Here is a 103,924-nt window from a genome sequence, read left to right as displayed (position 1 = left end):
TCTAACTATTCCGAGAATCGAAATATTCTCTAGAACAAACTTCTATATGATTAAACTATGAGAAGGCTTTATTTCCAAAAATGAAAATGTTAAAGGAAGGTGAGAAGATGTTGATAGGCATAATTTCAGACACGCACGACCGTTTGTCGATGGTTGAAAAAGCCGTAGAAAGATTCAACGAGGAAAAAGTTGACTTGGTTCTTCACGCAGGAGATTATATTGCACCATTCGTGATTCCAAAATTCAAAAAGTTAAAGGCAAAAATGATTGGCGTATTTGGCAATAATGATGGGGACCATGAACTTTTGAAAAAACGATTCAGCGAGAATCAAGCTCTGGAGATTCGTGGAGGTTTCGCTAAAATTGTCGTTGGCGATACAAAAATTGCGTTGTTGCATGGGACTGAGGAAGAGTTGTTGGAGGCTTTGATTGATAGTGAAGGGTTTGATGTTGTGGTTCATGGACATTTTCATAAAGCGGAGGTTTACAGAAAGGGCAAAACGTTGGTTGTTAATCCAGGTGAGCTTTGTGGATATTTGACTGGGAAGTCGACGATTGCATTGCTTGACACGGCTAAGCTTGAAGCCAAAATAATCCAGTTATAGACTGAGAAAGATTCTGTGTTGTTTAGCTGTCTGCGGAGTTATAGCCCCCTATATATAGGTTGAATTAGGTTTTGACTAGCAGGTTTTGCGTGTGGAGTCTTCTGTTTTGTTGGAAAGTAATTTGGCGAGGAGATTTAGGATGACCATCCATTTGGGTCCTGAAATGGATAACGGTCTATGTCATCTGCGTCTATGGTATAGGGGTGTGACCCATCACTCGGATTACCGATGCAAGTGTGTTCGCTCCAGTAATTTCCTCCAGAAGGATAACCGTTGTCCCAAGAGTTTGTTGAGTCCATTAGCATTACTTGAATTGTGTTGTTGATGAAGTTATTATGATAAATAGTATTATTGTTTGAGGATTCAAGATGTACGCCTCTCTCACTGTCAGCTATAGTATTGCCGATAAGCGTGTTATTGCCGCATGGTTTTTCTCCGTAGAATGAATAGCAGTAAAAGCCGCGATAGCTGTTGTTCACCATGGTATTAGCGGTGAAAGTGTTATGCGTGGAGTCGTAACTTAAGTATATACCATCTACATTGTTTGAAATTGTATTATTATGAACGATATTGTTTGATGAATAGCTGAAATCGATGCCTCTTTCGTTTGATGTGATTATGTTGTCGCTTACATTGTTATTGCTAGAACGGAATAGGCTAATGCCGTATCCTCCAACGTTTGAGGCTATTATGGTATTTCTGATAACACATCCAAGGGCGTCTCCCATGTAAATACCTGCAGTTCCCCATGCTGCATTTCGTATTGTGAAACCACTAATGTTGACATTGTTTGCTTTTATGGCGATAACTGCGCCGGTCAAGCCTTTGCCGTCAATGATTGTGGTGTTTTTATTTTCTCCGGAAAGTGTTAAGGCTTTTTTTATTTCTATGTAACTTTCGTTGTAGGTTCCCGATGCGACCTGAATTGTGTCTCCGGGGTTTGCTGCGTTTATAGCTTCTTCTATTGTTGAGAAGTTTGCTGTTCCATCGTCGTCTACGGTTAATGTTCTGAGTGTTACTGCTCCTCGGTTGAGAAACAAGTAGAGTCCTAAGAGAGAAATTGCGAGCACGACAGCGATGGCGACGGGAATGATGATTTTCCATCTCTTTGTCTTAGTCTTCGCTTTATCAGTTGGTTTGTGAGTGTTTTTGTTCAATCCTTTCCCTCATAACGATAGTCTCCACGCGAAGATGTATTAAGATTTTTCGCGATGATTCGGTTTTTCATTGTGTTTTTCGTTGAGATAAATCAACTCTGCATCTTCTGTCCTCTATACTATTTGTTGGACTGCGAAATTCATTTGTTTAACAACAAAGACCGTTAAGGACTATAGAGAGATGTTGCATGTCAGTAGGACAATGAATCAGGCAAGTATGTCATGCTGGCTTTCATCAGTTGCTAGGTTCTTAAGACTTGCTTTGGTCTGTGTCCTTTTGGACCACGCAGAAGAGGTTGCCATCGGGGTCCTCTAGCACATGGAAGTCGTCATCAGGCTTATACGTCTGGGGATGAAGGGTCGCTCTTTATGAAGTTTTCAAATGTCCTTTGATTGAATGGCCGGCGAAAAGCGTGGTCCATTAAAGGTAGAAGCCCATCTTTAGGTGATAAGTCTCTATAAGTCAAAATTTTCATGTGAGATTACTCCTTCGCTTGAGAAGCCTTTGCCAGAATTCTAGGTTCTTTCCATTCTTCCCTCAAGATACTGTAGATATAACCGTCCGCCAATTTTCCCTTTGAATCCCACAATGCCTTGCGAAGGATTCCCTCTTTCTTGAACTGGGCTTTCTCTAAAACTCGCCGAGAAGCCACATCTTCCTTGTTAATGACTGCTTGTATTCTAGCAATCTCTCTTGTGAGGAACAAGTAATCCACTAGGATTTGTATTGCTTCGGTTCCGTAGCCCTTGTTTCTTTCGTTTGGAACGATTGCGTAGCCAATTTCTATCCACCCGAAATTTGGCGCACTGATGTAATGGGTAGCCCATTCAATTTTTGTTCCGTCCTTCTTTTCTATTATGAAATCAATCCATTTTGTTTGGTATAGCTTCTGTTCAAGTATTCGCTTTTCCAGTTGCGCCTTAGAAATTTGCTCAGGAAAATGCTGATAATCTCCCGCAAATTCTACATCACTAAGCCACTGCGCTAATAGGGGCACGTCTTCTTTTTCAGCTAGTCTTAGGTTAATTCTTTTACCTTCAAGCATAAAATATCAAAAAATGAAATGCAATGTATGCTTATTAATTTTTGTTAAATGGCTGCCGCCTATGGTTTGCAAGTTCAAAAAGCTCCATTAACTCTTGGTCGTTTGCGCCGTTTCTCATAGATGTTAGGATATCCACAAGGTTGCTGTTTCGCATTAAGCATGGTTTCAGTTTTCCATCGCTTGTCACACGTAAGCGCGTGCAATACATGCAAAACTCCGTGTTCTCTATCGGATGCACGACCTCAACTTTCACGTCTGGAAGATGGTAAATGCGACGGCTTTGCATGTACTGTCTTGTTTCAACTTTAACCGCTTTTTGCTTTAACATGTCCTCATACTCATCTAGCGGCTTGTGACTTGCATGATAATAAGCGTCGCTTATGTTTATTGGTTCAAGCTCAATCAGCTGCAAAATTGTTCCAGTTTCTCTGGCAAACTCAATCATTTCAGGAACGGCATAGTCGTTTGCGCCTTTCAAAATAAGCATGTTAAGCTTGACAGGACAAAAACCAACTTCAACAGCAGCTTTAACACCATCTAAAACATCCTCTAATCTGCCACCAGTCAACTTATTATAAACTTCCTCGTCCAATGTTGGAAGACTAATGTTCAAACGCTTCAAGCCATTCTCATGCAATTCCTCAGCCAAAGAAGCAAGTAGAACTCCATTAGTGGTCATGGAAAGGTCTGCTAAGCCAGGAATAGCTGCAATGCCTTTAACGATTTCTATAACATCCTTCCGCATGAGAGGTTCTCCTCCAGTCAGCTTTACCCTAGAAATGCCCAGTCCAACAGCGATTCTTACAATGCGAACAATCTCGTCAACAGTCATTTCAGCTTCAGCATTGTCTGAAAGTTTTTCTTCGCCTTCCATGTGACAGTATTGGCAACGTAAATTACAGCGTCTCGTAATTGCTACACGCAAGTTAAGGAGAGGACGCCCAAAACCATCTTTCAGTACCATCGTTATTCCCGTGCATGCTTAACGATGTGAGCAACTTCCGGTAATATAAGCTTTTCAAAACAAACCTTTACGGCGTCAGGCGAACCCGGTATACAGAAAAAAGCTTTACCATTTGCCACACCGGCAATAGCGCGGGACAACACCGCTGCCGAACCAATTTTTTCAAAGCTTAGGCGCCTAAAAATCTCGCCAAACCCAGGCAGAACTTTTTCTAAAAAGGGAGAAACAGTTTCTATAGTAATGTCTGAAGAGGTTATGCCAGTGCCACCGCAAAAAACAACAACATCCAAACCAGAAGAAGCCAAAGCCTGTCGCATGCTCTCTTCAATTAAAGCTTTATCGTCTGGAATCAGCTTTCTAAAAGCTACTATGTATCCAGCATTTTTTAACATGGATTCAATTAGGTCGCCGGAAACGTCTTCAACTTGCTCGCCTTTCTTCAATTTTTGATAGCGCGAAGTGCTGCATACAAAAATTCCAAAATTCAGATTTTTAGGCGCTTCAGCCTTATGCTTTTTTGTGCTTTCGCTCACTCGAAACGCCCTCTTTAACTTTCTTCACGACGCGAATGTTTTCAATAAGCGTGTATGGATATTGTCCTTTCGCGTCTTTTTCGTATTGTTTAACCATGTCCCAAATCGTCAAAAGACTAACAGCAGTCGCCACTAAGGCTTCCATTTCAACACCTGTTTGAGCCTTCGTCTTAACAGTGGAAAACACTTGCACAGATTTGTCTAAAACTTTTATTTCAACTTCAACGCTTGTTAAAGGAAGAGGGTGGCAAAGCGGGATTAGAGCACTTGTTTTTTTAGCGGCCAGAATTCCAGCTATTTTCGCCGTGTTGATGGGGTCTCCCTTTGCAATCTTCCCCTCTTTAATTAGACGTATGGTTTGGGTTTTCAGCTTGACGATTCCTGTCGCGGTTGCTTCTCGGAAGACTTCTGGTTTATTAGACACATCAATCATTGACACGCTGTTCTCCTCCTTCAATATTTTCGACTTTAAAATTGGATAGGGAAAGCTGTTTCTTTTCTGTTTTGTTTTCAGCTGGCTTGGTTTGTTCAGAAGTCCTGCCAGAAAGCATTTTCAGGCTCTCTTCTTGGAGTTCTCGCATAATCTGCTTCATTTCATCAACCTTCTTTTCCAAAGCAATTAAGACAGCTCTGAAATCGTCAAGACGCCCTAAAACATATTTGATGAGAGGTTGAACATCTTCTTTGGCTTGTATGCTTATAACTGAACCCTTTGTTTCAGAAGCTTTCTTGAAAGCTAATATGGCATCAATGAGCGGTGAAGGATTATCTCTAATTTCCCGCATTAAAAAAAGAAAATCTGAACCGTCCGTTATGGCTTTTCTCAGCTGTTCAAAGGCTAAACGAGAGTTTGCAAGAGGGTCAGACGTGTTCTGTAGGAGAATGTCTTTAAAAGTTGTTAATGTTTGAGTTAGGTTTTTGCACATCAGCTTGATGGAGTAAGCCTTTTCCGGTTTAAGAATAAGCATAAGCTCCTCGCTACTTGTTGCCAAATCCTTTATGCAGTTCACGTAATATTCAGTTTTTGTCAGCAGTTCCGAAGGTGAAAGTTTTTCAAAGAGAACTCCGCCAGCAATGTCACTTGCAACCTTCTGCAGAATCCCTTCGAATTCCCTTATTTTTTCATCAAACTCCTCTTTAATCAAAATGCTCACCACTTATAAACACAATTAATATAGCCTATCTCTTATTTGCATGTTCCCAAACTTCCACCAGGTTTTGAACAGCTCTAGCCTTTGGTGAATGTTCATTAAACCTGTATAAGCGGATTCTTCCGAACACTTTATGTTGAAGAATGCCCTCGTCTTCCAAAACTTTCAGATGTTTACTTGTCGTGTTGTAGTTAACGCCAAGTCTGCGGGCAATTTCAGAAACATTAAGTTCGCCAACTTGCGTTAAAATTTTCAAAATTTTCATTCTAAGTTTTGAAGAAAAAACCTCGTCTACTTTCATAACGTTTTCACGCTTTCCCTTTTTTTAAGAGAGCACTTAATTCTTTCTCCAAGTCGTCAGCTGAAATTCTGGGCAAAAAAACAAGTGTAGACCTTCCACGAGAACCAGCTGCCGAAACTTCTGTCTTCAATATGCCTAGAACTGAAAAGTTATGCAAGTATTTCCATAGTTGCGTGTGGCTGTGTGGTGATTCATTAAATTCTTCGCACACAACCGCATAAGCTTGCTCAGCTTCGGTGAGAGAAATGTAAGCTTTTTGACTTTTCGTAAAAAGTCTGGCTGTGCCGAGCAGAAAAAGTTTTTCATGAAAGTTTAGAGAGCCTAATTCGCTTTTCCGCATTGCTGGGATTATGCTTGAAACGGCTTTTCGAACACATTCTGGTGTAACTGAATCTAATTCTTCGGAGTCTGCGTATTTTCCAGCTCTCCAGAGCAAATCAATACCGAAACGTGCGTTTCCGCCTTCGGAAGATGCAAGTTCAGCCATTAGGCTCAAAGCGTCTTCTAGCACAGCTAGTGGTTTAAATGCAAGCGAAACACGGTCGTTAAGGATGTCTACAAGTTGCTGCCTAGAGTATCTTTCAAGACTGATTACGTTAGACTGCAAAGTGCTACGTGTACTCTCATCCAACCGCTCAATCGCTCTCAAGTTTCGCAAAATACAAACAAGCGAAAGCCTTTGAGGCTTATTCTGCCTCGTTTCATGCAGCCGCGTGAGCTTGTAAACAGCATCAGAGCCTTCTCTTTCGATGAGACTTTCAAATTCGTCTAAAGTCAAAATAACATAAGCGTCTTCTTCATCCAAAATTTGCATGAGCATGCCTAGAAGCTCTTCTGCTGAGTAACCGCGTTTTGGAAAATTCGGATGAAAAGTAGAAACTACATGATGCAATAATAAGAACAAGCTTCCACGGTATTCACGACAGTTAACATGCACATAACGAAGATTTATTCCACGCTTGTCTGCTTCACGAGAAATGTCAGCCCCGAAACGTTGAGAAAGAACAGTTTTGCCGGAGCCCACATCACCAGTTATCATCACTCTTTGAGTCATTTTCCCAGGAAACTGCAGCATAAAACCGAAAAACTTCATGAGCAAACGCAGTTCAACATCTCTATGAGGAAGCCTAAATGGCACGTAGTTTAAGTCAAGCTTTGTTTCGTCCGTGAATACGCTTCGGTAATGCGACACCAAACTAACCTCAAATAAAATATGCGTGTTTACATGTATTCTTTTCTCCTATCGAGAGAAGCGCTAATCAAAATTTTTGTGTATCACAAAAACAAAAAACTAATAAGCGCATTTGCTAAATGTATTGCAAAATGATTCCAAAATATTTCTTTCTAACGAAAGGTGTTGGAAAACATAAAGAGCAACTGCAATCTTTTGAGTTGGCATTGAGAAGCGCAGGCATACAACATTGCAACATAGTGAACGTCTCAAGCATAATACCGCCGGGTTGCAAGCTAATCTCAAGAGAACGTGGCTTAAAAATGATAAGACCAGGCGAAATAACCTTCGTCGTTTTAGCAAGAAACCAAACTAATGAGCCACACAGGCTTATAGCGTCATCAATAGGAGTGGCAATTCCTTCAGGTAAAAACAATTATGGCTACTTGTCCGAACACCACTCTTATGGGCAGCCAGACGATAAAGCGGGAGACTACGCGGAAGATTTAGCGGCAACGATGCTTGCTACAACCATGGGAATTCAATTTGACCCAGAAACTGCTTGGGACGAAAGGAAACAGCTTTTCAAAACCACCGGGATGATAATCAAAACAACAAACATAACGCAATCTGCAACTGGAGACAAGGGCGGCTTATGGACTACAACCATTGCTGCTGCTGTTTTCGTGCCTAAACGAACCGCTTTTAACCGTTAGGTGCGAGATTAGTCGCGGCACATCCACAACTCATTTTTCTGTTCCAAAATAATATTAACCGTTAAAGTTAACCTAAGATAGGTGAGTTAATTGCCGAAGAAATTCAGAACACCAATGATAATTGTCAACTTCAAAGCGTATTCTGAAGCAACTGGACGAAAGGCGGTTGAGCTTGCAAAAAAAGCTGAAAAAGTGAATGAGGAGACATCTGTTTATATCGGCGTCGCCCCTCAGTTCGCAGACATCGCTGCAGTCGCGAAAGCTGTGAAAATTCCAGTTTTTGCTCAACACATAGACCCTATAAGGCCTGGCAGTTTCACGGGGCACGTGCTTGCTGAATCTGTAAAGGAAGCTGGCGCTGTTGGAACGTTAATTAACCATTCGGAGAGGCAGCTTAAACTTTCAGACATTAATGAAGCAATCGCGATAACGCGTGAGCAAGGTTTGCTTTCAGTCGTTTGCGCCAATGACCCCAACGTAAGCGCTGCGGTGGCAGCCCTTAAACCAGACATAATAGCTGTTGAGCCGCCTGAGCTTATCGGCACTGGAATCCCTGTTTCAAAGGCTAAACCAGAGGTTGTAACTGGCACTGTGAAGCTCGTCAGAGAAGTTAATTCTGAAGTAACAATACTTTGTGGTGCTGGAATAACTCGTGGAGAAGATGTTAAGGCTGCGTTGAAGCTTGGCACTCAAGGTGTGTTGGTTGCAAGTGGCATAGTGAAGGCAAAAGACCCATATACTGTTTTGCGGGAATTTGCAGAAGCAGCAAAGAAATAGGCGTGTTGAACGTTTGAAAGTTGAAGCAGAATGTGCAGCTTGTATTCTCAACAGAGCATCAGCAGAAGCCATCGAAGCCACGATGAACCCTGCATTGCGTTTCAGAGCAATGAACGAAGTTATACGATTACTCCACAAAGAGTTTAGACCAACCGCTGTTCCTGCAGATTTGGGAACGAAGAGAGACCGAATAATAAAGAGGGTAACCGGCAACAATGACCCATACATGAGAAGCAAGCGGATAAGCAACGAAAAAGCATTGAAGCTTCTGCCATACGCAAGAAAAATGGTGGAAGATGGCTATGCGCAACAAGACAGATTCAAAAAAGCATGCTTATGCGCAATGGTTGGCAACATAATGGAATTCGACATTCCCGGACACAAATTTACTTTTAGTATTTTAAGGAAAAGCTTTCGGGAAGCAGCAAAAGATTTAGCAATAGATGACACCAGCAAAATTTATGAAATAACAAAAGAAGCGCGTAAAATTCTCTATCTGACGGATAACGCTGGAGAAATCGTTTTTGACGCATTGCTTGTGGAGCAATTGAAAAACATGGGCTTAACCGTTATTGTAGCAGTGAAAGGCGGTCCAGTCATAAACGACGCAACTTTAGTGGACACAGAGGTTTCTGGAATGAACAAAATAGCTGATAAAATAATAACGACGGGCACAGACGCTGTTGGACTAGCGGTTAAGGAAGTTTCAACAGAATTTCTTGAAGTTTACAATAATGTTGATGTGGTTTTTGCGAAGGGCATGGGCTACGCAGAAACTCTGACGGAATATAAACTGAAAAAGCCACACGCGTTACTTTTTAGGGCAAAATGTAATCCAGTCGCAAACTTTTTTGGTGTGTTAAGAGAGAAGAATGTTGCAAAGTTGATGCCGTAGATGAGGTTGCCAGTCATAAGCCTTAGTAACGAAATGCTTTCTCACTTTGATGATGCAATCTCGAAAGAGTGGATTATAACGAATGGTTTAGGCGGTTACGCTTCTTCCACTGTTTTAGGCTTAAACACGCGAAAATATCACGGATTGCTAGTAGCTGCTTTTAATCCACCCGGAGACCGCAGGATATGCCTAGCAAAGTTGGACGAAGAAGTAAGCATAGGAAACAATACATATCTTCTTTACGCTAATGAATTCCAAAATGGCATTTTTCCGCAAGGGCATACACTCCTAAAAGAATTTTCAATTTCGCCCTTTCCAAAATACTCCTATTCAGTACAAAACGTGGATATTCAAAAAACCATTTTCATGCCCTACGCAAAAAACGCCACGATAGCAATTTACAAAATTTTGAACAAGAACAATTCTGACGTTAAAATCCGCGTTTTTCCATTGATAAACTGGAGACACATCCATTCGGTTACTGACAGATGGAAAATATCATGGGAATTTGCTACAAAACACGAAAACAAAGAAGTAAATATGCACTTTGACACTCCAAAATTTGTACTTATGATGAAAGCTACAAACGGACATTACCATGACGCGGGCAAATGGATTGAAAAACTATACTACCGCGAAGAAGCGGTACGCGGAGAAAGCTGCGTAGACGACGGTTATCAACCCGGCTATTTTGAAGTAGACACGAAAGCAAACAAAAGCGCAGATTTTGCTATAATTGCCGTCGCTGACAAAACGGAGGAGTATGCACAAAAAATTCTGGCTGAAATGCCTCTGACCACCTATGACGCAGAAGTACTATATGAACAAGAAACGGCACGCCGCGAGGCAAATTTGGCGAAATTTTACGAAAACTATGAAAGCCTTCCTAGAAATGATTGGTTAAATTGGATTTTATTAGCAACTGACACGTTCTTAGTTAAAGTAACAGACTATAAGCCACAGTCTATTATTGCAGGTTATCCATGGTTTGGAGTTTGGGGAAGAGACACCTTTGTTTCTCTACCTGGTTTGTTACTCGTGGCTGGAAGATTTGAGGATGCAAGAAAAGTTTTCTTAACATTCAAAAATTACTGTAAACAAGGCTTGATTCCAAATTGTCTTCCAGAGCAAACAGAACCACCAGCTTATAACGCTGTTGATGCGACATTGTGGTTTGTAAATGCGATACTGCAATACCTAAAATATACGGTAGATTTCAATTTTATCCAAGACCAACTTTGGGAAACGCTAAAAAGCATTATGGAAAACCATGTTAAGGGAACAGACTTTGACATACATGTAAACAATGACGGATTACTTTCTCACGGTCCACAATTAACATGGATGGACATAGCAATAAACGGTCAACCATTAACCCCGAGAGCTGGAAAAGCCGTTGAGATTCAGGCGTTATGGTACAATGCTCTTAAAACTATGGAATTGTTGGCAAGCAAGTTTAAAGAAAAAAGCGAAACAGAAAAATATTTGCAAATGGCTGAAAAAGCGAAGAAAAGTTTTGCCGAAAAATTCTGGAACCCGGATAAAAACTGTCTGTTCGATGTTGTGAGCGAAAACGCTTGTGACGATTCTTTAAGGCCTAATCAAATAATTGCCGTTTCTCTGGATTTCACCTTGCTGGATAAAATGAAAAGTGAAAAAATAGTTGATGCCGTCCACCGCGAGCTTTTTACGCCTTACGGGTTGAGGACTCTTGCAAGAAACGACCCAAGATATGTTGGCGTTTATGCTGGAGATAGAAATAGCAGAGACAAAGCCTATCATAATGGCACAGTTTGGCCTTGGCTGCTTGGGCCTTTCGTGACGGCGTTTTTGAAAACTAAGGGCTATGTTGAATATAGACGTGAATACGCCTTGAAAAATTTCATTTTACCTTTATTTACTGAACAAGTTTTTAAGGCGGGATTAGGCACAATAAGCGAAATTTTCGACGGAGAACCACCACATACTCCCAGAGGATGCATCACGCAAGCGTGGAGTGTGGCCGAGCCATTAAGAGCTTACGTTGAAGATGTCATGCAAAAGAGACCGAAATATGAAAAGCAAGTTTTACAAAGATTAAGCTGAAATTGTTTTTCTGAGACTTTCAGCAGCTGTTTCCGGCGTTACAGTATTTATGTATATGCCTGTGCTTTTTTCAAATCCCGCCCAAATTGCCAGTTTTGGATAAATTTCCAAATGCCAATGATAATAGTTGCGCGCGTCTTTACTAGCGGCTAAGTGGAAACCATAATTGTAGGGTGGGTCGTTCACCAGCTCTTTTAATCCTTTAAGGCATGCTTTTAACGTTTCAGCAAAAGTTTTAACTTCAGTCTGAGGCATGCCTATTAAAGTGCTTTCATGTTTTTTAGGAACTATCCAGAACTCCATGGGGTTAACACTTGCGTAAGGAGCAAAAACAACAAAGTGCGAGTTTTCGAGAATAAGCCTCGGTCCATCAGCTTCCTTTTCTATTATACTGCAGAAAACGCATTTTCCATTTTGTTTCCAAAATTTCTTGCTGGCTCTAATCTCTTCCTCAACAGTTTTGGGAAGAAATGGCGTAGCAATTATTTGGCTGTGTGCATGCGAAAGCGAGGCACCCGCTTCTAAGCCATGATTGCGGAATATTGAGACGTATTTCACGTATTTTTTTGTAGAAAGCCAGCAGAGTCTGTCGATGTAAGCGTTAATCACGTGGATTAACTGGGGGATTCTTGCAACGGCTGGATGCTCATCATGATTTGGTGATTCAATGAGGACTTCGTGATGTCCGACGGCTGTAGCCAAATCGTTTCTTTTAAGAATACTTTTTTTGCTGATTTTCTTTTCCGGAGGAGAAAATGCTGGGTAAAGGTTTGGAACGCAACGAACAAGCCAGTTCTTGTGCCGAAAACCGTTCTTGTCCTTGTCTTTTCTTATGCCCTTGTCCTTTTTTAGGTAGACGAGCACTGCAGGCGGCGTCATGTGCTCGTTACCTGGACACATTGGGCAAACCGTGGTTTTGGCTTGTTCTCTTTCTTTTTTTGCGAAGTCTGTAGGTCTGCGGCTTCGTTCGGTGGCTATGACAACCCAACGGTCTAACAAATAATCCTTGCGAACTTCGTTGTGTGGCATGAGCAAACCTTCAACAAGAATTAGTTTATTCGCCCCACTGCATTTAGCATTTTCCAAAACTAGAGTTTCAGTGAGGCAATGCTGCTATTGCTGTTATCGTGAACGGCGCTATTAGGCTTAAAACAAAGCCGCTTGAAAACGCAGTTATCAACGTGTCCGCTCCGCAGTAACGTATGATTATCGGCAGTGTCGTGTCCATGGCCGTTGCGCCGCCAAATGCTATGGGCGCGTACTTGTCAACTTTAACGGTTAAAGAAATCGTCGTTATCGTTAACAGTTCCCTCAGAAAGTTTACAGTAAAACCCAATGCACCCCATTCAACCCCAAACAATTGATTAGTTAAAGGTCCAGCTAATGTGTACCAGCCGTAACCAGCGCTTACAGCCATAGACGCCACTGCATTACCAAAAATCAATCCTCCTATGAACCCGCCTAAAATGCTGCCTAAGGCAACAGCAGATGGAAAAATCAAAATTTTGAAACCTGACTTTTTAATTTTCACCATTGATTCCTTGTCCATTCCAAAAGATATGCCCATGACAAAAAGCAACAAAAGAAGAAAAGCATTAAACAAATAGTCAGAAACAAAGTTTCCCGCTGCAATGTTTCCCCAATTGTTATTAACGTAACCAACTATTCCGCCAAATAAGAGAGCGGCAACAATGTACTTCATCATTCCATCTTCACCAATTTCCTTGCTGCTTTAACAAAAACTACGCTAAAGAACACGGATAAAAGCAAAATTACAACGGCGTTAACTCCAATTTTCGGAAAAGAACTTAACAACTCATTATTTGAGCCTATGCTGAAACCTAACGAAAATATCAATGCTACGATAATTCCAAAAGTAACCTTGCCTAAGTTGACGCGTTTTCTGTTCCTTAAAAGAAAACCCAGCAACAATCCAGCAACCAACGCAGCCACAAGCCCAACCAAATACACAACATTAAACATCACTCAATACCAACCCTAAACGAATTAAAACTATAAGCTCCACTATAGGATTTAATCTTTCCCAAAAGAACAAAAGAAAAGAATAAGAATCGTGGGTTATGCTTCTTCGTAGAACTCTTTCGCGTCTGGCGGTGTTGGACTCAAGCCTCTGCGTTTGCGTATTTGCGCTATTATTTCAGCTTGCATTGACTCTGGAACGGGAGCCCAACGGCTAAACTGCGTCGCCCAAAAAGCTCTTCCCTGTGTTGACGAACGCAATTCATCTGCAATACCGAAGGATTCAGCCACGGGCATTTCAGCCTTGACAACAACCATGTCCTCTTCGTTTACCATGTCCAAAATTTTTCCGCGGCGCTTCTGCACTATCGCAATGACTGAACTTGCGAAGTCATTTGGCACTTTGCACTCAAAACTCATTAAAGGCTCCAGAAGTTTGGGGTCGCTCAATAGAAAGCAACACCAGATTGGACGCCAAGTCATCGGAAGTATTTGTGCGGGTCCTCTGTGCACTGGGTCTTCATGAACCATGATGTCTTCCAAGTTTACTTTTAGTCCATAGGCGGGCTCTTTTGCTAAAACAGAAGTGTGCACTGCTTCTCTGAAGCCCGATTTTACATGGTCTATGACTTCTTCAACGTATTGTCTTCCCTTTATTCTGTTTACGAGAATGTTTGTTCCTTCAATAGCGATAACGTTGCGCGCATCATCTGTTGACCAGCCAAACTGTTTCAGAATCTTCTGTCTTTCATCACGTGTTTGCATTTCCGAAATTTTGCCGGCTCTGATGGCTTCGATTACTTCTTCGGGCAACTTCTCCAATGTCACCCAAAGCTTGCTGTGCTTGTTGGGACTTTTACCCATAATTGGCGGTCCTTTGTAGTCGTGGCTTATTGTTTCACGGTAAATCACTATTGGCTTGCTAATCTTCACCTTCAAGCCTGCTTCTTGCATTCGGTAAGCTGTAACTTCAAGATGTAATTCGCCCATGCCGCTTAGCAGGTATTCTCCACTTTCCTTGTTTATTGTGAAGTGAAGGTTCGGGTCTTCCAGTGTCAACTTGTGAATTACTTTGTCGAAAAGCGGCAGGTCCTTAACATCTTCCGGCTCAACGGCAACCGTTACCACAGGGTCAGAAACATATTTTAATCCTTCAAACGGATGCGTTTCCACACCTTCTTCCGCGACTGTTTCGCCCACGTGAACTGAGGGCAATCCAGAGAGTGCAGCGATGTTTCCCGCTGGAACTTTGTCTACTATGACTCTGTCAGCAGCCATGCTCATGTAAACTTGCTGAATTGTGCCTTTCTGTCGGCTGGTTACGAGATTAACAACTTTTCCCTTTTCAACTGTCCCGCTGAAAACACGTCCAATGGCGACGACTCCGCTGTGAGGGTCAACTTCAATGGTTGTTATGCACATGAGAAGCGGTCCATTTGGGTCAACACTTGCCATTCCCTTGCCCACTGGACTGTTTGGGTCGCCTGGCCAAATTTGGCTTTGTCTATATGGTTGCGCTTGTAATGGATTGGGTAAGTGTTCGCAGAACATGTCTAATATTGGCTCATATAATGGTGCCTTTTTGCTTAATGCGTCAACTTTTCTTGCGATGTCTTCTGGTTCTCCAGAGTAAGCGTCAATTATGTCTTTGAACGAGACACCTTTCGCTTTCATATGAGGTAAGTTTAATCCCCATTTGTGAAGGGCTGAACCGAACGCTACGCGACCGTCTTCAACGTTGACTTGCCAATCTTTTTTATGCTCCGGTGGCGCATATTTTTCTATTAAGTTGTTTATTCTGGCGATTATTTTTGCAAATTTGCGCTGTATTTCTTCTGGAGTTAGCTTGATTTCTTTTATTAATCGATCAACCTTGTTAATGAAAAGGATTGGTTTGACTCTTTCACGTAATGCTTGCATCAAAACAGTTTCTGTCTGCGTCATGGGGCCTTCTACAGCGTCAACAACCACTAATGCGCCGTCTACTGCGCGGAGGCTTCTGGTTACTGCTCCGCTGAAGTCGATGTGCCCTGGCGTGTCTATGAGGTTTATGAGGTATTCTTTTCCTTTGTAGGTGTGAGCTAAACTAATGTTTGAGGCGAAGACTGTCATTTGTCTTTTCTGTTCAAGTTCCCATGAGTCGAGAAACAGTTTTTGACCTGCGGTTTGTTCGCTTATTATGCCTGCAGCGGCTAATAGGCTGTCTGAAAGTGTAGTTTTTCCGTGGTCTACGTGAGCGATTATGCTGGTGTTTCTGACCATTTCGCGGTTATTCATAAGTTTAACAATTTCTTCAATTTGTCTATAGCGTCCCATAACTAAACCTTCTTTACGCTAGTTAATTGTTCTTGAATGCAAGCATTTTCAGTAATTGCCTTTTGAGACATTGCTATTCTTCACTCTGAGGGAATTTTGAATAGGCTACATGGAAGATAAAACGGCAACCTATTAACTTTTTGTTGCAACAATTGACTTGCTCAAAATCTGTCTTGCTCTTCATTCCATTAAGGCAATCATCTTCTCCGCGGTTTCCTTGTCTACGTAGAAGCCTCCCCTTGCAAGCCTCTTCACGCCGAGAAACATGAGAAAATTGTTGAGGGATATTGGTTTGGCAGCAGCTTGCAAGTTTTTGAATCTGATGAAAGAAACTCTCTGCATATCCCGAGTAAACTCTTCATATTTCTCCTTAGTTTGCAGAACCGACTCACTACCATGCTCTTTCCATAAACTTTCAGCGTCTCCAGTTTTGCGTTCAACAAACTCCGCATGCCCTGCAACTTCACCAACGGGCTTGGAAACATAAAAGAACAGTAAGGAAGTATTTTTGGGCGGTGCCCAACCATTCTGTACGTACGATTGCACTTCTTTTCCCTTATGTCGGAGGCGGAGAAACTCGCGCCACCATTTATCCTTAATCATCATGACAAAGGCGTATTTCTCACTCATGAAATCACTTTTACTTAGTGTGAACGGTTTCTTCATTTAAAATTTATCAAACTAGAAATGGTTAAACACATTTCACTTTTAGCTTTGTGGCTAGCTTTTGCAGGTCTTGTTTGCTCATCCATTCTGTCTGGAGATACAGACATATTCTTTGGTCGGATAATCCTATTCTTCGAGCTTCTTCTACTGCATGATCGTAAGCTTCAATTTCTGTCGGTCTATCAATGTAGCTGTATTGCTCGTCGAATAGTCTGCGTCCTTGCATTAGCTGCCGCACATGGACTAATTCGTGAATTAAGTCTAGGTAGATGTCAACTTTGTCTCCGTTTTTCAAGTAGTTAGCATCAATCATCAAGTGTCCATTTCTCTCGTCTACCCACATGTAACCGCCTATCCATGTAAACTTAACCTTCAAGTTGCGAAGCACTTCTTCTGTTTTGTCACCGAATATTTGTTTAACTGCTTCGGCTTTCTCCATACCACTAAAGTAGTCAGTAAACGCGTAAGCTGAGCCCCCAATACGTAAGATTCTGTCTAGTCGAAGTTTTCCAATCAGATGCCACATTCTGAGCATTAGCAGTTCGCGTGCATCCATTCGAGTCATCACTTTAAGGTAATCCATACTTCGCGACCTAATAGTCTTTATTAATCATTGTGTGTAGATTAGTTGGGAAAAGGGTGAAAATGCGAAATGAAAGTTTTTGACGCTGTTTCAGCGTATCGTTTCATGGAGAGACTTGTCAAAGAAGTTGGAAATCGAGAATCAGGAACAGATAAAGAGCGCCAAGCAGCAAATTTGATAAAGGCATGGTTTGAAGAGTTCGGGCTTGCTAATGTGAGAATGGAAGAGTTTGAGGTTCAGACAAGCCGCATTTTAAAAGAAGAGGTTTCGCTTCCCGACGGCGCGCGACTTGCGTGTGCTACTGTTGGAAATTCGCTTTCAACTCCGCCGGAAGGTGTTGAAGGCGACGTAGTCATGTTAGAGTCTACATCACCTGAGGCGTTGAAGAAAATTGAAGGTAAAATTGCTGTTTTGGGCTTAGTTCCGTTTCAGAAAGATTTTGAAAAAATTTTGAAAGCTAAGCCTTTAGCATTGATTTTTCCTTCTCGGACTCCATTGGCTCCTATGATTTACCGTTCTGTTAGGGCTGAGTATGTTGAGAAGCAAAATGTTCCGGCGGTTTCAATGGCGCATGATGATGTGTTGAACGTGTTGAAGGGTCCGCGGAGGCTCAGGATAATTACAGAAGTGGAGAATGTAACTGCTAAGAGCCAAAATGTTATTGGCGAAGTGCCAGGGGCTGTTGAAGATGAAGATATACTGATTGGAGGGCATTACGACACTGTCAGAAGTGTTATGGGCGCACATGACAATGCCGCTGGAACCGCTGTCGTGCTTGAGTTGGCAAGAATTTTTGCACAGGAAAAACTGAATCGCACTTTGAGGGTTGCCGCTTTCGGCTCTGAAGAACTTGGACTGCGAGGCTCTTTCCATCACGCTGAAAACCCTGAGAACACTCGAAATCTCAAGCTTTGCCTCGACTTTGACGTTCATGGAATATTGCTTGGCGAGTTAAGCGCAGTTGTTCTCGGACCGGAAGAGGTTAAGTCATTGATGTCTTTTACTGCAAAGGAGCTTGGAATCTCTCTTCGCGTTAGCAGCGAGTTGGGAATGGGTGGTTCAGACCACATGCCCTTAGCGTTTTATGGTGTTCCTTCCGTTATGTTGTCACGTGCTGGCGGTGCAGCCCAGATAATGCATACAGACTTAGAGGATTTGCGTTGGTGCGGTTCAGAAGCTTTTGTTCCCGTGGGTAGATTGAGTCAAACACTTTTGGAGCGTTTGTTAAAGGCTGAAGAGTTGCCTTTTGAAAAGAAAATTCCCAACGACATTGCTAAGGCTCTTGAGAAAAGATTTGAAGATTCAGGAATCAAAAAGAAGAATGTGCAAGGAACTCAATAAAAAAGGGTCTTCAAAACTCGTTAGGATTGTTTAGAGTAGGAAGTAGACGAATAGCGCCATTGGAAATGTTACTAGAAACGATGGAATTACGTACTTGTAAACTTTGCCTAATGTGCATTTGAAATAGTCCGCTGTAAAAGTGAAGCATAAGTGTGTTGGCGCAATTGTGTATCCAAGATAAGCGCTGATGTAAATTAACGCAGCTACACTAGGCGTGGCGAGTGATGTTCCACAAAGAATTGGAATGCTGACAGCGACGCCGCTGACTGGCGAGCCTGTTAAGACACCTAAGATCGCCGGAATTGTTATTAGCAGTAGAATGCTAGTTGTGCCTCCTCCGTTTGTTACGAATGTTAAGAACACATTTGAGATTTCTGGGGTTATCATGATTTTTCTTAGTAAGAATGCGCCGTAGGCTGCTGCTGTTATGCCATAGATTCCCCAGCCTTTGAAAGGTTTCTTGAAAACTGCGAAATTCAGTTTGGAAATGACGATTAAAATTAGCAACCCTACTAAAATTGCTATTACGGTGTGAAAACCTTCTAGGGACAAACCAACCGAGTCCATAGATATTGCGACAATTATCGTTGCCAGAATTGGACTGAAGGTGACAAGGAAAGTTTTGAGGTTTGAGTTTGCTGTTTGTTTATCGCCGTTTGTTTCTTCATTTTTGTATTTGGGAACTTTCCAGAAGCCAATTATGAATCCGATTATTATCATTACGAGAACTACGGGAATCTGCCGCATAATTATTAAGGGTATTGCTACTCCCGTGAGTGCGGCGGTTGTGATTATTGGCGGGCTTAAGGGGTAAACGGGGAAAACCGTGTGTCGGAACCAAATGTTCACATAGGCTTTTCTGTCTGGCTTTAGCTTGAGTTTTTCAGCTTCTGTGTCAACGAGTGGCGCTGACATTAATGCGCCGCCGGCGACTGGCAGAAGCCCTATGATTGCGGGTAATACACTTAGGACGATTTTGGGGTTTTTGATGAGGTTGCCTACACTTTCGCTTAGCTTGTTTATTATTCCTGTTTCTTTGTAGAGTTGGCTTAGTAGCATAATGCCGAAGGTTGCGAGTACGACTGAAATTGCTAGCGGGTCGGTGGTTGTCTGCCAGATTATCGGTGGAATCGTTGCCCAATCGAGTGCAAGCAAAGCCAAAAGCTGAGCTGTCACGTTTAGGGTTATTCCCAGATTCACACGCTTATACAATAAGGCTATTAGAAACGCTAATGAGGCAATTATTGCTATTGCCGGATCAACTAGTCCCAAATTTTCTGCTCCCTTTGTCGGCTTTGAGAAAAATTAGGATGTGATGGCATACTCTTAATCCTTTTCCTTTGTTAATGAGGAAATCTTTTAAAAACTACATGTGTGTTTTGCATGTTGATTGTCATGAAAAGAGCAGTTTTCGTTTCCGGTCCAATTCAAGGCATGGAAACAGAGCAGTTTTATAGGGATGTTATTCGTGAAATTTGTGTTCGGCACGGCTTTGAGGTTGTTGACCCTTGGGAACGTGAAAAAGTTATTTACAGAGGCAAGGAACATGGCTGGTGGAATAAGGTTCCAGCGGTTGACTTCATAAAAAGAGATTTGGAAGACATAGAAAAATGCGATGTTTTAGTTGCGTATCTCCCTACGCTTTCGGCTGGAACGTGCATGGAACTCTTCTACGCCAAACTCAAAGGCAAAAAGACCATATGCATATGCCAAATTGGGAATCCCAGTCCATGGATAACTGTCCATTCCGACATAATCCTAAAAGACATCAAAGACCTTGACAATCTTCTAGACCAAAAATTTTAACAAAACCTTAATGTTTAATGGCAAATGTTCAGAAAAGGAAAATAAGCACCAAAGCAAAATTTCATTGCTAATGCGCGGTTGTAGTCTAGTTTGGTCTAGGACATCAGCCTGCCACGCTGACGACCCGGGTTCAAATCCCGGCAACCGCACCATATGTTTCTCTACTGAATAGCTCTAACTTCATCGCTTTCTTAGCCTTGTCTGCGCAAATGATAGTCTGTCTAATACGCATTTTTATATTCTGAAAAAATGAGTGTTAAAATCTAAAATATATGGGAATTTATTCTTCCTACTTTAAATTCGATTTTAGCCACGTGTTTATTCGCTGATGACTTGCATTCTTTCTATTTTCGCTGCCCATGGAATTACATGCGTGTTTTCTGAAAGCTCATCGCGAATCTCCTTTTCGAGTTCTCTGTCCGTTTTCTCTGCACTTTCTTCGACAAGCAAAACTTCAATTAACGCCTTTTTTGTCGTAGCCTCTCCACCTCCCAATTACATTGTGTTGAGAAGCAGTAGCATCCATTAGTGAGGTTTAAAAGGCTTTCTTCTACAATTTGAACAGAAACATTTCTAATAATACATTTCTGTTTCTTCTGCGTCTTTAAAAACATCATTTCTTTAATATCAGTATTTTAAGAATTTTTGAATTTCTTTGCAAAGCATGCAAATATCTTTCATAATCAAATCTGGTTTCTGCTGGCTTTCCGTAAGGTTTTCGAGTGAATAGAATTGTGAAGGAACAAAAACTGTTCTCATTCCAACAGCCTTTGCACCTTTTATGTCCTCTAATGGGCTGTCTCCCACGTAAACAGTTTCTTCCGCTGCTACTCCAAGCCTTCTGATTGCTTCTTCAAAAATCTTCGCGTGAGGCTTGCGCCAACCAACAGCTTCCGAAACCAAAACAGCGTTAAAAAACTTGTTTATGTCCAGTTTTCTCAAACCCGCATAGATTACTGGCGCGTACGTGAAGTTTGAGATTAAACCAAGTTTGTAGTCTCCGCAAACTTTACTGAGCATCCTTTTTGTGCATGGTCTAAGCTCAAAGGAGTTCACGTAATCTTCAAAGAAAACGTTTACAGCCGCTTTTATGCGTGTGTCTTCTGGAGTAGTTACAAATCCTAGCGAATTCAAAGCTTCTGAAATCCAAACGGCGTTTGTTACTTCAACTAGTTTTTGATAGCGTATAACGCGGTATTTCTCGTGTGCTTGACTGTAGGCTTCCAAAAAACTTTCGAGGCTAACATTGAATCCTGCTTCGGCGATTGCCTTGTACAATTTGACCTTTGAATTTTCCAGACTATACTTTTTAACGTCTGTTAAGGTGCCGATGAAGTCGAATATTATTGCTTTTGTAAGCGCCAAACATTGTTCCTCTTTTGCCTTTTTAGTTATTATTGATTCGTTTTTTGAATGTTTATTTGAATATAATAAGATTTACGTATACGTTCAGTTATCTGACATATTGAACCTCCATGTCCTTCAGAGATTACCTTCATGAAAAAGCGGAAGAATCAAGACACAACGAAACCCTCTCATACCTGATGTTTTTAGCAGGCGCCATTTTCCTTGTAGGCGGCATCCTCGAAACCCTAAGCCTAACATCACAGCCAAATTGGTTCCTTATTTTTCCCTACGTCACCGAACCGTTTGTGGGGGCAGTTTTAGGTCTATCGCTGATAATTAGCGGATGCTCCCTCATAGTCTTTGGAATACTTGTTGGTTTAAACTACTCTCGTAATAGAGGCTGGTATATGGAAGAACTGCGCAAAGCAAACTCTCTGGAAGAAACCATGATGCAGGAGAAATCACCGAAAACTGCACGCAAAAGGAAAAACGCAGCCTCATAACCAATTTTTCGACTCGCCCAATTAAACGTCTTTTTCTCTAAGCCGTTCTAGAATAACTTAAATATCAAATTCGATGGATGAAAAGAAAAATAAAGAGGAGATGCCGGCTGAAAGTATACATTCTCTCAGCTATCCTAATTCTTTGCGTAATTCTGGTTCCAGTTCTTGCGTATCTGCTTGGCGAATGGTACGCTTACTGGGGACATGCGATCTTGGCAATAGTTTTTGGAGTTTTGGCGGTTCTGATAAAAACGCGTTATTATTGGGAGGAAGATTGATGAGTGCGTCCATACCTGAAGCTTCTTCTGAAGTTGCAGCTGGCGTAATCGCTGCTATTGCCGCTTTTCTAGCGGTAAGTGTTCTTTTGGGTTTTTTCATGAGAAGGAAAGCTAAAAGTTTTGAAGAATGGCTAGTAGGACGTGGAGACATAGGTCCTTTCGTTACAGGTTTCGCTTTAATTGCTTCTTACCTTAGTGGGTGGGCGATTTTTGGAAATGCAGGTTTAGGGTATGCTTACGGTTGGGCTGGCAGCTGGTTAATAGGCACTATGTGTATAATGGGTACAGCGTTATGCTTGGTTATTGGTTATCGAATGCGGAGATACGTAGCGCTTGGGGCGCGAACCGTTCCTGAAATGTTGCGTGTAAGATTTGAAAGCAAATTTGTGCAGGCGTTAGCTGGGTTTGCCATGATTATTCTCCTCATAGTGTATTGTGTAGGTCAATACAAGGCGATGGCAACTGTCTGGACCATAACGACAAACACGTCTTTCCAGTGGAGTCTCGTGGCTACCGCCATTTTGGTTCTTGTTTACATTGCTGTTGGCGGCTACACTGGCACACAGTGGGTTTCATGTTTTCAAGGAATCCTTCTAACTGCGGTTGGTTGGACATTGGGCATAGCATCGCTAGCTTGGGCAGGTGGACCAGCAAACATCGCAGATGCCATTAAACTGCAAACTTTTACAAAACCCGGTGGAGTTGAAACTTCAATACCTTTGAAAGATTATACTTTGCCTTTGCCGGCGCCTGAAGGTTTAGCTTTTGCAGGCGCAGACTGGGTGGGCGTTACCGCAGCGGTTTTTATGTTTCTTTTTATGGCTACTGGTTTTCCACATAATATGGCACGTTTTCTTGGCACTCGAAAAATTGGCAAGCGTGAATATTGGATGATGCTTCTTATCTTAATCGTTGGTGGCTTGACGCCGCTGTGGATTGGTGTTGTCGGATTTGCCGCGCGGGCAGTTTGGGGAGACGCTTTAATGGCGGTGCAATACAAGCCAATGTATGGAGATTCAGCAGCCACGTTTGTGAGCATAAGTGTCGGTGGAGTTCCGCTTGCTTCTTTGTTTGCGGCTGGCGTTTTTGCCGCGTCTGTTGCCACTTTAGCTGGGATGGTTATGATTATGGCGACTAACATTACGAGAGATTTCATTTACAATTTTCGTCCAACAATTCCTTCAAGAAAACTTTTATGTCTTACAAAAGCCATGCTTGTTCCGTTCATTGCCATACCTTTATGGTGGACTTTGACTTCTCCTCCGCCTATTCTTTCAGAGTTTATGGCTGGCTCTGCCGTGGCTCAGGCGGGAATTTTCTTTTTCGTCGTCGGCGTTTCTATGTATTGGAAGAGAGCTACAAAATGGGGTGCAATTGCCACAATAGTTTACGGCTTAATTTTAACGGTTTTGCATCCAAATGCTTATGGAAAACTTTTCGGCTTGTATCATTGGGGTTATTGGGCGCTGGCTTTGATGTTCGGCTCTGCCGCGGTCTACTTTCTTGTAAGCTTAGCAACCAAACCTTTAGAAGAAGAGAAAATTGACAAACTCTTTCCGAAAAGAAAGAAATAATTCACTGCACAGCACAGCTTGGAAACGCGCTTCTGTAAATCTTGATTTCTGCTTCCGAAAACATTAATAACTCTGAAAACACAGCGAAAGTCATGAAACAAGAAAACATCGCTAAACTGTTGAAAGAGTTAATTCGTAACTCAAAAAGAAGCGATAGAGAACTAGCTAAAGCTGTTAACTTATCGCAGCCAACGGTGACTAGGCTTAGGAAACTCACGGATAAATATGTTAGAAGCTACACGATTGTTCCGGAATTTGACAAGATTGGCTACGAGCTTTTAGCGTTCACGTTCGTGAAGGCTAGGACTTATGAGAAAGCCACGGTTGAAGAGAGAATTCGGTTGGTGAAGGAGTGGTATAAGAGGCATTCTAATGTGATTTTTGCCTCTGATGGAGAAGGATTGGGAAAAGATGGCATAATAGTTTCAGTCCACAAGAATTATTCTAAATATGCGGATTTCATGCGGGATTTCATAGTGAGTTTTGCTGATTTTGCAAGCGATGTCCAATCTTTTCTTGTAAGTTTGAAAACGGGAATAATTCTGAAACCTTTCGACTTGACATATCTAGCAGATGATATAGACGATTTAGAATAGCTAATGTTCCTTTTTCATTTTTAATTGGTTGGGGGTTTCATAGTAGTTTCTTAGCAATGCGAGAACACGTGTTGTCCAGTCATGCTGACGATGCCTTGGGGTCCGCCATGTTTCCGAAAGAGGAAAATAAACTGACATGCTTGCGCGTGGTCCAAAATCCCATAAGCCTTCATTATTCCTTTGCGTCCACAACCAGTCAATTATGTCTTTTGCAAATTTGCGCCAGCTTAAAAAATGAGAAAGCAGCTCAAAGGACGTGAAAAACCTATCCAGTATTCCCGGCGTAAAATGATTTGGAATGTTTGATAATGGAATCCCCAAATAACCAACACCTTCCTCATTGCGCCACACCCAATCAACCAAGGCGTATTCGAGCGTTGCTGGAAGTTTTGCGGCTCTTGAGCCGAGAAGAGCCAATTGATACTTGCCGTTAAGCATTAAATAGCTGTTCTTGACAGAAGCGCCAGTCAGCGTCTTGTGCGCTTGTATTTCCGCTTCTGAATCATACTTGCCCGAAGCAAACGTGTGCTTTGCGATTTTAGCCCACAAATCCCATGCTTTGTCAATAGCTGGGTGAGTTGGACATATTCTGGCTAAGGTTGCAGCGACAAAAAGCTGCTTACCCGTAGCCCAGCGGTTGTTTCGTTCTGGCGGGTCTGGAAAATCAAGTGAGCCGTCAAGTAAACGTGAAAGATAGTTTATTGTGGCTTGAAAAATGGGGTCTGATTCTTCTAAGCCTAATGCTAAGCCTCTTTCAACTGCGGCTTCTGTGGTTAAGATTTTTCCTTTGGTTTTCATTGCGGAGTGAAATCTTCCCCAGCTTCCATCTTCTTTTTGTTCTTTTTTAAGTTCCAGAACCCATCGACTCTGCAGCATTTCTTGCTTAGCGCTGATAAGCCTACCATTGGAAGGTGACAGTTTCAAAACGTCACGTAAGAGACGAAAACGAACCACCCTGTCAGGGTTTTCTAATAGAATATTACGCGCCGTTTCTTCGACCAGTTCAATTTCATTCATTGTGATTCTCTCCAGAAAAGGTCATCTTACTTTTATTTGGTAGTTTGTGTTGGAAAGTTCCTTTTGTGTTTTGTTAAAATCCTAAATATGGGTTTTCATAAGTGTTAAGGGTGGTAATGGAGGTTTGAAAGATTGTCAGTAGCGCAGAGAAAATTCTTCACCGAAGTCACAGCGTTAGTTGACAAAAGCGTGGTTGTTGCGACTACGACTGGAAAAACCTATAATGGAACATTAATCGGCATTAACCCCGACACTTTAAGCTTATGTCTAGGCGAAGCAAAAGATGAAACAGGAAAAGCCTTGCATAGAGTTTTCCTAAATGGAGCTACAGTAGCCCAAATTATAAGCGTGGAAAAACCCTTCGACATGAAAGCGCTCGCAGACCGTTTGGAAAAAGTATTCCCAACAATGGTGAGGCTTTACGAGGATAAAGGGTTCATATGGGTCATGGACAAAGTTAAAGTTACAGAGAAAGGTGTCGTTGAAGGTTCTGGTCCAGCGGCTGAACGGGTGCAGAAAGTCTACGAGCAGTTCATCAGCGACATTAAAGGATAACGCTTGCAAAAATGACTTTTCATTCCTTCCTTTCTTATGTTTCTCTGGGCAATAAATGAAGAATGATTATTATGGCTGATGAACTAACCCAGATAGAAATCGAAAGTGAGAAGGATTTTCATAGGTTAGTTAGAGAGTTTTTTCCTTACCCAGATTTTCGTCCCTTTCAACTTAAAGCAATACGATTTGCTTTTAATGTAATTAAAAATGGAAACTTAGGCTTGCTTTCTTCTCCATGCGGCACTGGAAAATCCATTTCAGTGTTAACCGCTTTCTTGATTGCTAAAGAGTCTGACTCTTCAGTTGGCAAACTTCTCGCATTAACCCGCACCAGAAACCAGCTTGAAATCTACTGCAGAGAACTTCAAAGCATTAAGAAACACTGTGACTCAAGCTTTGTCGCTTCAGTTTTCAAAAGCAAAAAAGAACTGTGCCCCCAAATTATAGAAGACCCAAAACTTAAGAACCTAAGCTACCGCGATTTCCTCTACTATTGCAAAGACTTAAAGGAAGGCGCTTTCGAAAAAACATGCAAATACTACGATAGAACCTACACTGATTGGAAACCAAGCCGGCACACCTTCAACGTCGTTAACAAAATCAAAGAAGTCGGTCCATTAATGCCCGAGGAAGTCTACGAAATCTGCCAAAGCCAAGAACTCTGTCCCTACGAAGTGACAAAAATCCTAACGAGACACGCCGACATAGTAATTGGCAATTACAACTACATTCTTGTAGACGCCATTAGAGGCTCAATTCTCGGCAAGGCTGGACTGCGAACAGAAAACATAAACTGTGTTTTCGACGAAGCACACAGCTTGCCCTATTACGCATCTGGAATCTTTTCAGACGAACTCTCATCAACAAGCATCAAGCGGGCATTGAGAGAAGTCAAAGACTTCGGCTTGGATGATTATGGCTTTTTAGACGCGTTACACAATGCGCTTTTAGAGCTTGGAAAAACGGTTTACAAAAACTATGGATTAGATGTTGAACACGTTATTGACACAGACAAAATAATCAACGCCTTATCCAAAAACCTTCGAATAGAAACTGGCAAACTGAAAGAGTTCGCTTCTGAGCTTCTAGAAAAAGGTGAATACATACGGCAAAAAAGGGCTGAAGTAGGCAAAAGCCCAGTGTCCTACCTTTCTCGCTGTGCAGGCTTCTTGCTAAATTGGGTTAAACTTTCTGGTTCGGCTTATGTGCGTTACGTTAAAGTTGAGCTTGACAGAGAAGGAAGAAGACATGTTAGAATTGGAATTAAGTGTCTTGACCCTTCGGTTGCTGCAAGTGTCATCAACGAACTTCGCTCTGCCATATTAATGTCCGGAACGCTTTGGCACGCAAACTATTACATTGATGTTTTAGGCATCGACCGAAAACGCTGCAGAAACATGGAACTTCCCAGTCCGTTTCCGCCAGAAAACAGGCTTATCCTAGTGGATAAAGCAGTTACAACACAGTTTGAAAAACGTAATGAAGCGCAATGGAAGCGAATAGCAGACCACTTAACACAAATAGTCCAGCAAATCAAAGGGCGGGTAGCCGTTTACTTCCCTTCATACGAAATAATGCGCCAAATAGCCAAGCTAGCAGAGTTTGATTCTCCTTTGGTTGTTGAAGAAAAAGGCACAAAAATTGTGGATGTGCTCCGTTTCTTAAAAAACAACAGAGAATGCGTCGTGTTCGGCGTCGCCAGGGGCAAAATTAGCGAAGGAGTCGACATGTCCACTGAAGGAAGAAGCATGCTTTCTTCGGTTGTTATCGTTGGCTTGCCATACCCAAAGAGAACAGAACTTCAAGAAGCGCTATACACGTTTTTTAGAGAAAAATTCGGAGACAAAGCCTTAGAATATGCAAATGACATTCCATGCTTAAATGCGTTGGCGCAGTCTGCTGGAAGACTTTTACGCAGTCCGGAAGATAAAGGCGTAATTATCATAATGGATGGACGAGCTGCTGGACAGTTTAGACTGAAGCTTCCAAAGGAATGGAGAGAAGAAATGAAGCCTCACATGAAAATAGAGAGCATCCTCAGCAAAATCGAAGACTTCTACACTCCTTTCTAAATTATATATTTGCGATTTTAGACGAACCAGCGGAATTTCTGCTCTTCCTTCTTTTGTGGTTCAACGACAGTTCTAATCAAACCGAAAGACTCCAGTATTTTTTGGGTCTTCTCCGCAGCCACATCCAACTTTGACAAGTCAACATTCATGTTCAAATACTTGTTCAGCACCGACAAAGCATAACGCGTAGCGTTAGCGTCAGGATAAGTTCCTGGTGTTTCGACTAAAAGCGAGAAACCTTTGAAGCCTCTGAGCCTGCCAAGCCCTACTAGAAGCCCAGCAACGCCGAAGATTTGTCCAACCATCATCTTCGTTCCCAAGCTTAAGGCTTCCTTTGCGGTCTCAGCGTCTGTGGCTGCGCAGTAAACCTGTGGAATTTCCTTTATTTCGTCTTGTTTAAACCCGCCTAGGGTGACTAGAAAACGGCAGTCTAACTCTTCCGCTATGTCCAAAACGCGTCCGCAGAGCTCGTATTGCCCAAAAGTTGTTAACGCTTGGGTGTTGCCATACCATATTATTAAGTCGCGACCGCCGCCGTCTGCCTTGTAATAGTAAAGCTCGTTTATTGGTGAACGTGCGCCTCCAGTTTCGGTTGTCACAGCCAAGTCTTGAAAAGAAGCGGAGAGAATCTCGGCGAAAAGTTTGGCTTTTAACTCGCTGATTAAATGTAAAGAGGCAATGTTGGCTACGAATCCTATGCCTGGCAAGCCCTCTATCAGAACTGGATTGTTAAGTTTTGGTTTTTCATAGATTTTAATTGTGCAAACCATGCTTTTAGCCTCTGTCTGCTGTGAACAGGGTAATGTAAACAAAATCACAATTATAAACATGTTCTGCTCGATATGGCGTTACGTCCAGCCCATAATTGTTAAATAGACGGTTGACATTTTCGAAGGATGGCTGGTTAGCTTGACTAGGGGCAACGAGATTGCAACGCTTTATGAGTTACGGACGAGACATACTGCTTCTTTCCATCGTTTTCTTAGTTTGCTCCTTAACCCTCAACCTGATTAGTCCAATATGGCCAATTTATATTACTGAACTTAACGCTTCCATGACAGAACTTGGCTTTGTCTTTTCTGTTTCAAATGCTTTTGCGGCTGGTGTGCAGATTTTCAGCGGTTTCCTCTCTGACAAGTATGGTAGAAGAAAAATTCATGCTTTGGGAACGTTACTGGCTGCTTTTCCGCCTTTAATGTATGCCTTAGCCAACAATTGGGTGGATTTGGTGCCTTGGGCGATGCTGAGTGGTTTCGCGACGGGTTTGTATATTCCGGTTCGTTGGGCAATTGTGGCGGATGCTTCTGCAAACGGTGGAATGGCTTCGGCTTATGGGTGGACGAACATCTCATGGTTGGTTGGCTCGACAGTGGCTCCTTTTTTGGGTGGAGCAGCCGCGGATGCTTTGGGTATTCGTTTTCCTTTCTTTGCGTGTTTCATTTTGATATTGAGTGTTTTTCCGTTGACGCTTCTGATGCGTGAGACTCGGAGAAAGCCACAAGCGAAAGCTGAAAGCGTAAATGACGCTGACAGCAGCGTAGCTGGGAAATATTTGTTTGTGCTTGTTATGTTCTCGTTGATTAACATAATTCAAGGCGTCGGCATCGGCGCGACTGGACCGGTGATTTCGGTTTTTGCTAGGCTGAATTTTAACTTGGATTACACTTTAATTGGAATATTGTATGCTGTGGGTTTTGGTGTTGCTTCGATTGTTGTGCAACTTCCAGGCGGCAAGTGCAGTGACCGATTTGACAGGAGAAAGGTTATGTTTTGGACGTTTTTGGTGTCTTCTCCGTTTTTCTTGTTGTTTGCTTATTCGCACAATTTTGCTGAATTGGTTCTTTTTATGTTCTTGTCTAATGCTTTGTTGAATATGTCTTGGCCTGCTTTTCAGACGCTTATGATGGATTCTACGCCTCAGTCACAGTGGGGCTTCGTTAATGGTGTCTCGGCGACGACATTTTGGGTTGGGTTGATAATTGGAAATGCTTTGAGTGGTGTTCTCTGGGATGCGTGGGGGCAGTTGGCGCCTTTTTACGCTTCTGCCTTAACAATAGGTGTGTCTGCGGTTTTGCCGCTTTTTCTGGAAGAAACGAGAGCGAGGAAGAAGGGTGGAGCTATTCAAAAGTGAGTAGTTTTGCTTTTTCTAGGTCTCTGAGAAACTTTAGTGCAAGTTCTGGGCTGGTTTCGTTGTATTCTGCTGAGACTGCTGTTAGAATTTGATGTGCGTTTCGTTTTCCGTCCATGAAGTTTATTAGTTCACCTATTTTTTTGCCGAATTGGGGGTCTTTCTCCCAGATTTCCTCGTACCATTCGTATTCTTTTTCGCCTAAGGTTTTCTTTAGTATGTCGAAGTTTAATGTGCCTTTGAACAAGCGTTTTGGAACTAGTTTTTTCAGTTCTTTTTCTGGTTCGGTTTCTTCTATGGTTGTTGGAATGGTTAAGGCGGATGTTTCTGTGATGAAGTTTAGAGTTTCTTCTATTCTTGCGGTTTTTTGTTTGCCTTGGTTTGTGATTTCTTCGCAGAGTCCACTTATGAAGGCGGTTATTTTTGGTGTTTGTGCGAGTTTTTGGGTTGATTTGGTTGCTTCTTGTTCTCGCCATGTGATGTGTGCTATTTTGTTTTTGTAGTATGTGGCTGTTTTTGTGAGTTCTTTGGCTAGTTCTTCTGGTTTGTCTTTAAGTTTTGGGTCTTCTTTTTTCTTGAACAGCGTCTCGATTGCTTCTGTGGTTGCGTTTTCTAGGCGGGTTATGCCTTTTGAAGCGGTTAGCTGTGCCAGTAAATATGCGGTTTCGGCTGTGGCGTTTGCAAGTGTTAACGCGGCAACTGTGGTTATCCAGCCTACGCGTTTGAGGCTGTCTTCGCTTACTTTGTCAATTGTGTCCATGCTTGTGTGGTAGTAGAGATCTGGCCATTGTAGCAGCATCACGCATGGGGCGTGTACGGTTGCTTCTGTGAATTCTGCGTGGTCGCTTCCTCCGCTAAAGGCTGTTGCTGCGTAGCGGAAGGTTGAGCTTGAACCGAAAGCGGTTGGCGAGTCGAATTCTTTGGTGGACTGTTCAATTAGGCTGTAAACGTAATCGTTCAAGTAAGATGGGCAAGAGTCTGGTGTGCAGTCCAAGTTTAGCGTGGATTTGCAGAGTTCCTGGTTTTGTCCTACCATGTCCAAGTTTATGCCCGCTATGAAATGGTTGAACATGTCTTCGTGTTGGCTTAGGTATGCGACTGTGCCTAGTGTTTCGGGAACCCAGAAGAAGCGTATGGTTCTGTCTGGCGGTTGGATTTTGCCGCTGTTTATTAGCATTGTGACTGTGCGTGCGATTTCGATTAGTAAGCCGCTTCCTGAAGCGTTGTCGTTTGCGCTTTGTTTTGGGTGGCACAAATGCGCTATGAGGAAGATTTCTTCGTCTGGCTTCGACTTGCCTTTTATTGTGGCGGTTACCACGTCTGAGTAGCCGCTGAAAAGTTGCGCGTCCACTTTTGCCTTGAGTTTCACGGGTTTGCCTTTCGCCAACAAAGCGCGGAGCATGTTGCCTTGGCGTTTGGATAGGCTGAAGCCGAATGTTACTTTGTCGATTTCTTCGGCTTTTGGCCATATACTTTGATAAGCATGAGCGTCTGGTATGTCGAGGCTTTCGCGGACTCCGGGCATTTCGTAGGTTAGCGTGTCTGTTATTACTGCTAAGGCGCCGCGTTTCCGCACTGCTTCTTCGTGAACCGTATGGGCTCTACCTGTGGCGAGGACGAATTTGCCTTTTACGTCTTTGCCTTCGTAATCTTCGGGTTTTGTTCCTTTGCCCACGTCTATTAGCTCTGCGGTTACACCTTCGGGCGGCGTGGCTTTGCTGTATGTGTGCAAGCAAGTGGGTACGTCCTCGTAGCGTACGATTAGGCGTTCTTCTGGCTCGACGAGGTGGAGTTCTGCGCTTTTGGCTGTCCAGCCAACGGGTGAAGTGTGTGTCCAGTATTGGGTTTTGCCGTCCGCCGTGAACTGTTCGATTACAGCGTCTTTTAAGCCTATTTTTAACAGTTCATTTCTGACGTATTCTGCGGCTTCATGAAACATTGTGGAGCCTTGAATGCGATGAAAATGCGCGATTTGCTCAACAAAACCCTTAGCAACAACACCAGAAATTTCGTCTTTGACAAGTTTATTTATACTCATCTATTATTCACTACCTGTTGAGTAGCTAGAATTGTTTCGTCTAGTTAAGGTTTTGGCGTAATTTGCCGTAGAAAAAGAGAGGGTAAGAAGTGTGTTCGTCTTAATAAATTTGTATTCCGTATTTTGACCGTAAGTAGTACGCTGTTATTGTCATGTTTTGAGTTAGATTTATATTGCGTGGGTTTGCTGTTACGCCGTCTGACCATTTCTGGAACGTGTAGATATAGTAGGTTCCAGGCATCCATTCTTCTTTGAGAAAGCTTCTTTCCGCTTCAAGTGTGTGTGCCCGTTGCTAGGGTGACGACCACTGGAGTGTTTGCGTATGCTATGTAAGCTTGTCCGTCTATCCATACAATGACTCCTTCTGGAGGTGCTTGTGGAACACACACTGTCAACTGCGCGTGTCCTGATGTTATGCTTAAGTTGAATGTGTATTGCCCTTCACCAGTATATCGTGAAACGCGTATGCTCCAAACGCCCCCTATTTCGGCTCGGTGGTTGATGCTTTCCATCTGCCCAGCACCGTTGTAAGAACCATACACGTTTCCGTCTGGACTGTGGACTTCTAATTGGAAATCAGCAGTGGATGGAGGAGTCATGGTCACGTACATCCAGTCTCCAACCGTGATAGTGAAATTGTAGAAGTCTACCGTGTCGGTTGGACTTGGATAGTATAGGGTGCCTTTGTATGAGCCTGGCGAGATTGGTAAAGCTGTTGAAGGAGTGTTGCCAGCATCTGTACCGCTACCTGCGTCATTTTGAGGTCTGGCAAATGATAAGCTTGGAAGGATAGCGAACAAGATGAGAGTTACTGCCGCTAGAGCTACTAATTTTTCTTTTCTCATAATTTCAATCTCCAGAAAGCAAAGTTTTCGTGTGTCAATTTCACTATTTTTGTTTTTCCAACACTGTTGGTTAAAGAATGTGGTGAAAAAAAATAGAAAGATGCTGATAATTTCGGCAATATGCCCCTGTTGAATATCTCTGAGGAAAACTCAGAATTGAAATCAGACGTCCCTTCTTGCCGCAATTAACCTCTTAGCTCAACAAATAAACGCATTTTTCTAATTTACCTCATTTGTCTCTCTAAACTAAAGCAATGTCTTAAATATTCATAGTTACAAACACATAACAATCTCCAACAATCTTTCCATGCAAACATTCTGATATACTTTACGGTTCAACCACATACTCTGTCCACATTTTTATAAGCACGTTCATTCTGATTCTGTTTAGGTTTGATAATGAATTTTGAGGTTAGGGAGCGGGATTTGCTTGCGAGGATTGGTAGGTTAAAAACTAAAAGCGGTATTGTTGAGACTCCTTTGTTGTTTCCTGTTGTTAACCCTTCTATTCAGCCTATTCCGCCGAAAAGGATAATGACTGAGTTTGGCTTAAACGCGTTAATAACCAACGCTTACATAATCCGCAAGCGTTTCCATGATCAGCCTATACAGCAAGGCTTACACAAGTTTTTAGGCTTTGACGGTGCAATAATGACGGATTCTGGCGCCTACCAAATCCTCGTTTACGGCAACATAGACATCACACAAAAAGAAATAATCCAATACCAAGAACAGATAGACACGGACATCGCTACAATCCTAGACATTCCAACAGGCTGGAAAGTCACAAAAACCCACGCACAAAACACAGTAAAAGAAACACTAAAACGTGCACGACAGCTTTTCAAAACCAAAACCCGCGATGACATCCTATGGGTTGGTCCAGTCCAAGGAGGCAAACATCTAGATTTAGTGGCTAAATCCGCCCGCGAAATGAGCAAGTTGCCCTTCCAAATTCACGCTTTAGGAAGCCCAACAGAAGTCATGGAAACCTACCGCTTCGACGTACTCGTAGACATGATAATGACTGCAAAAATGAACTTGCCATCAGACAGACCCTTACACCTTTTCGGTGCTGGACACCCCTTCATGTTCGCATTGGCAATAGCTCTCGGATGCGACTTCTTCGACTCTGCAGCCTACGCCATATACGCCCGCCAAAACCGCTACATGACAGACTCGGGCACACACCATTTAAACGACCTAGACTATTTCCCATGTACATGCCCAAAATGCGCAAAGGTGACGCCGAAACAAGTTTTGGAAATGCCCAAAAACGAAAGAGAAGTCTTCCTTGCAGAACACAACCTATACGTCTGTGTTGCAGAGCTAAAACGCATAAAACAAGCCATAAAAGACGGACGTCTATGGGAACACCTGGAAATGCGAGCCCACGTCCACCCCTCACTGCTCCAAGCGTTAAAACAATTAAAGAAATATGAAGAATTCATCGAAAAACATAGCCCAACAACAAAACCAAGCGGACTCTTCTACTATAGCTCAGTAGGATTAATGCGACCAGAAATAGTCCGCCACAAAAAACGCTTAACAGAAAGATACACACCACCCAAAAACGCAAAAACTCTCTTGCTTGTGCCACAGACACGAACAAAACCCTTCCACAAATCACCAGAATTCAAACAAATCCAAAAAAGCCTCAACAAAAACTTAAACGACATGCACATTTGCTTTTACGCTGCGCCTTTCGGAGTAATCCCAATCGAACTCGACGAAGTTTACCCCCTCTCACAACACGAAACCGCCATGCCACTCGACAAAGAAACAATAGAATACGTCGCAAACCAAATCGCAAACTACATCAAACGCACAAACTACAAAACCATAACGCTAATACACTACCCACAAAACTGGAACAAAACCATATTAAAAGCGTGCAAAAAAGCCTGCAAACAAAAACCCATCACACTCAAAATCCTAAACACAAAATAGCTTCGACCTAACCAACAACCCAAACCCTAACCACAATTTCAACCTATTTATAAGGGGGGCTATAACTCTCCGCGCACAAAAAGAACACAATCGCCTAAACATTCAACTTCTGCCTTATCGCATTCCGCTTCTCGTCCGCCAAAGGACCAAATTTCTTAATACGCTCAGTAAACATCGAAAACAACTCCGCAGCCTTCTTATAAACTGGCAAAGGCACATAACTATACCGCACACGCATGCTTTCCACACCAAACTGCGCCAACTCCCGACCCAACTCAATCATCCGCTTCTTCGTAAACTTCTCATCAATCTCCTCACTACCTTCAATCACCAAAACACCATCTGCACCAAAAGCAAACGCACTAAGCAAATGCTTCCTACCCAAAATCGCCGTAGAAGGAACCGCGATAATACGAATATTCTCCGGATAATTCGCACGGTCCAAACCCAAAAAGTCCATACCTGTATACCCAACATTCTTATCCACAAACGCCACAACCCGCACTTCGCCAGCATCCTTATCCGCAAGCACTCCACGCAACTGCGCAAACAACTGCCTACTCGTCGAATTCCGAAAATCAATCGCTTCCTGCGGACAAACAGGAATACAAGCACCGCACCCAACACACTGAAACGGGTCAACCTTAGCCTTACCATTCTGCATCGTTATCGCATTAACTGGGCAAACAGGCACACATGCTTGACAACCGTTACACAAATCCGCAATCACAAACGCCTTCTCCGGACTCGTAGTAACATAATCACTCTTCAAAAACAAAGCCGCCTTAGCAGCAGCCCCCAAACCATCACTAACCGTATCACGCACATCCTTCGGACTCAAAGCGCAACCACAAGCAAAAATTCCAGTAACAAGCGAATCCACAGGGTCAAGCTTCGGATGCTTCTCAGTTATGAAACCATCCTCACCAATCGAAACCTTCATCTTCTCCGCAAGCTCCTTCAAACCCTTAGGAGGAACCATGGGCGTCGCCAAAGCAACCATGTCAAACTCTGCTTCGCCAACCTCACCAGTCAACGTGTCCTCAGCCTGAACCACAAGCTTACCATTACTGTTATTCTTAAAAACTTCCGCCACTTTCCCACGAATAAAAGTAACACCAGCTTCCTGATCACGCCAATACAAATCCTCATAACCCTTTCCAGTAGCCCTAATATCCGTATAATAAATCGTAACATCAATACCCAACATCTTCTTCAACACAAAAGCCTGCTTCAAAGCGTACATGCAACAAATGCGGCTACAATAAGGAATATATTTCTTATCACGCGAACCAGCACACAAAACAATCGCCACACGCTTAACATCAATGCCATCCGCACGCTTAACATACCCACCAGTTGGACCAGTCGCAGAAACAAACCGCTCCAAATCCATCATCGTAATAACATCCTTGTAAACACCATAACCAAAAGTCTCAAGTTTACGCGCATCATAAAGCTGATAACCAGTAGCCAAAATTATGCCGCCAACCTTCAACTCCACAACCTGCCCAGCATCATCAATATTAATGGCTTTAGCAGGACAAAGCTGCTCACATTTACGGCACTTGTTACAAGCCTCAAAATCTATCACATAAGCAGAAGGAACAGCCTGCGGAAACTCAATGTAAGCCGCCTTTCGCTTCGACAAACCCTCATTAAACTCGTCCGGAACAGAAACCGGACAAACCTTAGCACACACACCACAACTTCTACACTTCTGAACATCCACACCACGCGGTTTCATAAACACCTTAACATTATAATTACCAGGACGCCCACTAACTTCTTGCACCTCAGCATAAGTAAGCAAATTAACATTCGAATTCCTACCAACCTCAGCCATCCTCGGCGTCAAAATACACTGTGCACAATCTAAAGTTGGAAAAACCTTCGTCAACTTCGCCATGTTCCCGCCGATACTCGGCTTTCGCTCAACCAAATGCACTTTATAACCCAAATAACCAAGCTCAAGCGCAGCCGTAATCCCAGCAATTCCACCGCCAACAATAAGAATTTCCCGCGAACCCTTCTCGCTGATAGTTTCTAAAGGCTCAAGCTCCTTACTCCGCTCATAACCACCCCTAATCAAGCTTACCGCTTTCTTCGTAGCTTCCTGCGATGGATGTGGACCCATAACCCAAGAATCTTGTTCTCGAATATTCACAAACTCAAGCATGTAAGGATTTAACCCAGCCCTTTCCAGCACGCTTTGAAAAGTAGCAAGGTGCATACGCGGCGTGCAGCTAGCAACTACAACTCTGTCCAGATTCTCCTTTTTTATGGCTTCAATAATCATTTCCTGAGCTGGTTTAGAACATAAATACTTGTGATATTTGGCTACTGCTACACCTTCCCAATTTTTAATTGCGTCAACAACTGCTTTAACGTCCACAACGTCGCCTATGTTTCCGCCGCATTCGCAGACGAAAATCCCGATTCTCGGTGTTTTCTTTTCCATTCTTGACAATCTCCGCTTTCCATGATAGTTTTAGATGATACAAGGGAAAACACTTATTAAAAATCTTATGCCCCCATTTAGTTAAAAGTGATGTTGAACATGAACGCTCAAGAACTCGCACAGAAACATAAACTTCTCGAATGCATCCAATGTGGAACATGCACTGGAAGCTGTCCAGTAGCAAGAAAAGCTAACTTAAACGTTAGAAAATACATGCGCGAAGTCGCCACACTTGGCAAGTTAACAATTCATCCGCAGAATGAGTTGTGGAGTTGCACGACATGCTCCACATGCGGCGTGCGATGCCCAAAAGAAATAAACCCATACGAATTTCTAATTGACATTCGCAGCATGGCTGTCGAAGAAGGACAAATTGCACCGACAATTCGCGATGCATTGGAAAGCATATTCAAAAATGGCAACCCTTGGGCACGAATTCGGAACAAACGTTCAGAATGGAGTCAAGGCTTAAATCTCAAACATATTTCGCAAGGCGCAGAATTCCTCTATTATGTTGGTTGCACATCAGCCTATGACCCGAGAGTGCAAAGCGTAGCCAAAAGCCTCGGGGCGTGTTTTCAGAAAGCCGGATTAAACTTTGGCGTGTTGGGCGATGAGGAGACGTGTTGTGGAAGCGAAGTTTACGGTATGGGCGAGAAAGGCTTGTTCGATTTTCTCGTTGAAGAAAACATGAAAATTTTCAACAAATACAATGTAAAGCAAGCTGTAACAAGCTGTCCTCACGGGTTTCACGCATTCAAGAATAGATATAATCAAACAAGCGTTGAAATGCAACATCACACGCAACTACTTGCAAAACTGATAGACGAGAAAAAACTAGTTTTCACAAAAGAAGTTAACAAAAAAGTAATCTATCACGACCCATGCTTCCTCGGAAAACAAAACAACATCTACGAAGAACCACGCAAAGTCATCGAAAGCGTGCCAGGAGTTAAACTGTTAGAATTTGACCGTTCAAGAGCCAGAAGCCTTTGCTGCGAAGGTGGTGGTGGAAGACTTTGGGTTGACATTCCAGGTCCACGTTTGGCAGAAATCCGCGTTAAGGATGCTGTTGAAGCTGGAGCGGAAATTTTGGCTGTGGCATGTCCATTCTGTCTATTAACCATAGAAGATGCTGTTAAGACGACTGGAAATGAGGGCAAAATCCAGATAATGGATATAGCGGAACTGCTTGCTTTGGCGATTTAGCTTTTCTTTTATATTATTTGTTGTTGGATTTTTCAGAAAAATCAGAATATCCAGAAAAGCCTAAATATTCTGCTTTGCATTGTCTCTAAAGAAGTGAAAACATGAGTAACAATAAGGGATGTTGCAAAGTCGACGCGGTAGTGACGGTTGATTCTAAAGGACAAATCGTTCTGCCAAAAGATTTACGAGAAAAAGCCAAACTGAAACCAAACGATAAATTAGCAGTTATAGGATGCGAACACAACGGCGAAGTATGCTGCATCATGATGGTCAAAGCTGAAGCACTTGGAAACACAGTGAAAAACATGCTTGGACCAATATTGAAGGATGTTTTTAAGTAAGAAGGTGTTAACTTGGTAAGAGAAGAAAAGATCAAGAAAATAGTGAGAAAAAGCTACGCTAAGGCTGCTAAAAGAGAATCTTGCTGCTGCGGCAACAGTTCAGAATGCAACACAAATTATGAGAAGATTGGTTACAGCAAAACAGAACTGGAATCGCTTCCCGAAGGCGCCGCTTTCAGTCTTGGATGTGGAAATCCAGTAGCGCTTGCATCACTTAAGAAAGGCGAAACAGTTCTTGACCTTGGTTCTGGCGGCGGACTTGACTGTTTTCTTACAGCGAAAAAAGTTGGAGAAAAAGGACACGTCATCGGCGTTGATATGACTCCTGAAATGATTGACAAGGCAAGAGAAAACTGTAGAAAAGGCGGATACAAAAATGTGGAGTTTCGACTTGGAGAAATTGAGAATCTTCCAGTTGCAGACAACACAGTTGATGTTATCATTTCAAACTGCGTCATCAACCTTTCACCAAACAAAAAGAGAGTTTTCGAAGAAGCCTTCAGAGTGCTAAAGCCTGGTGGAAGATTAATGATTTCTGACATCGTCTTGCTGAAAGAGCTACCCAAAACGATAAAGGAAAACGAGCAAGCATACGTTGGCTGCATTTCCGGAGCAGTGATGAAGGCCCAATATCTCGAATTAATCAAAAACGCTGGCTTTCAAGACGTTAAGGTTGTTGAAGAAACACGTTTCCCCGTAAATTTCGTTGTTGACGACCCATCTGCAAAGGCTATGATGAAAGATTTTGACATTTCACTGGAAGAAATGAAAGAATACGCTAACTCAATTGCCAGCATCAAAGTCTACGGCATAAAACCAAAATAGCAACACACAATTACGAATAATTCATAAACAACAACCTCCCAACTATTGTTCTTGGGAAAAGCACATGGAAAATTGGGAATTAATAATCATTGGCGCTGGGCCTGCTGGACTTGCCGCTGGAATTTACGGCGCAAGAAGCGGTCTAAAAACACTCATTTTAGAAGGAAAAATGGCTGGAGGCACAGCTGTGGATGCTCCATTAATTGAGAATTATCCTGGATTTCAAAGCATAAATGGAATGGAACTGGCACAGAAGATGGCAGCGCACTGTAGAGGCACAGGCGTGACAATCCGCGAATTCGAAAGCGTAATTGGCTTGGACCTTAAAGGCGAAAAGAAAATCGTGAAAACCAACAGAGCAGTTTACGAGGCAAACGCTGTCATCATTGCGTCTGGTTCGCATTATCGCGAACTTAATGTTCCGGGCGAAAAGGAATTTCGCGGGAGAGGTGTTAGCTATTGTGGAATCTGTGATGGCCCATTATTTAAGGATAAGCGTGTTCTCGTTGTTGGTGGTGGAAACTCAGCGGTGATGACGGCTTTATATCTTGCTGGACTTGCATCTGAAGTTAAAATTGCTCATCGCAGAAGCGAGTTTCGCGCTGAAGAAGCTCTTGTTAAAGATTTGGCTGCGAAAAAGAACATTGAAATTTTGTGGAATACTGAAGTGCGGGAAATTCAAGGCGAAAAACTAGTTACAAAAGTAATATTGTTTAATAATCAAAGTGGCGAAACCCGAGAGATGGCAATCGATGGCGTTTTCATTCAAGTCGGCGAGGACCCAAACAGTCAATTGGCAAAGGAGGCTGGTGTTGAAGTTGACGAGCGTGGCTACATTAAAATCGACATTTTCCAACGCACAAATGTTCCTGGAGTTTACGCTGCAGGCGACGTTACAAATCACCCCGTCAAGCAAGTTGGAGCAGCAGTTGGGCAAGGCATAACGGCAGCATTAGAAGCTTATGGGTACATTAGGAGACCATATTACAAAAAATAGGGAATGCTGCAAAACTATTATATCGTTGCAAATCCATTTTGAAGATTTCTAAGCGCGGTTGACACATTAAGGAACTGAAAGCAGTTAACATTGGAGAAGTGTCAAGGATGAATGAAAAATGCGTTAGTGCAGTAACTATCAATCAAGATTACTGTAGCCGTTGTTCAATTTGTTATTCAGTCTGTCCGTATGAAGCTATAACGCGAGATGCTGAGACTGGCAAAGTCGAAATAGACATACAGAAGTGCCAAGTTTGCGGTATATGTTACAGTGCTTGTCCAGTTTTTGCCATTGAAATGGTATACTATGACTACAATACACTAGTAGATTACGTGGACTGCATGAGGAAAAAGGTGAAGAGTGACACGCTTGTTTTGATGTGCCGTGGAAACTCGCCTTCAACGTGTGAAATTGAAGAAATCTTGGCTGAGCAGGGCTTAAGCGTCAAGGATTATGTTCCCTTGCGTTTGCCGTGTTCTGGGCGTGTTCCAACAGAATTCATTTTTAAGGTCTTGAAATCCGGCATCAAGAATGTTGTTTCGGTTCAGTGTGAAGATGCGTTCTGCCGTTTTAAGGAAGGCACGAAGATTAACACGAGACGGCTTCTTTTGGGCAGAAGTGTGCTTGAACAGTTGGGTTTCAGCAAAGACGCCGTGAAAGTTGTGAAGTATTCTCGGAAAGTTGTTTATGAAACTGAAAAATGTGTTGGCTGCGACAAATGTGTTTTCATATGTCCATACGCTGCTATTGAAGCTGAACCTTTCGCGACTCCCAAAATACTTTACGATTACTGTATGGGCTGTGGCGCGTGTCAACTTGTTTGTCCACACCATGCCATTCAAGTTAAAGGTTTCGAGTTTGAAAATGTTCTAAAACGTTATGGAGAAGCCGCTAAAAAACTAAAGGTTGGAGGAAAAACACCAGTAATATTGGTGTTCAGTTGCCAATGGTCAGAGTTTAAGGCTTTGGATGACCCTGAAAGCGAGCTTTTCAAGAAGCGAAATGCTGTTGTCTTGGAGGTTCCATGTTTTAAGGCGCTTGACCCAGTACACGTTGTTAACGCGTTGCAGAACGGCTTTGACGGCGTAATGGCAGTTGTGTGCTCTGCAGAAGACTGCAAACTGCAAGAAGGAAGGGACACGGCAGAAAGAAACACGACAGTGCTAAAAGACGCTTTGAAAAAAATGGGTTTGCAAGAACGTTTTATGCTTTTTGAAGCTTCTCCAAGATGCGTAGGTGACTTTAACCAAAAGTTGGATGTGTTTTGGAAACAAGTTACGGCTTTGCCGCCTTTGAAACTGGTGAAAGTGGAGGCTTAGTGGATGTATAAGATTTTGAAGAATGAAGAGTTGGCTCCAAAGATTAAGTTGTTTGAGGTTTATGCTCCTGAAATGGCTGAGAAGGCTAAGCCTGGACAATTCATTATTGTGATTGTTGACGAGAAAGGCGAGCGTGTTCCGCTTACTATTGCTGATTACGACGCGAAAAAAGGGACTATCTCTTTTGTTTTCAATGAGGTTGGCAAATCCACTAAGCAGTTGGGGCTTTTGAAGAAAGGCGATAGCATATGGAACATTACTGGTCCGCTTGGTAATCCTTCAGAAATTAAGCATTTTGGGCGGGTTTTGTGTGTTGCTGGTGGTGTGATGATTGCGCCTATGCGTTTGCAAGTTAAAGCATTGCGTTATGCAGGTAATGTTGTTGTCACGGTTGTTGGCGCGCGGATTAAGGATTTGCTTTTCTATGAGGATGAAATTAAGGCGTTAAGTAATGAGTTTTACGTGGCGACTGATGATGGTTCTAAGGGGTTTAAGGGTTTAGATTTTCTTAAGGATGTTCTTGCTAAGGAGAAGTTTGACCGTTGTGTTGTTATGGGTCCCGTTGTTATGATGAAGAATGTTAGCGAAATCACGAAGCCTTTTGGTATTCCAACAGTTGTGACTTTGACGCCTATCATGGTTGATGGTATGGGAATGTGTGGCGTTTGCAGGGTCACTGTTGACAGGAAAATGATGTTTGGGTGTGTTGATGGTCCAGAGTTTGATGGACACAAGGTGGATTTTGACGGTTTGATTAAGCGTCAACGCATGTTTCTGCCAGAAGAGCGTTTAAGCTCGCTTTTATGGGAGTTGCATGGAGGTTGCCGTTGTGGCGGAAAGTAAGTCTAAACCCAAAATTAAGAAGGAAGCCGTGCCGATTCCCAAACAGAAACCTGAAGAGCGTAGGCATAATTTTAATGAGGTTGCTTTGGGTTATACCGAAGAGCAGGCGCTTGAAGAAGCGAATCGTTGTTTGCAGTGTCCAAAGCCGCAGTGTGTTACTGGCTGTCCAGTTGAGATTGAGATTCCAGCTTTTATCAAATTGTTGCGTGAAGGCAAGTATGAGGAAGCCATAGCGAAGATTAAGGAGAAAAATTCTTTGCCAGCCATTTGTGGGCGTGTTTGTCCTCAGGAAGAGCAGTGTCAGCTGAAGTGCGTTGTTGGAAAGGTTGGCGAGCCAGTTAGTATTGGGCGTTTGGAGCGGTTTTTGGCTGATTGGGAGAGGGAACGCGGCTTTAAGGTTCCAGAAATTGCGAAGCCAACTGGGAAGAAGGTTGCGGTTATTGGTGCTGGTCCTGCTGGTTTGACGGTTGCTGCTGATTTGGCTAAGCTTGGGCATAAGGTTGTCATTTTTGAGGCTTTGCATTTGCCTGGTGGCGTTTTGGTTTATGGTATTCCTGAGTTTCGTTTGCCGAAGAAGATTGTGCAGGCGGAGGTTGATTATATTCAACGGTTGGGTGTGGAGCTTAAGTGTGGCTTTTTGGTTGGGCGTACTTACACGATTCCAGAATTACTTAAAGAGCGTGGTTTTGACGCGGTTTTTATCGGGACTGGTGCGGGTTTGCCAGCGTTTATGAATGTGCCTGGTGAGGATTTGGGTGGGATTTATAGTGCGAATGAGTTTTTGATTAGGGTTAATCTTATGAAGTCTTATGCGTTTCCGTGTTACGACACTCCAATCCGCATTGGAAAGCATGTGGTTGTTATTGGCGGTGGCAACGTAGCCATGGATAGTGCGCGTTCTGCTTTGCGTTTGGGTGCTGAGGAGGTTTGTATTGTTTATAGGCGTTCAAGAGAGGAACTGCCAGCAAGGAAGGAAGAAATTGAAAATGCGGAACAGGAAGGTATAGTGTGTAAGTTTTTGGCTGCGCCTACACGGTTTATCGGCGACGAGAAAGGCTGGGTTAAGCAGATGGAGTGTATCTGCATGGAGTTGGGTCCGCCTGATGAGAGTGGTAGGCGTAGACCTGTGCCTGTTAAGGGCAGCGAGTTTGTTATGGATACTGACACGGTGATTGTTGCGATTGGTAGAACGCCTAATCCGATTATTCAGCGCACTACGGAGGGTTTGGCGGTTACGAAGTGGGGCACGATTGTTGTGGATGAGAATGGTAAGACGAGTCTTGAGGGTGTTTATGCTGGTGGGGATATTGTGACTGGTGAGGCGACTGTGATTAGTGCTATGGGTGCTGGGAAGAAAGCGGCGAGGGCGATTCATGAGTATTTGATGAAGAAGTAAGTGCTTGTGAAGGGTATAGACCCCCCTTATTTATAGGTTGAATTTTTTTGGTGAATTGTGTTTTAATGAGAAAAATGGGGTGTGTTATTGTTTTCTTTTTCTTTTGTAGGTTGCGGCTGTTAGGGTTGTTGCTGTCATTAGTGCTAGTATGGGTATTGTGGGCGTGTATTCTGGGATTACGTGGTAATGAGGCATGAATCCTAGTTCTTCTGTTGATATTGTGTTGTGAGCGTTGTCTTCTGCTATGATTATGTAGGTTATTGTTGTGCAGTATGGGAAGGCTGGTATTGTGGTATTCCAGATGTCTGATATGTAAAATTCCATTGCTTGGGTGAACCATGTTCCGTTGCCGGTCGTATAGTTTAGCGTTACCTGTTTTACTCCGCTTTGGTCGTCTGTCACGTTGGCGTAGACTATTACCGTGTTGGTTGGATACACGTTGTCTTCGTCTGGTTGTTGGTAAACATCGTTTATTGAGGGAGGGGTCGAGTCTATTTCTATTTTGAATAGGTATAGGCTATCGTAGCCTGGTCCAGCCATAGCTACTGTTGTGCCCGCAGTGGACATTGAAACCATGTTTGCAAAAGACAGCAGTGTAATGTTGCCTATGATGTTACCATTTGCTGTTAAGAAGTAAGCTGCATAATCGCCTGATGAGGGGTCCATTGTTGGAACCGCCATTATGCTTCCGTCTTTGCTTATTGCTATGTCGTACACGTTTGTTTCGGTTAGGTTTATCCAGTCTTCGTCTTGTGTTCCTGTGCGTGTTCTTGCGTTTGCCCAGTAGTGCACACTTGTAAAGTAGATGCCCCCTGTTACTACAGTGTCGCCGTTACCGCTAGCGCCTACGCAGCTGAACGAGCCTGGGTTTGTCCATGTTGCTTCTGGGTCGCCTGTTAGGTTTGTGGCGTTTGCCCAATAGTACAGGGTTGAAGGGCTAGGTCCGTAGTCTATTGCTGCTACTGTGTAGCCATCATCTGACAGTGCCAATTCCGTTATTGTGCTGGTTAGTTGATTCTGTGCCATCCATGTTGGCGATGGAGTTCCTTCAAGTGTATCGGCGTCTTTGAAGAAAATTACAAATCCGCCTTCGTATCTTGCCCCTCCGCCTGCTAAGTATTTGCCGTTTGGTGAGATGTGAACAGTGCGGTAATCACTTACGCCTGCTGTGTAGGTCCATGTTGGGGGTTGGTCTGACCCTGTTCGTGCTGTGCATCCAGCGTAGTACCATATGCTTATGCCTGTCCCGCCTACTACGGTGTAGTTGCCGTTTGCCGACATATCCAAGGTGCCCTTCTCTACTGGTCCAGGACCCATGCCAATGCTTGTCCATGTTGGCGCAGTTTGGCTGCCTGTTCTCTGGGTTGACTGGTTAAAGTAATGTAGGTGCCCATTAGTGTCGCCTGCTACTACGTAGTCACCGTCAGCTGATATAGCCACGGAAATAAGTGTGCCTGCTTCTGGCTGGTAAGACCATATTGGGTTGGGGCTGTCAGCATCGAAATAATGTAAGCCAGTGTCGTTTACTGCGGCTAGGTAGTTGCCGTCGGCTGAAACTGCCACATCGTATACTTCCATGAGATTCGTCCATAGAAGTTGCACGGTTGTTTGCGTGGCGTCTGCGTGGTTTGTTGAGATAAGTTTTGCACATAATAAGGCAGATACTAGTATTGTCAATGTTAGGGTGAGAACGATTTTTCTTTTCATGACACATCACTCCACTATCTTTCACACAATTGATTTTTAATACTTATGCATGTTAACCCAGCACTGCTTTTCTTCATATTTCAAATGACCTTTCATTAGACAAAAGAAATTCCTCAAGCGAAAGTTGTAGTATTAAGTCGCAAAGTTTTAATTTCTGCTAGGGGCTCACCACTTATCTGGATGGTTGCTCTGTCTTGGTTACCATGTATCTTGACAAGATTTTTAATCCTCGAAGCGTCGCCATAATCGGCGCAAGCGACGAAGAGGGCACAGTAGGCTATGCATTAATGAAAAATTTTATTGAGCTTGGTTTCGAGGGCAAAGTCTACCCCGTAAACATTCGCAAGCCAGAAATAATGGGTTTAAAGACTTACCAGTCTGTTGACCAAATCCCAGAACCAGTCGACCTAGCCATAATTGCTACTCCAGCCAAAACTGTTCCAGACGTAGTCGAACAGTGCGGCAAAGCAGGAATAAAAGGCATAATCATAATCTCAGCGGGCTTCAAAGAAATCGGCGCCGAAGGCAAAGCACTAGAAGACAAAATAACTGAAATAAAACGCAAATACGGCTTACGCATAATCGGACCAAACTGTTTAGGCATAATTCGCCCAAGCGCCAACTTAAACGCTACCTTCATAAGCAAAATGCCCAAACCAGGCAACATAGCCTTCATCAGCCAATCCGGCGCACTCGGCTCCGCAATTCTTGACTGGGCAATAGAAGAAAACATAGGCTTCAGCAACTTCGTCTCAGTAGGCTCAATGATAGACGTAGACTTCGGCGATTTAATCGACTATTTCGGAACAGACCCAAAAACCCGCAGCATCCTCATGTACATAGAAGGCATAACAAACGCACGCAAATTCCTAAGCGCAGCCCGCCACTTCGCACGAACAAAACCCATAATTGTAGTAAAAGCAGGCAAATTCACAGAAAGCGCAAAAGCCGCCGCTAGCCACACTGGCTCGCTTACAGGCGAAGACATGATTTACGATGCGGCATTCAAACGCGCAGGTATGGTGCGCGTAGAAGAAATCGCTGACCTATTCAACGCCGCCGAAGTCCTAGGCATGCAGCCCTTGCCAAAGGGACCGAACCTTGCCATAATCACAAACGCAGGTGGACCCGGTGTGATGGCTACTGATGCTTTAATTGCGCGGGGCGGAAAACTTGCCAAACTAAGCCAGAAAACAATGGATTATTTCAACAGTATTTTGCCGCCTTACTGGAGCAGAGGCAATCCAATCGACATTTTAGGAGATGCACACGCAGACCGCTACAAGGCAGTAGTTGAAGCGTGCTTAAACGACGAAAACGTGGACGGCATCCTAATCATCTATACGTCTCAAGCAGTTGCTGAACCAGTCGAAATCGCGCAAGCCATAGCAGAAGTAGTAAAAAACAGGGGCTACCAAAACAAGACAATCTTAACTTCTTTTATGGGACGCGGAGCCGTAGAAGACGCAAACCGCATCTTGAACCAAAACAGCATCCCGACATATGGAACGCCAGAACAAGCAATCAAAACCTACCTTTACATGTACAATTACAAACGCAACTTGGAACTAATCTACGAAACACCAGAAGAACTTCCAGTCGATGCGTCTCCGCCAAAACGCCCAATCATGACAATAATCCGCAACGCAGCCGCAGAAAACCGTGAACTTCTAAACGAAGCTGAAGCCAAAAAACTACTAGAATACTACGAGTTTCCAGTAGCAAAAACAATGGTCGCAGAAACACCTGAAGAAGCAGTCTCATGTGCCTCGCAAATCGGCTACCCAGTCGTTCTAAAAATCCTCTCTCCACAAATAACGCATAAAACTGACGCGGGCGGCGTAATCCTCGACCTGAAAAACGAAACCGAAGTCCACGAAGCCTACGAAACCATCATAAAAAACGCGAAAGCCTACAACCCCAACGCTGAAATCATCGGCGTAACGGTGCAAAAAATGATAAACAAACGAGGCTACGAAGTAATACTTGGCGCAAAAACCGACCCGCTTTTTGGACCGGTAATACTCTTTGGTATGGGCGGCGTAGGTGTGGAGCTTTTTAAAGACTTTTCACTTGGGCTTCCGCCCTTAAATCAGACGTTAGTAAGGCGGATGATGGAAGAAACCAAAGTTTACCAGCTTCTGAAAGGCTACAGAAATGTGCCACCCGCTAACATTAAACTTCTCGAAGAAATAATCGTGCGCTTCTCGCAATTGCTAATTGATTTTCCACAAATAAAAGAAATTGACATTAACCCGCTTTTCATAAACGAGAAAGAGGCTTGCGCAATAGACGCGCGTATTCTCATAGACAAAGAGCGCGTCTTCCAAAAAATCGAGCCACACCAGCATCTAGTGATAAGCCCCTACCCAAAGAAGTATGAAACTTTATGGCGGATGCGCGACGGGCGAACCGTGCTGTTAAGACCTATAAAACCCGAAGACGAACCCTTATGGCTGGAAATGTTCCAAAACTTCAGTGAAGAATCCATACGTTACCGCTTCTTCCAAATAATAAAGGATACACCGCACGAAATGCGAGTACGCTACTGCAACATCGACTACGACCGCGAAATCGCCATAATCGCCGAATTAACCGAAGAAGGACGAAGAAAAATCCTCGGCGTCGTCCGCGTCAGCATTGAACCAGACGGCAAAAAAGGCGAAATCGCCTTCATAATCGCAGACCCATGGCAAGGACTCGGCTTAGGCACGAAAATGGTTGACTACACAATCGACATATGCAAGGACATGGGCATCGAAACATTATACGCGATAATGTTGCCGGACAACCACCGTGCCATCAGCCTAACAAGAAAAATGGGTTTTGCACTGAAGTACATGGAAGACGGCACAGTCAAAGGCACACTAAACCTAAAAGAAGAAACTAGATTTATTGGTTCTGCGAATTCTCTGGAATCAGTAAAGCCACAAGTTCAAGAAACAGATCTTAAACATGATGGACAAAGAGAATCTGAGGCAATAAGTAATTGACCGTCAATTATTTGCGTTAAATATAGCTAAAGTATAACGCAAGTTTTTTGAATACTTTTTCTATTTACTGCAGAAAAGCTTAAATTATAAATTTTACGGTAGAGCTTATAATCTATAATTAGAAGGAGATAGAAATGAGCGGAGAATTAAAACCGACCGAGATTTTAGATGTTAGAGGCGAAGTATGTCCATATCCAGACGTGATGACACAGAAAAAAGTAAAAAGCATGAAATCAGGTGAAATACTAGAAGTTCTCGTTGATTATCCACTGTCTGCAGAACGAATACCCGAGTCAGTCAAAAAAATGGGTCATGAAGTTCTAAAAGTCGACAAAACTGGGGCAAGCGAGTGGAAAATACTAATAAAGGTAAAATAGGAAAGTGAAACTTTGATCGAGCCAACATATATTCTTTCAGGATTAATAGTGGGAATACTTTTTGGTTTCGCATTACAACGCGGCAGATTCTGCATGAACTCGGCTTTCAGAGACATAATCCTTTTGAAAGAATACACTCTTCTCAAAGCAGTCATAGTAGCAATAATAGTTTCGATGATAGGCTTTCACGTTATGGCTAGCCTTGGAGTTATACAACTGAATCCTAAATCCTTCTTTTGGGGCGCCAACATAGTTGGCGGTTTCATATTCGGCGTCGGCATGGTCCTAGCCGGAGGATGCGCCAGTGGAACAACATACAGGGTCGGAGAGGGAATGGTTGGCTCCTTTGTTGCATTATTGGGTTTTATGATGTCCGCTGTCATAACTAGCTCAGGAGCGCTAAAAGGAGTAAAGTCAGACCTACAAACCATGACAAAAATAACTATAACGGACCAAGGACCCCTTGTAGCATCTACGAATAGAAGTCCAACACTCGCTAACATAATAGGTGTAGATCCATGGATTATCGTTATAGTAATCGCAATCATCGGAATAGGAGTCTTGGCTTGGAAACGGAAAGGTGGAGAAAAAACTGAAGGAAGCTTATCTGAAAAAATATTTAAACGTGGCTGGTCATGGTGGGCAACTGGAATAGTCATTGGCATAATAGCTATGATAGCGTTTCCAGCATCGGCAGCCGCAGGACGAAATTATCCATTAGGAATTACTGGTGGTTGGTCAACGTTTCTTAATACACTTATCAAAGGAGACGCAAACGTACTGACTTGGGAAACTTTCCTTGTCATTGGAGTGGTAATCGGAGCCGCCATAGCAGCTGGTATTGCAGGAGAATTTAAACTGCGAGCACCTGGTCCTGGAAGACTAGTGCAACAGTTCATTGGAGGCTTATTACTTGGAATAGGTGCGGTAATCGCCGATGGATGCAACATTGGACACATACTTAGCGGAATACCTCAGCTCGCGATAAGCAGTATTATTGCAGGGTTCTCTATAATTATGGGTTGCTGGGTCACGGCATACTTGCTATTGATGAGGAGATAGCAATGGTAACTATTAGCTTTCTGTTCTTTTCTGGTCCGTATCAATCTGAAAGTCCAGAAACAGTAGTTGAATTGGCAAAGGCAGCTTTGGCAAAGGGGTATAAAGTCAAAATTTTCTGTTACATGGACGCGGTCAACAATGTAATGACGTTTCAAAAAAAAGTTCCGGGGGTCACTAATATAGAGGAGCAATTCAGAGAGTTAATAGCAAAAGGAGCAGAAGTACGCTTATGCACACTTTGCATGCTTGTTCGAGGAACAAAGGACACTATAGAAGGTGCTACAAAAGCTGGAACGCCTGATATTGCAGAGATGGCAGAGGGATCTGACAGGTTTCTAGTTGTTTTTTAGGAGGATATGATATGCCTAAGAAAATTGTTGTTATATTAAGGAAGCCCCCTCATGGGTCGCTGTTTCCAGCTGAAGGCTTACGAGTAGCTGTGGCAGTTAGTACATCAGACACCACAGTCGTCTCTATAGGAGATAGCGTATACGCTTTTTTGAAAGAAACCGACATGACACTTTACAAACGCCACTTAGAGTTTCTTTCAAGACCCATGCTAGAAGATACTAAGCCTCTTCTTGTTCACATTGACAAGGTTTCCTTATTAGAACGTGGATTAACTGAGGAAGACTTGGCTGAAGGTGTGACAGTAAAGGAACGCGATGAAATTCTCAGAATAATAGCGGAAGCTGATGTCACTTTAACATTTTAGGTGGTAGTTATGGCTAAGATTCTCTATTTCATAACTGACATGGACCCCATAGGAATTCAGCTGGCTTTAGAACATAAAGACGGCGATATTGGAATTTGCCTGTTACAAGACGCAGTTTACTATGGATGCAAAGGAAGAAAAGACGCTCCTGTCGCAGACGCTATAAAAAAGGGTATCTCAATCTACGCTGCTAAGAAAGATGTTGAGTTGCGAGGCTTAACAAAACTACTTCACTCAGAAATAAAAACCTTAGATTACAGTGAAATTATCGACTTAATCTTCAATTATGAACGAATAGTCAATTTGTAAGCTATCCTTCCCTTTTTTGGTTTATTTCCTCTTTGTTTTAGGTAATGAGCAGGAAAAATTAGATGTAGTTGTCTTTGTTGGACGACATGTACCTATAGAAGTTTTCCTTTATAGAACACCGTGGCTGGGCATCCTAAACATTTTCCATCTGGATAGCAAGATTGCTCTGCACACGTTTTTCCGCAAGGAGATTTTTCACGCTTTTCAGAATAAATCTTAAGCGGAACAACAAAATCCTTGACGGGAGTTACCACAACGTTGGATTCTGCATCTAAAACATTAGGGTTTTTCCTTAAATTATGGTTGACACAGCATTCGATTGCTTGTAGTCTTTCGCTTACAAAAAAGAGGCACAAATTATGTCTCCCAGAGATAATAAACCCATTCACAAACATTGGACACTTATCGAAAAAATCCACTATTTTCCATGGCTCTTTAGCAGTTATTTCTACTTTCACCATATGTAAATTTATCCCCGTTAGGTTCACACCGACTACTCTAGTTAATATCCCAGAGGTTCTCAAGCGTCTTATTCTTGCATAAACTGCGGGCTGCGAAAGTTTCAAATGACTTGCTATTGCAGTTTGTGACATGTCTGGTTTTTCCATAAGTAGTGAAACGATTCTTCTATCATTTTCATCAAATTTTTCCAAAGGTCTCACCAACAATGTTTATAGTTTGAGTAATTGATAACAAAAATTATAATCTTTTGCCTTTTAAAAACTTATTAATTATAATAAAAGAAAAAGTTTACCGTGTGCAGGGATACAAACCGTAGAGACGCGAAACCGCTGTTCTTGGATTAATGGGAAATGTTTATCAGAGTTAAAAACTAGAAACTTTGAAAATAGAACAATAAAAAAGAAAGAATAAATCACAAGTCCATCTACATTAATTCTATTAATTTTAATTTAAGTCTAACATAAAAAATTCTATAATTAATTTTCTATTTACCAACAAGTAAATTTAAATTATAGAAGCTGCAATTATCATATTCTTTCATCCAAATCCAATTCAATAGGTGACAAGATGAACAAGCTTAAAGTTGCCTTCTACTGGGCAGCAAGCTGCGGAGGCTGCGAAATCGCCGTCTTGGACATAAATGAAAAAATCCTCGACGTTATACAAATTGCTGACATCGTTTTCTGGCCAGTAGCCATGGACATAAAATACAAAGACGTAGAAGCCATGCCAGACAAAAACATCGACGTCTGCTTCTTCAACGGCGCCATAAGAACCGAAGAAAACGAGCACATGGCAAAACTCCTAAGACAAAAATCCAAAACCCTTGTAGCATTCGGCTCATGCGCATGCGACGGATGCGTAATAGGCCTCGGAAACCTTTGGAACAAAGAGAAAATCTTCGAAAGAGCATATTTTGAAACTCCATCAACAAAAAACCCGCGTTCTGTAACCCCGCAAACTTCATTAAAAGTGAAAGAAGGAGAACTTGAACTGCCAGAGTTTTATGACACTGTGAAAACTTTAGCTCAAACCGTAGACGTGGATTACTTCCTCTCTGGATGTCCACCGCCAATCCCATGCATCCTCCAAGCCATCGAAGCAATAGCAAGCGGCAAACTCCCGCCAAAAGGCTCTAGTCTCCTTCCGACAAAGGCAGTTTGCGATGAATGCCCAAGAGAAAAGAAAGACCGAAAACTCCACGAAATAAAAAGAATCTACGAAATAGACGATGACTTCAAAACGTGCTTCTGGGACCAGCAAGTCATCTGCATGGGACCCGCAACACGCGCAGGATGCGGCGCACAATGTCCCAAAGTGAACATACCATGCACTGGCTGTGGTGGTCCAGCGCCGCGCGTGAGCGACCAAGGCGCTGCAGCGATAAGTGCTCTGGCATCCATAGCCACAGACCCAAGCGTTATTAAAAAGATTGTTGACCCCGTTGGAACTTTCTACAAGTATTCTCTTGCCAACTCGATATTGCGGAGGAAGATAATGAAATGAAAGAAATAGTAATAAACCCAATAACTCGACTTGAAGGGCACGGAAAAATAACCATATTCCTAAACGACAAAGGCGACGTGGAAAACGCTTACTTCCAAGTTCCAGAACTCAGAGGCTTCGAAAAGTTCTGCGAAGGAAGAAGGGCCGAGGACCTACCCATAATAACCACGAGAATCTGCGGTGTATGTCCAGTTGCGCATCACATGGCAAGCGCCAAAGCCCTAGACGCAGCGTTTAACGTGGAACCCACAGAAACAGCCAAGAAACTGAGAGAACTGGAGTATGTCGCCTACTACATTTACGACCACATCTTACACTTCTACTTCTTAGGCGGTCCAGACTTAGTTGTTGGACCAGACGCTCCACCAGCAAAAAGAAACGTTCTCGGCGTAATAGAAAAGGCTGGATTAGAAATCGGCAAAGAAGTGATAAAGCATAGGGCTTATGGACAAAAAATAACCGGCATGCTCGGCGGAAGACCCACTCATCCCGTGAGCGCTTGCGTGCCTGGCGGAATCGCTAAGGCTTTGTCTGAGGAAGAAAGGCAAGAAATAGAAACGATGGTTAGAAGCTGCGTGGAGTTTGCAAAGTTCAGCCTGAAACTCTTTGACGACATAGTTCTCAAAAACGCTGATTACGTGAACCTAGTTAAAAGCGAACCATACACATTGAAAACCTACTACATGGGAACCGTTGACAAAAACAATCATGTGAATTTCTATGACGGCAAAGTTCGAGTTGTAGACCCGAACGGGAAAGAATTCGTGAAATTTGCCCCTTCAGAATACTTAGATGTTATTGAAGAACACGTTGAACCTTGGACTTACGTTAAACTGCCCTACCTGAAAAAAATTGGATGGAACGGATTTGTTGACGGTGAGGAAAGCGGCATATACCGTGTTGGGCCCTTAGGCAGATTAAACGCTGCTGAAGGCATGGCAACGCCATTAGCGAATGAAGAATACAAGAGAATGTACAAAACTCTCGGCGGCAAACCTGTCCACGCCACTTTGGCTTTTCACTGGGCACGATTAATTGAGCTTCTATACGCGGCTGAACGCGCTTTGGAGCTAGTAACAGACCCTGACATAACAAGGAAGGACATCAAGAACAAGCCTGGAAAGCCCGGAGAAGGCGTAGGCATCGTGGAAGCAGCCAGAGGAACGCTTATTCACCATTACATACTTGACGAGAAAGCCTTAGCCAAAAAAGTCAACTTGATAGTGGCTACAACCCACAACGCGCCGGGCATTTGCATGTCTATTAAGAACGCGGCAAAGGGCTTGATACGCAATGGTAAAGTTAGCGATGGCATATTGAACATGGTTGAGATGGCTTTCAGGGCTTATGACCCTTGCTTTGCTTGTGCTACACACTTTGCTGTTGGCGAGATGCCGCTTGAGGTTGAAATTTACGACAGCGAAAGGCGTTTAGTAAGAAAGTTGAGAAGGTGAGGGATGAAAAATGGAAGAAGCAAAAGTTGGAGTATTCCTGTCTAATTGTGGAAAACAACTCTCAGAAATACTGGATTTCAAAGCCCTAACAGAACATGTGAAGAAAGTTTCAGGCGTAGCTCTTGTTGTGCAAGGAAACGAGTTCTGGAGAGGCGAAGGACTAAAAACCATCGTGGACGCCATCAAAAGCAAAAAAATAAACCGACTAGTCGTAGCAGAAACTCTTCCCAAACTGAGCGAAATAGCAATCGTAAAAGCCGCAGAGGAAGCTGGGCTTAACCCATACCTAGTGGAAGTTATAGACCTCAAAGACCACTGCGCATGGCCTCACCGAGACACACCATCAGAAGCTACAGAAAAAGCCAAAGCAATGCTTTCTGCCGCCATTGAACGCGCCAAACTTCTAGAACCATTGGAAAAGCTGGAGTTTCCAGCTGTCAAGTCTGTTCTTGTGATAGGCGGCGGAATCGCTGGGATGCAAGCTGCTGAAGATTTGGCTGATTTGGGATTTGAGGTGCATCTTATTGAGAAAGCTCCATTTCTTGGCGGTTTGGCTGCTCGTGCTGGAAGATTCTTTCCAACAGACGACTGTGCCATCTGCATACAATCTCCAGCTTCCGACGTGAAAGCTATAACTCACACTTCAAGAAAATGCGTTTACCGCTCTGGATTTTCCGAAATTCCAAACCTAAACATATTAACCAACTCAAAAGTTGTCAAGGTTGAAGGGGTTCCTGGAAACTACAAGGTTACGATTGAGAAAAAACCACGCTACGTTGACGAATCTAAATGTGTTCGCTGCGACCTTTGCACAACAGTCTGTCCAGTAGAAGTGCCAGACGAATACAATGCGAAGCTGAAAACACGAAAGGCAATTTACATAAACACTCCGCCGGTTCATCCGCCAGTCTACGTAATCGACGAGAGTGCTTGCAAATTCCAAGAATGCGCTAAATGCGTGGAGATTTGCCCCACAAAAGCTGTCAAATTGAACCAGAAAACTGAGAAGTTAACGCTTAATGTTGGCGGCATAATTGTCGCTACGGGCTTTAAAGAGTACGACCCAAGCGTGATAAAAGAATATCACTACGGCGAATATCCCAATGTGATAACCAATCTTGAACTTGCAAGAATGATTGACGGTTTCGGACCTACAAACGGCGCAATCATCAAGCCTTCAGACCGTAAACCCGCCAAAAGAATCGTTTTTATCCAATGTGTCGGCTCACGAGACCGACGATGGAACCCATGGTGCTCAAGCATCTGCTGTATGATATCTCTGAAAAACGCAATGCTGATTAAATCTGCATATCCAGACACGGACATTACCATCTGCTACATCGACATCAGAACAACCGGAAGAGAACACGAATACTATTACGAAAAAGCCCGAGAAATGGGAATAAAATTCGTTAAAGGCAGACCAACAGAAATTTCACACGACCCAGACGGAAACATCTTAATCGTAGACGTTGAAGACGCCATCCTAAGAAGATTCTTCGAACTCGAAGCCGACCTAGTAGTTTTAGCCACCGCCATGGTGCCATCAGAAGACACAAAAGAACTTGCTGAAATGCTCGGAATAGAACTTGACCAAGACGGCTTTTTCAAAGAATACAACGCCAAACTGAGACCCACAGAAACCAAAATCAGAGGCGTCTACCTGTGCGGAGGCGCAACCTTCCCCAAAGATGCTCCAACAAGTTCTCTGCACGCTCACTCGGCAGCCGTGAAAGCCGCTAAGTTCTTGTCCACTGGTAAGATAATCAAAGACCAGAGAACAGCCTTTGTGAATGAAGAATACTGCGGAGACTGCGAGTTCTGTCCAGTCATCTGCCCATTCAACGCCATAACTCTAGTGCCTAAAGGTGAAGACCACTTTGTTGCGCAAGTGTCCGACCTCAAATGTGAAGGATGCGGCATCTGTGTTGGCACATGCCCAGTCAACGCCATAGAACTTAGACACTCACGACCAAAACAAATGGAAGCCCAAATGAACGCGCTCTTATCTGTGAATGGAACCTCCAAACCGTTGATTCTTGCTATAACCTGTTCAGAATGTGGTCACACGGCCGTGGACTCTTCGGGCATGGCGATGATGCAGTATCCAGCCAACGTCAGAGTAATGAAAGTCCCATGCACCGGCATATTACAAGTCCACCAGTTCCTGCAAGCCTTCAAAGCTGGCGCTCAAGGGGTCATGGTTGTAGGATGCAAAACTGACGGTTGCCATTACGAAGTCGGCAGTCAAAAGGCTCAAAAGAAAGTAGACCTTGCAAAAGTGCTGTTAAAAGAATACGGCATAGAGCCAGAACGTTTAGAAATGTTACACATGGTTTTCATAGAAGGCGACAAATTCGCAGAAGCCGCGCAAATGATGACTGAAAGAATAGAAAAGCTCGGTCCACTGCAGTTAATGTGACTCCAACAGAAGGAGAAAACATAATGGAGCATAAAAAAGAACAAAAAACCTCTGCAACCTCATTTTCGGACGAGATAAGAAGCCAATTAGGCGGCGAAACCATAACCTTATGCTATCAATGTGGAACATGCGCCAGCAGTTGCCCAGTCGCCAAAACCACCGAACGCTACAACCCAAGAGACATTATTAGACTCTCACTTTTAGGCGAGAAACAAGAAGTTCTCTCAGGCGGCGCCATTTGGCTATGCAGCTCATGCTACAACTGCCAAGAAAGGTGTCCGCAGAAAGTCGAAATAGCAGATGTTATCTACGCATTAAGAAACATAGCCATCAAAGAAGGACACATACCAAACATCTACTCGGAATTCGCAACTGGACTGATGAACGAAGGACGCATAGTTCCAACATCCAAATTTGTGGAAAAGAAAAGACCCGAATACGGCTTGCCGCCGCTTAGGCCAGCAGGCTTGGATGCGATGAAAAAAATACTTGCTGCAACAGGATTTGATAAAATACAGTGGAAGAAGGAAGGAACGCCATGACAAGTTACGCGCTCTTTTTAGGATGCACCATACCAGCCCGTCAACCACATTATGAAGCATCAGCACGAAAAGCCTTAACCAGACTTGGAATAGGGCTCGTCGACCTAGACAACATGACATGCTGCGCTCCACCACCCCTACAATCCATAGACATGGAAACCAGCCTAGCAATCGCCGCACATAACATTTGCCTAGCCGAAGAAGCCGACCTCGACATAGTAACATTGTGCACTGGCTGTTTCGAATCCCTGGCCATGGCAAACAACCTACTGAAAGAAAACTCAAAACTGAAAGCAAGAGTCAACAAAATCTTATCCAATGCCGGCGAAGAATTCAAAGGAACCAAGGAAGTAAAACATTACTTGAAAGTCTTAATGGACGATGTCGGTTTAGAACGCTTAAAGAAGAGCGTCGTTAAAGATTTGAGCAGTCTTAAAGTAGCATCATTTTCAGGGTGTCATTTGCTGAGACCAAGTGCGCTTTTGAAGTTTGACGACCCAGAACGCCCGCACATCTTTGACGATTTAATCGAAGCATTAGGCGCAAAAAGCATCTGGTATCGAAACAAACTGAAATGTTGTGGAGGACTTTTGAGAGGTTATGCCGACGATGTTGCGTTAGCGATTGCCCGCGACAAAATCGTTAACACAACAAAAGCAGGCGCCGATTGTATTGTTACACTCTGTCCCTTCTGCTTCTTAACTTTAGACCTTGGGCAAATGCTGATAAAATCTGCTTACAAGGAAGAATACAACATACCCGTTATCCATTACGCTGAACTTCTAAGCCTAGCGTTGGGAATAGACCCTAAAGAACTTGCACTTGACTTCCATAAAATCCGATTGGACAAAGTGCTGAGTAAGATCACATAAAAAACCTCGTAAGTGTCTAGAAGCCTTTTCGCTTCTTTTAACTTCATTACGTTATTTTCTTGTTTGCTCGTGGAAAACGTTAAGAACAACCGCTCACCACATGTTCTTTTGGGAAAAAAGAATGAAAGTTGTCGCTTTAAAAGAGCATAAATGCTTTTGCTGCGGAGCATCAATCAGCAAAGGCGAAGAATGTTTCGCCTTCATCGTTAATCCTTCTGATCCTGAAAAAAGCGAATTTGATGTTATCTACACGTGTTCCAAATGTTCTGGAGAAGAAGCGTGTAGAATTCGAATAAAACGGAAAGGTGTCACTTCGCAATAGGTGATGCTGCACTCTAGCTTTCGTAGCTTTTTCTTGGAATAGTGACCTCAAAAACTTCGTTATTTGAACACTTAACAGTCATGTCTTCAATCTGCAGTTCTTTAACTGGCACATTTATCTTCTGACATTTGTCAACGCATACTTCCGTGCCTTCTGAATCTACGTGGCATTCCCTCTTGCAGATTTCTAAACCATCAATGCTTGGATGAATTGTGACTTTTTGTTCTTTACAGCGGCACTGCATCAAAATTCTAACGTATCTGTCTTCTTCGAAAATGTCAATTAAAGGTTCCTCAAGTTGTGGAAGAGGAATGAAATTTTTGCTTATAGGATTAGACTCCACCTGTTCGCTTATTATGTACTTTTTGTATAGGAGATGCTCCATCGGCTCAAGGGTGATGTTGCTGTTTTCGGTTTCGTCGCTTCCGACGATTTTGTTAACCAAAACTTTGCAGAACACATCTATGTTTCGTAACGCTTCTTCAAAGTCGTTCATGGTGCATAACACACCTTCTATATATACTATTTATTTCTTTTTATATTAATCTTCTCAAGCCAAGTCTGAATTAAATATAACTCAAAAAGAATGCTAAGTTTTCTTCTTCGCGGCTAATGGTAAAGTCCGCACATGTTTTACTGTGCGAATAATGTTCTCCACTTCCTTACTCGGTTGCTCTAGCGCTCTGTTAATGGCGATGTCTGCTATTGTGGCGCCTTTATCTGCAATTTTGTTCAAACACGAAATTATTGCCCTCAAATACGGAATTTCAGGAATTTCCCGCATAAGTTTGTCCGATTCAGTTTGGAGTACGCTCTTCATTTCTAGCACGCTGTTTGCAACTTTGAGGTCACGTGTGAAAACGCAATCCAAAGCCTTCTGAAAAATGGTTTGCGTTAACTCACTTAGATGATAGATTTTTTCAATCACGTTCTTCGGCAATTTTCGGCGATATACCTCGAGATCGATAATTTTTTTAGCCATGTCTTCTGAGTAGTCTGCAATCAATTCTAAATATTGAAGTATCAAGCGTGTTGCAGGAATGAAGACCACGTCTGTCGCGCCCGTTTGTTCTGCAATTTCTGGTTTTTGCTGCGCAGCCAAAAGCAGACGCACCGCTAAATAGTAGATTGTGTCGGCTTCGTCTTCACGGTTTATGGCTTCTATGGCTAAGGTTTCATTTCCTTCTAGAAAAGCTTGCATCGTTTCAGACAATATTGTTGACGAAATTAGAGATAACCGCCTGATTAGCATGTCAAGTTTGAATTTGGCTGGGTCGACAGAGCATTGTAAAAGAATGTTTTTCGGAGTTTCTTCGAGAATGCCTAATCCTATTAGTTTGCGGACAATTCGGCGGATTTCGTCAACATGCTCTTTTCCTATTCTGGTTGAAGAGGTTACTCTTATGACATCACGTCCTAGTATGTAGCTTCCAACGATTATTCTCTCAAGCAATCCGTGCTCGTCGCAAGCGTCAGCATTTATTATGTATTCATCGGCTTCTTCTTTTTGTGCCACGTGGCTTGGCACGATTTTTAGTGTGCCGTCTTTTTCGGGCAAGAGGAAGACGATGTCGCCGGGGTTGATGTTGTTTTGTTTTGCCCATTCGCTTGGCAGTGACACGGTCATTGTTGAATATCCTACTTTTTGCACTTTTCTGCTTTCCAAAAAGTTCACCGCGTTTATGGTATTTACTACTATTTGCTTTTTATATGCCTTACTATATTTTTGCGTTAAAACTACATATCATGTTGGCTTTCGTAAAAAACATGCGGGTGGAAAGTTACTTATGTTTCTTCGTTGCTTATTAAAGAGTCTCGGTTGGAAGTGTGTAGATGGAGAAACCAATTAGAAGTTTAGTGAAGGCAGTTTCTTGGAGGGTTGTTGCAACTTTGACAACGATACTTTTGGTGTTCGTATTTAGTAAGGACCTGACCTTGGGAACTGTTGTTGGAATCACAGAGCTTGTTGTAAAAACGGTTGTTTACTACGTGCATGAACGTATGTGGAACTTGTCAAATTTTGGCAGAATAAAAGAATAAGTTAGCGACGGGTGGAAGGCTAATGTGTATATAAGTATGCCAGTTGTTTAGATTAATATGGTATTTACTATAAATAAAATATATGCATTAGATATATATTTCTGACTTGCGCCATATATCAATCAGATGTAAAGGAGGTTGATGTAAAATGAATGAAAAAGAAAAAACATCAGAATGGAAAACCGTAAGCCTAAGAACAGAACTCATAAAAGAAATCGAAGAAGCAATCAAAACAGGACGCTACAGAAGCATATCAGAATTCGTCTCAGAAGCCATCCGCCTTCGCTTAGAAGAACTCATGCGCACCCAAGGAATCCCAGCAGAAAAACGCAAGGAGCTTCTGGTCACACCAGAACTGTTGCTCTACACGCCCAAGCACACATGGGCTCAAGTCACGCCTGAAGGAAACATCCGTGTAGGCGTATCTGACTATGCACAGAGGCACTTGAAAGGAATAGCCCACGTAATGACTGAAGCGGTTGGTAAAGAAGTTAACAAGATGGAGCCTTTCGGTGTTGCGGAAACTTGGATGTTCATGTTTGACCTCTATGCGCCAGTCAGCGGTAAAATAGCCAAAGTTAACGAGAAGCTTAGGAATGAACCAAATATAATCAACGAAGACCCCTACGGCGAAGGTTGGATTGTGGAGATAAAACCGAAGAACTCGTTGGTTTTAGAACAAGAACTCAAAGGTTTACTGGGTCCAAGAGAATACAACAAGCTGGTTAACAAACTGGAAGGAAGACTGCGCGAGTAGCTCCAATTTTCCTCTTTTTCCCTTACTGTTTTATGTCATTTTTGAGTTAAATTTGATTTAGGTGACTTAATATAATTGGTAGATAAGGATAGTATTCTACATCAAGCTGGTTTAACAATGACAAGTGGTAGTAGCACAAATGTAAAGAGACAACTGCCACCATGCCGCTCAGCCTGTCCAGCACGCGTCAACGTTCAAGGATACGTCGCTCTGCTCCAAAAAGGCAAATTCAAAGAAGCAGTCGAACTCATAAGGCAAGACATGCCTTTTCCCGCAATTTGTGGAAGAGTCTGTTTCAGCCCTTGCGAGGATGCATGTGCAAGAACAAACGTGGACCAAGCCGTAGCTATCCGCGCTCTAAAAAGGATTGTTGCCGACGTAGAACGTGAGTATGAACGCGTAAAACCAAAACCCATACCAAAGAAACATAAGGAAAAAATTGCCATAATCGGCGCAGGTCCAGCTGGCATAACGGCAGCCTACGAACTTGTAAAACTTGGCTATCACGTAACTGTTTTTGAACGTATGTCTGAACCCGGCGGCATGATGCGGTATTGCATACCAGATTTTCGCCTTGAAAAATTTGTTGTATTAAACGAAATCGCCTACATCAAAGATTTGGGTGTGGAGATAAAAACTGGCGTGGAATTTGGAAAAGACATTACAATTGAAAGCTTACGCAAAGATGGTTACAAAGCCGTTTTTCTAGCTATTGGAACACAGCTTGGCATGAAACTGAACGTGCCAGGCGAAGATTTGGAATGTGTCATAAACGCCGTGGATTTCCTGAGAAAAATTGCGCTTGGAGAACGTGTTGAAGTCGGCGAGAAAGTTGCGGTTGTTGGCGGTGGAAACAGCGCAATAGATGCTGCAAGAACAGCTAAAAAACTCGGCGCAAAAGAAGTCATGATACTGTATAGGCGTTCTCGTGAAGAGATGCCTGCGCTACCGCATGAAGTGGAGTTAGCTGAAAAAGACGGCGTAAAATTCTATTTCTTAGTCGCGCCAAAACAAATCATAGGCGAAAATGGCAAGGTCAAAGCCATAGAATGCTTGCGAATGCGATTAGGCGAACCAGACGAGAGTGGAAGAAGACGCCCTGTCCCAATAAGTTTTTCTGAACATCAATATGAAGTGGACATGGTAATTCCTGCGCTGGGACAAGTTGCAGAGTCTGCGTGCATACCTAAAGAGCTTCTGGACAAAGAAGCAAGAGCACCATCAATGAAAGTTGACCCATTAACATTAGAAACCAACATGCCCGGCGTGTTTGCAGGAGGCGACATAGCCACTGGCCCGGCGAGCATAATTGAAGCCGTTGGAGCCGGCAAAAGAGCAGCTGTTTCCATCCATCTCTACTTGACTGGACAAGATTTGCGAAAAGGAAGAGACGACGCTGTTGAAGAAGTAACGTGGGTTAAAAACTGGGGTTCCTTGAAAAAGAAAGAACGAAGATATGAGCCGCCAATAGAAAAGCCGCGTTTGAGCTTTGAGGAAGCAGCTGAATATTTAGAAAGAACAAAGCAGAAAGCAATGTTTGAAGCTTTTCGCTGTTTGGGATGCGGACCATGCGCAGAATGTCTTGCAAGCTTGGAGCTTTGTGAAGGCGACAAGGCAGTTGTTGACGAAAACCTCTGCGTAGGCTGTAACGTGTGCGCGGTTGTTTGCCCGTTTGGCGCCGTCAAAAAGGATGAAAGAGAAATTGCCAGAGTAAACGAAGACCTTTGCAAAGGCTGCGGAATATGTGCTGCACGTTGCCCAGAGCAAGCGATAACGATGAAGAAGACGCCTAACGAGCAAATTATGAGTCTTGCTTTGGCAAAAGCGGAGGGACAATAAAAATGGAAGCAGACGACCCTAAAATTGTTTGTTTCATGTGTAACTGGGCTTTTTGTCAAAACGAAACCGAAGTTCCCTCAAACGTTAATGTTGTTCGAATCATGTGTCTTGGAAGAGTGGACCCAGTCCTCGTTTTGGACACACTTGTGAACGGAGTTGATGGCGTCATGCTCGTGGGTTGCAAACCACCAGACTGTCACTATCAGGAAGGAAACCTTCAAGCAGAACGCGCCGTAAAAATGCTCACAAAACTCGTTGCATTAGGTGGCTTGGAGCCTCAACGCATAAAATTAGTTTGGCATTCACCATTAGATGAGAAGAACTTTGAATATTATGCCAAAGAGTTTTCCAGAGAAATTGGAAAACTTGGGTTTTCTCCGTTGCGAAACAAGGATTTAGCTCCAAAAATCAAGGTTAACCTCTCAGCAGCCAAGAACGCCGCTTCAGATTTTCGGTTGAGAGTTTTGCTTGGCAGAGAAAAGGAGCTAACTGAAGGCGTTAACGTTTACGGCGAAAAGCTGTCGCAAGACGAATTTGATGAGTTGCTAGATGAAATCGTAAAAGAAGAGTTTGTTCGACACAAAATCTACGTCTTAACCAAAACCAAACCCTTCTCCGTGAAGAACTTGGCAGAAATGATTGAAATGAAACCTGCGGCGGTGTTAAGGCAGATTGTTGACATGCGCCGTAGAAACATGATAGCCTTAGACCATGTGGAAGGTCAAACTCCCTTTTACAAGGCTTTGGAGGTTAAGTGAAAATGGCAAAAGACAAAGTTGGAGCTGTTTTAGTCGTCGGCGGAGGAGTTGCTGGTATACAAGCATCGTTAGATTTGGCGGATTCCGGCTTCAAGGTGTATTTGGTTGATGAAGGCGCAAGCATTGGCGGCGTCATGGCTCAGCTTGACAAAACATTTCCAACAAACGACTGTTCAATGTGTATCCTTTCGCCTAAACTTGTGGCAACTGGAAGGCATCCGAACATCACGATTCTGACAAACACTGAAATATTGGGTTTAGACGGCGAAGCTGGAAACTTCGAAGTAAAACTTCGAAAACGCAGTCGTTACATAATCGAAGACAAATGCAACGGTTGCGGCTTATGTGCACAAAAATGTCCAATTGAAGCTGTTGACATGTATAATGAAGGTTTAAGCGAAAGAGGCGCAATTTACGTTGACTATCCACAAGCAGTTCCGCTCAAATACAAAATAGACCGTGAAAAATGCATTGGCTGCGGAACATGCTACGAAATCTGCAAAGCAAAGGCAGTGGCATACGACCAACAAGACAGCGAAGCCACACTCAAAGTCGGCTCAATTATACTTGCACCCGGCTTTGAACCCTTCGATGCAAGATTGAAAACCGAATATGGTTATGGACGCTATCCAAACGTGGTGACAAGCATAGAATTCGAACGCATCTTGAGTGCATCCGGACCCTACGGCGGACTCGTCGTGCGACCTTCGGACGGCGAGATTCCAAAGAAAATTGCGTTTATTCAATGTGTAGGTTCGAGAGACTATCAGCTCGGCAACACTTACTGTTCCGCAGCGTGCTGCATGTACGGCATGAAAGAAGCAGTAATAGCCAAAGAACACACACCAACCAAATTGGAGCCAACAATCTTTTACATGGACTTGCGAGCTTACGGAAAAGAATTCGATGCCTACTACAACCGCGCTAAAGAAGAGTGGGGCATAAAATTTGTGAGGTCAAGAGTTGCGGGTGTGACTGAAGATCCGTTGACCGGCAACCTCTTCGTTCACTATGTTGAGGATGAAACGCCGAAAACCGAAGAATTCGACATGGTCGTCCTATCCATCGGAATGCAACCGCCAAAAAGCGTTGAAAAACTCGCTAAAGCTTTTGGAATAAAACTCAACAAATACAACTACTGTGAAACCGGACACTTTACGCCATTAGAAACATCAAAACCAGGCATATTCGTTTGCGGAGCCTTCAGCGCTCCCAAAGACATTCCAGAAAGCGTCGCACAAGCAAGCGGAGCAGCAGCCAAAGCAATGAATGTTGTAGCTACTGAAAGAGGAAAACTTGTGACAGTCAAGGAGTATCCGCCAGAAAGAGACATCAGCCAAGAAGAACCGCGCATAGGCGTTTTCGTCTGTCACTGCGGAATAAACATTGGCGGAGTCGTCAACGTTCCCGAAGTCGTGGAATATGCTAAAACCTTACCCTACGTGGTTTACGCTGAAGCCAACCTCTACACTTGCTCGCAGGACACGCAAAAGCTCATCCGCGAAAAAATTCAACAACACAACCTGAACCGTGTCGTCGTAGCCTCCTGCACGCCTAGAACGCATGAACCGCTTTTTAGAGAAACAGTCCAAGAAGCAGGCTTAAACCCCTACTTGTTCGAAATGACCAACATCCGCGACCAGTGTAGTTGGGTGCATATGCATGAGCCTAAAGAAGCCACTGAAAAAGCCAAAGACCTCGTCCGCTCAATAGTCGCTAAAGCCAAACTTTTGAAGCCGCTTAAGAAACCAGAAATCAGCGTCACGCCAGTTGGGTTGGTCATAGGCGGTGGAGTTTCCGGCATGACTGCGGCGCTTGAACTTGCAAGGCAAGGGTTTGAAGTGCATCTTGTTGAGAGAGAAAAAGAGCTTGGCGGACACTTACGCACAATTCACTATTTATTAGAAAAAGGGGAAAACCCAAAAGAAAGACTGAACGAGTTAATCAAAGAAGTCATGGAAAACGAGAAGATACACGTTCACTTAGACTCGGAAGTTGCTGAAGTAAGCGGTTTCGTCGGCAACTTCAAATCAAAAATAAAGAAGCACAGCGGTAAAGAGGACGAAGTTGAGCATGGCATCGTCATAGTTGCCACAGGCGCAACCGAATACAAACCAAAAGAATACCTTTACGGTAAAGACCCACGGGTGATGACACAGCATGAACTGGAAGAAAAGCTTGCGAACGGCAAATTTAAAGCTAAAAACGTTGTTATGATTCAATGTGTAGGTGCTAGAAACGAGGAAAGACCGAACTGCTCGCGGATATGTTGTGGACAAGCGATAAAGAACGCTTTAAAAATTAAAGAGCTAAGCCCTGAAACAGAAGTCTACGTTTTATTCAAGGACATTCGCTCTTACGGTTTTAAAGAAGACTATTACCGTGAAGCCGCACAGAAAGGAGTCCTATTCATAAATTATGAAGACGAAAGAAAGCCGCAAGTAGCAAACGTTGACGGAAAGTTAAAAGTGTCCTTCTGGGAGCCCGTTTTGAAAGAAACTGTTGAAATCGAACCAGACTTTCTAATCTTAAGCGCCGCAACAATCCCGAACCCAGACAACAAACGCATTGCCGAAATGCTTAAAGTGCCACTAACAAAGGACGGTTTCTTCCTGGAAGCTCACATGAAACTCCGCCCAGTTGACTTTGCCACCGAAGGCGTTTTCTTGTGTGGAATTGCTCATTCACCAAAATACATCGACGAAAGCATAGCGCAGGCATGCGCTGCAGCGGCAAGAGCTACAACCATACTTTCGAAACCCACGCTTGAGATGGAAGGAATTGTGGCAAACGTGAACGAAGATTTATGTAGCGGTTGTAGGATTTGTGAATATCTATGCCCGTACGGTGCCATAGAAATGAAGGAAAAAGACGGTAAGCTTACAGCACACGTAATTGAAGCATTATGTAAAGGATGCGGAGCATGCGGCACGGCATGCCCAACCAAAGCCATCATAATGGGTCACTTCACCACGGAAGAGATACTTGCTCAAGTTAAAGCCGCACTTGTGGAGGTGCAAGCATGACCGAGAAAAGCGGGTTTGAACCAAAAATTATAGGTTTCCTCTGCAACTGGTGCAGCTATGCAGGTGCAGACTTGGCCGGAGTAAGCCGAATTCAGTATCCACCAAATATAAGAATCATACGCGTCATGTGCAGCGGCCGAATCGACCCAACCTTTATTCTCGAAGCCTTCAAAAACGGTGCAGACGGCGTGCTCGTAGCCGGATGCCATCTGCCTTCAGATTGCCACTACATTAGTGGAAACTTCAAAGCGCAAAGAAGGGTAACTCTTTTAAAGAAAGTTCTTCAAGATTTCGGAATCGAACCTGAACGCTTACGGTTGGAGTGGGTTTCAGCCAGCGAAGGTGACAGGTTCGCGGCAATCGTGCGGGACATGGTTGAACAAATAAAAAAGCTTGGACCAAGCCCATTAAAAAACGCGGAGGTTAATGCTTAATGGCTGAAGTTGAAGAGAAAGAGCCGATAAAAGCGTCGGAAATGGATCCTAAATTCAAATATGAAATTGCAAAAATGCACGGCGGAGAAAAACTGATGCGCTGTTTCCAGTGTGGAACATGCACATCTGACTGCCCAGTCGCAAAGTTCAGCGAAACATATCGCCCTAGACAAATAATTCGCATGGCACAGCTTGGACTTAAAGACCGCGTGCTAAACAGCGACACATTATGGTTGTGCGCAGCATGTTTCACGTGTACAGACCGTTGTCCGCAAGATGTTGAAGTAGCCAGTGTAATCCGCGTACTGCGCAATTTAGCCGCAGAAAAAGGCATAGTGCCTCAAGTGTTTAAAGAGCAAGCTATGAGCATTCTTGAGTCGGGCTACGCTTACAAAATTCCAGATTTGAGAATAAAGAAGCGAGAAACTTTTGGGTTGCCGCCACTGCCAAGGGGCAATTCTGAAGGTATAAAGAAAGCGCTTCATGGAGTGAGCTTTCTAAAGCATCTTGAAAAGAAGGGTGAGTAGAAAATGGCTAGGAATCAGTATCTCATTTTCCTTGGATGCGCGATTCCATACCGTGTTTCAGCTTATGAAATATCTGCGAGAAAGGTTCTCCAGAAACTAGACGTTGAGCTTGTTGAAATGCCTGAATTCAACTGTTGCGGTCTTCCGCTTGATCCAGTCAGCCACGAAATGATGCTAATTCTTGCAGCTAGAAATTTGGCTTTGGCTGAACAAAAGGGACTGGACATTATCACTCTGTGTCCCGGCTGCGCTGGAACTTTGAAGAAAGTTAACAAGATGCTTAAAGAAGACAAAGCCTTGCGGGAAGAAATAAACAAGCATTTGAAAGAATCAGGCTTAGAGTTTAAGGGAGCAGTCAACGCGAAGCACATAATGCAAGTTCTAAAGGAAGATGTGGGCTTAGAAAAGATAAAAGATTCCGTTGTTAAACCGCTCACAATGCTTAAAGTGGCGGAACATAACGGTTGCCACATACTACGACCAAAAGAATACATAGGATTCGACGACCCAGAAGACCCCCAAACGCTCAAGATGCTTATTGAAGCGACAGGCGCAACATGTTTAGATTACATGGATGAGACTGAATGTTGTGGAGCACCAAGCGTCGGCGTAAGCGACAAAGTCGCCTTACAACTTGCAAGAGATAAACTAAACCATGTTAAACAAGTCAGCGCAGAAGCTTTGATAACAATTTGTCCATTCTGTCACATAATGTACGACACTAACGAGTTGCGCATAGAAAAAATGTTTAACGAAACTTACGGCATTCCAGTTCTGCATTATCCACAATTGCTCGGTTTAGCTATGGGCATGTCGCCTGAAGAGCTTGCATTTAACGAGCTTAGAGTTGACGCTTCTAAAATATTAAAGCATATTACTGAAGGTGGGGAATAAAATGGCAAAAAACAAGTTGAAACTAGCCTTTTATTGGGCTGCTAGTTGTGGAGGCTGTGAAATCGCTGTTTTGGACATAAACGAGAAAATCCTCGACGTTATACAAATTGCTGACATCGTTTTCTGGCCAGTAGCCATGGACATAAAATACAAAGACGTAGAAGCCATGCCAGACAAAAACATCGACGTCTGCTTCTTCAACGGTGGAATACGCAACTCAGAACAAGAACACCTCGCCAAGCTTTTGCGGCAAAAATCAAAAATCCTAATCGCCTACGGAGCATGCGCCCACCTCGGCGGAGTTCCTGGACTAGCAAACTTAGCTAACAAAAAGGAAATCTTCGAAAAAGTCTATTTCAAGACTTTCTCTACGGCGAACTCAGAAAACAAAACACCAAAACCCACAGTGCATGTTAAAGAGGGAGAAGTTGACATTCCAGAATTTTACGATACAGTCAGAACCTTAGACCAAGTCGTTGACGTTGACTATTACGTTCCAGGCTGTCCACCAGCAGTCGAACGCACATTATTCGCGGTTGAAGCCATAGCCAAAGGCGAGTTACCGCCTAAAGGCTCTGTGCTTGCGCCATTAAAATCAGTCTGTGATGAATGCCCAAGAAAGAAGGAGAACAAGAAAATCTCCAAGATATACCGCGTTTACGAAAAAACTCCAGAGCCCGAGCGTTGCTTGCTTGAACAAGGAATAATCTGCATGGGACCCGCGACCAGAGGCGGATGCGGCGCCAGATGCTTAAAAGCTGACATGCCATGTACTGGCTGTGGCGGTCCATGTCCCAACACGCCCGAGCAAGGCGCAGCTATGATCAGTGCTTTAGCTTCAATTCTCGGGTTGGAAGAAGAGAAGGAAAAGTACACGGAAGAGGATGTTGAAAAGCTCATGAGTCAAGTTAAAGACCCAATTGGGTCGTTCTACATGTACGCTTTGCCAGCGTCCATTTTGAAGAGGAAGGTGATGAAAGAATGAAGAAGATACTAATAGACCCAATAACTCGGCTTGAAGGTCACGGAAAGATATCCATATTCCTAAATGACAAGGGCGACGTGGAAAACGCTTATTTGCAAGTTCCAGAACTTCGAGGCTTTGAAAGATTCTGTGTGGGAAGAAAAGCTGAGGACATGCCACTTTTGACAAGCAGAATCTGTGGCGTATGTCCAGTTGCACATCACATGGCTGGAACAAAAGCTTTGGACGCCGCGTTTAATGTTGAGCCGCCATCTGCAGCTAAAAAGCTCCGAGAACTCATGTACTGTGGCTACTTCATTTACGACCACACACTGCACTTCTACTATCTCGGCGGACCAGACTTTGTTGTTGGTCCAGACGCTCCGCCAGAAAAGAGAAACGTCATAGGCGTGATTGAGAAGGCTGGATTAGAAATCGGCAAAGAAGTCATTAAGCATAGGGCTTATGGGCAAAGAATAACTGAGTTAATCGGTGGAAAAGCCACGCATCCAGTCTGCGGATTGCCTGGTGGAATGTCCAAACCTTTGAAAGAAGAGGAAAGGCAAGAAATCGAAAAAATGGCTGAATCCTCTGTAAAGTTTGCTCAGTTCTCATTGAAACTGTTTCACGACATTGTCCTGGGAAACAGCAAATATGTGGACTTGATTAAAAGCGACGCTTACACATTGAAAACTTATTACATGGGCACAGTGGACGATAACAACAAAGTCAACTTTTACGACGGAAAAGTCCGCGTTGTCGACCCTGCTGGCAAAGAATTCGTCAAATTTGAACCAAAGGATTACTTAAACCACATCTCTGAACGTGTAGAAGAATGGACCTACGTGAAATTTCCATACTTGAAGAAGGTCGGCTGGAAAGGCTACGTGGACGGCGCAGACAGTGGCGTTTACCGTGTTGGACCACTTGGGCGACTCAACGCTTCTGAAGGCATGGCTACACCACTTGCACAAGAAGAGTATAAAGTCATGTACGAAACTCTCGGTGGAAAACCAATTCACTCAACCTTGGCTTTTCACTGGGCACGATTAATTGAGCTTCTATACGCTGCCGAACACGCTTTGGAGCTGAGCAGAGACCCAGAAATAACAAGCAAAGAAGTGCGCAACAAACCAAGTGAGCCGGGTGAAGGTGTGGGAATAGTTGAGGCTGCGAGAGGCACGCTGATTCACCACTATATGTTGGACAAGGATGCTTTGATTAAAGACGTGAACCTCATTGTCGCAACAACCAACAACGCTCCCGCAATAAACATGTCAATCCGCGACGCAGCCAAAGGCTTGATTCAAGGTGACAAGGTTGACCAGGGCGTGCTTAACATGGTTGAAATGGCTTTCAGAGCTTACGACCCGTGTTTTGGATGCGCCACACACTTTGCTGTAGGACAAATGCCGATGACAATAGAAATCTACGATAACGAAAAGAAGCTGCTCCGAACGGTGCAGCGGTAAACCTTTTTCTTCCTTTTACGTTCTCCTTAGGTTGTGTTGGCGGTTTCTCTTGTCAAAAAGAAGCTATGACATCAAAAAAGAGTTAAAGAAATGGCTTTCCGACGCCAAGAAAATCGTTGTAGCGGGAATTGGAAACCCAATCCGCATGGACGACTACGTTGGAGTTAAGATTGTTCAAGAGTTGCGTGGAAAAGTTTCAGATAACGTTCTTTTGATTGAGTGTGAAACTGTTCCGGAGAATTTTCTTCAGCAAATAGTAGATTTTAACCCCTCACATGTTCTATTAATTGACGCAGCGGTTTTAGGCTTAAAACCCGGCGAATCACAACTCATAAATCCAGAACAGTTAAAAAATTTTCCTGCGTACACGACACATATGCTTCCGCTGCGAATTTTCTGCGAATATCTTGCTAAGACAGCAAAAGCAAAAATTGCTCTTCTCTTAATAGAGCCTAAAAAAACTGATTTTGGAGAAGGATTAACTCCGGAAATTGAGGCGTCTGCACAAGACATTGTCTGTGTTGTTCTTTCGCTTTGTATTTGAACGAATTTATTTTTCTGTCTTCTTTGTGAATTTGACATTTAGGGTTTTGGCAAGTTTCTCTAGTTCTTCTTCGCTCATCCATTCAGTTTTCAAATATTGCAGAATTCTTTCGTCGCTTAATCCAAGTCTGCGCGCTTCTTCAACCGCTACTGCGTAAGCCTCAATCTCGGTTGGTCTGTCCACGTAACTGTAGTGGTTGTCGAAAAGCTCTTTTCCCTCCATGAACTGTTTCACGTGCACTAACTCGTGGATTATGTCTAAGTAAATGTCGATTAAGTCGCCCTTGTTAAGGTAATGTGCGCTTACGAAGAGGTGTCCATCCTCGTCGCTGACGCCCATGTATCCTCTTCTTCCAACAAATTCTATCCTTAAGTTGCGTAGCACTTCTTCGGTTTTTTCTCCAAATATTCGTCTCACTGCTTCCACTTTCTCGAAGCCTTTGAAGTAGTCGGTGAATGGGTGCGTTGTTATTTTGGCTTTGCGGCGTATCTTAACCTTCAACTGCAAGTTTGTCGGCGCCCACCATTTCAATGTCTAATCAGTTTATTATGTGTGCATTTAGTAAAATTTATTCCAGTATAATACTTTTTATCTGAAGCATCCTTTAACAGACACGTGGAAAAAAGGGTTTGCATGTTACGCGTTAAGAAAATGACGCCGGAAGATTTCGAATTTGCTGTTCGCATTACAGACACGCAAGGCTGGAATTTTGTAGAAGAAGACTTCAAATTTATGACAGTTTTAGAGCCGGAAGGCTGCTTTGTACTGTTTGACGATTCAAAGAGAATAGGAATTGTCACGTCGATAGGCTTTGACAAGCTTGGCTGGCTTGGAAACCTAATAGTGGAAGAAAAATATCGAAGGAAAGGCGCAGGTGCGCTACTTGTTAAAAGCGTAATTGAATATCTTTCAAGCAGGAATATAAACAATGTTGGTTTATACGCGTATGCCGACACAATACCCTTCTACGAGAAACTCGGTTTCAAATACGATTCAGACTTCATTGTTCTCGAAGGAAAAGCCTTTACAGCGTCGGTTGAGTCTGGTTTGAGAGTGGCGGAAGAAGAAGATTTTCAAAGAATCGTCGATTATGATTCTTACTGGTTTGGTGCTTCTCGAAAAAAATTGCTCCATGCGATTTTGCGTAATTCCAGTAATCCATGTTATTTGTCAGTTGAAGGTGAGTGTATAGTTGGATATGCCGTGGCGAAAGTTTACGATGGAATAGCTGAAATAGGACCGTTAATGTGTTTAAGAGAGCGAGAGGTTGTGGCGATTGACCTTTTGAAAGCCATCCTTAACAAACTCGCTGGCTCTGAAGTTTCTTTGTGCTTGCCCAAAAAAGAGTCAGCAATAATCAATTTTCTTATGCACTCCGGGTTCACAGAGCGGTTTCGTGTGGCAAGAATGTTTTTAAAACCCTTCAATGCTAAAGACTGCTTCTACTTGGCAGAGTCTCTGGAGCGAGGTTGATGTTACTTGTCACTTGATATGGCAAAGTTGCTGGTTACCGACTTCCTTAAGAATTCATGGAGCTGCGTCGAAACCATAGTTAAAGAACTAATTAGTTTTAAAGAACGGGAGAATGGAAGCAAAAAAAGAAACGTAAACTTATTCTACTTTCAGAATGAGCGAAGAAACAATGTTACAGTGGAAGGCTGGCACTTTTTCCTTCGAACTTCTGTTGAATACTCAAATCCACAGTTAACCATCGAAGAAGTTCAAGGCTTAATCGCTGCGCGACTGCTTGAAGCCAGCGGAAATCACTTTCACACTTGCGGACTGCACAACCCAGACGATAAGGACGTTACTGCAATTTGTGAAAGACTGAAAAAACCCGCTGAAGGCTTAATTTTTCCTTTTCTGCTAAACACAGATGACATAGAACCTGATAGATATTCAATGAATCCTCTCAAAGAGTCAATAGTTAAAAGTGGACAAAGCGCTTTTCCAGCAGCAAACGTTACTACTCGCGGGTTAGAGATAGACCAGAAATTCGCACAAAAATACGCTGGCTCGCTCATTTGCCAGAAAGAAATAGAACTGATTGACCATTGCCTCAAAACCTGCAGTGACAGTTACACGGACATGGCTGACGCAGTAAAATACACGCAGCTTGAGCATTGCTCAGAAGCTTTTGGAATTGACCTTAGGCTTCCAGCCATGCGGTTGCCACTTACAGTTATGAAGAAAGAAGCGGCGGATGGATTGTTGCATCATGTTATAAGAGAAGTGCATAAGGACTATGAGACTGTTGAGCGCGTTTACAACTGCATCGGCAGAAGCATGAAGAGTCGAACAACACTGTTGACCATTCCGCATTCGCTTAAAGGATACGGCTCCAAACGTGCAGCTAAAGGAAAAATCTACTTTGCTGGAACAAAACTGAAAAATGTTAAAGTGGATTATGAAACAACTCCGCTTTATCCGAATGCAATCAACCCCAAAGACGTCAGTATCGCCGTGGCAGATGACCATTTCGCGGTTGAAGGTGAAAAACTTGTTAACTACAATTTCAATGAAACTCCTTCTTCGCCTCAGTTCTTTCTTTACATCTTGGCTTCACCAGAAAACGCGGCATTGTGGCATGGAATAGGCGCTTTTGGTGCTTCTCAGCTTGTAAAAAGCTACGTTACTGTGCGCTTAGCGTGTAGCCGAGACTCATTAATCAAAGATTTGAAAGAAAAGTATGGATTACCAATGGAAATTCCTTTGCAGTTTAATCTTGTGCCAGAGTTTATGTGGGCGCATCCAGTACATCACAATATAGATGCAAGCATTGGATGTGTGGAAAACTTGGGCGAAGTGGCAAAAAGAGGAATGAAAATAGAGGCTCTTCCTGCTTCGAGTTTTATTCGCGTTTGAAATGGAGATGGACACTTATGTTTTTTCGACAGATAAAACAGCGCGGCGACAACTTCTCCTACATAATCGCAGACGAAACCACAAAAGAAGCTGCTGTTATAGATTCCAGCTTTAATACAGACGCGATACTACGAGTTTTGAATAACCAAAATTTCAGCCTAAAATATATAATTAACACGCACAGCCACAGCGACCACACAGCAAGCAATGAGGATTTAAAGGCTTGTTGTGGCGGCAAGATTGTTGCTCATAAACTAGCCAAAATCAACAAGGACATAAGCGTTGACGAGGGCGACATATTAACAGTTGGCAAAATAACAATTAGAGTCATTTACACGCCGGGGCATACTCGCGACAGCATATGTCTTTTAGCAGATGGCAAACTGTTCACGGGTGACACCTTGTTTGTTGGTGAATGTGGCAGAACAGATTTGCCGGGCGGAAGCTCCGAAGACATATACTACAGTCTATTCACGAAATTAATGAAGCTCGATGACGATGTTGAAGTGTATCCAGGGCATGATTATGGACCGCGTCCTCATTCCACGATTGGTGATGAGAAAAGAACAAATTACACATTAGAGAAACGAACTTTGGAAGAGTTTATAGAATTCATGGAAAGCTGATGTGCGTAAAACTCGTAAAATTAGAAAAAGGAAAGGTTAGGTTACTTTGTTGTTTCTTTTAGTGCTTCTTGGAAGAGCTTTTTGGTCGCTGTGAATCTTGCTTTCTGTGCTAGAACATCCGCTGTGACTAGGTCTAATGCTTCTTCTGGGCACCATTTGACACATTGGGGTTCACCTTTTTCCTTGCAGAGGTCGCATGAGAAGACCACTTTTCTGTCTGGATGAAGCATTATTGCGCCGTAATCGCATGCTTCTATGCACCATCCGCATCCGTTGCATTTGTCCTCGTCAACCATTATTATTCCAGTTTCCTCTGACTGTGTTAAGGCGTCTCTTGGGCATGCTGCAACGCATGGTGGGTCTTCGCAAAGTCTACAAGTAATTGAAACGTTCACAAGTGGATTAAGCCGCACAACGCGTATTCGCGACTTTAAGGGGTTGAATGATTTTTCTTTTGTCCATGAGCAGATGTACTCGCATACTTGGCAGCCTACGCACTTGTCGGGGTCTGCTGAGACGAATTTTCTTTCGTGAATCTTCACCATTGTTTATTCACTCCTTACATTTTCTCTTCAACTATGTGTATTAGGTCGTCCATGCCAAGTTCCTTCAGTTTCGCTACTGTTGGCACTCCTTCTCTTGTCCATCCGCGAGCCTCGTAGTAATCGTCCAGAAGCAAGTCTAGCTCTTCTTGTGTCACGTATGCTCCTTTAGACGGTCCTTCATCGGTAATGGGCTGATTCATAACTTTCCATGGTAAATTGTCGTCTTTTCTGCCTAAGCCTTCACGTACATTGAAAACTCTTGCCAAATTGTTTATGCGTTCGCCAGCCATTTTCATCTCTTGTGTTGTCATTTCTGCGCCCGTGACCAAATTGTAAAGTTTAGTCATATCCTCAAGTTCCTTGTAATACGTGCCACGCGAGAACTTGCAGACGATGAACGAGTCTATGAGCGTGTACATGTCTTCCATGTCCTTGACTAGTTTGCCTCTTCCTTTCTCGGCTTTTAAGCGGTTGACTTTTCCTTTGACGTCAAAAGCGTATGCTCCGTGTCTGTTGTGGTCTGCTCCGCGGAAGGAGACAGCAAAGCCTAACGCTGCTGTTTTGAGGCATCTAAGGTCGTAACCCGTGACTTCAACTCCTTTAATGTGCAGTGCCAGCTTTTCGGCGCCGTTGCCAATTTTTTCAGCGGCTCCTTTTACGCCTTCCGCAAGTATGTCACCTATGCCTTCGCGTTTGCCCATCTTTTCCAGAAGCTTTACCAGTGCTTCGTGATTGCCAAACTTCGCGTCTATCCCGTCCGTGTCCTTCTCTGTTAAAATGCCCTTTTCGTAACAGTCCATTGCAAAGCCAACAATCACACCAGCGCTTATAGAATCCATTCCAAAATAGTTGCATAAGTCCATTCCTTTTATTATAGCGTCAAGTCTGTCAATGCCGCAGTATGGTCCCAAAGCCCACAAAGGCTCATACTCCATTCGCGTCATAGTACCCTTGTATGGTCCTTCCGCAACAACACATATGTGTTCGCATCGCATTGCGCATGAGCTGCATCCTATGACTTTTGCAACGTACCTTTCGTTTAGAACTTCGCCGCTGACTCTTTCTGCGCCTTCGAAGGTTGCGTTGTTGTAGTTTCTTGTTGGCATACAATGTAAAGCGTTGTGTACGAGAACGTTTTCCGGCGTGCCTAAAGTTCTATATTTCTGCGTTGCTGGCCCTTTCATTCTTTCGTGGAACTCTTTCACGTATTCCAAAAATTCTTCAGGCTTAGCCACTGTGATGTCGCGTGTCCCTCGAACCGCTATGGCCTTCAAGTTTTTTGAACCCATCACGGCGCCCATTCCTGTTCTTCCAGCGGCTCTTGTCTTGTCATTGATTATGCATGCTATTTTGACGAGTTTTTCTCCAGCTGGGCCGATGGCTGCAACGCGAATGTAATAGTCTCCCAACTCTTCTCTAATCGCGTCTTCTGTGTCAGCCGGCGATTTACCCATCAAATGTGAAGCGTCTAAAAGCTGAACTGAGTCGTCGTCAATCCAAACATAGACTGGCTTCTCTGCTTTACCTTTGAAAATTACCGCGTCATATCCCGCTCTTTTTAGTTCTGTTCCGAAAGAACCGTGGGATTTGGCTTCGCCGACGCCATAGCTTTGAGGTGACTTCGAAACGAAGGCATGTCCGTTTCCGCCTGTTGGCCAGACGGTGCCTGAGATTGGACCTGTCGCTAGAATCAGCGGGTTTTCTGGACTTAATGGCTCTACTCCCGGTTTTGAATGGTCCAGCCATAAGCGCATTCCTAGACCTATTCCACCAATGTATTTTTTGGCGTATTCTTCGTTTAAAGGTTCTACATGGGTTTTCCCAGTTGTTAAATCTACATGAAGAATTCTACCAGCGTAGCCGTGCAACATTTTTCCTCCACGTTTAGCATATTTTAGAGAATTATTAACTTTTGTTATATAGATATATTAATGTATCTGCATGGTTTGGCTGATTTATCAAAATAAATTTTGAGATGAAAATTGCAAGTGAATGCTTCTTGTAACATGGTAAAAAGAGAAAGTGGAGATTTTCAGCAGTTTAAATTGCTTCTTTTAAAAGCTCTATGACGTCTTTGACTACAATCTTGTTCTCTACATCTAACACTTTAACAGCATCTTCCAAAGTCGTCACACAGAATGGGCATGCAACTGCGATAACGTCAACGCCAAGTTCCAAAGCCTCTTTAACTCTGTCCACGCACGGTCTCTTTTCTGAAGGTGCCTCTTCAGTCCAAACTCTTCCAGCGCCGCCACCGCAACAGAAACTGCTCTGTCTTGTTCGCTTCATTTCAATAAGCTCTAACCCGTCAATTGCCTTCAAGATTTCTCGTGGCGCCTCGTATTCATCGTTGCGTTTGCCTAAGAAGCACGGGTCGTGATATGCGACTTTTTTTCTCACGGGTTTTGTTGGTTTTATCTTGCCTTGCTTAATCGCGTCTGCCAAGTATTGCGTGTAGTGTTGCACGTTGAGTTTCTCGTCAGCGTATGGCTTGTCATTCTTGAACGTGTTGTAACAATGCGGCGACAAAGTGATGATTTTTCCCGCGTTGAATTTTTTGAACATGTCAATGTTGTGCATGGCAAGTTCCTCGAAAAGTCCTTTCTCGCCCATTCTTAGCATGTGGTCTCCGCAGCACCATTCTTCAGCGCCTAAAGTTGCATAGTCCACGCCTAAACTGTTTAACATTTGAGCCATTGTTTTGGCGATTTCTCTGTTTCTAATGTCAAAAGTGGTTGAGCAACACGTGAAAAGCAAAACGTCAGCCTTTGAAACGTTTGGAAACGTTTTAACATTCAAGCCTTCAGCCCAATCCATTCGCTTGCTCTGATGCGTTCCCATTGGATTGTGATATTTGTAGACGCTTTCAAGAACGTCTTTGACTGTTCGTGGAAGGTTTCCTGCCTCAATCAAGAAGCAGTGGTCGTCAAGTATCGCGTTTGCGCAGCTCACCAGTTTTGGACAGAACAATGTGCATGAGTTGCATTGAGTGCAAAGCCATATGTTGTCCGCCATGGGCTTTAAACGCTCGTTTAAGCCGTTGTCCCTTGAGTCTGTGAGGAATCTGTAATTGGCAGTTAATGCGGTGGGTCCTAGGAATCTTTCGTCTATTGCGGCTGGGCATGCTGAATAACAGATTGAACATTTAATGCACAGTGTTAAATCCCAGAACTTCTTAAGCTCCTCTGGCGTTTGCGCAAACTCGTTGGGTTGTTTGAATGTTTCCTCTGGCTTTATCAAAACAGTTCTTATTTTCTTATATTTCTCGAAGAAGGGTTGAATATCAACAACAAGATCTTTGATTACTGGCAGGTTTGAAAGCGGCTCAATTGTCAACGAGTCAGCGTCTAAATGTAGCACTTGCGTGTAGCATGCCAACATGGGTTTTCCGTTGATGTTGACTGCGCAGTCTCCGCAGATTCCCATTCTACACGACTGCCTAAAAGATAATGTTTCATCCAAGTTGTCTTTTATGTAGAGCAACGCGTCAAGCACTGTTGTTCCTTTGCGAATCGGCACTTTATATGTGGACACGTAACGCCTTTTGCTTTCCGGGTCATATCTGCTTATTCTAAATTCAACAATTTTCTCAACTTCAATGCTCATTTCTTCATCCTCCTAATAGGTTCTGGCAACCGGCGACCACTTAGTTATTGTGACTGGAATGTACTCAAGTCTGGGTCCATCCTTTGTGCAATAAGCTAATGTGTGCTTGAGCCAGTTTTGGTCATCACGTTTTGGATAGTCAACCCGTGAATGAGCGCCTCGCGATTCTGTTCGTGGAAGCGCGCTGGCTATTGTTACTTCTGCCAAATCTAACATAAAATCAAGCTGTAGCGCGGACAAGAATCCAGTGTTGAACGGCTTGTCTTTATCCTCAACCTTTACATGCCTAAACCTTTCCTTTAGCCCTCTTATTTCTTTCATGGCTGTTTGAAGTTGGTCGCCCCTACGGTATATCCACACCTTCTCGTTCATTGTACGACGCATTTCATCACGGATTGCTGGAACTCTCTCGCTGCCTTCGCTTCCTAATATTCCGTCGAAAACTCTCTTTTCTTCTGCCAACAATTTTTCTTTAGGAATCTCGTGAACACTGTTTTTCAACGCGTACTTTGCGGCTTCTTCGCCTGCAACTGCTCCGAACACGAGGCATTCAGCGGTTGAGTTTGTGCCAAGCCTGTTCGCGCCGTGCACGCTTATGCATGAGCATTCGCCTGCAGCGTATAAGCCGGCTATGGACGTTTCAGTTTTTATGTTGGCTTTGATTCCTCCCATAGAATAGTGTGCTGCTGGTCGTATTGGTATTGGTTCCTTAACTGGGTCTACGCCGCCAAGTTTTATTGCGACATCGCGAATTAGCGGCAACCGCTCGTTGATTTTTTCTTCACCTAAATGTCTAAGGTCTAGAGCTATGTAAGGTCCATAGGGTCCTTCAAGTCCGCGTCCTTCCAGAATTTCTGTCTGTTCTGCTCTTGAAACAACATCACGCGGAGCTAACTCCATTTTTTCCGGCGCATATTTCTTCATGAAGCGTTCGCCATTAGCATTAATCAAGTATCCTCCTTCGCCTCGGGCGCCTTCAGTGATTAGAACGCCTGAGGGAACCAAACCTGTGGGATGAAATTGTACGAATTCCATATCTTCTAATGGCGCGCCAGCGCGGTATGCCATTGCCATTCCATCGCCCGTTGTTGTGTGCGAGAACGTTGTGAATTCGTAAATGCGTTCGTGTCCTCCTGTTGCCATAATGATGGCTTTTGCAGAGAATGCGTGCATGTCGCCGGTTGTCATGTTTATGGCTGTTAGTCCAACCGCAGTATTGTTTTCTACTACAAGTGAAGTTGCGAACCATTCATCGTAAAATTTCACATTACCATAGGTTATTGCTTTTCCATATATCGCGTGCATTTCATGAAAACCCGTCATGTCTGCTGCAAAGCAGGCTCTTGGGAACGAGTGTCCACCGAATGGTCGTTGGTTTATTTTTCCGTCTGGTGTGCGGCTCCATGGGCATCCCCAATGCTCAGTTATTACGATTTCTTTTGGTGCTTGCCTAACAAAAAATTCCACAGCGTCTTGGTCTGCAAGGTAGTCAGCGCCTTTCACAGTGTCAAACGCGTGCAGGTCAAAGGAGTCTTTTTCACGCATGACCGCGGCTGTTCCGCCTTGTGCACAAACAGAATGTGACCTTAATGGGTGATGCTTTGAAATTACGGCGATATCCAGCTTGTTGCTGATTTCTGCCGCGGCAACCGCTGCTCTTAAACCTGCTAAGCCAGCTCCGACTATAACTATGTCGTGAACGTTTTTTTCCATCGGTTTTTCACCTGTGCTATGAGAATAACCACTACTTTATCATGTAGGTTTTATAGTTTTCCGAAGGCAAGCAAATTTTGAAATGTTCTCTTTCATGAGAAAATGTGTTTTCCTTTTTTCTTGTTCGATGGAAACCAATAAGGGAGTTTCAAAAGATGGAGGCTATTCTTTTCTCTTTTCACTTTCCGGAATTCTGTTCGGCTCTGGCGGAGGGCGGTGGTATAACTCGTGAGGATGCCATCGAATCCACTGTTTCATAAGTTCAAACTGTTTGCCCACAGTGTATACTGATTCTGATTGTGGAAAGCCGAAAATTCTGTTTTCGATTTGCCCAGCCACAATTTGAATAGCTAGCGTGGTTATAGCAAGCCATAATGTAGTATAAAAGACAACTAAAACTCCCCATGAAGATGCAGTCCGAAGGGCAGAGTAACAACCCATGCAAAAGTGAATATTGCTGAAGGCATAATATGAGGTAAAGCAGCTGAAAAGGCAAAAAAGACGATTGCCAACGCAAAATAGTAATTTCTTAGCTTTGGCAAAGTCTTTTTTACTATAGAAAACACGATTAAATCACCTTCTCCTAAACCTATTCCTTCTTTGATGGCTTTTAAAAAGATATCCGCGTTTTTGGGAATTTCAAATGCTTCTTCAAACGCCATTAAGGACGCACAAAAAATACAGATGATTGTGCTCAGTAGCAAGCCAGTTTGGATAATTGTTGCTGTTACAACAAAGGTGAGAATTAGAGCTGAGATAAAAATTAGAAATGGCAGTATAGTGATTATGTCGCTGTGAATTATTGTCCTTTTGCTTGGGTACGGGTCAAAGATGTTGAAGCGTTTGTGGAAAATGTTTTGTGTAAGCTTTTTTGGGATTTTCTGTATTGCACGCGACTTTTTATGTAAGATTAATGAAACAACTAGGGATACGCAGCCTATTGCGATAAGAATTGCAGAGGAAACTAAGAATGGAGTGTCAAGCATGCTTAACTCCATTATAGTTATATTGTAGCTGAAACTTAAAAAGTTGCCGAAGCCTGTTTGAACAAACCAAATCAGTTTTTTCTCACAATTCTCATCCTCTTCCCATGAAGTGTTGTAGTTAATGAGGGAAGATGTTGTAATCTTTTCAAAGTTTGATTGTGAAAATATTTAATTCAATTATGCTTAATTGAGTTGTAAAGGAAGGCAGTTGGCGTTTGGACTGGACAAGACATGTTTAAAAAAATCTTAATTGCTAACCGCGGAGAAATCGCAGTTAGAGTAATTAGAGCATGCAGAGAGTTAGGAGCAAAAGCCGTCGCTGTCTATTCTGAGGCAGACGCGGACTCTCTGCATGTTCAATACGCAGATGAAAGCTACTGCGTTGGACCCGCAGACCCCAGCCTGAGCTACCTAAAAATCAACAAAATAATTGAAGTGGCTAAAAAATCAAAATGTGAGGCAATACATCCTGGTTATGGATTTCTTTCTCAGATCCCAGCTTTCGCCAAAGCTTGTGAAGAGAAGGATATAGAATTCATTGGGCCATCCAGTGAAGTTCTAAAGAAAATGGGAAGCAAAGTTGAAGCCCGCAGAACCGCCGTCAAAGCCGGCGTATCCGCTATTCCTGGAAGCATAGAACCCGCCCGAAGCGCGGATGAGGCAGTTGAAATTGCGGGGCATGTGGGATTTCCGGTTCTGGTGAAAGCTGTTTATGGCGGCGGAGGAAAAGGTATGCGTCTGGTGACGAACAAAAGAGAAATGCGGCAAGCGCTGGAACTTACGGCTTCGGAAGCGGAGAGCTCTTTTGGAAAACGCGAAATTTACGTGGAAAAATTTCTTCCAAGGGCGAGGCACATAGAATTTCAAATTTTAGCCGACAAGCATGGAAAAACTATTCATCTCGGCGAACGCGAGTGCTCGCTTCAGAGGAGATACCAAAAGCTTATCGAAGAAACTCCGTCAATGTTGATGACTGAAAAGCTTAGGAAGGAAATGGGAGCGGCTGCAGTAAAAATTGCGAGAGCAGTAGGCTACGTTAATGCTGGCACTGTCGAATTTCTCGTTGACCAAGAGGGACATTATTATTTTTTGGAGATGAACACTAGGCTTCAAGTTGAACACTTGATTACGGAAATGGCTACTGGCTTAGACATTGTAAAGTCGCAAATCAAAATCGCGGCTAGTCAAAAACTTGAATATAAACAAAGCGACATCGCGCTAAGAGGACACGCGATTAACTGTAGAATCAACGCAGAAGACCCATACAACAATTTCATGCCGTCTCCCGGCATCGTATCCAAACTTCAGTTGCCCGGAGGTCCCGGCGTAAGGGTTGACACTCACCTTTATGTTGGCTATCCTATCTCGGTTTTTTATGACCCTCTCATCGCGAAACTTGCAGTTTGGGGAGAAAACCGCAGGGAAGCAATACAACGAATGAAAAACGCGCTGAACGAATTTCTAATAGTAGGTGTGAAAACCACAGTTCCCTTTCACAAAAAAATCATGGAAGACGAACAGTTTCTCAAAGGAGACATTCACATAAACTTTGTTGACGAAAAAATCGAGAAGCTTATGCCAAAACAAGCCTTAGAAGAGGAGGAAGCCGCCGCGATTATTGCAGTTTTAGCCGACTATGTGGAAAGAAGCGAGACTCGCGCGGTCATTCCAAAAAGAGAGCCTAAAGCGGCTTCTTTATGGAGGCTTGCTGGAAGAACAAGGAGGTTGAGTAAGGCGCTTTGACTCTTCAAGAAGTTTTAGTGAACAAAAAGCCATACAAGATTAGGGTTTTGGAGCGAAATGGCAGTAGCTTTTTGGTGGAAGTGGACGGCAAAACTTTTAGTGTTGTGTTCAGAAATTCGGGACAAGGCAAAGCAGCAGTACTGGAGATTAATGGTAAAACTTTTTCAGCCAGTGTGAATAAGGGTTATGGCGGTTTTCGGCAAATCGTGATTTACAGAAAACTTTTCGATGTTCAATTTCAACCTAAAATTTTGAAAGAGCCGCTTGCACAACAAGAGCCTACACTCAAAGTTGTTAAAAAGCCCACGGCGAGTTTGATTGTTGAAAAGGACGCTGTGACTGCTCCTATTTCTGGCAGAATTGTTTCCTTAAAAGCGGATGTAGGAAGAAAAATTGAGAAAGGCGCGTGCATCTGCGTTTTGGAAGCCATGAAAATGCAAAATCTAGTGATTTCGCATAAGGCTGGAGTTGTAAGAGAAATTAAAGTTTCTGTGGGGGCTGTTGTGAATAAGGGAGATGTTTTGGCAACTATTAGTTGATTTTTGGTTGTTGTTTTGGAAACTCTTTTATTCGATGTTTTGCATGGGGTTAATTGTTCTTTGAGGAGTTGAGAGTAATGTTTGCTGGAATGGACCATGTTGGTGTTGCAGTGAAGAATTTGGATGAGGCTGTTCGCGTTTACTGTGACGTTTTAGGTTTCAAGCTGTTAGGTGTTCATGTTTTAACTGAGCGAAAGGTTAAGGTGGCGTTTCTTTCCACTGGCGGCGAAACGCAGATTGAGCTTTTGGAGCCTCTTGGCGGCGACAGCCCCGTAGCGAAGTTTCTTGAAAGTCGCGGTGAAGGCGTGCACCATTTTGCTGTAGAAGTCGATGATATTAAAGCGGTTTTGACGGAGCTCAAGCGGAAAGGCGTTGTGCTTGTTGATGATAAACCGCGAGAAGGCGCTGAAGGCAAGAAAATAGCGTTTGTTCACCCGAAAAGCACGCGTGGCGTTTTGTTGGAGCTTGTTGAAAAGCCCTAACGGTTAGAAATGCTGTGTCAGCGAAGATAAATTTGGACAAGCTTCAGGAAGGCTTGCGTACAAAACGGTTTGGAAAAAGAATATTTTTCAGTCGTAGTGTTGGCTCGACTAACGAGTGGGCTAAAGAATTAGCCGTGCTTGGCGCTCCGGAAGGAACGGTTGCGATTGCCCAAACTCAGACTGCTGGGCGTGGGCGCTTGGATAGAGTGTGGTTTTCGCCTGAGGGTGGCTTGTGGTTTTCTGTTGTGGTCAAGCCTAAACTTAGGGCTGCAGAAGCGGTTAGGCTTGTTTTTGTGGCTGGTTTGGCTGTGGCTGAAGTTCTGCGGGAGTTGTACGGCTTAAAGGTTGAGACTAAATGGCCTAATGATGTGTTGGTTGAAGAGCGCAAGATTTGTGGTGTATTAGCGGAGATGAGCACGCTTGGCGAAAAAGTCAATTTTGTGGTGCTGGGCGTTGGCGTTAACGTGAATTTTGATGTGAGGAAGGTTTTTCCTAGCGAGTTTTGGGAAAGTGCGACTTCTTTGATGAACGAGCTTGGCAGAAAAGTTAAGTTGGAAGAACTGTTTAGGGTGTTGCTTGAGAGGTTGGACGGTGTTTACGAGCAGTTTTTGAAAGAGGGATTTAATTCGGTTCTGGAAAGATGGAAAAGCTATTCGGGTTTTCTTGGTAAGCAAGTGGTTGTTGCGAGTGAAACTAAAAGGTTATGTGGATTGGCTTTGGATGTTGACAGCGAAGGCGCTCTGGTTCTCAAACTTGAAGAGGGAACCATAAAACGGGTGTTTATTGGAGATATTTTTCCTTTAGGCTAAGATAATTGTTGCTATTTTTAGGACAGCATTGAAGCGTTTAGAGTCTATAAAAAACGTGCCTTTATCAAACGTCCTTTCAACCGTTATTAAATGGATTTTTGCGAAAATTTTTAATTTTTGTCAGTGTAACCATGAAATAGTGGTATTGTGTCTACGAAAAATTGCACGAAGTGGGGCAAACTTATTCCTTCTGACGCGGTATTTTGCCCATATTGTGGAATGTCACTCTCAACTCCCATTAACACTCATTCATTGGGATGGATGATTATGTCTTTTCTCATCTCCTTCTTGTGGTTTAGGATTAACAATAATCCTATATTTCCTCTAGGATTTACTGGAGCGTTACTTATCGCATTATGCTCAGCTGACATTGATAAGACTCTTGGAAAGAAGTCACTTCTTAACTATTCTCTAATATTATCAAGTATAGGCATGATTATTGGGTTTATAGTGCGATAAATGTGCGATGATATGTCTGCAATTTTCGAAGATTGGTGAATCAGATTGGTTTTATGCTTCCATAGGTTCTAAATATTTGTTAAGTTATTATACTGTTTCAATTTGAGGTAATCCATAATGTCAAGCATTAAAGAGCCAAGTGTTGATGAGAAGATTAAGCTTTTACGTGAATTAAACGAACAAGCCAAGCTTGGCGGTGGACAAAAGCGAATTGAAGAGCAACACGCCAAAGGCAAGTTAACCGCTCGCGAACGCATCGAGTTACTGCTTGACCCGGGAAGTTTCAACGAGCTCGACCGTTTCGTGGTTCATCAGTGCACGGAGTTTGGCATGGCTGAAAAGAAGTTTTTAGGCGATGGCGTCGTAACGGGCTACGGCACAATAGACGGCAGGCTCGTTTACGTTTTCAGCCAGGACTTCACTGTTTTCGGCGGTTCGCTTGGTGAGATGTTCGCAAAGAAAGTCTGCAAACTCATGGATTTGGCGTTGAAAACGGGTGCGCCAGTCATAGGTTTAAACGACAGTGGTGGAGCGCGAATTCAAGAAGGCGTTGCAAGTCTCGCTGGTTACGGTGACATATTCTTCCGTAACGTGATAAGTTCCGGCGTTATTCCGCAGATAAGCGCCATTATGGGTCCATGTGCAGGCGGAGCTGTTTATTCGCCAGCCCTAACAGACTTCATAATCATGGTAGACAAAACATCGCACATGTTCATCACTGGTCCAGATGTGGTCAAAGCCGCGCTCGGACAAGAAGTCACATTTGAAGACCTCGGCGGCGCAATGGTACACAGCACAACAAGCGGCGTCGCACATTTTATAGCCCAAAACGAAGAACAGTGCATCCAAATCATAAAGAAGCTTCTGAGCTATCTGCCAAGCAATTATCTAGAAGACCCGCCAGTTGCTGAACCGACAGACGAACCAAACCGCACGGACCAAGGCTTAGCGCGCATTCTTCCAGACGACCCAGACAAACCCTACGACGCAAAAGAAGTAATAACCCGCGTAGTGGACAACGGCGAATTCTTCGAAGTCCAACCTCTGTGGGCGCAAAACATTGTAATCGGCTTTGCGCGTTTGAATGGTAAAACAGTAGGCATTGTTGCTAACCAGCCCATGCATTACGCTGGGGCTTTAGACATAAACAGCAGCATGAAAGCCGGACGCTTCATACGCTTCTGCGACTGCTTCAACATTCCAATAATCACTTTCGTCGACGTGCCAGGCTTCTTACCAGGCATTGAACAGGAGCACGGCGGAATAATCAAACACGGCTCTAAACTATTGTACGCTTACTGCGAAGCCACGGTTCCAAAAATCACGACTATACTGCGCAAATCTTACGGTGGAGCCTACGACGTCATGGGCTCTAAACACAGCGGCGCAGACATAAACTACGCGTGGCCAACAGCCGAAATAGCAGTTATGGGACCACATGGGGCAATAAACATAATCTTCCGCAAAGAAATTGCTGAAGCTAAAGACCCTGAAAAGAAGCGGATGGAACTTGTAAGCGAGTACCGCCAGAAATTCGCAAGCCCTTACATAGCCGCACAGAAAGGCTACATAGACGAAGTCATCGAACCAGCAGAAACCAGACCCAAACTAATCAGTGCACTCGAAAGCCTCGCAACAAAACGTGAACCACGACCAACAAGAAAACACGGAAACATACCACTATAAACTCTTAGCTTGCGACCCGAATCTACTCTTACATTCATCGCATTCACAGTTGACAGCATGGCCACTTGCGACGTTCCTTTTTATAGCCCATTTTAAAAGAGGTATAATTGATTCTCTAAGTTCTACACCGTCGTTTGTGAGTGAATACTCTACCCGTGGGGGTATTTCAGCGAAAAATTTTCTCTCAACCAAACCTTCTATTTGGAGTTCTTTGAGCCTATCTGAAAGAGTCTTCGGACTAAAGCCATGTAACTCTTCCATGAGTCTGTTGAATCTTAACTTTCCATAAGTGCCAATTGCGTTGATGACAAGAATCGCCCATTTTCTGCTGATAACATCCATGATTCCTTCAAGCGGACAGAAACAACTAAAATCATTTTCCTTGCTCATAACACTTTCCACCTAAACACTTGATATCAAATTGTAAACTTTGTAACTTAAATACTGCACTTTTTATAGTAACGCATTAGGGGGACTTTACGAGTATTTGGAGGAAGAAAGATGATTAAAGATGAAGCCAGAGACATTGAAAGCATAAGAAAGAAGTGGGACGAGCATTCGGAGAGATATGATGAGTGGTACAAAACCTTTCACGGCGCTGTTGAACACTACGTCGATTGGGAACTACTAAAAGGGCATCTTCCCAAAAACAGAAACACAAAAATTTTGGATGCGGCTGGCGGCACGGGAAGGATAACGCTTCCTTTAGCTAAGATGGGATACTCAGTTACATTATGTGACATCTCTCCTAAAATGCTTAATGTCGCAAGGCAAAAACTGCTCAGAGAAGGCGTTTTAGACAAAGTAGAAATCTGTGAGTGCGATGTTCACAAGCTTCGTTTTGCTGACGAGAGTTTCGATTTTGTACTCTGCTGGGATGGAATGATAACAACCCCAAAAGAACTCATGCGAGTGACAAAGAAAGGAGGAAAAATCTCCATTTTTCTAGTTAATAAATACGGTTCTGCTGTCAGCATGTTTTGCGAAAACCCCGGAGAAGCACTAGCTCTAGTTAAGTCAAAATCGAAATACGTTTGTCATCACGAAGAAAAACACATGGCTGTAAACGTCGAAGAAGCAAGAGAACTCTTTAAAAAGGAAGGAATAAAGGTTATCGAAGTCTATGCTGTTTGCGGCATGTTAAACCTCCTTTCTATTCCAGTGGAAATTCAAGAATCTCGTAATTGGGACGAAAAATTCTTCAAACAAGTGACTGAGATGCTATTACACTTGAGTAAGGAAACTTCGACTAAAGGATTGTCAAAACATCTAGTCCTATATGGAGAAAAACTTAACCTCATCTTCCAGCATCCTTCCATCTTTTAAATTCTCACCTTCCAATCACTTCACAAAATATCCATTGATGCAAAAACTCTTTCAACACCTAAATTAATTAATAACAGACTTCACTTACATTTTCTACTCTCCCATTCAACCTATATATAAGGGGGGCTAATACCTTTGCCACACAAACCAGTAAAGCTCACCGACACAACATTCCGCGACGCACACCAATCCCTAATGGCAACAAGAATGCGCACAGAAACAATGCTACCAATAGCAGAAAAAATCGACCAAGTAGGCTTCTTCTCACTTGAAATGTGGGGAGGCGCAACCTTCGATGTCGCAATACGTTTTCTCGCAGAAGACCCATGGGAACGCATCCGCCAACTAAAACGCCACATAAAAAAGACGCCTTTCCAAATGCTTCTGCGCGGACAAAACATTGTCGGCTACCGCAACTATCCAGACGACGTACTCGTAAAATTTATAGAGAAAGCCGCAGAAAATGGCATAGACATATTCCGCGTCTTCGACGCCTTAAACGACATTCGCAACATGGAAGTCGCCATCAAAACCGTCAAAAAATGCGGCAAACACGCCCAAGGCACAATCTGCTACACCATCAGCCCAGTCCACACAATAAAATACTACGTAGACTTCGCCAAAAAACTAGCACAACTAAACTGCGACAGCATCTGCATAAAAGACATGGCAGGCATGCTCGCGCCACAACCAGCCTACGAACTCATAACCGCCCTAAAAAAAGAAGTAGGCTTACCAGTACACTTGCATTCACACAGCACAAGCGGTATGGTAATGATGACCTATCTGCGTGCTTGCGAAGCAGACGTAGACATTCTTGACACTGCCTTTTCACCGTTAGCATGGGGCACATCACAACCTCCAGCCGAATCAGTTGTAGCTGCACTGAAAGGAACACCCTACGACACAGAACTAAACCTCGAACTCTTAAGCGAAATCGCAGAATACTTCAGAGAACTCCGCGAAAAATACTACGACCCACTAAAACTAATAGACCCAAAATCCGAACGCGTAGACGCATCAATAATAGTTCACCAGATCCCCGGCGGAATGTTCAGCAACCTCCTCGAACAATTAAAAGAACAGAAAGCCGAACACCGCCTCAAAGAAGTTCTCGAAGAAGTCCCAAAAGTAAGAAAAGAACTTGGTTATCCACCGCTCGTCACGCCTACAAGCCAGCTTGTCGGCATCCAAGCAGTTCTCAACGTAATTTCTGGCAAACGCTACAGCATAGTGCCAAAAGAAATTAAAGACTACGTGAAAGGCTTGTATGGAAAACCGCCAGCCCCAATCGACCCAAAAGTGAAAAAGAAAATAATAGGCGACGAAGAACCCATAACAACTCGCCCAGCAGACCTTCTCGAACCCGCCTTAAACAAAATCCCAGAAGACGTGAAACCCTACATTGAAAGCGAAGAAGACAAAATAACATACGCCCTTTTTCCACAGCAAGCCCTAGAATTCTTCAAGAAAAGAAAAGCCAAACGCGAAGAAGCCAAAACTGGAATTCCCCCCGAAAAACTTGAGGAACTGGAAAAAATTGCAGCTGTTTCTGTTGCAGTCGCAACATGCCTAGCAAGCTCACGTGGGACAAAAGCCTTGATTCCAGTCAGAGCTAAGGCTGTCACATCAAATTGGGTTTTGACTGGCAGACAAAACCTAATAGAATATGGTGCATAACGATGCCAACATACGAAATTTGCATAGACGGCAAACCCAGAAAAATCGAAGTCACAAAAACAAGCGAAAAATCCTTTATGGTAAAAATTGATGAAAAACCATTAAATGTGGAATTGCAAACCGATACATCCGCGTTGGAAAAGCAGTTCTGCATAAAAATAAACGACAAAACATACAAAATAGAACTGCCAAAAATCGACCGAGAAAAACCTTTCCAAGTGAAAGTTGAAGAAGCAACATTTAAAGCGGAAATAAAAACGCCAACAACTAAACCAATGCTGACTGCCTATCAGTCAGTTCTACTTCAACCCACAAAACGAACAACAACACAAAGACAAACCATCGAAGGCGCCGTAGCTGCGCCAATGACAGGCAAAGTAATCGCAGTCAAAGTTAAGAAAGGCGACCAAGTAAAGACTGGTCAAGTGCTCTGCATCATCGAAGCCATGAAAATGGAAAACGAGATAACCGCGCCAAAAAATGGAGTAATCCAAGAAGCTAACGTTTCTGAGGGGTCTTCAGTAAGTGAAGGCGAAATCCTTTTCGTTATCGGCTAGAAAATTGTTGAAGGTTTGTATTCGCCAAAAATTTCACGTAGAACCCCGCAAATCTCACCTAACGTTGCATATTCTTTTACTGCGCCAAGAACGAAAGGCATGAGATTCACTTTTTCGTTTTCTGCGGCTTTGCGCAATTTGCTTAAAACTTCACTCACTTTAGCGTTATTCCTTTCTCTTTTTATCCGTTGCAGCCTACCAATCAAGGTTTTTTCAATTTTCGGGTCTATCTGCATAATTTTTATCGGAATCTCTTCTTCCGTTATGAACTCATTCACACCCACAACTATTCGTTTCTTGCTCTCAACCTCCTTCTGATAGAGATAAGCACTTTCCGTGATCTCGCGTTGCATGAAGCCCTTTTCAATAGCAGCTACAGCTCCACCCATACCGTCAATTTGTTCAATATACTTTTGGGCTTTCTCCTCAATTTCATTCGTCAAATACTCAATGTAATACGAACCAGCCAAAGGGTCAACAGTATCCACTACACCACTTTCATACGCAATAATCTGCTGCGTCCTAAGCGCAACCAGCACAGCTTGATCACTGGGCAACGCGTAAGCTTCATCAAACGAATTCGTGTGTAATGACTGTGTTCCACCCAAAACAGAAGCTAAAGCGTGAAGCGTCGTTCTAACAATGTTGTTGTATGGTTGCTGAGCAGTAAGCAAAACGCCTGAAGTTTGCGTGTGAAAACGCAACATCCACGAAGACGGATTTTTTGCACCAAAACGTTCACGCATAATTTTTGCCCAAAGTTTACGTGCTGCACGGAACTTGGCTATTTCCTCAAAAAAGTTGTTGTGCGCAGCAAAGAAGAAGGATAATCTGCCAGCGAACTTGTCAAGGTCTAAACCACGATTAATTGCCGCTTGTACATAGGCGATTGCATTTGCAAACGTAAAGGCAATTTCTTGAACCGCAGTAGCGCCTGCTTCGCGAATGTGGTAGCCGCTTATGCTTATCGTGTTCCATTGTGGCATGTGCTGAGAGCAGTATTCAAAAATATCCGTAACCATGCGCATTGAAGGCTTCGGCGGAAAAATGTACATGCCTCTAGCAACGTATTCCTTTAAAACGTCGTTTTGGACAGTTCCGCCAAGTTTGGATTGTTCAACGCCCTGCTTCTGCGCAACAGCAATATACATTGCAAGCAAAACGTTTGTAGGCGCATTTATCGTCATAGAAGTCGTAATTTTATCCAAAGGAATTCCATCAAAGACAGTTTCCATATCCCGCAAAGTGCTAACACTCACGCCAGCCTTACCTACTTCACCACGCGCCATAGGATGGTCACAATCATAGCCAACTTGCGTTGGAAAATCAAAAGCGACACTCAAGCCCTTTTGTCCTTGTTCCAGCAAATATTTGAAACGTTTGTTCGTTTGTTCTGCCGTGCCAAAACCTGCATATTGGCGCATGGTCCACAATCTAGCGCGATACATGGTTGGATAAACACCGCGAGTAAATGGATACTCGCCTGGAAACCCTAAATCTCGCAGATAATCATGTTCTGCAATGTCAACAGGGGTGTAAACTCGATTAACTGGAATGTCGGAGGTGGTTGTGAATTCTCCTTTTTCAGGGAGTTTCTCAAAACTCTTAGCAACTGTTTCCTTCTCCCACTTCTCCTTTAGCTTGCGGATTTCCTCCAACTTGTGCCTATCAAACATTTTCAGTACACCTTGAAACTAGACTGTTGACTGAAACATAAAAGAATTATTAGCAGAATTACTCTTGTCCTACGACTAAAACAAACATCCAGTTATTCTATTCAACTATTTTTATAAGCCAAAAATTAGCATCACTGACCCTATATATATATTATAATGCTTCGCAGTGCTTACGGGATAAACCTTTGGATTTACAGTTCTATCCACAACTTCCCTTTTATTCACTATCTCTAATCGAACAGATGAGTTTCTCAACCATATTCTTGCATTCTTTAACGCCTTTCTTGTTTCTGAGAACCTCACCCTTGGCGTCACCGGCTTTGACGGCGGCTCCAAGGCAAGGTGGCTTATCACTACGCACTAATTTCAATCCCAAATACTCAATGTAATCTGCGACAATCTTCAGCGTTCCTTTTTCAACCTTTCCCGTGCCCGACGTAATAAAAATGCAGAAGGGTTTTTCCTCAGAAAAAAGCCGATAATCCGGATTTTTAGCTGTGTGTTGATATCCTTCATGAGTCCGCATGTGCTGAATAGTGTCTAATCTTTCTAAGAAGCATAAGAACTTAGAAGCCACGAAAAGATATTTCGGAATAACAAAAACTATTCCATCTGCACTTTTAATTTTCTTTATGATACTGTTTACATCGTCTTCCAAAATACAATTGTTGCTTACGCATTTTTCGCATAGATTGCAGAACTCTATTTTCTTATTAGCCAACTGGATTATTTCATAATCGGCCCCCGTTGGTTCGAGAACGGCTTTTGCAAGCGCATAGGAATTTCCGTTTTTCCTATGAGAGCCAATAATCGCCAAAATTTTTAATTTTGATTTCATGGACTTAGATAAATCAACTGTTCATTTAAACGTTTTCGGCATCTTCTGTCATGATTTTTGCAGATTCTTTGAACAGCTTTTCAAAAAAGTTTCTCTTTAGTCTCGGTCCTTTTCCAATGCCTGGGCATTCGCTTGTGTATGTGAATGCGAATTTGTTGTCTCCCTTATTTTCAAGTTGGAAAGGATAGAACCTGCAAATTAGCGGTCTCGCTTCATAAATCATACATAGATTATCCTTTAAGAATACACATTTCCCTTCTGTGTTCTTTTTCATACGATATGCATAAGGTTCTGAACCCTTAATTTTTTCAGCAAAAACCTCAATGTTCTTCGAAGTGTTCCGCGATATGCGTTCAGCTTCAATTTTCAAAAGAAGAATTTGCCTAACTCTTACTTTGGTGTCACCACAGCAAATAGAGCAGCGTTCACAAACAAAACGAACATGTTTGGGATATTCAAAGCTCAATATGCTATACTCTCAAATAACTTGCCATCACTCAAAAGTAAATAAAACTTTAGGCTTGACTGAAATGAATATATAACAACTCTAAATCATAAATATTATAGACTCCTAAGGAAGTTCATCGTTGAAAATAAAAGTCGAATATCTCGGTCACATAAAAAACATAATTCGCAGTATGCGAGAAGAAGAGGTTGAAATTCAAAAAGACGCCTCAATCGCCGACTTGTTAGAACTGCTTTCTGAGAAGTATGGAGAACCCTTCCGAAAGGCTGTCTACGAACCCAAAGGCGCTGACGTGAAGGCAAATTACATCATCACCGTGAACGGTTATCTGCTGAACCAGTTAGACGGCGTAAAAACCAAACTCAAACATGGAGACCACGTTATTCTATTGCCAATCGTGAGTGGCGGCTGAAACAAAAACGTTTTAGGTTAAAAGCAACAATAAGAGTTTCTTTCACGGGTGAAAAATCTTGAAAAGAATAAACACTTTAAAGCAAATAGCCTTTGAAAAGAAAGGTTTCGACGGATTTTTAGTCACAAACGAAACCAACCTCGTATATCTCACAGGCTTTCCAGGTGCCGCTTGCTTATTAATTCCGAAAAAGGGCGAAAATACAATTTACGTTTACGGCGTTAACTACGAGCAAGCAAAAGCTGAGGGAAAAGACTTCAAAGTCGAACTTGTAAAACGCGGCGAAAAATTGCCCGAAAAACTAGGCATACAAATGAAGGAGTGCAAAATCAAAAAACTCGCAGTAGACACACTTAGTTATGATAGTTATCGCCTTTTTGCAAAAGCTATGAGAGGCAAAGCAAAACTGAAAATTCAAGGCAAGCTAGTTTGGGAACTTCGCAAAGTGAAAGACGAAAAAGAGCTTGAGCTGATGCGAAAAGCCGGAGAACTCACGACTCAAGGAATGAAAGTTGCGCATGAAACGATAAGACCCGGAGTGAAGGAGTATGAGGTAGCCGCAGAAATCGAGTATGCAATGCGAAAGTGTGGTTGCTGGGGCACAGCCTTCGACACCATTGTGGCTTCGGGCGTTCGCTCTGCTTTTCCTCATGGTGGCTGCACTGATAGAGAAATCAGAAAAGGCGACTTGGTTGTTGTTGACATAGGTGCCATATATCGCTTCTATCGCTCAGATATGACGAGAACCTTTGCGGCGGGAAAACCGTCAGAAAAGCAAAGGAAAATCTACGAAATTGTGAGGCTGGCTCAAGAGAAAGCCTATCAAGCCATAAAACCCAAAGCAAAAGCAAAAGAAGTCGACGCAGCAGCCAGAAAAGTGATAACAGATGCCGGCTACGGAGAATATTTCGTTCACGGTTTAGGTCATGGTGTAGGCTTGGAAGTTCATGAACCGCCAGTATTGAGTCCAGAAAGCAAGGATAAACTTGTGGTTGGCAATGTTGTTACGAATGAACCTGGCATTTACCTTGCTGGTTTTGGCGGTTTCCGCATCGAGGACACTGTTTTGGTGCAGAAGCGTAAAGGTGAAAAATTCACTGATGGCTTGTACAGCTTAGAGGTTGCAAAGTAAACAATTTAAATATGCCATATGTCATTAATTACTACTTGAGGAGACATCAACCATGAAAAACATGGCAGTCATAATAATTGACATGCTTAACGATTTTGTAACTGGAGATTTAAAATGCGAAAGAGCCAAACCCATAATTCCAAACCTAAAAAAACTGATTGAGGCTGCACGCAAACACGGCGTTCCCGTCATCTACAGCAACGATGCGCACTATCCACAAGATGTTGAAGTTGTTGAAAAATGGGGGAAACACGCCATAAAAGGCACAAAAGGAGCAGAAGTAATCCTTGAACTTAAGCCTACAGCGAAAGATTACGTTGTTGAGAAGCGCACTTACAGCGGCTTCTACGAAACTGGCTTAGAACCGTTACTGAGAAGTCTATACAACGGAGAAGGTGCTAAAACAGTCATTTTAGGTGGATTACACACAAACATATGCGTTAGACACACGGCTGCGGACGCTTTCTTCAGAGGATACAAAATAATAATAGCCAAAGACGGAGTAGAAGCCTTCACGCAGGAAGACCACGAACAAGGACTGAAATATCTAGAATACGTTTACAACGCAAAAATAATGACCGTAGACCAAATCATAAAGGAATTTGGCAAATCCTAATTTTTCTCCGAAGAAAATCAAGCAAACGCTGGGCTTAAAAACGGGAAAAAGGCTATTTTTCTAGGTTAAATTCGAGATGCAAAGAAAAATTTAAAAGCAACCTATGCATGCATATTGAAGATTGTGTGAGGAGAATGGTAGAAAAATAATTTTATCCCCTCTCCTTTCTCCCCTTATAAGTTGCCTACCGTTCTCCTCACGACCAATTTAATACATTTTTAGACACTTATAGCTTGTGGAACAATCTTCTAGTACCCATTTTAAGACATGCAGATGCACCGGAAAGGTTTAAAGTAAATGGTTATGCCAATTGATGGTTAAGAGTGTGTTTGAAATGGCGAAGATTTTGGTTGTTTACGATTCTAAGAGTGGCAACACAGAGAAGATGGCGTTTGCTGTTGCTGAAGGCGCAAAAGAAATTAAAGGTGTGACTGTGGACGTGAAGAAAGTTGACCAAACAACAGTTGAAGATTTGCTTGGTGCTGATGGAATAGTTATGGGGTCGCCAACGTATTATGGGTTAATGTCTGCCAAGCTCAAGGCTCTGTTTGATGAGTCTGTTAAAGTTCATGGAAAACTTGAGGGAAAAGTAGGCGCAGCCTTCACAAGCTCAGGTGGAACAGCAACAGGCGCAGAAACCACCATACTATCCATATTGCAAGCTATGCTTGTGCACGGCATGATTGTTCAGGGTCGTGCAAACGATAAACACTATGGAGCTGCTGTTGTTGGCTCTCCACATGAAAAAGGGCTGGAGTCTTGTAAAGAGTTGGGAAAGCGTGTAGCCAATCTCGCCACAAAACTGACCACATAATTTGCATAATGGGCCCGAGGCGATTTGAACGCCTGACCAACAGGTCTCTCAGCGCATGCGTTTATGAGCCTGTCGCTCTAACCTAGCTGAGCTACGGGCCCGTGCTGTTCGTTCGCATTTTATATGCTATTTCAGAGTTAATTTAAACGTTTTCTGCTTATAGGCGTTCGTGAAAGATTTAAAAGGGTTGTTTGCTGTTAAGATTAGATTTTGGAGAGAAACCTTATGGAATTGAAGGTTTTCACGTTGCCTACTTGTCCAACTTGCCCGTTAGCTAAAACGTTTGCTTTTGAAGTGGCGCAGAAGTTTGGGATAGCTTTTAAAGAGGTTAATATGGCGACTGAAGAAGGTGCAAAGGAAGGGTTGGCTTATGCTATTATGAGTACTCCGAGTATTGCTATTGATGAAGAAGTCATTGTGCGTGGGCGGTTCATTTCCAAGGAAAAGCTTGAGGAGGAAGTTAGTAGAAGATTGGAGAAATGGAAGGCGCGTGCGTCCAAAGAGTAGATTTAGCACGTAAAGCTTATCCTTGATGATAGGCATATCACATTTTGAGAGAAAAGCTTTGTCAGAAATTAAAAATGCCATAATTATTTTTCATTACGCAGAAAAAATCAAATCAAACCTAATCATTACTTCTAGTCTTTTGAGTATTTTAGAAAGTTTTAAAGATGAAGAGATTGCTGGTGCGGAGAAGCTTTTGGTTGCTTATTTTAACGCTCTCATTCAAGAAGTTAACATTGCCGCAAACGCTTCGGGTGTTCAAGGTTTTCGAGACGTGAGTGTAAAGCTTGAAGATGCTATTGAACAAACGAAACAGCACAATTATGCTAACTCGGTGAAGCTTGTTTCTGAGGCAATATCGCTTACAACAACAAGCGGAAATCAAGCAGCCGAAACACTGAAAAAGAACAACTTCATCTAGCGCTGCGACCTTTCGTAATGATACAAGTATTCCTGAGCATAACCAGCATATTCGCCAAAATACCTTCGTCCAAACAAGCTCAATTTCTCATATTCCGCTTTTCCAAACGATTTTTGAGATGAGAGTCTCTTGATAAATTCACTTCCAAAATGGTCCGCGTAATACTTTAAGATTATGCGTTTTATCCACACGTCGACTGGAAAAGCTTCCAATTTTTCGAGAGAAAAAAGCGAAACGCAATCTGCAACTTTCAAACCGACTCCTGGAAGCTTAAGCAATTCGCTACGTGCCTTCATGTAACTTGTCTTCGTTAAATCCTCAAGACAGAAATTGCCCTCATGTACCATTTTTGCAGTTTCCAAAACATACTCTGCTCTATAACCTAAACCACATTTATGCAATTCTTGCTTGTTTGCCTTTACAAGAGTCGCTGGAGTTGGAAAAGTGTAAAAATTAAGTCCCTCAAAAACTACTTTTTTTCCGAATTTTCTTGAAAGGTTAAGAAGCATTTTCTTTATGGCTGGGATGTTCTTGTATGTTGCGCAAATGTATGAAATCAAACATTCCCACGGGTCTTGACGGAGAATTCGTAAACCTTTAAACTTCTCTGCTGCAGTCTCGACATATTTATCTTTGCTTATTTGTGAAAGGATTTTTGGCAAATTGTCATTTAGCCCAAAATATTCTCTTACAAAATCTTCACTAGCATTCTCAAATTCCAGTTCCTCATTAATCTGACGTATTTTAAAGATTTTTTCTCCGATAACGCCAAACCACCACTCGCCTATCTTATCCCATCTGAAAACTTGACCACAACAAAGTGTGACGTCAAGGTTGAATGGGCATGAGTGACTTAGCAGTATTTTCATTTGATTCTCACTTATTCCTTCTCTACGAATTTTTCTGGTTTAGGAATTTCAAGCGGTAATCCTCTTCTTTCCCGAATTTGCCTTATTGTTTGCGTTGCCATGTCCTCTGGGACTTGTTCCCAATGAGAGAAAGTGCACTGCCAGAAGGCGCGTCCAGAAGTTGCTGCGCGCATTTCTGCCGATAAGCCGAAAGTTTCGGCTACTGGAATGTAACCTGTAATAATCGCCAAAATACCTTTGTTTTCGGAAGCTAATATTTTTCCTCGTTTTCGTGTTATGATGCTTGTGCAAGTGCCGAACCATTCGACTGGAACAGACACTTCAATCTTATAGATTGGTTCGAGAAGCACTGGTTTGGCTGTTAGAACTGCGCCTAAAATTGCTCTGCTCGTTGCTCGCATTATCTGTGTAGGTTCACGTTGTGTTGGGTTCTCGTGAATTTGGGCTTTTACAAGGGTGACTTTTACATTTCTTAGCGGTTCTGCGCATAATGGTCCAGTGTCGCATGCCCAATGAAATCCCATGATGACGTTTTCTTTTATTTCTGGCGTGCTCTGAATGTTTTCGGTTAAATCTATGAGTATGTTTCCGTGTTTGTTTAAGGCCAAAATTTTAGCGTTTTCTTCAGTAACCTGCGTTAATGCCCTTCGGGCAACATCGTCTATTCGCTTCTGTTCCATTCCTTCTGTGAGCTCGTCCTTTTCCATCAATTTCGCAAGTTCGGTTTCGAGAGGCGCTACTCGCACGAATAGTTTATTGCGCATGTTAGAAGTTTTTGCCATAACGGTTTTGCTTGGTTTCAAAATGCTTTCTCTATAGGTTACTATTGGGCTTGAAGTTGTTAGCTTCATTTTCTCGCTGTATTGTTCTAAGAACTTCAATGCGATTTCTAAATGGAGTTCTCCCATTCCGCTGAGGAGGCACTGTCCTGTTTCCTTGTCTATGGTGGTAGCGAGGTTTGGGTCTTCTATGACAAGGCGGTTAATTGCTTCCACCAAGCGTGGCAGTTCTTTAGGGTTTTTTGGTTCTATGGCTATGCTTATGACGGGTTCTGAAATGTATTTTACGCGTTCAAAAGGAACCATGACATCCTTGTATGCGATATCGACGAGCGTTTCGCCGGCTCTTGCCCGTTCAAGATTTGATAAAGCAGCTATATTGCCTACAGTGATTTGGTCAACAGTTTCTTTGAAGGCACCCATATACATGAACACTTGCTGAATGTGGTAGTCTTTTTTTGCGCCGACAAGGTAAACGTGGTCTCCTTCTTTAACCGAGCCTGAGAAGATTCTCCCAGTTGCGACAAGCCCGGTTTTTGGGTCTATTTGAGCGTTTATTATACACATTACTGTGGGTCCTTTGTCGTCGCATTTCAGCATTGCTTGTCCTATTTCCGAGTCTATTTCGCCTTTCCAGATTTTTGGCAGTCTGTATTTTTGGGCGTCTGTTGGGTTTGGCGTTTTTTCGACTATCATGTGGAGCAGTGTGTGGTGAAGTGGAAGTAACCGTGAAAGTGTTTGATAGTCATCGTTAGCGTATGCGTTTACTATGTCTGTGAATTTTACTCCTTTTTGTTTGGCTACGTTTAGGGTGAATCCCCATTTATGGAGAGCAGAACCAAAAGCAACTGTTTCTTTTGCTGGGTCAACTTTCCACTTTTTCTTGAATTCTGGTTCTGCGTAAATTTCTATTAGGTTGTTGAAGTTGCTGATTATGCGGGCGAATTTTTCTTGGATTTTTTCTGGAGTAAGTTTTAATTCTTTGATTAGTCTGTCGACTTTGTTTATAAAAAGAACTGGTTTGACTCTTTCTTCGAGTGCTTGGCGTGTGACTGTTTCTGTTTGAGCCATAATTTCTTCCACTGCGTCCACGACGACGATTGCGCTGTCTATTGCGCGTAGGGCTCGTGTTACTTTGCCTGTGAAGTCCACGTGTCCGGGTGTGTCGATTAGGTTGATGATGTATGCGTTTTCTTTTGTTTCGTGTAGGAGTGATATGTTGGCGGTTTTTATTGTGATTCCGCGTTTTTGTTCTTCTTCCAAGTAATCGAGAACTTTGGCTTCGCCTGCTACGCTTGGCGGTAATAGTCCAGCTCCTGCCAGTAGCGAGTCTGTTAGGGTTGTTTTTCCGTGGTCTATGTGGGCGATTATGCCGATGTTGCGTATGCTTTCTTTTTTATTCATTAATTTGAGTATTTCGGCGGTTTGCTTGAATCTTGGCATTTTTTGCTCCTTTTTTCTATTAACTTTGCGATGCTTTTATGTTTATTTCGGTAGATGTAGAGTGGGGCTGTTTGAGGGTTAAGGTTGAGAGTGACTATTGAAAAACTTGGCAAAGAGCCTTACGCGTCCATATTGTGTTATCCGCGAGCATGCAAGGCGGAGGTTAGGAAGCGTTTGGTGGAGTTGCGTAGATTAGGCGTGATTGCTGTGGAGTTTTGTGGGGATAAAGAAGTGTTCGGCGTGTCTGTTCTGGGTAAGGGTTGCGTGGGTATTGTTACAGTGGCTTATGTGAATGGGGAGAAAGTGGCTTTGAAGATTCGGAGAGTGGATGCTGACCGTGAGGGAATGCTACGCGAAGCGGAAATGCTTGAGAAAGCGAATTCTGTGGATGTCGGACCGAAGCTTTTGGGTGTTAGCGCCAATTTTCTTGTTATGCAGTTTGTTGATGGCAAATTGCTTCCTGAATGGCTGAAAAAATGCAAGAGCAAAACAAGTGTGAAATGTGTTTTGCGTGATGTTTTGGAGCAGTGTTGGCGTTTGGATGTGGCTGGTTTGGATCATGGAGAGTTAAGCCATGCGCCGAAACATGTGATTGTTGAGGAGAGTGGCAAACCGTTTATTGTTGATTTTGAAACTGCCAGCGTGAATCGTAGACCGTCGAATGTGACTGCGGTTTGTCAGTTTCTTTTTGTTAGTGGTGAAGTTGCTGGTTTAGTAGTTAAGAAGCTTGACGTGAAGGATAAGGAGGCTGTTGTTGACGTTTTAAGATGTTACAAGCGTAATAGGACACGCGAGAATTTTGAAAGAATTTTGAGTGCGTGTGGTCTTCTACACAACATAGTCCGTTTTTGAACGTGAGTTATGGTTGTTTTCGTTTAGTTTTTCAATGCCTAACTCTTTGACTAACTGTGTAAGGTCAAGCCACATTTCCACTTGGTACTGTCTTGCTACTCTTCTTTTATCATAAAGCAGTGGAATATGGTCTACGAATATCCAACCGCAAGCTTCTGCCATCTCCTTTCTCCCCTTTCAATTAGAAAATTTCTTTTTGTCCTTTATAATTGGGTATGTAAAAAAAGGATAGAAGAGTGTTCTGGAGGAAAACTCTATGTGTGAGTTAGTTTTCCACTGTTTTGATGGTTTAGTGTAAAAAAGGTTTAAAGCATTGAATTTTTAGATTCCTAACCAAAAAATGGTGTAATAACTATGGCGATTAGTAGAGAAGAGATGCAGGAAATAGTCAAACGGTATCAGGAGCCTATTGGATTAAATCTGGGTTCGCATTCGGCTTTGGATGCTTGGCAAGGACAACGCAACTATGGCATAAGGAGCATTATTTACACGACTCCTGGCAGAGCAAGGATTTATCTGCAGAATCCTATGGTTGGCAAGCCTGATGAGCCGGTTGAGGATTTGCCGGTTCTCGTGAAGCGTGACATTCGTGTTGTTAATGACCCTAAGGATATTAGGAAAACTGGCGATTGGCGAAGTGCTATTGTGGTTTTGGATAAGTATTCGGACATTGTGAAGTATACTGATGTGCTTGTGGATTTGGAGTGTTTGCAGATTACTAATAGGGCTTTTGCGGTTTACGTTGGCGGCGACGAATACTGTAGCGTTATTGAGAATGATTATGCAGTGCCGATTCTTGGTTCTAGGCAATTGTTGAAGATTGAGAACAGAGGCGAAATTGAGAAGGATTACTATTGGTTTGCGGAGCAAGCGGGAATTCCTTATCCGAAATCTTACAAATACGAGGTTTACGAAGGCGGAATACGTTTTAAGGAGCCTATTGATGAGCCAATGATTTTGAAGGCTGAACATGCGCATAGGGCTTTTGAGCGTGAGTTTATTTTTGCTGCGGATTCGCGTGATTTGGAAGAGAAAGTTGCTAGGGAGGTTGCTGCTGGAAACTTGAATAGGGAAGCCTTAGAGAATGGTCGTGTG

105 protein-coding genes and 2 tRNA genes (1 of these 107 only partly in view) are annotated in these 103,924 nt (G+C 43.1%); 65 read left to right on the top strand and 42 right to left on the bottom strand.

Translation table 11 applies throughout. The features are described 5' to 3' along the window. Window positions 1–107: 107 nt before the first annotated feature. On the top strand, window positions 108–605 hold the full coding sequence (locus tag HM003_07070; protein MBX5329092.1) for a metallophosphoesterase: 498 nt from the start codon (window positions 108–110) through the stop codon (window positions 603–605). Window positions 606–739: 134 nt separating this feature from the next. Here HM003_07070 and HM003_07065 read toward each other — a convergent pair whose 3' ends face one another. The 8 genes from HM003_07065 to HM003_07030 form a co-directional block, all read right to left on the bottom strand. Beyond that, on the bottom strand, window positions 740–1,762 hold the full coding sequence (locus HM003_07065) for a DUF1565 domain-containing protein (protein MBX5329091.1): 1,023 nt from the start codon (window positions 1,760–1,762) through the stop codon (window positions 740–742). 482 nt (window positions 1,763–2,244) lie between these two features. Beyond that, window positions 2,245–2,808: a GNAT family N-acetyltransferase gene (locus HM003_07060; protein MBX5329090.1), complete on the bottom strand. Its 564-nt coding sequence runs from the start codon at window positions 2,806–2,808 to the stop codon at window positions 2,245–2,247. A 34-nt stretch (window positions 2,809–2,842) separates the two neighbouring features. Continuing rightward, a complete protein-coding gene (gene moaA, locus HM003_07055; protein MBX5329089.1) occupies window positions 2,843–3,772 on the bottom strand; it encodes a GTP 3',8-cyclase MoaA in 930 nt (309 codons plus the stop codon). A gap of 2 nt (window positions 3,773–3,774) precedes the next feature. Further along, window positions 3,775–4,305, bottom strand: coding sequence for a molybdenum cofactor biosynthesis protein MoaB (locus HM003_07050; protein ID MBX5329088.1), 531 nt, complete (start codon window positions 4,303–4,305; stop codon window positions 3,775–3,777). Then, complete coding sequence (gene moaC / locus HM003_07045; protein ID MBX5329087.1) at window positions 4,280–4,738, bottom strand: cyclic pyranopterin monophosphate synthase MoaC; 459 nt, start codon at window positions 4,736–4,738, stop codon at window positions 4,280–4,282. The genes HM003_07050 and moaC overlap by 26 nt, the downstream gene beginning before the upstream one ends. Beyond that, entirely contained in the window at window positions 4,731–5,450 is a 720-nt protein-coding gene (locus tag HM003_07040; GenBank protein MBX5329086.1) for a hypothetical protein, read from the bottom strand. Before HM003_07040 ends, moaC begins: the two co-directional genes overlap by 8 nt. Before the next feature lie 34 nt (window positions 5,451–5,484). Continuing rightward, a complete protein-coding gene (locus HM003_07035; GenBank protein ID MBX5329085.1) occupies window positions 5,485–5,757 on the bottom strand; it encodes a winged helix-turn-helix transcriptional regulator in 273 nt (90 codons plus the stop codon). 7 nt (window positions 5,758–5,764) lie between these two features. Then, complete coding sequence (locus tag HM003_07030) at window positions 5,765–6,949, bottom strand: ORC1-type DNA replication protein (protein ID MBX5329084.1); 1,185 nt, start codon at window positions 6,947–6,949, stop codon at window positions 5,765–5,767. Window positions 6,950–7,080: 131 nt separating this feature from the next. Between HM003_07030 and HM003_07025 the strand changes: the two genes are divergently transcribed. The 4 genes from HM003_07025 (at window position 7,081) to HM003_07010 (ending at window position 11,401) form a co-directional block, all read left to right on the top strand. Next, complete coding sequence (locus HM003_07025; protein ID MBX5329083.1) at window positions 7,081–7,644, top strand: arginine decarboxylase, pyruvoyl-dependent; 564 nt, start codon at window positions 7,081–7,083, stop codon at window positions 7,642–7,644. A gap of 114 nt (window positions 7,645–7,758) precedes the next feature. Then, entirely contained in the window at window positions 7,759–8,421 is a 663-nt protein-coding gene (gene tpiA, locus HM003_07020; protein ID MBX5329082.1) for a triose-phosphate isomerase, read from the top strand. 13 nt (window positions 8,422–8,434) lie between these two features. Continuing rightward, window positions 8,435–9,316: a DUF89 family protein gene (locus HM003_07015; protein MBX5329081.1), complete on the top strand. Its 882-nt coding sequence runs from the start codon at window positions 8,435–8,437 to the stop codon at window positions 9,314–9,316. Beyond that, a complete protein-coding gene (locus tag HM003_07010) occupies window positions 9,317–11,401 on the top strand; it encodes a glycogen debranching protein (GenBank protein MBX5329080.1) in 2,085 nt (694 codons plus the stop codon). Here HM003_07010 and galT read toward each other — a convergent pair. From galT to HM003_06980, 6 genes are all read right to left on the bottom strand, one after another. Beyond that, entirely contained in the window at window positions 11,393–12,430 is a 1,038-nt protein-coding gene (gene galT, locus HM003_07005) for a galactose-1-phosphate uridylyltransferase (GenBank protein ID MBX5329079.1), read from the bottom strand. The genes HM003_07010 and galT overlap by 9 nt on opposite strands. A 67-nt stretch (window positions 12,431–12,497) precedes the next feature. Next, window positions 12,498–13,106 (bottom strand): lysine exporter LysO family protein, encoded by a 609-nt coding sequence (locus tag HM003_07000; GenBank protein MBX5329078.1) that lies wholly within the window; start codon window positions 13,104–13,106, stop codon window positions 12,498–12,500. Then, a complete protein-coding gene (locus tag HM003_06995; GenBank protein MBX5329077.1) occupies window positions 13,103–13,384 on the bottom strand; it encodes a LysO family transporter in 282 nt (93 codons plus the stop codon). Before HM003_06995 ends, HM003_07000 begins: the two co-directional genes overlap by 4 nt. Before the next feature lie 96 nt (window positions 13,385–13,480). Further along, window positions 13,481–15,697 carry an elongation factor EF-2 gene (locus HM003_06990; protein MBX5329076.1) on the bottom strand — a complete coding sequence of 739 codons (2,217 nt, stop codon included), beginning with the start codon at window positions 15,695–15,697 and terminating at the stop codon, window positions 13,481–13,483. Window positions 15,698–15,877: 180 nt separating this feature from the next. After that, a complete protein-coding gene (locus tag HM003_06985) occupies window positions 15,878–16,327 on the bottom strand; it encodes a hypothetical protein (protein MBX5329075.1) in 450 nt (149 codons plus the stop codon). A 61-nt stretch (window positions 16,328–16,388) separates the two neighbouring features. Next, window positions 16,389–16,946, bottom strand: coding sequence for a hypothetical protein (locus HM003_06980; protein MBX5329074.1), 558 nt, complete (start codon window positions 16,944–16,946; stop codon window positions 16,389–16,391). 69 nt (window positions 16,947–17,015) lie between these two features. Between HM003_06980 and HM003_06975 the strand changes: the two genes are divergently transcribed. Then, window positions 17,016–18,287, top strand: a complete 1,272-nt coding sequence (locus HM003_06975; protein MBX5329073.1) for a M28 family peptidase — start codon at window positions 17,016–17,018, stop codon at window positions 18,285–18,287. Window positions 18,288–18,317: 30 nt separating this feature from the next. Here the strand turns inward: HM003_06975 and HM003_06970 are convergent, their stop codons facing one another. Then, window positions 18,318–19,559 carry a DUF401 family protein gene (locus tag HM003_06970; GenBank protein ID MBX5329072.1) on the bottom strand — a complete coding sequence of 414 codons (1,242 nt, stop codon included), beginning with the start codon at window positions 19,557–19,559 and terminating at the stop codon, window positions 18,318–18,320. Between the two features lie 111 nt (window positions 19,560–19,670). Between HM003_06970 and HM003_06965 the strand changes: the two genes are divergently transcribed. Beyond that, on the top strand, window positions 19,671–20,093 hold the full coding sequence (locus HM003_06965) for a hypothetical protein (GenBank protein ID MBX5329071.1): 423 nt from the start codon (window positions 19,671–19,673) through the stop codon (window positions 20,091–20,093). A gap of 74 nt (window positions 20,094–20,167) precedes the next feature. Then, window positions 20,168–20,245, top strand: a tRNA-Gly gene (locus tag HM003_06960). Between the two features lie 166 nt (window positions 20,246–20,411). On the opposite strand, the gene HM003_06955 is transcribed toward HM003_06960, so the two are convergent. Together HM003_06955 and HM003_06950 are read right to left on the bottom strand one after the other, a co-directional pair. Next, a complete protein-coding gene (locus HM003_06955) occupies window positions 20,412–20,588 on the bottom strand; it encodes a hypothetical protein (protein ID MBX5329070.1) in 177 nt (58 codons plus the stop codon). A gap of 132 nt (window positions 20,589–20,720) precedes the next feature. Further along, window positions 20,721–21,458, bottom strand: coding sequence for an HAD family hydrolase (locus HM003_06950; protein MBX5329069.1), 738 nt, complete (start codon window positions 21,456–21,458; stop codon window positions 20,721–20,723). 110 nt (window positions 21,459–21,568) lie between these two features. Here HM003_06950 and HM003_06945 point away from each other — a divergent pair, with 110 nt between their 5' ends. The 4 genes from HM003_06945 to HM003_06930 all read left to right on the top strand — a co-directional run bounded on the left by HM003_06945 (window position 21,569) and on the right by HM003_06930 (window position 24,391). Then, window positions 21,569–21,943: a hypothetical protein gene (locus HM003_06945; GenBank protein MBX5329068.1), complete on the top strand. Its 375-nt coding sequence runs from the start codon at window positions 21,569–21,571 to the stop codon at window positions 21,941–21,943. A gap of 77 nt (window positions 21,944–22,020) precedes the next feature. Further along, window positions 22,021–22,221 (top strand): hypothetical protein, encoded by a 201-nt coding sequence (locus HM003_06940; protein MBX5329067.1) that lies wholly within the window; start codon window positions 22,021–22,023, stop codon window positions 22,219–22,221. Then, entirely contained in the window at window positions 22,221–23,795 is a 1,575-nt protein-coding gene (locus HM003_06935; GenBank protein MBX5329066.1) for a sodium:solute symporter family protein, read from the top strand. The genes HM003_06940 and HM003_06935 overlap by 1 nt, the downstream gene beginning before the upstream one ends. Window positions 23,796–23,887: 92 nt before the next feature. Further along, window positions 23,888–24,391, top strand: coding sequence for an Lrp/AsnC family transcriptional regulator (locus tag HM003_06930; GenBank protein MBX5329065.1), 504 nt, complete (start codon window positions 23,888–23,890; stop codon window positions 24,389–24,391). On the opposite strand, the gene HM003_06925 is transcribed toward HM003_06930, so the two are convergent. Further along, on the bottom strand, window positions 24,392–25,408 hold the full coding sequence (locus HM003_06925) for a hypothetical protein (protein MBX5329064.1): 1,017 nt from the start codon (window positions 25,406–25,408) through the stop codon (window positions 24,392–24,394). It abuts the gene before it with no gap. 132 nt (window positions 25,409–25,540) lie between these two features. On the opposite strand from HM003_06925, the gene HM003_06920 reads away from it, so the two are divergent. Beyond that, the gene (locus HM003_06920; GenBank protein MBX5329063.1) at window positions 25,541–25,963 is read left to right on the top strand and encodes an Lsm family RNA-binding protein; all 423 of its coding nucleotides are present in this window, start codon (window positions 25,541–25,543) and stop codon (window positions 25,961–25,963) included. Window positions 25,964–26,034: 71 nt separating this feature from the next. Further along, complete coding sequence (locus HM003_06915) at window positions 26,035–28,035, top strand: ATP-dependent DNA helicase (GenBank protein ID MBX5329062.1); 2,001 nt, start codon at window positions 26,035–26,037, stop codon at window positions 28,033–28,035. A gap of 17 nt (window positions 28,036–28,052) precedes the next feature. Here the strand turns inward: HM003_06915 and HM003_06910 are convergent, their stop codons facing one another. After that, complete coding sequence (locus tag HM003_06910) at window positions 28,053–28,805, bottom strand: proteasome assembly chaperone family protein (GenBank protein ID MBX5329061.1); 753 nt, start codon at window positions 28,803–28,805, stop codon at window positions 28,053–28,055. 158 nt (window positions 28,806–28,963) lie between these two features. Between HM003_06910 and HM003_06905 the strand changes: the two genes are divergently transcribed. Further along, window positions 28,964–30,166: an MFS transporter gene (locus tag HM003_06905; protein ID MBX5329060.1), complete on the top strand. Its 1,203-nt coding sequence runs from the start codon at window positions 28,964–28,966 to the stop codon at window positions 30,164–30,166. Here HM003_06905 and HM003_06900 read toward each other — a convergent pair. The 3 genes from HM003_06900 to HM003_06890 form a co-directional block, all read right to left on the bottom strand. Then, on the bottom strand, window positions 30,153–32,201 hold the full coding sequence (locus HM003_06900; protein MBX5329059.1) for a DUF4910 domain-containing protein: 2,049 nt from the start codon (window positions 32,199–32,201) through the stop codon (window positions 30,153–30,155). The genes HM003_06905 and HM003_06900 overlap by 14 nt on opposite strands. 100 nt (window positions 32,202–32,301) lie before the next feature. After that, window positions 32,302–32,442, bottom strand: a complete 141-nt coding sequence (locus HM003_06895) for a hypothetical protein (GenBank protein MBX5329058.1) — start codon at window positions 32,440–32,442, stop codon at window positions 32,302–32,304. A gap of 31 nt (window positions 32,443–32,473) precedes the next feature. Next, window positions 32,474–33,046 (bottom strand): hypothetical protein, encoded by a 573-nt coding sequence (locus HM003_06890; protein MBX5329057.1) that lies wholly within the window; start codon window positions 33,044–33,046, stop codon window positions 32,474–32,476. Window positions 33,047–33,445: 399 nt separating this feature from the next. Between HM003_06890 and tgtA the strand changes: the two genes are divergently transcribed. Beyond that, the gene (gene tgtA, locus HM003_06885; protein ID MBX5329056.1) at window positions 33,446–34,996 is read left to right on the top strand and encodes a tRNA guanosine(15) transglycosylase TgtA; all 1,551 of its coding nucleotides are present in this window, start codon (window positions 33,446–33,448) and stop codon (window positions 34,994–34,996) included. A 94-nt stretch (window positions 34,997–35,090) separates the two neighbouring features. Here the strand turns inward: tgtA and HM003_06880 are convergent, their stop codons facing one another. Beyond that, on the bottom strand, window positions 35,091–37,457 hold the full coding sequence (locus HM003_06880; GenBank protein MBX5329055.1) for a 4Fe-4S binding protein: 2,367 nt from the start codon (window positions 37,455–37,457) through the stop codon (window positions 35,091–35,093). A 99-nt stretch (window positions 37,458–37,556) separates the two neighbouring features. Here HM003_06880 and HM003_06875 point away from each other — a divergent pair, with 99 nt between their 5' ends. The 7 genes from HM003_06875 (at window position 37,557) to gltA (ending at window position 44,387) form a co-directional block, all read left to right on the top strand. Beyond that, window positions 37,557–38,666, top strand: coding sequence for a (Fe-S)-binding protein (locus HM003_06875; GenBank protein ID MBX5329054.1), 1,110 nt, complete (start codon window positions 37,557–37,559; stop codon window positions 38,664–38,666). Window positions 38,667–38,767: 101 nt separating this feature from the next. Next, window positions 38,768–39,007 (top strand): AbrB/MazE/SpoVT family DNA-binding domain-containing protein, encoded by a 240-nt coding sequence (locus tag HM003_06870; GenBank protein ID MBX5329053.1) that lies wholly within the window; start codon window positions 38,768–38,770, stop codon window positions 39,005–39,007. 12 nt (window positions 39,008–39,019) lie between these two features. Further along, window positions 39,020–39,832 (top strand): arsenite methyltransferase, encoded by an 813-nt coding sequence (locus HM003_06865; protein MBX5329052.1) that lies wholly within the window; start codon window positions 39,020–39,022, stop codon window positions 39,830–39,832. 64 nt (window positions 39,833–39,896) lie between these two features. Then, window positions 39,897–40,829 carry a thioredoxin-disulfide reductase gene (trxB, locus tag HM003_06860; protein ID MBX5329051.1) on the top strand — a complete coding sequence of 311 codons (933 nt, stop codon included), beginning with the start codon at window positions 39,897–39,899 and terminating at the stop codon, window positions 40,827–40,829. A gap of 107 nt (window positions 40,830–40,936) precedes the next feature. Beyond that, a complete protein-coding gene (locus HM003_06855) occupies window positions 40,937–42,148 on the top strand; it encodes a hydrogenase iron-sulfur subunit (protein ID MBX5329050.1) in 1,212 nt (403 codons plus the stop codon). 3 nt (window positions 42,149–42,151) lie between these two features. Then, entirely contained in the window at window positions 42,152–42,991 is an 840-nt protein-coding gene (locus tag HM003_06850) for a sulfide/dihydroorotate dehydrogenase-like FAD/NAD-binding protein (GenBank protein MBX5329049.1), read from the top strand. Further along, window positions 42,963–44,387, top strand: a complete 1,425-nt coding sequence (gene gltA / locus HM003_06845; protein ID MBX5329048.1) for an NADPH-dependent glutamate synthase — start codon at window positions 42,963–42,965, stop codon at window positions 44,385–44,387. The genes HM003_06850 and gltA overlap by 29 nt, the downstream gene beginning before the upstream one ends. An 84-nt stretch (window positions 44,388–44,471) precedes the next feature. On the opposite strand, the gene HM003_06840 is transcribed toward gltA, so the two are convergent. Further along, complete coding sequence (locus tag HM003_06840) at window positions 44,472–46,094, bottom strand: WD40 repeat domain-containing protein (protein ID MBX5329047.1); 1,623 nt, start codon at window positions 46,092–46,094, stop codon at window positions 44,472–44,474. A gap of 203 nt (window positions 46,095–46,297) precedes the next feature. Between HM003_06840 and HM003_06835 the strand changes: the two genes are divergently transcribed. From HM003_06835 to HM003_06810, 6 genes are all read left to right on the top strand, one after another. Continuing rightward, window positions 46,298–49,087, top strand: coding sequence for a bifunctional acetate--CoA ligase family protein/GNAT family N-acetyltransferase (locus HM003_06835; GenBank protein MBX5329046.1), 2,790 nt, complete (start codon window positions 46,298–46,300; stop codon window positions 49,085–49,087). A gap of 134 nt (window positions 49,088–49,221) precedes the next feature. Beyond that, complete coding sequence (locus HM003_06830) at window positions 49,222–49,464, top strand: hypothetical protein (GenBank protein ID MBX5329045.1); 243 nt, start codon at window positions 49,222–49,224, stop codon at window positions 49,462–49,464. Window positions 49,465–49,476: 12 nt separating this feature from the next. Next, window positions 49,477–50,526, top strand: a complete 1,050-nt coding sequence (locus HM003_06825) for a YeeE/YedE family protein (protein MBX5329044.1) — start codon at window positions 49,477–49,479, stop codon at window positions 50,524–50,526. Between the two features lie 2 nt (window positions 50,527–50,528). Then, window positions 50,529–50,876, top strand: a complete 348-nt coding sequence (locus HM003_06820) for a sulfur reduction protein DsrE (GenBank protein ID MBX5329043.1) — start codon at window positions 50,529–50,531, stop codon at window positions 50,874–50,876. 11 nt (window positions 50,877–50,887) lie between these two features. Beyond that, window positions 50,888–51,241, top strand: a complete 354-nt coding sequence (locus HM003_06815; protein MBX5329042.1) for a hypothetical protein — start codon at window positions 50,888–50,890, stop codon at window positions 51,239–51,241. A 9-nt stretch (window positions 51,242–51,250) separates the two neighbouring features. Then, a complete protein-coding gene (locus HM003_06810; GenBank protein ID MBX5329041.1) occupies window positions 51,251–51,550 on the top strand; it encodes a hypothetical protein in 300 nt (99 codons plus the stop codon). 92 nt (window positions 51,551–51,642) lie between these two features. On the opposite strand, the gene HM003_06805 is transcribed toward HM003_06810, so the two are convergent. Next, entirely contained in the window at window positions 51,643–52,203 is a 561-nt protein-coding gene (locus tag HM003_06805) for an Lrp/AsnC family transcriptional regulator (GenBank protein ID MBX5329040.1), read from the bottom strand. A 376-nt stretch (window positions 52,204–52,579) separates the two neighbouring features. Between HM003_06805 and HM003_06800 the strand changes: the two genes are divergently transcribed. The 6 genes from HM003_06800 (at window position 52,580) to HM003_06775 (ending at window position 59,130) form a co-directional block, all read left to right on the top strand. Then, entirely contained in the window at window positions 52,580–53,518 is a 939-nt protein-coding gene (locus tag HM003_06800) for an oxidoreductase (protein MBX5329039.1), read from the top strand. Beyond that, a complete protein-coding gene (locus HM003_06795) occupies window positions 53,515–54,972 on the top strand; it encodes a Ni/Fe hydrogenase subunit alpha (protein MBX5329038.1) in 1,458 nt (485 codons plus the stop codon). Before HM003_06800 ends, HM003_06795 begins: the two co-directional genes overlap by 4 nt. A 10-nt stretch (window positions 54,973–54,982) precedes the next feature. Then, complete coding sequence (locus HM003_06790) at window positions 54,983–57,394, top strand: hydrogenase iron-sulfur subunit (GenBank protein ID MBX5329037.1); 2,412 nt, start codon at window positions 54,983–54,985, stop codon at window positions 57,392–57,394. A 23-nt stretch (window positions 57,395–57,417) separates the two neighbouring features. Continuing rightward, complete coding sequence (locus tag HM003_06785; protein ID MBX5329036.1) at window positions 57,418–57,936, top strand: CoB--CoM heterodisulfide reductase subunit C; 519 nt, start codon at window positions 57,418–57,420, stop codon at window positions 57,934–57,936. Further along, complete coding sequence (locus tag HM003_06780) at window positions 57,933–58,808, top strand: CoB--CoM heterodisulfide reductase subunit B (GenBank protein ID MBX5329035.1); 876 nt, start codon at window positions 57,933–57,935, stop codon at window positions 58,806–58,808. The genes HM003_06785 and HM003_06780 overlap by 4 nt, the downstream gene beginning before the upstream one ends. Window positions 58,809–58,929: 121 nt before the next feature. After that, window positions 58,930–59,130 carry a hypothetical protein gene (locus tag HM003_06775; protein ID MBX5329034.1) on the top strand — a complete coding sequence of 67 codons (201 nt, stop codon included), beginning with the start codon at window positions 58,930–58,932 and terminating at the stop codon, window positions 59,128–59,130. A gap of 13 nt (window positions 59,131–59,143) precedes the next feature. Here HM003_06775 and HM003_06770 read toward each other — a convergent pair whose 3' ends face one another. Beyond that, the gene (locus HM003_06770; protein MBX5329033.1) at window positions 59,144–59,626 is read right to left on the bottom strand and encodes a hypothetical protein; all 483 of its coding nucleotides are present in this window, start codon (window positions 59,624–59,626) and stop codon (window positions 59,144–59,146) included. 93 nt (window positions 59,627–59,719) lie between these two features. Further along, window positions 59,720–60,796, bottom strand: coding sequence for a phosphate uptake regulator PhoU (locus HM003_06765; protein ID MBX5329032.1), 1,077 nt, complete (start codon window positions 60,794–60,796; stop codon window positions 59,720–59,722). Between the two features lie 167 nt (window positions 60,797–60,963). Here HM003_06765 and HM003_06760 point away from each other — a divergent pair, with 167 nt between their 5' ends. The 11 genes from HM003_06760 to HM003_06710 all read left to right on the top strand — a co-directional run bounded on the left by HM003_06760 (window position 60,964) and on the right by HM003_06710 (window position 72,385). Beyond that, window positions 60,964–61,170, top strand: coding sequence for a DUF2061 domain-containing protein (locus tag HM003_06760; protein MBX5329031.1), 207 nt, complete (start codon window positions 60,964–60,966; stop codon window positions 61,168–61,170). 298 nt (window positions 61,171–61,468) lie between these two features. After that, entirely contained in the window at window positions 61,469–61,927 is a 459-nt protein-coding gene (gcvH, locus tag HM003_06755) for a glycine cleavage system protein GcvH (GenBank protein ID MBX5329030.1), read from the top strand. Between the two features lie 75 nt (window positions 61,928–62,002). Then, entirely contained in the window at window positions 62,003–63,766 is a 1,764-nt protein-coding gene (locus tag HM003_06750) for an FAD-dependent oxidoreductase (protein ID MBX5329029.1), read from the top strand. A 2-nt stretch (window positions 63,767–63,768) separates the two neighbouring features. After that, a complete protein-coding gene (locus tag HM003_06745; protein ID MBX5329028.1) occupies window positions 63,769–64,524 on the top strand; it encodes a hydrogenase iron-sulfur subunit in 756 nt (251 codons plus the stop codon). Window positions 64,525–64,526: 2 nt separating this feature from the next. Then, window positions 64,527–67,550 (top strand): CoB--CoM heterodisulfide reductase iron-sulfur subunit A family protein, encoded by a 3,024-nt coding sequence (locus tag HM003_06740; GenBank protein ID MBX5329027.1) that lies wholly within the window; start codon window positions 64,527–64,529, stop codon window positions 67,548–67,550. Continuing rightward, complete coding sequence (locus HM003_06735) at window positions 67,547–67,984, top strand: hydrogenase iron-sulfur subunit (GenBank protein MBX5329026.1); 438 nt, start codon at window positions 67,547–67,549, stop codon at window positions 67,982–67,984. Before HM003_06740 ends, HM003_06735 begins: the two co-directional genes overlap by 4 nt. Next, the gene (locus HM003_06730) at window positions 67,984–68,511 is read left to right on the top strand and encodes a 4Fe-4S dicluster domain-containing protein (protein ID MBX5329025.1); all 528 of its coding nucleotides are present in this window, start codon (window positions 67,984–67,986) and stop codon (window positions 68,509–68,511) included. The genes HM003_06735 and HM003_06730 overlap by 1 nt, the downstream gene beginning before the upstream one ends. A gap of 3 nt (window positions 68,512–68,514) precedes the next feature. Next, complete coding sequence (locus HM003_06725) at window positions 68,515–69,405, top strand: CoB--CoM heterodisulfide reductase iron-sulfur subunit B family protein (protein MBX5329024.1); 891 nt, start codon at window positions 68,515–68,517, stop codon at window positions 69,403–69,405. 1 nt (window position 69,406) lies between these two features. Next, complete coding sequence (locus HM003_06720; protein MBX5329023.1) at window positions 69,407–70,390, top strand: oxidoreductase; 984 nt, start codon at window positions 69,407–69,409, stop codon at window positions 70,388–70,390. After that, a complete protein-coding gene (locus HM003_06715) occupies window positions 70,387–71,841 on the top strand; it encodes a Ni/Fe hydrogenase subunit alpha (GenBank protein ID MBX5329022.1) in 1,455 nt (484 codons plus the stop codon). The genes HM003_06720 and HM003_06715 overlap by 4 nt, the downstream gene beginning before the upstream one ends. A gap of 49 nt (window positions 71,842–71,890) precedes the next feature. Continuing rightward, window positions 71,891–72,385: a hydrogenase 3 maturation endopeptidase HyCI gene (locus tag HM003_06710; protein ID MBX5329021.1), complete on the top strand. Its 495-nt coding sequence runs from the start codon at window positions 71,891–71,893 to the stop codon at window positions 72,383–72,385. A 6-nt stretch (window positions 72,386–72,391) separates the two neighbouring features. Here HM003_06710 and HM003_06705 read toward each other — a convergent pair whose 3' ends face one another. Further along, complete coding sequence (locus HM003_06705; GenBank protein MBX5329020.1) at window positions 72,392–72,892, bottom strand: hypothetical protein; 501 nt, start codon at window positions 72,890–72,892, stop codon at window positions 72,392–72,394. Window positions 72,893–73,018: 126 nt separating this feature from the next. Here HM003_06705 and HM003_06700 point away from each other — a divergent pair, with 126 nt between their 5' ends. From HM003_06700 to HM003_06690, 3 genes are read left to right on the top strand one after another with little or no spacing between them, the layout of a single operon-like run. After that, the gene (locus HM003_06700) at window positions 73,019–73,858 is read left to right on the top strand and encodes a GNAT family N-acetyltransferase (GenBank protein ID MBX5329019.1); all 840 of its coding nucleotides are present in this window, start codon (window positions 73,019–73,021) and stop codon (window positions 73,856–73,858) included. Between the two features lie 6 nt (window positions 73,859–73,864). After that, on the top strand, window positions 73,865–75,250 hold the full coding sequence (locus HM003_06695) for a hypothetical protein (protein ID MBX5329018.1): 1,386 nt from the start codon (window positions 73,865–73,867) through the stop codon (window positions 75,248–75,250). Between the two features lie 17 nt (window positions 75,251–75,267). Next, window positions 75,268–75,876: an MBL fold metallo-hydrolase gene (locus tag HM003_06690; protein ID MBX5329017.1), complete on the top strand. Its 609-nt coding sequence runs from the start codon at window positions 75,268–75,270 to the stop codon at window positions 75,874–75,876. Window positions 75,877–75,917: 41 nt separating this feature from the next. Here the strand turns inward: HM003_06690 and HM003_06685 are convergent, their stop codons facing one another. The 6 genes from HM003_06685 to HM003_06660 form a co-directional block, all read right to left on the bottom strand. Then, window positions 75,918–76,421 carry a 4Fe-4S dicluster domain-containing protein gene (locus HM003_06685; protein ID MBX5329016.1) on the bottom strand — a complete coding sequence of 168 codons (504 nt, stop codon included), beginning with the start codon at window positions 76,419–76,421 and terminating at the stop codon, window positions 75,918–75,920. A 14-nt stretch (window positions 76,422–76,435) separates the two neighbouring features. Further along, entirely contained in the window at window positions 76,436–78,292 is a 1,857-nt protein-coding gene (locus tag HM003_06680; protein ID MBX5329015.1) for an aldehyde ferredoxin oxidoreductase family protein, read from the bottom strand. 169 nt (window positions 78,293–78,461) lie between these two features. Then, complete coding sequence (sdhB, locus tag HM003_06675) at window positions 78,462–80,027, bottom strand: succinate dehydrogenase iron-sulfur subunit (GenBank protein ID MBX5329014.1); 1,566 nt, start codon at window positions 80,025–80,027, stop codon at window positions 78,462–78,464. 12 nt (window positions 80,028–80,039) lie between these two features. Beyond that, window positions 80,040–81,740, bottom strand: coding sequence for a succinate dehydrogenase/fumarate reductase flavoprotein subunit (locus tag HM003_06670; protein ID MBX5329013.1), 1,701 nt, complete (start codon window positions 81,738–81,740; stop codon window positions 80,040–80,042). A gap of 162 nt (window positions 81,741–81,902) precedes the next feature. Next, a complete protein-coding gene (locus HM003_06665; GenBank protein ID MBX5329012.1) occupies window positions 81,903–82,079 on the bottom strand; it encodes a hypothetical protein in 177 nt (58 codons plus the stop codon). A gap of 53 nt (window positions 82,080–82,132) precedes the next feature. Then, window positions 82,133–82,726, bottom strand: a complete 594-nt coding sequence (locus tag HM003_06660) for a hypothetical protein (GenBank protein ID MBX5329011.1) — start codon at window positions 82,724–82,726, stop codon at window positions 82,133–82,135. A 231-nt stretch (window positions 82,727–82,957) separates the two neighbouring features. Here HM003_06660 and accC point away from each other — a divergent pair, with 231 nt between their 5' ends. The 5 genes from accC (at window position 82,958) to HM003_06635 (ending at window position 88,444) form a co-directional block, all read left to right on the top strand. Beyond that, entirely contained in the window at window positions 82,958–84,469 is a 1,512-nt protein-coding gene (gene accC / locus HM003_06655) for an acetyl-CoA carboxylase biotin carboxylase subunit (protein ID MBX5329010.1), read from the top strand. Continuing rightward, window positions 84,466–85,008 (top strand): biotin attachment protein, encoded by a 543-nt coding sequence (locus tag HM003_06650; protein MBX5329009.1) that lies wholly within the window; start codon window positions 84,466–84,468, stop codon window positions 85,006–85,008. Before accC ends, HM003_06650 begins: the two co-directional genes overlap by 4 nt. Before the next feature lie 77 nt (window positions 85,009–85,085). Next, the gene (mce, locus tag HM003_06645) at window positions 85,086–85,490 is read left to right on the top strand and encodes a methylmalonyl-CoA epimerase (GenBank protein ID MBX5329008.1); all 405 of its coding nucleotides are present in this window, start codon (window positions 85,086–85,088) and stop codon (window positions 85,488–85,490) included. A 14-nt stretch (window positions 85,491–85,504) separates the two neighbouring features. Continuing rightward, the gene (locus HM003_06640; protein MBX5329007.1) at window positions 85,505–86,299 is read left to right on the top strand and encodes a biotin--[acetyl-CoA-carboxylase] ligase; all 795 of its coding nucleotides are present in this window, start codon (window positions 85,505–85,507) and stop codon (window positions 86,297–86,299) included. Between the two features lie 576 nt (window positions 86,300–86,875). Further along, entirely contained in the window at window positions 86,876–88,444 is a 1,569-nt protein-coding gene (locus tag HM003_06635) for a methylmalonyl-CoA carboxyltransferase (GenBank protein MBX5329006.1), read from the top strand. On the opposite strand, the gene HM003_06630 is transcribed toward HM003_06635, so the two are convergent. Beyond that, window positions 88,439–88,834, bottom strand: coding sequence for a helix-turn-helix transcriptional regulator (locus tag HM003_06630; protein MBX5329005.1), 396 nt, complete (start codon window positions 88,832–88,834; stop codon window positions 88,439–88,441). The genes HM003_06635 and HM003_06630 overlap by 6 nt on opposite strands. Before the next feature lie 111 nt (window positions 88,835–88,945). Here HM003_06630 and HM003_06625 point away from each other — a divergent pair, with 111 nt between their 5' ends. From HM003_06625 to HM003_06615, 3 genes are all read left to right on the top strand, one after another. Then, window positions 88,946–89,770, top strand: a complete 825-nt coding sequence (locus HM003_06625; protein MBX5329004.1) for a class I SAM-dependent methyltransferase — start codon at window positions 88,946–88,948, stop codon at window positions 89,768–89,770. Between the two features lie 135 nt (window positions 89,771–89,905). Beyond that, window positions 89,906–91,450 carry an oxaloacetate decarboxylase subunit alpha gene (locus tag HM003_06620; protein ID MBX5329003.1) on the top strand — a complete coding sequence of 515 codons (1,545 nt, stop codon included), beginning with the start codon at window positions 89,906–89,908 and terminating at the stop codon, window positions 91,448–91,450. 2 nt (window positions 91,451–91,452) lie between these two features. Then, window positions 91,453–92,007 carry a biotin/lipoyl-binding protein gene (locus HM003_06615; GenBank protein ID MBX5329002.1) on the top strand — a complete coding sequence of 185 codons (555 nt, stop codon included), beginning with the start codon at window positions 91,453–91,455 and terminating at the stop codon, window positions 92,005–92,007. Here the strand turns inward: HM003_06615 and HM003_06610 are convergent. The 3 genes from HM003_06610 to HM003_06600 form a co-directional block, all read right to left on the bottom strand. Next, complete coding sequence (locus HM003_06610; protein MBX5329001.1) at window positions 92,004–93,683, bottom strand: methylmalonyl-CoA mutase family protein; 1,680 nt, start codon at window positions 93,681–93,683, stop codon at window positions 92,004–92,006. The genes HM003_06615 and HM003_06610 overlap by 4 nt on opposite strands. 217 nt (window positions 93,684–93,900) lie before the next feature. Then, window positions 93,901–94,521, bottom strand: a complete 621-nt coding sequence (locus HM003_06605; protein MBX5329000.1) for a flavodoxin family protein — start codon at window positions 94,519–94,521, stop codon at window positions 93,901–93,903. Window positions 94,522–94,546: 25 nt separating this feature from the next. Then, entirely contained in the window at window positions 94,547–94,987 is a 441-nt protein-coding gene (locus HM003_06600) for a YkgJ family cysteine cluster protein (GenBank protein MBX5328999.1), read from the bottom strand. Window positions 94,988–95,108: 121 nt separating this feature from the next. On the opposite strand from HM003_06600, the gene HM003_06595 reads away from it, so the two are divergent. The 4 genes from HM003_06595 (at window position 95,109) to HM003_06580 (ending at window position 97,961) form a co-directional block, all read left to right on the top strand. Further along, the gene (locus HM003_06595; GenBank protein MBX5328998.1) at window positions 95,109–95,399 is read left to right on the top strand and encodes a MoaD/ThiS family protein; all 291 of its coding nucleotides are present in this window, start codon (window positions 95,109–95,111) and stop codon (window positions 95,397–95,399) included. Window positions 95,400–95,457: 58 nt separating this feature from the next. Further along, window positions 95,458–96,531 (top strand): aminopeptidase P family protein, encoded by a 1,074-nt coding sequence (locus HM003_06590; GenBank protein MBX5328997.1) that lies wholly within the window; start codon window positions 95,458–95,460, stop codon window positions 96,529–96,531. A 52-nt stretch (window positions 96,532–96,583) separates the two neighbouring features. Continuing rightward, complete coding sequence (locus HM003_06585; GenBank protein MBX5328996.1) at window positions 96,584–97,147, top strand: cysteine hydrolase; 564 nt, start codon at window positions 96,584–96,586, stop codon at window positions 97,145–97,147. Window positions 97,148–97,481: 334 nt separating this feature from the next. Further along, the gene (locus HM003_06580) at window positions 97,482–97,961 is read left to right on the top strand and encodes a flavodoxin family protein (GenBank protein ID MBX5328995.1); all 480 of its coding nucleotides are present in this window, start codon (window positions 97,482–97,484) and stop codon (window positions 97,959–97,961) included. A gap of 9 nt (window positions 97,962–97,970) precedes the next feature. On the opposite strand, the gene HM003_06575 is transcribed toward HM003_06580, so the two are convergent. Then, a tRNA-Ile gene (locus HM003_06575) sits at window positions 97,971–98,062 on the bottom strand. Window positions 98,063–98,186: 124 nt separating this feature from the next. Between HM003_06575 and HM003_06570 the strand changes: the two genes are divergently transcribed. Both HM003_06570 and HM003_06565 read left to right on the top strand, forming a co-directional pair. Beyond that, window positions 98,187–98,468 carry a thioredoxin family protein gene (locus HM003_06570; protein MBX5328994.1) on the top strand — a complete coding sequence of 94 codons (282 nt, stop codon included), beginning with the start codon at window positions 98,187–98,189 and terminating at the stop codon, window positions 98,466–98,468. A gap of 58 nt (window positions 98,469–98,526) precedes the next feature. Then, entirely contained in the window at window positions 98,527–98,886 is a 360-nt protein-coding gene (locus tag HM003_06565) for a hypothetical protein (GenBank protein ID MBX5328993.1), read from the top strand. Here the strand turns inward: HM003_06565 and HM003_06560 are convergent. Together HM003_06560 and HM003_06555 are read right to left on the bottom strand one after the other, a co-directional pair. Continuing rightward, window positions 98,883–99,755 (bottom strand): hypothetical protein, encoded by an 873-nt coding sequence (locus HM003_06560; protein ID MBX5328992.1) that lies wholly within the window; start codon window positions 99,753–99,755, stop codon window positions 98,883–98,885. The two genes, HM003_06565 and HM003_06560, sit on opposite strands and share 4 nt — an antisense overlap. 11 nt (window positions 99,756–99,766) lie before the next feature. Beyond that, window positions 99,767–101,977: an elongation factor EF-2 gene (locus HM003_06555; GenBank protein MBX5328991.1), complete on the bottom strand. Its 2,211-nt coding sequence runs from the start codon at window positions 101,975–101,977 to the stop codon at window positions 99,767–99,769. 90 nt (window positions 101,978–102,067) lie between these two features. On the opposite strand from HM003_06555, the gene HM003_06550 reads away from it, so the two are divergent. Further along, complete coding sequence (locus tag HM003_06550; protein ID MBX5328990.1) at window positions 102,068–102,829, top strand: serine/threonine protein kinase; 762 nt, start codon at window positions 102,068–102,070, stop codon at window positions 102,827–102,829. Here HM003_06550 and HM003_06545 read toward each other — a convergent pair. Next, complete coding sequence (locus HM003_06545; GenBank protein MBX5328989.1) at window positions 102,806–102,991, bottom strand: hypothetical protein; 186 nt, start codon at window positions 102,989–102,991, stop codon at window positions 102,806–102,808. The genes HM003_06550 and HM003_06545 overlap by 24 nt on opposite strands. A 192-nt stretch (window positions 102,992–103,183) precedes the next feature. On the opposite strand from HM003_06545, the gene HM003_06540 reads away from it, so the two are divergent. After that, window positions 103,184–103,924, top strand: partial view of a DUF1297 domain-containing protein gene (locus HM003_06540; GenBank protein MBX5328988.1) — the 5' portion only. Its footprint extends 693 nt past the window's final position; 741 of the gene's 1,434 nt are visible here — the first part of the coding sequence; the start codon lies at window positions 103,184–103,186; the stop codon falls past the right edge of the window.

The organism is Candidatus Bathyarchaeota archaeon A05DMB-5 (assembly GCA_019685655.1).
Taxonomy (GTDB): Archaea; Thermoproteota; Bathyarchaeia; order Bathyarchaeales; family Bathycorpusculaceae; genus DSLH01.
The sequence above is the reverse complement of the archived record's forward strand: the minus strand, read 5'-3'. Positions and strand labels throughout refer to the sequence as shown.

What these genes read in the sequence shown, in the direction of transcription:
- HM003_06585 (MBX5328996.1), top strand. Translation starts at nt 96,584, where the DNA reads ATGAAAAACATGGCAGTCATAATAATTGACATGCTTAACGATTTTGTA.
- HM003_06760 (MBX5329031.1), top strand. Translation starts at nt 60,964, where the DNA reads ATGGAGAAACCAATTAGAAGTTTAGTGAAGGCAGTTTCTTGGAGGGTT.
- gltA (MBX5329048.1), top strand. Translation starts at nt 42,963, where the DNA reads ATGGAGGTTGCCGTTGTGGCGGAAAGTAAGTCTAAACCCAAAATTAAG.
- HM003_06895 (MBX5329058.1), bottom strand. Translation starts at nt 32,442, where the DNA reads ATGCCTGGAACCTACTATATCTACACGTTCCAGAAATGGTCAGACGGC.
- HM003_06580 (MBX5328995.1), top strand. Translation starts at nt 97,482, where the DNA reads ATGGCGAAGATTTTGGTTGTTTACGATTCTAAGAGTGGCAACACAGAG.
- HM003_07000 (MBX5329078.1), bottom strand. Translation starts at nt 13,106, where the DNA reads ATGATGAAGTACATTGTTGCCGCTCTCTTATTTGGCGGAATAGTTGGT.
- HM003_06685 (MBX5329016.1), bottom strand. Translation starts at nt 76,421, where the DNA reads ATGGTGAAGATTCACGAAAGAAAATTCGTCTCAGCAGACCCCGACAAG.
- mce (MBX5329008.1), top strand. Translation starts at nt 85,086, where the DNA reads ATGTTTGCTGGAATGGACCATGTTGGTGTTGCAGTGAAGAATTTGGAT.
- sdhB (MBX5329014.1), bottom strand. Translation starts at nt 80,027, where the DNA reads ATGAGCATTGAAGTTGAGAAAATTGTTGAATTTAGAATAAGCAGATAT.
- HM003_06875 (MBX5329054.1), top strand. Translation starts at nt 37,557, where the DNA reads ATGAACGCTCAAGAACTCGCACAGAAACATAAACTTCTCGAATGCATC.
- HM003_06975 (MBX5329073.1), top strand. Translation starts at nt 17,016, where the DNA reads ATGAAAGTTTTTGACGCTGTTTCAGCGTATCGTTTCATGGAGAGACTT.
- HM003_06930 (MBX5329065.1), top strand. Translation starts at nt 23,888, where the DNA reads ATGAAACAAGAAAACATCGCTAAACTGTTGAAAGAGTTAATTCGTAAC.
- tpiA (MBX5329082.1), top strand. Translation starts at nt 7,759, where the DNA reads ATGATAATTGTCAACTTCAAAGCGTATTCTGAAGCAACTGGACGAAAG.
- HM003_06810 (MBX5329041.1), top strand. Translation starts at nt 51,251, where the DNA reads ATGGCTAAGATTCTCTATTTCATAACTGACATGGACCCCATAGGAATT.
- HM003_06940 (MBX5329067.1), top strand. Translation starts at nt 22,021, where the DNA reads ATGAAAAGAAAAATAAAGAGGAGATGCCGGCTGAAAGTATACATTCTC.
- HM003_06925 (MBX5329064.1), bottom strand. Translation starts at nt 25,408, where the DNA reads ATGAATGAAATTGAACTGGTCGAAGAAACGGCGCGTAATATTCTATTA.
- HM003_06985 (MBX5329075.1), bottom strand. Translation starts at nt 16,327, where the DNA reads ATGAGTGAGAAATACGCCTTTGTCATGATGATTAAGGATAAATGGTGG.
- HM003_06725 (MBX5329024.1), top strand. Translation starts at nt 68,515, where the DNA reads ATGGCTAGGAATCAGTATCTCATTTTCCTTGGATGCGCGATTCCATAC.
- HM003_06630 (MBX5329005.1), bottom strand. Translation starts at nt 88,834, where the DNA reads ATGAGCAAGGAAAATGATTTTAGTTGTTTCTGTCCGCTTGAAGGAATC.
- tgtA (MBX5329056.1), top strand. Translation starts at nt 33,446, where the DNA reads ATGAATTTTGAGGTTAGGGAGCGGGATTTGCTTGCGAGGATTGGTAGG.
- HM003_06880 (MBX5329055.1), bottom strand. Translation starts at nt 37,457, where the DNA reads ATGGAAAAGAAAACACCGAGAATCGGGATTTTCGTCTGCGAATGCGGC.
- HM003_06720 (MBX5329023.1), top strand. Translation starts at nt 69,407, where the DNA reads ATGGCAAAAAACAAGTTGAAACTAGCCTTTTATTGGGCTGCTAGTTGT.
- HM003_06560 (MBX5328992.1), bottom strand. Translation starts at nt 99,755, where the DNA reads ATGAAAATACTGCTAAGTCACTCATGCCCATTCAACCTTGACGTCACA.
- HM003_06900 (MBX5329059.1), bottom strand. Translation starts at nt 32,201, where the DNA reads ATGAGTATAAATAAACTTGTCAAAGACGAAATTTCTGGTGTTGTTGCT.
- HM003_06995 (MBX5329077.1), bottom strand. Translation starts at nt 13,384, where the DNA reads ATGTTTAATGTTGTGTATTTGGTTGGGCTTGTGGCTGCGTTGGTTGCT.
- moaC (MBX5329087.1), bottom strand. Translation starts at nt 4,738, where the DNA reads ATGATTGATGTGTCTAATAAACCAGAAGTCTTCCGAGAAGCAACCGCG.
- HM003_06935 (MBX5329066.1), top strand. Translation starts at nt 22,221, where the DNA reads ATGAGTGCGTCCATACCTGAAGCTTCTTCTGAAGTTGCAGCTGGCGTA.
- HM003_06730 (MBX5329025.1), top strand. Translation starts at nt 67,984, where the DNA reads ATGGCTGAAGTTGAAGAGAAAGAGCCGATAAAAGCGTCGGAAATGGAT.
- HM003_06915 (MBX5329062.1), top strand. Translation starts at nt 26,035, where the DNA reads ATGGCTGATGAACTAACCCAGATAGAAATCGAAAGTGAGAAGGATTTT.
- HM003_06555 (MBX5328991.1), bottom strand. Translation starts at nt 101,977, where the DNA reads ATGCCAAGATTCAAGCAAACCGCCGAAATACTCAAATTAATGAATAAA.
- HM003_06770 (MBX5329033.1), bottom strand. Translation starts at nt 59,626, where the DNA reads ATGAACGACTTTGAAGAAGCGTTACGAAACATAGATGTGTTCTGCAAA.
- HM003_06700 (MBX5329019.1), top strand. Translation starts at nt 73,019, where the DNA reads ATGTTACGCGTTAAGAAAATGACGCCGGAAGATTTCGAATTTGCTGTT.
- HM003_06775 (MBX5329034.1), top strand. Translation starts at nt 58,930, where the DNA reads ATGAAAGTTGTCGCTTTAAAAGAGCATAAATGCTTTTGCTGCGGAGCA.
- HM003_06990 (MBX5329076.1), bottom strand. Translation starts at nt 15,697, where the DNA reads ATGGGACGCTATAGACAAATTGAAGAAATTGTTAAACTTATGAATAAC.
- HM003_06780 (MBX5329035.1), top strand. Translation starts at nt 57,933, where the DNA reads ATGACAAGTTACGCGCTCTTTTTAGGATGCACCATACCAGCCCGTCAA.
- HM003_06980 (MBX5329074.1), bottom strand. Translation starts at nt 16,946, where the DNA reads ATGGATTACCTTAAAGTGATGACTCGAATGGATGCACGCGAACTGCTA.
- accC (MBX5329010.1), top strand. Translation starts at nt 82,958, where the DNA reads ATGTTTAAAAAAATCTTAATTGCTAACCGCGGAGAAATCGCAGTTAGA.
- HM003_06870 (MBX5329053.1), top strand. Translation starts at nt 38,768, where the DNA reads ATGAGTAACAATAAGGGATGTTGCAAAGTCGACGCGGTAGTGACGGTT.
- gcvH (MBX5329030.1), top strand. Translation starts at nt 61,469, where the DNA reads ATGCGCACCCAAGGAATCCCAGCAGAAAAACGCAAGGAGCTTCTGGTC.
- HM003_06635 (MBX5329006.1), top strand. Translation starts at nt 86,876, where the DNA reads ATGTCAAGCATTAAAGAGCCAAGTGTTGATGAGAAGATTAAGCTTTTA.
- HM003_06840 (MBX5329047.1), bottom strand. Translation starts at nt 46,094, where the DNA reads ATGAAAAGAAAAATCGTTCTCACCCTAACATTGACAATACTAGTATCT.
- HM003_06715 (MBX5329022.1), top strand. Translation starts at nt 70,387, where the DNA reads ATGAAGAAGATACTAATAGACCCAATAACTCGGCTTGAAGGTCACGGA.
- HM003_06945 (MBX5329068.1), top strand. Translation starts at nt 21,569, where the DNA reads ATGTCCTTCAGAGATTACCTTCATGAAAAAGCGGAAGAATCAAGACAC.
- HM003_06850 (MBX5329049.1), top strand. Translation starts at nt 42,152, where the DNA reads ATGTATAAGATTTTGAAGAATGAAGAGTTGGCTCCAAAGATTAAGTTG.
- HM003_06745 (MBX5329028.1), top strand. Translation starts at nt 63,769, where the DNA reads ATGGAAGCAGACGACCCTAAAATTGTTTGTTTCATGTGTAACTGGGCT.
- HM003_06815 (MBX5329042.1), top strand. Translation starts at nt 50,888, where the DNA reads ATGCCTAAGAAAATTGTTGTTATATTAAGGAAGCCCCCTCATGGGTCG.
- trxB (MBX5329051.1), top strand. Translation starts at nt 39,897, where the DNA reads ATGGAAAATTGGGAATTAATAATCATTGGCGCTGGGCCTGCTGGACTT.
- HM003_06855 (MBX5329050.1), top strand. Translation starts at nt 40,937, where the DNA reads ATGAATGAAAAATGCGTTAGTGCAGTAACTATCAATCAAGATTACTGT.
- HM003_06785 (MBX5329036.1), top strand. Translation starts at nt 57,418, where the DNA reads ATGGAGCATAAAAAAGAACAAAAAACCTCTGCAACCTCATTTTCGGAC.
- HM003_06670 (MBX5329013.1), bottom strand. Translation starts at nt 81,740, where the DNA reads ATGGAAAAAAACGTTCACGACATAGTTATAGTCGGAGCTGGCTTAGCA.
- HM003_06795 (MBX5329038.1), top strand. Translation starts at nt 53,515, where the DNA reads ATGAAAGAAATAGTAATAAACCCAATAACTCGACTTGAAGGGCACGGA.
- HM003_06835 (MBX5329046.1), top strand. Translation starts at nt 46,298, where the DNA reads ATGTATCTTGACAAGATTTTTAATCCTCGAAGCGTCGCCATAATCGGC.
- HM003_06605 (MBX5329000.1), bottom strand. Translation starts at nt 94,521, where the DNA reads ATGAAATCAAAATTAAAAATTTTGGCGATTATTGGCTCTCATAGGAAA.
- HM003_07070 (MBX5329092.1), top strand. Translation starts at nt 108, where the DNA reads ATGTTGATAGGCATAATTTCAGACACGCACGACCGTTTGTCGATGGTT.
- HM003_06680 (MBX5329015.1), bottom strand. Translation starts at nt 78,292, where the DNA reads ATGTTGCACGGCTACGCTGGTAGAATTCTTCATGTAGATTTAACAACT.
- HM003_06545 (MBX5328989.1), bottom strand. Translation starts at nt 102,991, where the DNA reads ATGGCAGAAGCTTGCGGTTGGATATTCGTAGACCATATTCCACTGCTT.
- HM003_07035 (MBX5329085.1), bottom strand. Translation starts at nt 5,757, where the DNA reads ATGAAAGTAGACGAGGTTTTTTCTTCAAAACTTAGAATGAAAATTTTG.
- HM003_06615 (MBX5329002.1), top strand. Translation starts at nt 91,453, where the DNA reads ATGCCAACATACGAAATTTGCATAGACGGCAAACCCAGAAAAATCGAA.
- HM003_06820 (MBX5329043.1), top strand. Translation starts at nt 50,529, where the DNA reads ATGGTAACTATTAGCTTTCTGTTCTTTTCTGGTCCGTATCAATCTGAA.
- HM003_06910 (MBX5329061.1), bottom strand. Translation starts at nt 28,805, where the DNA reads ATGGTTTGCACAATTAAAATCTATGAAAAACCAAAACTTAACAATCCA.
- moaA (MBX5329089.1), bottom strand. Translation starts at nt 3,772, where the DNA reads ATGGTACTGAAAGATGGTTTTGGGCGTCCTCTCCTTAACTTGCGTGTA.
- galT (MBX5329079.1), bottom strand. Translation starts at nt 12,430, where the DNA reads ATGCCACACAACGAAGTTCGCAAGGATTATTTGTTAGACCGTTGGGTT.
- HM003_06690 (MBX5329017.1), top strand. Translation starts at nt 75,268, where the DNA reads ATGTTTTTTCGACAGATAAAACAGCGCGGCGACAACTTCTCCTACATA.
- HM003_07025 (MBX5329083.1), top strand. Translation starts at nt 7,081, where the DNA reads ATGATTCCAAAATATTTCTTTCTAACGAAAGGTGTTGGAAAACATAAA.
- HM003_07060 (MBX5329090.1), bottom strand. Translation starts at nt 2,808, where the DNA reads ATGCTTGAAGGTAAAAGAATTAACCTAAGACTAGCTGAAAAAGAAGAC.
- HM003_06830 (MBX5329045.1), top strand. Translation starts at nt 49,222, where the DNA reads ATGAGCGGAGAATTAAAACCGACCGAGATTTTAGATGTTAGAGGCGAA.
- HM003_06660 (MBX5329011.1), bottom strand. Translation starts at nt 82,726, where the DNA reads ATGCTTGACACTCCATTCTTAGTTTCCTCTGCAATTCTTATCGCAATA.
- HM003_06740 (MBX5329027.1), top strand. Translation starts at nt 64,527, where the DNA reads ATGGCAAAAGACAAAGTTGGAGCTGTTTTAGTCGTCGGCGGAGGAGTT.
- HM003_06610 (MBX5329001.1), bottom strand. Translation starts at nt 93,683, where the DNA reads ATGTTTGATAGGCACAAGTTGGAGGAAATCCGCAAGCTAAAGGAGAAG.
- HM003_06890 (MBX5329057.1), bottom strand. Translation starts at nt 33,046, where the DNA reads ATGAGAAAAGAAAAATTAGTAGCTCTAGCGGCAGTAACTCTCATCTTG.
- HM003_06965 (MBX5329071.1), top strand. Translation starts at nt 19,671, where the DNA reads ATGTTGATTGTCATGAAAAGAGCAGTTTTCGTTTCCGGTCCAATTCAA.
- HM003_06735 (MBX5329026.1), top strand. Translation starts at nt 67,547, where the DNA reads ATGACCGAGAAAAGCGGGTTTGAACCAAAAATTATAGGTTTCCTCTGC.
- HM003_06790 (MBX5329037.1), top strand. Translation starts at nt 54,983, where the DNA reads ATGGAAGAAGCAAAAGTTGGAGTATTCCTGTCTAATTGTGGAAAACAA.
- HM003_06570 (MBX5328994.1), top strand. Translation starts at nt 98,187, where the DNA reads ATGGAATTGAAGGTTTTCACGTTGCCTACTTGTCCAACTTGCCCGTTA.
- HM003_06800 (MBX5329039.1), top strand. Translation starts at nt 52,580, where the DNA reads ATGAACAAGCTTAAAGTTGCCTTCTACTGGGCAGCAAGCTGCGGAGGC.
- HM003_06625 (MBX5329004.1), top strand. Translation starts at nt 88,946, where the DNA reads ATGATTAAAGATGAAGCCAGAGACATTGAAAGCATAAGAAAGAAGTGG.
- HM003_07010 (MBX5329080.1), top strand. Translation starts at nt 9,317, where the DNA reads ATGAGGTTGCCAGTCATAAGCCTTAGTAACGAAATGCTTTCTCACTTT.